The organism is Nonomuraea sp. B5E05 (genome assembly GCF_039880665.1).
Taxonomy (GTDB): Bacteria; Actinomycetota; Actinomycetes; order Streptosporangiales; family Streptosporangiaceae; genus Nonomuraea.
In genome coordinates this window covers 1-112,587 of the sequence record NZ_JBDPMJ010000007.1, presented here as the reverse complement: position 1 = coordinate 112,587, position 112,587 = coordinate 1, and the positions used below count along the sequence as shown (strand labels likewise).

Below are 112,587 nucleotides of genomic sequence, written 5' to 3'. Positions count from 1 at the left end.
AGGTCGGTGTAGCGGGTGCCGTAGAGGAGGTTCGTCAGCCCGGTGAGGACCTTGTTGCCGAGCGAGCGGATCGGACTGAGGTCGTCCGAGCCGCCACCAGGGGCGTACCTGGAGCCCTTGGCGAAGTCGGCGCCGTTGACGAGCGTGGCGACGAACGAGCGGATCTCCCGGCCGTTGGTGGAGCCGTCGGCGTCGATCATGACGATGATGTCGCCGCGTGCGGCCTGGAAACCCTCGATGAGGGCGTTGCCCTTGCCGCGCCGTGTCTGCGTGACGACCCGCAGGTCGGGGCGCAGCCCGCGCGCCACGGCGACGGTGTCGTCGGTCGAGTTGCCGTCGACCAGGATCACCTCGTCGATCCATTCGGGCAGCGTGGCGAACACGTGAGGGAGGTTGTCGGCCTCGTTCATCGCGGGAACGATGACGCTGACGCTGGCGGCGAAAGGCTGGTTGTTCATGGCAGAAAAATCCCCCCTTTCGCATGCAGTTCACTTGACGATTCCTTGCATGGGTCAGGGTTCTTATCGATCGCCTCCTATTTGAGCCTCTATAACCCGAGAGATAATCTCGTTCACGGTTTCTTCCGGGCTCTGCCGGGAGGTGTCGAGCCACAGGCCGAGGCGCGGCGTCTCGTCGCGCAACACGGTGTCCAGCTGGGCTATCGTCCATCCGCCCGCGTAGCCGCGCTTGCCGCGCGCCCGCTCGCGGCGCTCCACGGCCGCCGGGTCGGGAGCGAGAACGACGACCTGCAAGGGCCGAGAACGGACCATTTTCGTGAACCGCTCCAAATCCCCACCAATAACGACGTCCTGAACAATTGATGTGAATCCGGCTTCGCAATACATGTCCGCAGTATTCGCTGCGATGCGGTAACGAAGGTGGAGCTGGCGTTGCGCCTCGCCCGTCTCCTCCGGCGTCATCTCGGCGCGGCCGCCGACCACCATGCGCCGGAACACGTCGCCCCGCACGTGGGCGGAGCGCGGCAGCCGCTCGGCCAGGGCCTGCGCCACGGTGGACTTGCCGGCGGCCGAGATGCCGGTGATGAGGACGACGCCTCTCATGCGCCGACGAGCTTGCGCACCCGGTCGGCGCCGACGGCCATCAGCAGCGTGGGCAGCCTGGGGCCGGTCTCGCGGCCGACGAGCAGTTTGTAGAGCAGGGCGAAGAAGGTCCGCTGCGCCGCCTTCAGCTCCGGCGTCGCCTGGGCGTCGGCCGGCAGCCCGGCCAGGACCTTCGGCACGCCGTACACCAGCGAGGTGAGGCCCTCGATCGACCAGTCATCGAGGCCGTCGGCCAGCAGCCGCAACGACTCGCGCGCGCCGGGGTCGAGCGAGTCGAGCAGCTCATGGTCGGGCGTCCCGCGCACGCGGGTGCGCAGGTCGGCGGGCAGGTGGTCGTCGACCCAGCTCTGCGCCTTGTCCAGGCGCGGGCGGGCGTCGTCGAGCGAGCCGACCGCGTCGAGGTCGCGCAGGATGCGGATGGTCTGCCCGGCGTGCCCGGTCGTGATGTCGAGGACGGAGGCCAGCGTGCGGTAGGGGATCGGGTGCGGCGTGGCGGGCAGCGGGCCCGCGGCGGTGCTGACCGCGCGCTTGTACGCGGCCAGTTCGGCGGGCTGGGCCTGCCCGGCGGCGACCTTGCGGCCCAGGGCGTCCCACTCGTCGTAGAGGCGCTGGAGCTCCTGGTCGAAGGCGATCTTGAAGGACTGTGCGGGCTTGCGGCGGGCGTACAGCCAGCGCAGCACCGGCGCCTCCATGATCTCCAGGGCGTCGGCCGGGGTCGGCACGTCGCCCTTGGAGCTGCTCATCTTGGCCATACCGGTGATGCCGACGAACGCGTACATGGGGCCGATCGGCTGCCGGCCGCCGAACACCTCGCCCACGATCTGCCCGCCGACGATCCAGGCGGAGCCGGGAGAGTGGTGGTCGACCCCGGACGGCTCGAAGATGACGCCCTCGTAGGCCCAGCGCATCGGCCAGTCGACCTTCCACACCAGCTTGCCGTGGTCGTGCTCGGCCAGCCGGACCGTCTCGCCGAAGCCGCACTCGCAGGTGTAGGCCAGCTCGGTGGTCTCGTCGTCGTAGGCGGTGACCGTCGTCAGGTCGCGCCCGCACAGATCGCAGTAGGGTTTGTACGGAAAATAGTCTTCGACCTGCTTCGAGCGGTAGCGCGACAACACGGCGTCGATCGCCGCCCGCTCGCGCACCGCCCGCAGGATCTGCTCGCGGTAGGCGCCCGAGGTGTACTGCTCCGTCTGGCTGATGCCGCGACAGTCGACGCCCAGCTCCTTGAGAGCCTCGGCCATCGGCGCCTTGAAGTGCTCGGCCCAGTTGGCGTGCACGCTGCCGGGAGGGGCGGGCACCGAGGTCAGCGGCTTGCCGATGTGCTCGGCCCAGGACGGGTCGACGCCCGCGGGGACCCGGCGGAAGCGGTCGTAGTCGTCCCACGACAGCAGGTGCACGCAGTCGAGGCCGCGCCGGCGGATCTCGTCGGCGACCAGGTGGGGGGTCATGACCTCACGCAGGTTGCCCAGGTGGATCGGGCCCGACGGGCTCAACCCCGACGCGCAGACGATCGGTTTGCCCGGAGCGCGTCTCTCCGCCTCGGAGATCACCTCGTCCGCGAACCTGGAGACCCAGTCGGTCTCGGCACTTTCCGCCATCGCGCCATTCTTGCGGGTCCGGCCGGTTGAAGCCAACGCGATACCGTACGGGTCCGCCGGCTCGGCGACCGTACTCCGTCCCGCCCGGAGCACGGTCGCCGCCGGATCAGGACAGGGTGGCCGCGTGCGGGTCCCAGTCGGCGGGCAGCGGTTCCGGCGCGGTCGTGGTGGAGGAGATGGGACGGAACTCCGAACGCTCGCCCGACTGCGCGATCGACGACATGAGCTCCAGCACGTGGTAGGCCAGCTCGCCCGACGCCCGGTGCGGCGCGCCCGCGCGCAACGATCTGGCCAGGTCCAGCACGCCGATGCCGCGGCTCACCGTCGTGCCCGACACGGGCAGCTCGCGCCAGTCCGTGTCGCGCAGGCCGCGGGCCAGCAGCGGGCCCTCGAACGTGTTGGGGTCGGGAAGCGACAACGCGCCCTCGGTGCCGATGACCTCGATCATCCTGCGGTTGATGGGCGAGTCGAAGCTGAACGTCGCCGTCGCCGTGGCGGCGCCGGGGAAGTCCAGCAGGGCGTTGACATGGGTGGGGACGTCGACGGGGAAGGCCGTGCCCGCCTTGGGCCCTGACCCGACGACGCGCTGCTCGCGGGCCTTGCGGGTGCCGGCCGCGACCCGCTTGACCGGGCCGAACAGGGACACGAGGGCGGTCAGGTAGTAGGGGCCGAGGTCGAAGAGCGGACCGCCGCCGGGCTGGTAGAAGAACTCGGGGTTGGGGTGCCACGACTCGGGGCCGAGGCTCTGCGTGGCCGCCGCGACGGCGACCGGCGTGCCGATGAGGCCGGAGCGCAGGGCGTGCAGGGTCGACTGGAGCCCGGCGCCCAGGAAGGTGTCGGGGGCGCAACCGAGGCGCAGGCCCCGGTTGGCGGCCTCGGCCATGACCTTCGAGCCCTCGTCCATGTCCATGGCGAAGGGCTTCTCGCCGTACACGTGCTTGCCGGCGCGCAGGGCCTCCAGCGCGACGGCCGCGTGCGCGGACGGGACCGTGAGGTTGACCACGATCTCCACCTCGGGCAGCGCGAGCGCCGTGCCGAGGTCGCCGGAGACGGGAACGCCGTGTTCGCGGGCGACGGTCGCGGCCCGGTCGGCGTCGAGGTCCGCGACGGCGAGCACGCGCACGTCGGGGAAGGCGGTGAGGTTGCGGAGGTACTGGCCACTGATGACTCCGGCGCCGACCAGGGCGACGCCGACGGGGCCGTTGCTCAAAGGCTCTCCAAAGAGGTGAGATAGGCGTGGCTGTCCGCCAGAGCGGCGAAGACGTCGGTGGCGCACTCGTCGAGCTCGACGACGCGCCAGGCGCCAGGGGCGGCGGCGAGGATCTCGGGTACGGGCATGACACCCCTGCCGACCGCGGTGTGCGGCTCGCCCTTGACCACCGGGCCGTCCTTGACGTGCAGCGCGATCACGCGCTCCCCGAGGCGGCCGAGCAGGGCGGGCACGTCGGCGCCGCCCACCGCCGCCCAGTAGGTGTCGATCTGCAGGAACACCTCGGGAGCCAGCCGGTCGGCCAGCACCTCGATGGCGTGCCGGCCGTCGAGCTTCGGCTCGATCTCCCACCAGTGGTTGTGGTAGCCGACCCGCATCCCGTGCCCGGCCGCCTGCTCGGCCAGGCCGTTCAGCAGGTCGGCCGCACGGGCGATGCCGTCGGCGGTGGTGAACTCCTCGTGTGCGATCCCGGCGGGGATGATCACCAGGTCGGTGCCGAGCGTGGCGACCGCGTCGAAGACCTCGGCGGGCTCCTGGCGGAGCAGCGCGCCCGCGTGCGAGCTCGACACGCGCAGCCCCAGGTCGTCGGCGACCTGGCGGAACCCCTCGGGGTCGGAGGTCGGGTCGTACGGCTCGACCGCGGTGTAGCCGATCTCCGAGATCCGCCGGAGCACGTCGTCGCGGTCCGCGGTCAGCGGCTCCCTGACGGTGTAGAGCTGGACACTGATGGGTCTCGTCATCCGCGTACCCCCATGAGGTGCTCGAGCGCGAGCTGGTTCAGCCGGGTGAAGTGGAAGCCGCGCTCGGCCGCGGCCTCGGGGTCGAAGTCGTCCTTGGCCAGGTCGGCCCACGTCTCGCCGGCCGCGAGGGTGGGCTGGGCGAGCTCGTCCACGCGGGAGGCGCGCAGGGCCTCCTGCACCTCGGGGTCGGCCCGGTAGGCGCGCGACTTCTCCTTGAGGATGAGGTAGGTCCGCATGTTCGCCGCCGCCGAGACCCACACGTCCTCGCGGTCCTCGGTGCGCAGCGGCTTGTAGTCGAAGTGCCGTGGGCCGTCGTAGCCGCCGTTCTCCAGCAGGTCGACCAGGAAGAACGCGCTCTTGAGGTCGCCGTGGCCGAAGACCAGGTCCTGGTCGTACTTCGGCCCGTGCTGGCCGTTGAGGTCGATGTGGAACAGCTTGCCGTGCCACAACGCCTGGGCGATGCCGTGCACGAAGTTGAGCCCGGCCATCTGTTCGTGGCCGACCTCGGGGTTGAGGCCCACCATCTCGGGGTGCTCCAGCTCGTTGATCAGCGCCAGGGCGTGGCCGATCGTGGGCAGCAGGATGTCGCCGCGGGGCTCGTTGGGCTTGGGCTCCAGGGCGAAGCGAAGGTCGTAGCCGCGCTCGCGGACGTACGAGCAGAGCAGGTCCAGGCCCTCCTTGTAGCGCTCCATGGCCGCCTTGACGTCCTTGGCGGCGTCGGACTCGGCGCCCTCGCGGCCGCCCCAGCACACGTACGTCTTCGCGCCCAGCGAGGCGGCCAGGTCGATGTTGCGCATGACCTTGCGCAGGGCGTAGCGCCGCACGTCGCGGTCGTTGCTGGTGAACGCGCCGTCCTTGAAGACCGGGTGGGTGAACAGGTTGGTGGTGGCCATCGGCACCTTCATGCCGGTCTCGTCGAGGGCCTTCCTGAACGCCGCGATGGCCTTCTCCCGGTCGGGTTCGACCGCGAGGAGGTCGTCGTCGTGGAAGGTGACGCCGTGCGCGCCGAGCTCGGCCAGGCGGTGCACGCTCTCGACCGGGTCGAGCGGCGGCCTGGAGGCGTCGCCGAACGGGTCGCGGGCCTGCCATCCGACGGTCCAGAGGCCGAAGGTGAAGCGGTCGTCGGGGGTGGGCGTGAATGCGGTCATGGTGCGTCCTTTGGTGTTTAGTCCATAATCTGTACATAATCCTGAGGAGGTGAGCATGGTGGCGTCAAGAGGGGTCCGCCATGATTCCATGCGTGCCCGCAACCTGGCCGTCGTACTCGGGGCGATCCACCGGTCGGGGCCGCACACCCGCGCCGCGCTCGCCGAGCTGACCGGGCTCACCAAGACCACCGTGTCCAGCCTCGTCGCCGACCTGCTGGAGGCGGGGGTGGTGACCGAACGCGGCGCCGTCAGGGACGGCGAGCGGGGCCGCCCGGGGGTCGCCGTGAGCCTGAGCGGCCACCGGGTGGCCACGCTGGGGCTGGAGATCAACATCGACTATCTGGCGGCCTGCGTGGTCGACCTCACCCGCACCGTACGCCTGCGCCGCACCCGCCCGGCCGACAACCGCAACTCCGACCCCGCGCACATCCTGCAGGAGCTGCGCGAACTGGCGAAGGAGACCATCGGCGAGGCCGAGGCGGCCGGGCTGCGGGTCATCGGCGCCGCGCTCGCCGTGCCCGGCACCGTCGAGGGCGAGACGCTGCGCAGCGCGCCGCACCTCGGCTGGCGGGACGTACGGGTGACCGACGTGGTCGACCTGCCGTTCGCCATCGACAACGAGGCCAACCTGGCGGCGCTCGGCGAGTTGTGGTTCGGCGCGCGGGAGACGGACTTCCTCTACGTGTCGGGCGAGATCGGCGTCGGCGCCGGGCTCGTGGTGGCCGGCAGCCTGTTCAGGGGCACGTTCGGGCTGGCGGGCGAGCTGGGCCACGTCGTCGTCGTGCCCGACGGGCCCGCGTGCCGGTGCGGCGGCCGCGGCTGCCTGGAGGTCTACGCCGGTCAGGACACGCTGCTCGGGGAGCTGGACTCGGTCGCCGCGCTGGTGTCGCGGCTGGAGTCGGGCGACCCGCGGGCGCAGGAGACGTGCGAGCGGGCCGGGCACGCCCTCGGCGTGGCGCTCACCTCGGCCGTGCACCTGCTCGACCCGGGCATGATCGTGCTCGGCGGCGTCTTCAAGCCGTTGTTCCCGTGGCTGGAGGGGCCCGTGGCCGACGGGCTGGAGGCCAGGCTGGCGCACATGCGCGACGACCCGCCCGCCCTCGTGGTCTCGCAGACCGGCCCGGACGCGGCGGTGCTGGGGGCGGCCGGGATGATCATCCAGCGCATCATCGCCGAGCCGGCCGAGGTCCTGGGCCTTTAGAAGTAGCCCTTCTTCCCGTCGAGCAGCTCGCGGATCGTGTCGAGGTGGCCGGCGTGCCTGGCGGTCTCCTCCACCATGTGGATCACCATCCAGCGCAGGCTCGCCTGGGCGGAGCGGAAGTCGGGGTGCTGGCCGACGTCGTCGAGCGAATGAGCGGCGATGATCTCGTTGGAGGTCCGGCACTGCCGCTCGTAGTCGTCGAGCAGCCGGGCCGTCGGCACGCCGTCGGCGATCATGTCGGCGTCCTCCTCCGCCTCCTCGTCGAACGCCGGGTTGCCCGCGGCGGAGCGGCCCAGGAAGAGCACCTCGAACCAGCAGTGCTCGGTCCAGCGCAGGTGGGAGAGCACGCCGGCCACCGTCATGAGGGGCGAGGTGGGCAGGACGGGGCGGTGCGCGTCCTCCTCCGACAACCCCTCGCACTTCCACTGGACGATCGCGCGCTGCATGTCGAGCCAGCCCACGAGCTGCGTGCGCTCGTCGGCCACGAAGGGGGGTCGTTCACGGGGGAGTGTCATGACGGCCGACGCTACTTCAACCGCGCCGCTATCGCGCGATCTTTCCGGCCGAGCGTCACGGCGAGCCACGAGCGGGGTCAGCGGACCTCGACCTCGATGATGCGCGTGTAGTCGTTGGCGCCGTTGGAGGCGAGCGCGACGATGCGGACGGCGTCCGCGGTGACGGGTGCGAAGTCCGAGCGCACGTTGCCGGCGATGTTGCCGCGCACCTGCGCGACCGTCCGCCACTCGCCGTTCACCTGGGCCTGGACGTCCCAGTCGCGCAGCCCGTTGCGCGATGCCGGGTAACGCTCGGTGTCGAGGGTGTACAGGTCGACGCGGGAGACCTGCTTCGGCCCGCCCAGCGCGACCGCGATGGTGTCGGGCCAGGCCCGGCCGGTGGCGTCGTTCCAGCCGTTGCCGCCGGCCCAGCCGTTGGAGGAGGTGTCGCCGTCGGCGACGCTGCACGGCGGGTAGTTGGCGTTGGTGTGCTGGGAGGAGGCGGTGACGGGGCGGTGCAGCGCGAGGTTGCCGCCGTTGTCGAGCTTGTCGAGGGGCACGACGTCGACCGGCACCTTCAACGTCTTGGCTCGAGTGCGCAGCCGCAGCTCGTACGTGCCCTCCTTGGTCTCGGGCGGGACGGCGACCAGCAGTTTCGCGCCGAGCTCGTACCCGGGCGGCAGGTAGCTGGTCAGCATCGTGCGGGAGGCGGTCAGTGGCGGGTCGATCTCGACGTCCATCGTGGCGTAGGCGGGCTTCTTCGCGTCGCTGCGCATGCCGATCTCGATCTTGGCGGGGCAGGCGGGGTCCACGCCGAGCGCGGCGACGAGCCGGTCGGCGCCCGCGATGGGGGTGAGGTCGCCGGAGGGCTTCCCGGCGGTTGCGGCGGGGTTCCAGGCGGCTGCCGTGGTGAGCGTGACGGCGGCGGTGGCGACGGTGAGCGCGGCGGCGAGGTGACGCATGATCGTTCCTTCCTAGAGCGTCTGCAGGCCGGGGGCGCCGTCGAGGGTGACGAGGCTCGCCCTGGTGGAGACGGGGGCGCCGGGGCGGTCGACGTACGGGACGACCCTGAAGTCGGCCCGCCACTGGTCGCGGGTGACCTCGCAGGAGACGTAGCCGCGCTGGTAGCTGGAGAAGCGCAGGTGCGGGTTGATCGGGTCGGTGCCGCCCGGCGGCAGGCCGGTGTCAGGGTTGCCGTTGCCGCCGCTGCTGACGGAGGTGCAGACGAACTCCACCCCGGCCGTGCGGGAGGCGGGGTCGTCGAAGTTCTGCTTGAGCTCGCCGGCCAGGTTGTAGTGGATGTCGCCGGTCAGCACCACCGGGTTGCTGACCTCGCGCTCGATCATGCCGTTGACCAGGCGGTCCTTGGCGGCCTTGTAGCCGTCCCACAGGTCCATGCTGAGCTTCTGGGCGGGGCCCGGGTCGAAGTCGAGTTGCATCATGGCGATCTGCTGGGCGAGCACGTTCCACCGGGCGCGGGAGGTGCCCATGCCGTCGAGTAACCACCGCTCCTGCTCGGCGCCGAGCATCTGCCTGGACGGGTCGAGGCGGTCGGCGCAGTCGACCTGCTGCCCGTCGCCGCACACCTGGTCGTCGCGGTATTGACGGGTGTCGAGCACGTTGAACTCGGCCAGGTCGCCGAAGGTGTACCTGCGGTAGATGCGGGCGTCCGGGCCCTGAACGGCGGGCACGCGGACGGGCAGGTTCTCCCAGAAGGCACGGAAGGCGTTGGCGCGGATCACCAGGTAGTCCTGCTCGGTCACCTCGCCGCCGGGGCCGTGCGGGCCTGCCCAGTTGTCGAGCACCTCGTGGTCGTCCCAGGTGACGATCCACGGCGCCCGGTGGTGGGCGGCCTGCAGGTCGGGGTCGCTCTTGTAGAGGCCGTACTGGATGCGGAAGCGGTCGAGGGTGTCGCACTGCACGCGGTACTGCTCGGGCACCGGGACCCCGCGGTTACCGCCGGTCGGCACGATGCCGTACTCGTAGATGTAGTCGCCCAGGTGGAAGACCACGTCGGGGTTCTCGTCGGCGAGGTGGCGATAGGCGGTGTAGTGGCCGTCCTGCCACAGCGCGCACGAGGCGAAGGCCAGCCGCAGCGCCTCCGGGTCGCCGCCGGGCGCGGGCGCGGTCCTGGTCCGGCCCACCGGGCTGATCTCGCCGCCGGCGCGGAAGCGGTAGAAGTAGTCGCGGCCGGGGCGCAGGCCCTTGACGTCCACGTGGACCGAGTGACCGTATTCGGGCGTGGCCCAGGTGGAGCCGCGGCGGGCGCGCCGGATGAACGCCTCGTCCTCCGCGATCTCCCAGTCAACCCTGATCTTGTTGTACGGCAGCCCGCCGAGCGGCTCCAGCGGCTCGGGCGCCAGCCGCGTCCAGAGGATGACCCGGTCGGGCAGGGGGTCGCCCGAGGCGACGCCGAGCTTGAAGGGGTAGTCACCGCGGACGGTGGTCGTCTGCGCGGTGGAGGGGTCGGCCAGGTTCGTGGTGAAGGCCAGGGCGAACGCGGCGCCGCCGAGGCCGAGGAAGGATCGACGTGAGGGATGATCCATGCCGCTTCCTGAGCTGGGGGGGTGAAAGCCCTCACTTTGTAACAAGTGACCGCAGTTCTTAACAAGACTCAAGTGATAAATAACGCGCGATCGCGTTACATTTGCGCCACCTGAACGTTGGCGTGCCGGTCGCGCAGCCGTTGGAGCAGGTCGGCAGGGGCGGCCGAGTCGACGACGATCGCGTCGAAGTCGTCCAGCGGCGCGACCCGGTGCAGCGCCACCCGGGCGAGCTTGGAGCCGTCGACCGCCAGGATGCGGCGGGCGCCCGCGCGCAACATCGCCCGCTTCACCAGGACGATCTCCTGCTCCTGGTGGAAGGCGTACTCGTCGGAGACGGCGGAGGTGGAGACCACGACCACGTCGACGCTCACCGCCTCGACCGCGTCGACGCAGCCCAGGCCGAGGAAGGAGTCGTGGGTGGCACGGTATTCCCCGCCCAGCGCGATGAGCCGGATGTCGGGGCTGCCGGCCAGCAGCCTGATCGCCTCGAGGAAGTTCGTCACCACGGTCAGCGGCGCCAGGTCGCCGAGATGGCGGGCCACGGCCAGCGCCGTCGTCGAGTCGTCGAGCATGACGGACCCGCCGGGCTCGATCATGCCCGCCACCACCCGGGCGATCGCGTCCTTCTCGGCGGTGTGGGCCTGGAGCCGGTAGGCGATGTTGCTCTCCCACACGTTGCTGGCCTGGGCGGTGACCCCGCCTCTGACCTTGCGCACCATGCCCTGGCGCTCCAGCTCGTCGAGGTCGCGGTGCACGGTCATCACGCTGACGCCGAAGCTCTCGGCGAGCTCCGTCACCGAGGCCGAGCCCTGGCGCACGATGTGCTCGGCCATGCCCCGCCACCGGGCGGACTTGCTTGAGGTGTGCTGACGCGAATCCACCGGGAGCCCTCTCACCCTTTCGACGGCTGCGAATCCTAACCTTGACACCCAACTTGGGCGACTCGTACCCTCCCCACATTCATCATTTTTAACAAATTTGGCTGTTAAATTAACAGCCAGGTCATGGAGGTGGGCGGGACATGACCGGCCTTCTGCACGACGCCAGGGTGAGCCGCGGGCAGTTCCTGCGCATGATGGGCGGCCTGGCCGTGGCCGCCACGGCCACCGCGTGCTCCACCAGGCCAGAGACCACGGCGACGACCGGCGGCGGCGCCACGACAGAGCTGAAGTTCATCGGCGTGGCCGACCAGAAGACTCCGATGGACGAACTGGCCGGCGCCTACCAGAAGGCCAAGCCCGCGGTGCGCATCACCGCCTCCTACGCTCCCACCGACCAGGTGCAGACCTCCCTTCGCACGCAACTCGGCGCCGGCAACGCACCCGACCTGCACGTCGTCTACCCCGGCAACGGCAGCGCGATGTCGATGACCCAGATCGCCGAGGCCGGGCTGCTGGCCGACCTGTCCGCCCAGCCGTGGGCGGCGACCGTCCCCGCCGGGTTCAAGCCCGCCTTCCAGCTCGACGGCAAGACCTACATCTACTCCGCCGGCTCGTCGGTCATCGGCGCCGTCTACAACAAGAAGGCCTTCGACAAGGCGGGCATCGACGCCCCGCCCACCACGTGGAACGAGTTCCTCGCCGCCTGCGACAAGCTGAAGAAGGCCGGCGTGGTGCCGATCGCGCTGGGCGCGCAGACGCCGTGGGTCACCCAGCTCATCACGTACGCGCTGGTGCCGTCGACCGTCTACGCCAAGGATCCGACGTTCGACGACAAGCAGCTCGCCGGGCAGGCGACCTTCGCCGGATCCGGCTGGCAGGACGCCATGGAGATGTACCTGGAGCTGCAGAAACGCGGCTACTTCAACGACAACCCCAACGGCACCACCTTCGAGCAGCAGACCTCCATGGTGGCCGGCGGCAAGGCGGGCATGGCCGTCCAGGTCTCCGCCGTCCTGCCCGACTTCCGCAAGGCGGCCTCCTCGCCCGACGACCTGTCGATGTTCCCCGTGCCGGGCGCCGACGACGCCGGCTCCGTATGGATCCCCGCCGGCGTCGTCGTCGGCCTCGGAGCCGCCGCCAAGGGCAAGAACGTCGAGGAGGCCAAGGCGTTCATCGACTTCCTCGGCAAGCAGGAGAACATCAACGCCTGGGCCAAGGCGATCTCCGCCATCCCGCTCACGCAGGACGACTCCTCGACCATCGACCCGGCCGTCGAGTCGTTCCTGCCGTTCACCAAGGACCGCGCGGTGCCGTTCATGGACCAGCGCTGGCCCAACGCCGAGGTGCAGCCGGTGCACTTCGCCGTCGTCCAGGAGCTGCTGGCCGGCGAGTCGACCATCGACGAGGCGCTGAAGAAGATGGACGAGGCGTACCGGAAGTGACCGCCAGTTCCTCCCGCCGCCGCTTCACCGCGTCCGCCCCGTCCTGGTTGTTCGCCGCGCCCGCGCTCGCGGTCTACGCGCTGGTCGTGCTCTACCCGGCGGTCAGCGGCGTGGTGTACGCGTTCACGGACTGGAGCGGCATCGGCCAGGACATGTCCTTCGTCGGCCTGGCCAACTTCGGCACGTTGCTCGGCGACGACCAGGCCATGGGCTCGATCGGCAACACGCTGCTGCTGACCGTGGCCACCGTGGCCGTGCAGAACGGCGTCGGGCTGCTGCTGGCGCTCGGCGTGCACGCCAAGCTCAAAAGCCGAGCCCTGCTGCGCGTGATCTTCTTCGCGCCGGTCGTGGTCAGCCCGGTCATGGTGGCCTTCCTGTGGAAGTACATCTACAACCCCGACCCGTCCGCCGGCCTCAACGGGCTGCTCGGCCTGCACGTCGACTGGCTGGGCGACCCGTCGATGGCGTTGTGGTCGATCGCCGGCATGGTCGTGTGGCAGTACGCCGGATATTCCATGGTCATCTTCCTGGCCGGGCTGGAGGGCGTGCCGAAGGAGCTGCACGAGGCCGCCATGATCGACGGCGCGGGCACCCTCCAGCGTTTCCGCTACGTCACCTGGCCGCTGCTGGCCCACGCCGTGACGATCAACCTGATGTTGTCCACGATCGGCGGGCTCAAGCTCTTCGACCAGGTCTTCGCCGCCACCAACGGCGGCCCCGGCTACGCCACCGAGACCCTGTCGACCGTGCTGTACAAGCAGGCGTTCGTGTTCGGCAAGTTCGGCTACAGCACCGCGGTCGCCCTCGTGCTCGCGCTGTTCGTGGCCGCCGTCTCGCTCGTCCAGGTCTACTATCTGCGCCGCCGGGAGGTGACCGCGTGAGGAAGACGTTCCTGCTGGAAATCGTCATGATCGCCGTGGCGGTGGCGTTCCTGTTCCCCGTCTACACCTTGGTCTCGCTGTCGTTGAAGGACCCCGGGCAGATCTCGCGCTCGCCGCTGGCGCTGCCCGACCCGCCGTCGCTCGACAACTACGGCTCCGCGTGGACGGCCGCAGCCCTCGGCCCGTCCCTCGTCAACAGCACCGTCGTCACCGTGGCCAGCCTGGTCGCGCTCATCGCGCTCGGCTCGTTCGCCGCCTATTTCCTGGCCCGGGTGCGGACCCGGCTCGGCTACGGCCTCTACGTGCTCTTCCTGCTCGGCATCGTGCTGCCCTTCCAGCTCGGCATGATCCCGCTCTACGAGCTGGTGAACGATCTCGGGCTGATCGGCACGCACGCCGGGATGATCCTCTTCTACACCGGCATCCAGCTGCCGTTCACCGTCTTCCTCTACACCGGCTTCATCCGGGCCCTGCCCCGCGAGTACGCCGCCGCCGCGCAGATCGACGGCGCCTCCCACCTGACGGCGTTCACCCGCGTCGTCTTCCCCCTGCTGCGGCCCATCACCGGCACCGTGCTGATCCTCAACGCCGTCTTCATCTGGAACGACTTCTTCACGCCGCTCGTCTACCTCGGCGGCTCCGGCTACGAGACCGTCCCGGTCAGCGTCTTCGCCTTCGTCGGCCAGTACGTCTCCCAGCACGGCCTCGTCTTCGCCGGGCTCGTGCTCGGCGCGGTGCCGATCGTGGTGGTCTTCCTGGCGCTGCAGCGGTACGTTATCAAGGGCTTCGCCAGCGGGCTCAAAGGATGAACGGCGACCCGCCTCCCAGGGAGTACTCCCCGGCGGCCATCTGGTGGTGGAGCGGCGAGCCGCTGCGCCGCGACCGGCTCCGCAGGCAGATGGAACGCCTGGTGGAGGGGGGAGTGCACAACCTCGTCATCCTCAACCTCGCCCCCTCGGGGCCCGCCTTCGGCGCCGACGCCGACGACCCGCCGTTCCTGTCGGAGGCGTGGTGGGAGTTGTTCGAGCAGGTGTGCGCCGACGCGTACGAGCTGGGGGCGTACCTGTGGTTCTACGACCAACTCGGCTTCTCCGGCGCCGACCTGCAGGCCCGGCTCGTCCAGGAACATCCGTCGTTCGCCGGGCAGTGGCTGAACCCCGACGGGTCGGTCACGCTGCGCGGCTTCGACTACCTGTCGCGCGAGGCGTGCGCGGTGCTGCTCGACCGGGTGCACGGCGAGTTCGAGCGGCGCGCCGGGCACTGGTTCGGCCGGGTGATCGCCGGGTCGTTCCAGGACGAGCTGCCGACCCTGCCCACCTGGTCCGCCCGCTTCGCCGAGGAGTACCGCGCCAGGCGGGGCGCGGAGTTCTCGCCGGCCGACCCGGACTGGCAGGCGTACCAGCGCACCCGCGCCGAACTGGCCGAGGAGGCGTTCTTCCGGCCGCTGGGCGAGTGGCACGCGCGGCACGGGCTGCTCAACGGTTGTGACCAGCAGGACCCGGCCCGCGCCGGGCACCCGGTGGCCGGGGTGGAGCTGTACGCCGACTACGCCCGCACCCACCGCTGGTTCGGCGCGCCCGGCTCCGACCACCACGGCGACGCCCGCCTGCACGCCTCGCTCGCCCACCTCTACGGCCGGCCGCGCACCTGGATCGAGGCGTTCCACTCCAGCGGCTGGGGCGGCACGCTGGAGGAGACCTTCGACTGGCTGCTGCCGTGGCTGCGGGCCGGGGCCACGCTGTACAACCCGCACGCGGTCTACTACACGACCAGGCGCGGCTGGTGGGAGTGGGCGCCGCCGGCCACGGACTGGCGGCAGCCGTACTGGCGGCACCACCGGGTCTTCGCCGACGCCGTCACCCGGTTGTGCGCCGCCCTGTCGCAGGGCCGCCACGCCTGCGACGTCGCCGTCCTCCTCCCCACGGCCACCGTCCAGGCCGCCGGTCCGGGGGCACGGGCTCCGGCCGAGCGGGCGCAGGAGGTGTACCGGGAGATCGTCGGCGACATGGCGTGGTTCGCCACCAGGCCGGGCGTTCTGGACCGGCTCGGCTTCGACGCCGACGTCATCGACGAGGACTCCGTACGGCGGGCGACGGTCGAGGACGGGCGGCTCGCCGTGTCCAGCGAGGCGTACCGGGCCGTCGTGCTGCCCGCCGTCACCGTGCTCGACGAGGACGTCGCCGCCCGGCTCGCCGCGTTCGCCGCGGACGGCGGGCTGGTCGTCTCCGTCGGCACGGATCCGCTGGGCGGGGCGGCCCGCTTCGTCCCGTCCCCGGACCGCCTGGGCGACGCGCTGGCCGGGCTGCCGCGCAGGGTGGAGGCTCCGGTGCCCGCGCTGGTGCGCGAGGCCGGTGACACCACGCTGGTGTTCCTGACGGCGGCCTTCCCGATGGCCAGCAGGATCGGCGTCGGACGGCCGGAGCGTCGCGGCGTCGAGCTCGGCTGGCTGGACGCCGACATCGATTTCGACCCCGCCAGGTACGCCCGCGAGATGCGCGTCACCGTCAGGGGCGTGTCGGGGACGCCGCGGCTGGCCCGGCCCTTCGCCGGCGGCGACCCCGTCGCGCTGCCGCACACGCGCGACGGTGACGCGACGGAGGTGGTCGTGCCGTTCGACGACGGGCCCGCCGCGCTGCTGGTGTTCGACGGCACGCACGCCGAGCCCGCGCCGCCGCGGCCCACGTACCCGGTGGAGGTGGACCTCGGGGACGAGTGGGACGTCGAGCTCGTCCCGACCATGGACGACACCTGGTCGGACTTCGGTCTCACCACGGCGACCGCCACCGCCACCGCGTCCGCCACCGACGTCGGCAGCGGCACCGGTGCCCGCGTTGAACGCTGGTCGTTGCGCAGGCCCTGCGGGGAGCCCGCGCACGTGACGTTCGGCCCGCGCGGGGAGCAGCGCGTCGGCGACGGCCCGTGGACACCCTCGGTGTGGTCGACGTCGCGGGGCCTGCACAAGGACCCCATCCACCGGGAGACCCTGGGCCCCAAGGGACACGTGCCGGTGGAGTTCCTCGCGTTCGGCCGGGTCGCGGCCGGTGCCGAGGCGCGCTTCCGCAGCGTGCTCACCGTCCCGGAGGGTGCTCCCGTCTGGCTCGCGATCGGCGCGGGCGCCGCCAAGACCCTCCGGCTCGACGGCGAGGAGCGGCCGCTCGACGACGCCGGTTACGCCGCCGTCACGCTCTCACCCGTCGCGCCCGGCGACCACCTGCTGGAGCTGGCGCTCGTCCCGGACGAGGAGCACGACCTGCGGGCCTACGCCTGCCTGGTGGACGACCCCGGCGACGCCGCACGCCCCGAGTGGATCGCCGGCACGCCCCTGGAGACCACCGTGCACGTCCAGGAGGGAGGCGGGTCGCCGCTCCAGGTCGCCTCGACCGCGTTCTGCCGGGTGCTGGTGAACGGTGTGGAGGCGGGGCGCCAGGGCGGCTTCGACCCGTACGCGGAGGCCGACATCCCGCGCGTACGCCGCTACGACGTGGCCCGCCTGCTGCGCCCCGGCGACAACACGATCAGGATCGAGTCGGACGGCTGGGTGCTGGCCGACGGCCTGGCCGTCTCCGGCCCCGGCTGGACGCCCCGCCCCCGGGTACGCCGCCGCCAGCAGGGTGACCCCGCCGCCCTGTGGTCGCGGGTCCGCCCGCACCCGCTGCCGGAGGCGGGCTGGCTCGACGGCCGCCCCTCCGCCCCCGCCGCCGCGTTCACCGCGCCCGGCGCTCGCCCCCGGACCGAACGCTTCCTCCTCGACCCGCCCCCGGGCGTGACCGGCGTCTCCGTGGACGTCGCGGACGGCGTCGAGTGTGTCGTGCACGGTGGCGAGCTGCGCGTGACCACGGTCCCCGGCCGCCAGTCGGGCGCCGCGTTCACCGGCCCCGTCCGCTTCACCTGCGGCCCTGGCCGGATGCGGCTCGGCGACTGGGAGGAGCGCGGCCTGGCCGGCTACAGCGGCGGCGTGCGCTACCGCGCCACCGTCACCGCCGAGGCCGGGCCGGGCGAGCTCGACCTCGGCCGCGTCAGGGGCACGGCGGAGGTCACGGTGAACGGCCGCCCGTGCGGGATCAGGGTGTGCTCGCCGTACGTCTTCGACGTCGAGCTGGACGACGGCGACAATGCCCTCGAGGTCCTGGTGCTGGGCACGCTGGCCCCCTATTTCGACGAGGTCGGCCCCACGCACTTCGTCTTCGCCGGTCAGCGCGTCACGGGCCTGTTCGGCCCCGTACGCCTGCGCACCGCGCCCTGAGGCCGGACGCCCGGTCAGGATCGGAGAAGCGCAGGTCGCCCGGCCGTGGTTAACGTGGCGCCATGGACGTCACCATTCACACGACCTTTCTTCCGCACGACGACCCGGAGGCCTCCCTGGCCTTCTACCGCGACACCCTCGGCTTCGAGGTGCGCAGCGACGTTGGGCAGGGCAAGATGCGCTGGATCACGGTCGGCCCGCCCGGCCAGCCCGGCACGTCCATCCTCCTGGCGCCGCCGGCCGCCGACCCCGGCATCACCGAGGACGAGCGCCGCACCATCCTCGAGATGATGGCCAAGGGCACCTACGGCTGGATCCTGCTGGCCACCCGTGACCTCGACGGCGTCTTCGAGAAGGTGCAGGCCGGCGCCGCCGAGGTCGTCCAGGAGCCGACGGAGCAGTCGTACGGCGTGCGCGACTGCGCCTTCCGCGATCCGGCGGGCAACCTGGTCCGCATCCAGCAGGTTCGCTGAGCCGCTCGACGAAAGGGGTTTGCTCATGTGCCATCCCGCATGGGGGCGCGCTCTCGCCGCGGCGGCGCGCCTGAAGGACCTCGCGCGGCTGCGCAGCGTCCGCGACCGCATCGACAGGGACTACGCGCAGCCGCTGAACGTCGAGGCGCTGGCCCGTGGCGTGCACATGTCGGCCGGGCACCTCAGCCGCCAGTTCCGGCTCGCCTACGGCGAGTCCCCGTACGCCTATCTGATGACGCGTCGCATCGAGCGCGCGATGGCGCTGCTGCGCCGTGGCGACCTCAGCGTCACCGAGGTCTGCTTCGCGGTCGGCTGCTCGTCGCTGGGCACCTTCAGCACCCGTTTCACCGAGCTGGTCGGCATGCCGCCCAGCGAGTACCAGCGCCGCGCGGCGGGTGTCGTGGCGGGGCTGCCTTCCTGCGTGGCCGCGCAGGTGACGAGACCGGTCAGGAGCCGGGAGAGCGAGCCGCAACCGGCGTGAGACACGGACGCGGCCCGCGGTCGGAAGCACAGCGGCCCGCGGTCTCCCCATGGAGTGTGCGCCAGCTCATAGCGGACTGCCGGAATGTGTGTCCGTCTCACCTGGTCCACCGGCCCGGCTCCCACTTAGCGTTCACGGTTACGGCGGCCTGATCGTGACTCGGGTCACGTCATGACGCGCGAGGAGGGCGCATGGGAGCAGATCCGGTGGGGAGCGGGCACGGTGCCGCCCCGGGCGGATCCGTCCCCGTCCTGAAGGTGCGCGGGCTGAGCAGGGAGTTCCGCGGCTTCCTCGCCGTGGACGGCGTGGATCTGGACGTGGCCGAGGGCAGCGTGCACGCGCTGGTGGGACCCAACGGCGCCGGCAAGACCACCCTGTTCAACCTGCTCACCGGCTTCCTGAAGCCGACCGCGGGCAGCGTGCTGCTGGCGGGCGGCCGGGAGCTGGCCGGGCGCAGTCCCGAGGCGATCACCCGGCTGGGCGTGGCGCGCTCGTTCCAGATCACCAGCCTGTTCGCCGAGCTGACCCCGCACCAGCACGTGGAGCTGGCGCTGGCGAGCCCCACCGGTCTCGGCTGGCGGTTCTGGCGTTCCGACCGGGCGCTGGCCCGCTTCGCGGAGCGCGCGGAGGAGCTGCTCGACCAGGTCGGGTTGTCCGGCCACGGCGACGTCCCGGCGGGTTCGCTGCCGTACGGGAGCAAACGCGCGCTGGAGCTGGCGCTCGCCCTGGCTCTCGACCCCAAGGTGCTCCTGCTGGACGAGCCGACCGCCGGGATGGGCGTGGAGGACGTCGACCGTACGTGCGAGCTCGTTCGCAAGATCCGTGCGGGCCGCACCGTGGTCCTGGTCGAGCACAACATGAACGTGGTGGCCAGCCTCGCCGACCGGGTGACCGTCCTGCAGCACGGCAAGGTGCTGGCCGAGGGACCGTACGCCGAGATCCGCCACGACCCGCGGGTCATCACCGCCTACCTCGGAGACTCTCATGCTGCGCGTTGACGGGCTGTCGGCCTGGTACGGCGAGGCGCAGGCCCTGCGCGAGGTGTCGATGCGGGTCGACGAGGGCGAGATCGTCACGCTGGTCGGCCGCAACGGCGCCGGCAAGACCACGTTGCTGCGCTGCCTGATGGGGCTGCACGGCGCGTACGGCAGGACCGCGGGCACGATCTCGTTGTCCGGCGAGGACATCACGGGCCTGGCCCCGCACCGCAGGGCCCGCCGCGGTCTGGGCTTCGTCCCCGACGACCGGGGCGTGTACGCCACCCTGTCGGTGGAGGAGAACCTGCTGCTCCCGCCCGTGACCAAGGGGAGCCGGGAGCCGTGGTCGCTGAAGCGGGTGTACGAGGCTTTCCCGCCGCTGCGCGAGCGGCGCCGCTTCCCCGGGACGAAGTTGTCGGGCGGTGAGCAGCAGATGCTCGCGCTGGCCCGCGTGTTGCGGACGGGCGCCAGGCTGCTGTTGTGCGACGAGCCGACCGAGGGCCTGTCGCCGCTGATCGTCCAGCAGATCGGCGAGATCCTGCGCGAGGTCAAGGCGGCCGGGGTGACCGTGCTGCTGATCGAGCAGAACGTGCACTTCGCCGCCACCGTCGCCGACCGCCACTATCTGCTCGCCGAGGGCCGGATCGTCGAGTCGCTGGACAACGACCAGGTCCGCGAGCGCGAGCACGAGCTGCTCGAATACCTCGGAATCTGACGACCACCCGCCGCCGGGAGACAGAGGAGACCCTGAATGAGAGTCACGGGCTGGAGCGGCTGCCTGGCCGCCACGGGGCTGCTGCTGGCCGGGTGCGGAGGCGGTCCTGGCGGTGGTGACGAGAAGATCAGCGACGGCAAGGTGGTGCTGGCCGTGCTGAACGACCAGTCGGGCATCTACGCCGACACCTCCGGGCGTCTGACGATCGAGGCCGTCAAGATGGCGGTGGCCGACCATCAGGCGAAATATGGGGACAAGGTGGTGGCCAAGACCATCGAGGTGAAGGACGCCGACCACCAGAACAAGCCGGAGATCGCCAACTCCAAGGCGCAGGAGCTCTACGACCGGCAGCAGGCCGACGTGATCCTCGACGTGCCGACCTCCTCGGCCGCGTTCGCCGTCGCCACCATCGCCAAGAACAAGAAGAAGGTGTTCATCGACGTCGGCGCCGCCAGCACCGAGCTGGAGGGCAAGCAGTGCAACAAGTACACCTTCCACTACGGCTACAACAGCTACATGCTGGCCCACGGCACCGGCACCGAGGTCACCAAGGACGGCTCCAAGAACTGGTACATCGTCTACCCCGACTACGCGTTCGGGCAGGACATGCAGAAGACCTTCAGCACGGCGATCAACGCGGCCGGCGGCACCGTGGTCGAGTCCGACCCGACGCCGTTCCCCAACGACAACTTCTCCACGTTCCTGCTCAAGGCGCCGAACCTGGACCCCAAGCCGCAGGTGATCGGCACGATGCAGGCCGGCGGTGACCTGGTCAACCTGGTGAAGCAGTACAACGAGTACAAACTGCGCGACAAGGGTGTCGGGCTCGCGGTCGGGTTGCTGGCCCTCAGCGACATCCACTCGCTCGGCGCGGACGCCCTGGCCGGGACCCGCTACACCGACATGTGGTACTGGAACGCCGACGAGCAGTCACGCGCCTGGGCCGACAAGTTCCACGCCAAGACCGGCAAACGGCCCACCGCCAACATGGCGGCCAACTATTCGGCCGCCCTGCAGTATCTCGAGGCCGTGCAGCGCGGCGGCACCGACAACTCCGACGAGGTGGTCAAGCAGCTCGAAGGCCACAAGATCGAGGACATGTTCGCCCGCAACGCCACCATCCGCGCCCAGGACCACCTGCTGCTGCACGACGCGTACCTGTCGCAGGTCAAGCCGTCCAGCGAGGTCAAGGAGCCGTACGACTACGTGAAGGTGCTCAAGACCATCCCGGCGTCGGAGGCGTTCCAGCCGCAGCCCGACCCCGCCTGCAAGCTGTAGGCGGCCGGCGTGCTCCAGCAGGCGTTCAACGGGCTGGTGGGCGGAGCCTTCTACGCTCTGCTCGCCCTCGGCCTGTCCGTCATCTTCGGCATGCTCGGCGTGGTCAACCTGGCCCACGGCGCGTTCTACATGCTCGGCGCCTTCGGGGCGTTCGTCGCGCTCGACGCGTTCGGCCTGAACTTCTGGGTGTCCCTGCTGCTGGTGCCGCCGCTGCTGGGCGTCGCGGGGATCGTGCTGGAACGGCTGTTCATCCGGCGGCTGACGCCGCTCGACCCGCTCTACGGCTTCCTGTTCACCTTCGGTCTCGCGCTCATCCTGCAGGACCTGGTGAAACGGGAGTACGGGGTGAGCTCGCAGCTGTACCCGAGGCCGCGGGCCCTGGACGGCACGGTCGACCTGGGGCTGTTCACCTACCCCGCCTACCAGGTGTTCGTGCTGGCCGTGTCGGTGCTGATGTGCGTCGCGGTGTGGCTGGTGCTCACCCGTACCCGCGTCGGGATGATCGTGCGGGCCGCGACCGAGCGGCCCGAGCTGACCCGGGCGCTCGGCATCGACGTCGGCCGGTGGGTGACCCCGGTGTTCGGCTTCGGCATCGCGCTGGCCGCGTTCGCCGGGGTGCTGGCCGCGCCGATGCGGGCGGTCAACCCGCTCATGGGCGCCGACCTCATCATCACCGTCTTCGCGGTCGTGGTGATCGGCGGTCTCGGCTCGGTGTTCGGCTCGGTCGCCGCGGGCTTCGCCGTCGGGCTGGTGTCGGCCCTCGGCAACCTGTACGTGCCGGCGCTCTCCCAGATCCTGGTGTTCATCCTCATGGCCGTCGTGCTGTTGTGGCGCCCGGCCGGGCTGTTCGGACGCGAGGAGGCGTTCCGGTGATCCTGACCAGGCTGGCCCGCTCGGGCCGGGGCGGATGGCTGCTCCTGGCGGCCGGGCTCGTCGCCGCCTTCGCCCTGCCCTGGCTGATCTACCCGCCGGTGGCGCTCGACATCGCCTGCTGGGCGCTGTTCGCCGCGTCGGTGGACCTGCTGCTGGGCTTCACCGGGCTGCTGTCGTTCGGGCACGCCGCGTTCTGGGGCGGGTCGGCGTACTGCACCGGCCTGATCGCGTTGCACAGCGGGCTGCCGTTCCCGGTCGCGATCGCGGGTGGCGCGGCGTTCACGGCACTGCTGGCGCTCCCGATCGGCTTCCTGTCCGTACGGCTCAGCGGCATCTATTTCGCCATGGTCACCCTGGCCTTCGCCCAGATGATCTATTTCGTGGCCAACCAGTGGCGGGACGTCACGGGCGGGGAGAACGGCCTGCAGGGGATCCCCCGGGAGTTGTTCGGGCTCGACCTGTCCGACTCGTTCTTCTTCTACTACGCGGGCCTGCCGTTCGTGCTGGCCGGGCTGTTCGTCGCCTGGCGCATCGTACGCTCGCCGTTCGGCCGGGTGCTGGTGTCCATCCGCGCCAACCCGGACCGGGCCCGCGCCCTCGGCTACCCGGTCGACCGCTACAAGCTGCAGGCGTTCGTCCTGTCCGCCGCGCTCGCCGGGACGGCCGGGGGAGTCTTCGCCATCGGCCACGGCTTCGCCTCGCTCGAAGGTGTCTACTGGACCACCTCCGGGCAGGCCGTGATGATGGTCATCCTCGGCGGGATCGGCACGTTGTGGGGCGGCGCCATCGGCGCGGCGCTGATCGTCCAGCTCCAGGACTTTCTGGCCACCGCCGGGTTCGCCGAGACCGGGATCATCACCGGCTCGATCTTCATCGTGGTCGTGCTGCTGTTCCGCCGGGGCATCTGGGGAACGGCCCGACACCTGCTGGCCTCGCGGCGTACGCCCGACGCGCCCACCGACCTGCCCGCCGAGCCCAGGAAGTCGGTCGACACCCCGGCCTGACCGTGAAAGCCCGCCCGTTGCATGGGTGAACGCCCCGTGAAATCACCTATCTCCGCAGCAGCCTGGTAATTGGCGATCCGCGGGACTTGACTAGTGCCCATTGTGGAAGCGCGAGTGCTACAACGATGGGCAAGGGCGTGAACAGGCGCAGTTTCCTCCAGCTTCTCGTGGACGGGGCCCCGCTGCCCCACTACGACGAGGTCCTGCACGACGCGGTGGCCGGCGCCGCCTCACCCGCCGAGATAGCGGATCTGCACGCCGAGCACACGCTCGCGCTCCAGCTCCGCGACACGCTGGAGAAGCGGCGAAGCCGCCACGAACAGCAGCGTGCGCTGGTCGAGTGCGCGAAGGAGCTGGCGGAGGACCGCAGCGACCCCGACACGATCCTCACCCTGATCGTGAGCCAGGCACAGCGGCTGCTCGGCTGCGACATGGCCTACCTCAGCCTCAACGACAACGAGCGCCGGGCGACCTGCATGCAGGTGATGGTCGGCGCGACCTCCTCGGCGTGGAAGGACGTCAGGATCCCGTTCGGGATCGGCATCGGCGGCAGGGTCGCGGCCACGGGCACGCCGTTCTCGACGCCCGACTACTTCAGCGACGAACGGCTGACGCACGACCCGGCGGTCGACACCTCGGTCAGGGCGGAGCGGCAGGTGTCGATCGTCGGCGTGCCGCTGCGCACCAGCGCCGTCATCGGGGTGCTGTTCGCCTCCAACCGCACGCCGGGGTGGTTCTCCCACGACGCCATCGCTCTCCTCGGCTCCTTCGCCACCCTCGCCGCGACCGCCATCGAGCAGGCGCGGTCGAGAGACGACCAGGAGCAGACCCTGGCGGCGCTCCGGCGGGAGAACGAGGCTCTGCGGCAACGTACGGTCGACCAGGAGAGGGCGGTCGCGGCGCACGACCAGAGCATGGCCATCGTGCTCAGGGGCGGCGGCGTGCAGGAGGTCGTGGCCGCGGCGGGCGACCAGCTCGGTGGCGTGCTCGCCATCTTCGACGAGTTCGAGACGCCCGTCGCCTGGACCCCGGGGGCTTCCCGTGAGGTGCTGCGGGCGATGTCCGCCGCCGCGGGCGGGGCCGCGGGCCGCTCCGCCGTCGCCCACGACGGCACGTACTGGGCCACCGGCCTCGTCGCCGGCACCGAGAACCTCGGCACCCTGGTCTGGGGCCCGCCGGCCGCACCGTCCGAGGTCGGCGACCTGGACAGGCGGCTGCTCGCCCGGGCGGCCGTCGTCGCGTCGTTGCTCCAGCTGTTCAGCCGCAACCTCGCCGCAGCGGAGGCCAGGGTGCGCGGCGAGTTGCTGGACGACCTCCTCACGCCCACCCCCCGCACGTACTCCTCGCTGGCCGAGCGGGCCCTGCGGATCGGCTACCAGCCCCAGAAGCGGCATGCCGTCGTCGTCGCGCACATCCGGGCCGAGAACCGGCAGAGCCTCGCCTCCGTGGCGTCCGACCTCGCGGCCGCCCGCGACGGCCTGAGCACGGTGCGGGACGGCCAGGCGATCCTGGTCGTCCCCTCCGACGACCCGTCGCTGACCGGCCGCCAGATAGCACGCTCGCTGACCACGCGGCTGGGCTCGCCGGTCACCGCCGGCGCCGCGGGACCGGTCGACGACCCGGCCGACCTGCCCAGCGCGTACGCGGAGGCGCTGGCCTGCGTACAGGCCCTGCTCCGGCTCGAACGGGTGGGAGCCGCCGCCACGGCCGACGAGCTCGGGTACGCCGGACTGCTGCTCGGCGACGGCGCGTCCGCGGCGCGCTTCGTGGAACGCACCCTCGGGCCGGTCATCCGGCACGACGAGCAGCGGTCCACCGCGCTGATGGAGACGCTCGGAACCTACTTCGCCACCGGGCAGAGCCTGGTCGCCAGCGCCAAACGGCTGCACATCCACCCGAACACCGTCACCCAGCGCCTCGACCGGGTCAGACGCCTGCTCGGCATGGACTGGAACAGCCCGGACCACACGCTGGAAGTGCAGCTGGCGCTGCGGTTGCACCGGCTGCGCCGCGAGCTCCGCGAGCTCGACGACTGACGTGCCCGCAGACGGAAACGGCAGGGAAACAGCCGGCGGTGCATAAAGGAGCGGAACCGCAGAAGATCCGGCATGTGCGGCCTTCGCGGGCCCCGCCAGGTCGTCCCTCCGCCGAAAGGACCTCGATCAGTGAACCGTGCGACAGCGGCCCGCGGGCTGTTCTCGGGAGCCCTGCTGATGAGCTCCCTCACGGTCGGCGTGCCCGCCGCCGCCGACTCCAAGCCCAAGCCCTCACCCATCACCTGGCAGAAATGTCAGGAATTCTCGGACGATGACCTCCGCAAGCAGGGCCTCAAGGAGGATCAGTTCGCCGAGTTCAGGCGGCTGCTCGCCCGTACGGACTGCGGCACGATCCGCGTCCCCCAGGACTACGGCGACCCGGACGGGAAGCAGATCACCGTGGCCCTCACCAGGTTGAAGGCCTCCGACCAGAAGAACCGCCTGGGCAGCATCGCGCTCAACCCGGGAGGGCCCGGCGGCTCCGGCTACCTGATGTCCATCAACCTCGCGATGAGGGGCGCCAAAGCACTCAACGAGCGTTATGACCTGATCGGGATCGACCCGCGCGGCATCGGCCGCAGCACCAAGGTCTCCTGCCCCGACATCCCGCGCGGCACGCCCGCGCCGGGGCCGATCACCGAGAAGCACGCCAAGAAGGCCTACGCCGACATGGTCGCCTGGAGCAAACAGTGCGTCCAGCAAGATCCCGCGTTCCTCAGGCAGCTCACCACCCCCAACGTGGCCCGTGACATCGACCGGATCCGCGCCGCCCTGCACGAGCGGAAGATCAACTTCTTCGGCGTCTCCTGGGGCACGTGGCTCGGCGCCGTCATGCGAACCATGTACCCCACCAGGGTGGGCCGGATGTGGCTGGACAGCGTGACCCCACCCGACATCTGGAAGGGCTTCTGGACGAAGACCCACACCGACGCCGTGGACCGCAACTTCGAGCGCATGGCCGCCTGGATGGCCGAACGCGACGACACCTACGGGCTCGGCACGTCGAAACGGCAGGTGGTCTCCGCGGTGGAGGACATGGTCAAGCGGTACGACGCCGAACCGCTGACCTTCACCGACATCGACCTCACCGTGGACGGCGGGCTGATCTCCCGGGCCGCAGGCCGGCCCGGCGGCCAGTGGCCCAGGATGGCCCAGGTGCTCAAGGAACTCGCCGACGCCAAGGGCCCGGCCGCGCCTCCGGCGGTCAAGGAGGCGTTCGGCAAGCCGGGCGAGGGCGGAGGCGGGGGCGGGGGGACTGACAGGACGGCCGGCCGCGCGTTCCACTGCAACGAGGATCCGACCGCGAGCACGTTCCGGCCGAACTGGAAGGCCTACCAGCAGCGTCTCAAGCACTATCCGGTGACCGGCCGGACGGGCAACTTCGTGCACAACTGCGCGGGGTGGCCGTTGCCGGCGAAGACGCCGAAGGTGCGGCCCACGGGCGGCTCGCTGATCCTGTCGGGCCACCGCTACGAGACCGTGACACCGTACGAGTGGGCGACCGCCATGCGCGCGGCCATCGGCGGAACCCTGGTGACCATCGACGACGACGTCCACGGCTCGGCCCCCCAGGTGCCCGGCTGTGCCGAGAAGATCGTCGCCTACTTCGAGACCGGCAGGCGCACCACCACGTGCCCGGGAAAGCCGGCCCCCACCACGACCGGCTGACACGCACGGCGAAGGGAGCGAATCTTGTCCTGATGCTCGGACGGCCATGAGGCTCGCTTGGCACGCGTCCGGGCACGTGCATCGTGAATGTGGCCGCTCCGGAAGACAGCGTGTGGAACAGACGTCAGGCGAACGGGTGACGGGTGCGGCCCTGCGGCCGGCACGCTCGATCGGCGTGCTGTCGCTGCTCGCCATGATGACCGTGCAGGTGGCGTCCGGGCTGGACGCGCGGCCGGAGCGGTACACCGGGCCGATCGTGGTGCTGCTGGCGGCGTGTGCCGTGGCCTTCGCGGCCGGCACGTGGGGGACGGCCAGGGCGGTGGCCGCGTTCGGCGCGGCGGTGCTCACCGGGTACGCGGCCGAGGTGGCCGGGGTGCTGACCGGATTCCCGTTCGGCGTCTACCGCTACAGCGACGTGCTGTGGCCGCAGGTGGGCGGCGTCCCCGTCGTGGTGGCGCTGGCCTGGGGCGGCATGGGGCTGGCGGCGTACGCGGTGGCGACCGCCGTCGCGCCGGCGGGGAGGTGGGCGCGGGCCGTCGCGGGCGCGGGCGCGCTGACCGCGTGGGACCTGTTCCTCGACCCGCAGATGGTCCGGCTCGGGATGTGGACGTGGGCCGACGGCGGCGCGTACCGCGGCATCCCGCTGAGCAACTTCGCGGGCTGGCTGCTGGTGTCGGCGCTGGTCATGCTGGTCGTCGGACGCGTGTGCGGCGACGCCGGGCCAGGGCGGGGGCTGCTCGCGCTCTACACGGTCATGGCGGTGATGGAGACGGTCGCCTTCGCGGCGGTGTTCGAGCCCACCGACCCGCTGGTGGCGGCGGCCGGAGGGATCACGATGGGCGCGTTCGCCGCGCTGGCCTGGAGGCGGTCATGGCAGAGGTGACGGTGATCGGCGGCGGCGTGGGCGGCATGGTGTGCGCGCTGCTGCTGGCCAGGCAGGGGCACGAGGTCCGGCTGTACGAGCGGTCCGCGCGGCTGGGCGGCAAGCTGGCCGAGCACCGCCGGGACGGGTTCGCCTTCTCCCTCGGGCCTTCGCTGCTCACCATGCCGGAGCTGTTCCGCGAGCTGGGCCTGCGGCGCGAGCTCGTCGAGCCGGAGTTGCTGTGCCGCTACCGGTTCGCCGACGGCACGGTGCTGGACGCGCCGCGGGACCCGGAACGGATGGCAGCCGAGGTGGAGCGGCTGGCCCCGGGGGAGGGACCGGGCTGGCGCGCCTTCCACAGCTGGGCGCGGGGCTGCCTGCGGGCCGCGCACCGGACGGTGTTCGCCGGGCCGCTGATCCGCCCGCCCGGCCAGGCCCGGCTGTCCGATCTGCTGGCCGTGGCGCCCGCGCGTACGCTGGACGGGCTGGCCCGCCGCTACTTCCGTGACGCCCGCCTGCGCCAGTACACCGGCCGCTACGCCACCTACGCCGGGTCGAGCCCCTACCTCGCGCCCGCCGCGCTGGGGTGCGTGCCGGCGCTGGAGCACGGGCAGGGTGTCTGGTACACGCCCGGCGGCCTGGCCCGGCTGGCCGACGACCTGGCCCTGCTGCTGAAAGCGGCAGGTGTGCGGGTGTTCCTGTCGGAGCCGGTCGCCGCCGTCGAGGCCGGCGGTTCCCGGGTCACGGGGGTGCGGCTGGCGAGCGGAGAGCGTGTGCGCTCCGACGTCGTGGTGGCGAACACCGACGCCGCCGCCCTGTACGCGCGCCTGCTGCCGGACCGCCGGCGGCTGCGCCGCATCGCGCGGCTGGGGCGCTCGTCGTCCGCGCTGCTGCTGCTGGCCGGGGTGGAGGGGCGAACGCCGGGGCTGCCGCATCACTCGGTGCTGTTCTCGGCCGGCTACGAGCGGGAGTTCGCCGACATCTTCGAACGCGGGAGCCCGCCGCGCGACCCGACGATCTACGTCGGCTGCTCGGCCGTGGACGACCCCTCCCAGGCCCCGCGCGGCGCCGAGAACTGGACCGTGCTGGTCAACGTGCCCGCCCGCGACCCCGGCCGATGGCCGATCGGGGTGCGGGCGTACCGGGATCTCGTGCTGGAGCGGCTGGCCGAGCGCGGTCACGACCTGGCGGGCCGGCTGCGTTTCGTCGACGTCTTCACCCCGGCCGATCTGCGGGAACGCTACGGGTCCTGGGGCGGCGCGATCTACGGCAGCGCCTGCAGGGGCAGGCTGGCGCCCTTCCTGCGCCCGGGCAACCGAGGGCCGCGCCGCGGCCTGTACCTGGTGGGCGGCTCGGTGCACCCGGGCGGCGGGCTGCCGATGGTGGCTCTGGGCGCGCGCATCGTGGCCGGGCTGGTGGCACGCGACTTCCCTGGGGGCGCGCGGTGAGGCCGTTCACGGCCGTACGCGCGGTGAGGCCGCTCACCGCGGCGCAGGCCGTCGCGGCCGCTGTCGTCGTCGCCAGGCTCGCGCGGGGCCGGCGGCGGCTGCCGCGGCTGCGGCCCCGCCTGGACTCCGGCATGACGATCTCCGTGGTGATCCCCGCCCGCGACGAGGCGGCCAGGATCGGGCCATGCCTGCGGGCCGTGCCGACGGCTCCCGCCGTGACCGAGGTGATCGTCGTCGACGACGGATCCCGCGACGGCACGGCACGGGTGGCCGCGTCGCTGGGAGCCAAGGTCGTCACCGCGGGACCGCTGCCCCCGGGGTGGGTGGGCAAGCAGTGGGCGCTGCACCAGGGGACGGCCGCCGCCGCCGGCGAGGTCGTGGTGACACTCGACGCCGACGCCCGGCCCGCGCCCGGCCTGTTCGGCGCGCTGGCGGCCGCCTTGGAGCGGTACGACCTGGTGAGCGCCGGTCCGCGGTTCGTCTGTGACGGCGTCCTGGAGCAGGCCCTGCACGCTTCCATGCTGGCCACGCTGGTCTACCGGTTCGGGCCCATCGGCCCGCCGAGCCCGCCGCCGCCGCGCCGCGTCGTCGCCAACGGCCAGTGCATGGCCTTCCGGCGGGCCCGGATGGCCGAAGCGGAGGGATTCGCACTCGTACGTGATCGTATGACCGACGATGTGGCGCTGGCCCGCTGCCTGGCCGGGCGAGGCTGGACGGTGGGCTTCCTGGACGCGGGCGGCCTGCTGGAGGTGGACATGCACGACTCGGTCCGCGAGCTGTGGCGGGAGTGGGGACGTTCGCTGCCGCTGCGGGACGTGACCGGGCCCGGCCGGCAGGCGGCGGACCTCGCCGTCCTCTGGCTGACCGGGGCGCTGCCCGTGCTCCGGCTGGCGGCCGGCCGGCCGGCCGCGCTGGACGTGGCGCTGCTGGGGATGCGGCTGCTGCTGGCCAGGGCGTTGCGGGACAGCTACCGCGAACCGGGCGCGGGCGTGCTGCTGTCGCCGCTGCTCGATCCGGCGTCCGCGTTCCGGCTGACCCAGGCCACGCTGCGACCCGTCCGCGATTGGCGTGGCCGTACGTACCCGGACGTCAGCGGCCGAACGTGGCGTGGCCGTACGCACCAGGGCGTCAGCGGCGGCGGGCGGCCAGCGCGGCCAGGCAGAAGCGCAGCCCGATGAGGCACATCAGCCCGCCGGTGGCCGCCGCCACCTCCACGGGTGCGAACAGCAGTTGCAGCACCGGCACCGCGAACACCGCCAGGCGCGCCCCCACGGCGAACGAGCGCAGCGCCAGCGCCGTCACGACCAGCACGGCCACCGCCAGCACGAACGCCGGCGGGCAGATGACCGCGACGCCGCCGGCGAAGGTGAGGACCGAGCGGCCGCCACGGAAGCCGGCGAAGACCGGCCACGCGTGCCCGGCCATGGCCGCCGCCACCGCGAGGTACACCGGCACCACGCTCGCACCCGACACCACGCCGAGCCCGGTGGTGTGGCCGCCGCTGACCAGCAGCCCCGCCAGGGCCGCCAGCGTGCCCTTCAGCATGTCGCCGGCGAACACCGGCACGGCCGCCCGCCGCCCGAGTTGCTCCTTGACGTTCCAGTACCCCGGATTGCGGTCGCCGACGTCACGCGGATCGACGCCGTGCCCGCCCGCCACCACGACCGCGACCGGCACCGAGCCGAGCAGGTAGCCGGCGGTGACCGCCACGAGCACCTCGACCATCGCCTCGTTCCACCTCGTCCGGTACGGCAGCGCGGGCGCCATGAAGCACATGGCCTTCGACCGGCCGCTGCTGCGGGGCGCCGGCGGGCTGCTGTTCTGGCGGCTGCTCGGCACCGGCCGGGGCCGCTCCATGTCGCTGGGCGCCGATCTGCGCCGGTGGGCGCTGTTCGCGGTCTGGCGCGGCGAGGACGACCTGGCGGAGTTCCTGCGCGTCTCGCCGATCGCCGCCCGCTGGCGTGCGGAGGCGTACGAGAGCTGGCACGTGCGGCTGGTCCCGCTGGCCTCGCGCGGCGCCTGGGCCGGGCGCGACCCGTTCGACGGCATGGCGGCCCGCCCCGACGGCGGGGAAGGACCGATGGCGGTGCTCACCAGGGCGTCCATCCGGCCCGGCCGCCTGGTCGCCTTCTACCGGTCGGTGCCGCAGGTCGACGACCTGCTCCGGCGGCAGGACGGCTGCCTGCGCTCGATCGGCATGGGGGAGTGGCCGCTGGCCCGGCAGGCGACGTTCTCGTTGTGGCGGGACCAGGAGGCGGTGCGCGCCTTCGCCTACCGGGACGGGGCACATCAGCGGGTCATCCGGCAGGTACGAACGCACGACTGGTACGCCGAGGAGCTGTTCGCCCGCTTCACCCCCTACGCCAGCGAAGGAACCTGGAACGGCGCCGACCCGCTGCGCTGAGCGGGTCATGTCACCCGCTCCGCCGCCGTCGCCTCGACGACGGCCGCCGGTTCCGGCCCCGCCAGCGCGTACGCCACCACGCACGCCCGGGCGATCGTGGCGGCCGTCGAGGAGCCGTGGGCGACGACGACGGTGCCGCGCAGGCCGAGCAGGGCGGCGCCGCCATGGGCCTCCGGATCGTAGCGGCGGGCCACTTTCGCGAGCTGCTGCGGGGAGGCGATGCCGGCCTGGGCGACCATGGTCAGCGCCGTGCGCACGCACCCCTCGACGCTCTTCAGCACGACGTTGCCGGTGAACCCGTCGGTGACGATCACGTCCACGGTGCCGGCCAGCACGTCATGGCCCTCGACGTTGCCGTGGAAGCGCAGCGGCAGAGCGGCGAGCAGTTCGTGGGCCCGACGGGTCAGCCGGTTGCCCTTGCCCGGCTCCGACCCGATCGACAACAACCCCACGACCGGGTCGGGGCGGCCGAGCACGGCTCGCGCGTACCCGGCTCCCAGCAGCGCGAACTCGGCCATCATGGCCGGGCTCGGATCGGCTGTCGCGCCGGCGTCCACCAGCACGCTCGCGCCGCCCCGCAGCGACGGCAGCGCCACGGCCAGCGCGGGCCGCAGCACGCCGGCCCGGCCGATGCCGCGCACCGCGCAGGCGACCACCGCGCCGGTGGACCCCGCGGACACCAGCGCCCCGCCGCGGCCCCGGCCGACCAGCTCGCAGCCGACCGCGAGGCTGGAGGCCGCCAGCGCCGTGGCGGCGGGGCCGCGCTCGGCCATCGGGACGGCGTCGTCGGCGTGCACCACCGCGAGCTCGCCCGCGGCGCCGTGCCTGCGCAGCTCCCCGGTCACGCGCGGTTCGTCGCCGACCAGGATGACCGGCACCTTGTGGGCGCGCCACGCCGCCACCGCACCGGCGACCGTCTCCGCCGGTCCGTGGTCGCCGCCCATCGCGTCCAGGACCACAGGGCGCACGGCTGTCACGGAAGTTCCACGCGGACGCGGCGCTCGGTCCTGCCCGCCTCGGCGGAGGCCAGCAGGTGGCGGGCGAACACGGCCGCCCGCCGCCGGCGCGGCACCCGTACGCGGCCTGCCAGGACCTCGAACCCGCCGCGCTCGATCTCGTCGAGGATGCCGCCGTAGAGATCGACGGCGGCGCGTACGCACGGCCGCGACGAGGCTATGAGCAGGCCGATGCCGCCGGCGGCGGCGCGGTAGTGCTCACGGGCGCGCCCGGCCTCGAAGGCCAGCAGGCGCCGTACGGCCCGCCCGGTGCGGGCGGCGCCCAGCTCGCCCGGTTCGACGCCGAACTTGCCGAGGTCCTCCATCGGCAGGTAGATCCGGCCGCGGGCGAAGTCCTCGCCGACGTCACGCAGGAAGTTGGTGAGCTGGAAGGCCAGGCCGAGCTGGCGAGCGGGCTCGCGGGCCGCCTCTTCGCAGCCTGGCGCCGGCTCCAGCACCGGCAGCATCATCGTGCCGATGGCGGCGGCCGATCCGGCCATGTAGCCGAGCAGGTCGTCGTAGGTGGCGTACCGGGTCACCGACAGGTCCGCGCGCATCGAGGCGAGGAAGGCGCCGATGTCGTCGTGGTCGATGCCGAAGGAATTGACGGTGTGCAGCAGCGCCGGCAGCACCGGATCGTCCGGTCTGGCCCCGGTGAGCCCGGCCTCGACCCTGGCGCACAGGCCGTCGAGCGCTCGGGACCGGTCGGCGGTCATGGTGAACGAGTCGACGATCTCGTCGGCGTAGCGGGCGAAACCGTACAGCGCGTGCACGTGCCGCCGCTTCCACTGCGGCAGCAGCCGGGTGGCGAGGTAGTAGGAGCGGCCGTAGCGGGCGTGGAGCCGCCGGCACCGTTCGTAGCTGGCGGTGAGCGTCAACGGGCCTCCTTGAGGATGCGTTCGGCGGCGAGCCGGCCGGAGATCAGCACCGTGGGCACCCCGACACCGGGTGCGGTGTACATGCCGGCGAAGTGCAGCCCGGGCACCCGCCGGGCGACGGCGGAGGGGCGCAGCCAGGCCGTCTGGGTGAAGCGGTGGTCCAGCGCGAACGGCGTGCCCGCGCTGTGCCCGCGCGCCGCCCAGGCGGGCGGGTCCACCACCAGCCGGGGCGCGCCCGCGAGGTCGCCGTAGCCGAGCGTGGCCAGGCGGCCGAGCAGCCGCGCCTCCAGCTCCGGGCGCAGCCGGCCCCAGTCGGCGACGCGTTGCAGGTTGGGCGCCGGTTCGAGCACGCTGAGCGTGGCGTGCCCTTCTGGCGCCGCTGCGACGTCCGGCTCGGGGCAGGTGACCAGCAGGCTCGGGTCCGGCTGCGGCCGGCCCGCCGCCAGCGCGGCGAACGTCTCCCCCCAGGCCCGCCCGAAGTGCAGCGTGTGGTGCGCCTGGCCGGCCGGTGGGCGGTCCAGGCCGGCGTGCATCACCAGGCAGGAGGGGGAGTGGCGAGGACGGCGCAGCCGCCAGTCGTCCGCCCGGGCGGGCAGCAGCCTCCGGGCCGCCAGCCGGTCGCAGGCCACGACCACCTGCCTGGCGGGCAGCCGTTCGCCGTCCTCCAGCCGCACCCCGGTGACGCCGCCGCCGTCCGTCTCGACCTCGCGAGCGCGCACGCCGTAGCGGATGCCCGCGCCCAGCTTCTCCAGCAGCGCCGCCATGGCGGCCGGTATGGCGTGCATGCCGCCGCGCTCAGGGAAGAACACGCCGCCGACGGTGTCCATGTGCGCGATCACGGCGTAGATGCCGAGCGCGTGCTGCGGCGACAGGCCCACGTACAGCGCCTGGAACGTGTGCGCCCTGATCAGCCGCGGGTCCGTCAGGTGGCGGGCCGCCAGGCGATCCAGCCGGCGAAAGCCGCCGAGCCCGGCCAGCCGGAGGAGCGTGGCCGGCCGGGCCAGGCCGCGCAACCTGGTCATGTCGGCGTCGATGAACGCCGGCCACTCGATCCGGAAGAGCTCGCCGAGCAGCCGCCGGTAGCGCTCGTAGCGCGCCGCCTCCGCGGGCCCGCACACCGTCCGCACCTGCTCGGCCATCGCCTCGCGCTCCGGCAGCACGTCCAGCCGCGACCCGTCGTCGAAGAGGAGCCGGTACGACGGTTCGAGGCGGCGCAGCGGCAACCAGCGCCGCAGCTCCTCCCCGGCCGCGCCGAAGACCTCGGCGAGCACGCCGGGCATGGTCAGCACGGACGGGCCGGTGTCGAACCGGTACGCCCCGACGCGGGCGGTGCCGCAGCAGCCCCCGGGTTCGTCGAGAGCCTCGACCACGGTGACCTCGCGGCCGGCCGCGGCCAGGTGGACGGCCGCCGCCAGGCCGCCCAGACCGGCTCCGACGACCACGACAGCACTCGTTCTGGGGCGCATACCGGGGCTCATACCGGGGCTCATACCGGGGCTCATTCGGGGGCTCCCGCGGCGCACAGGGCCGCCAGCTCGACCAGAGCCTGTCTGGCCTCGGGCGGGATGCCGGGGGGCTGGTCCAGCGCCGCGACCGCCTCGCCGGCGAGAGCGGCGATGCGCTGCTCCGCCGCGTCCAGCGCGCCGCACTCGACGATCAGCCTGCGCGCCGCCTCCACGCCGCGCTGATCGGTGACGTCGTCCAGGATCGGGCTCCCGGTCCGCCGGCGGGCGACGGCGAGCAGGTAGGTCGCCTTTCCCTGGAGCAGGTCGGCCCCGGCAGGCTTACCGGTACTGGCCGGGTCGCCGAACACGCCGTTGACGTCGTCCCTGAGCTGGAACGCCTCCCCCAGCGGCAGCGCGTACGCGCTCAGCAGCCGCAGCGTGCCTTGGCAGCCGCCCGCGACGGCGTGCCCGAGGTGCAGGGGCCGCTCCACGGTGTACTTGCCCGACTTGTAGAGGGAGATGAGCCTGGCCTGCTCGTCGTCGCCTTCGCCGCCGGGCGTGCGGGCCAGGTCGAGGTACTGCCCGCCGATCGCTTCCACGCGCAGCCGGGTGAGGACGTCGAGCGCGGCCTCCAGACGCGGACCCGTCTCAAGCAGGACCGCATCGGCCCAGCTCAGGGCCAGCAGCGCCAGCAACGTCGCAGCCGACTCGCCGAACCGGCCGGCGTCGCCCCGCCGTCCCGACCGCCGGTGCAGGCCGGCCAGCGCGACGTGCGCCGCCGCCCGGCCGCGCCGCGTGCCCGCCTCGTCCATCACGTCGTCGAGCAGCAGCGCCGCGGCGTGTACGAGCTCCATGGCGCACGCCGCCGGCAGCACCTCCTCAGGCCGCCCGCCACCGGCGGCCCGGTAACCCCAGTAGACGAACGCGGGCCGCAACCGCTTGCCGCCCTCCAGGACGAACGCCACCAGGAGCTCGCGCACCAGGTCGACGTCCGGGCCGTCCAGGAAGTCGAGCCGCCCCAGCTGCTCGTCCAGCAGTCGCGTCAGGTGCCGGTCGATCAGCTCGCGCACCTGGCCGGCCTGCGAGGTCACCGTGTCCATGCACGCAGCTCCTTCTGTCGCCGTACAAGCTTTCGCAGGAGGAGCGGACCTGGTTGCACGATCCGGAATGCATCTTCACGGTAACCATCGGACACCGGTTCCCAAACGGGACACGCCCAGGGTTTTAAGCGTTGCTGTCCAGCCAGGCGACGATGCTGCGCACGTACACGTCGACGTTGATCAGCGGGCGGCCGTCGAGGACCCCGACGAGATGCCCCACGCCGAACGGGGCATCGTAGACGCGGGCGCGCCGGTAGGTCCCGGGGTCCACGGCCTGCCTGACGTTGTCCCAGCCGTGCCAGGCCAGGCCACCTCGCCGCGTCGTCAGCAGATCTTGTACGCCTGCCGCGTCGAGTTGTACGAGCAGGAGTCGACCGGCTTCCCGGACGCGTTCCGCAGGTAGGCGGCGTCGCTGCTCTGGTTCCAGATGTAGGCCAGAGTCCCGCCGCTCCTGCCCCAGTAGCGGGTGGTGGTGGTGTTCTTGCCCTTGCCGGTCCGCAGGGTGAGCGTTTTCCCGGCCCTGAGGGTGAACCTGCCGAAGGTGTAGACGTGGTCCGACCGCTTCGTCCTGTCCCGGATGGTCCAGCCGGTGAGGTTGACGGCCTTCCTGGTCATGTTCTTGATCTGCACGTACTCGCCGTTCAGGCTGCTGTTCGCGCCGAAGTCCGGCGAACCCGGCGAGTCGTAGTAGATCTTGGTGATCTGGACGGCGGGGGCGGCCGCGTACGCGGGCTGGGCGGCGACGGCCGCGGACGCGGCTAACAGGGCGGCGGAGGTCAGCAGAGATCCGATACGCACAGGGACACTCCTGAGATGTGAGACATGATCTGGAGTGATGGTATTGATGGGACTTAGGTTTTATGGACCGTTCCCGTATCGGTTTGGTGTCCGTTGTGCAGCCAACTCCATCCCTCCAGCCACGCTGGGTGCTCAACGCTGCTCCAGGTCACCGGCACCCGCTACGCGGGCAGATGTCGTTCAGGGCGGCCGCCAGCCGGTCCACGTCGCCGGCGGAGGTGAACAGGGCGGGAGTGACGCGGACGGCGTCGCCTCCGCTCATGCCGCTGCGGGCGACGGTGAAGATCCGATGCCTGGTCATGAGGTCATCGGCGATGGCGACGTTGTCGTCCTTGGAGGTCCGGCCGTGGAGCCGGAAGGCGGTGATGGCGCCGTACATGCCGGGTTCGTCCGGGGTGAGGATCTGCACGGGACCGAGCTCGCGCGCCTGCCGCACCCAGCGGTCGCGCAGGAAACGCAGGCGGGCCTGCTTGACCTTCGCCCCCAGGGTCTCGTGGAAGTCCAGGGCGGTGTCCACGGTCAGGTGCGGCGCGACGTTCATGGTGCCGGAGTGCACCCGGGAGCGGATGTCGGAGGCCGGGTAGGTCTCGTCGTTGTAGAGGAGGTCGATGTCGGCCAGGCGGCCGTCGCGGATGTAGAGGAACCCGGCGCCCAGGGGCACGCCCATCCACTTGTGCAGGGAGAAGATGGCGAAGTCGGCGTCGAGGTCGGTGAGGGTGAAGTCGAGCTGGCCCCAGGAGTGGGCGGCGTCCACGATGACGTCGACGCCGCGCCGGCGGGCCATGGCGACGATCTCGCGGACCGGCGTGACCAGGCCGGTGCGGTTGTTCATGTGGCTGAGCAGGAGCAGCCGCACCTTGGGGTGCCGCTGCAGCGCGCGCTCGTAGGTGTCGAGCACCGCCTGGCGGGTGGCGGGCTCGGGGATGACGATGCGCTCGACGTGGACGCCTCGCCGGGCCGGGAGCCAGTTCATGACGTACTGGGCGCTGTGGTAGTCGAGGTCGGCGTACATGATCGCATCCCCGGGGCGCAGGCGGTTGTAGCCGGCGATGAGGTTCTGCAGGGCCTCGGTGCCGCCCCGGGTCAGTGCGATCTCCTTCCCGCTGACGCCGAGCAGGGCGGCGATGCGCTCGCGTACCTCGTCGGCGCGCGGCTTGTACTCGGTGCGCAGCAGGTGCGAGCTGCGTTCGTTGAGGTGGTCGACGTTGCGGTGGTAGGCCCGCCGTACCTGGTCCGGCATGATCCCGTAGTAGCCGTTCTCCAGGTTGACGAAGTCGGGGCTCACCTGGAACTGCCTGGCGACCGTGCCCCAGAAGCGCTCGTCGCGGGCCAGAAGCTCGGGGCTGACACCCTGCGGCACGGTCAGCGCCTCGGCCGCGGCGGGACGGATCGCGGCACCGGCCGCCAGCGCACCGAACCCGGCGACCATCCGGCGTCTGGACAAAGTCATAACGGGCTCCACCTGATATCAGCGAAATTCACGGACGGCGAACGCGGCCGATATTCCTCGCGCGGCACGATGTTTCCTTCTCCCGTGCCGGTGAGATACGGCGCAAATGGCAGGACACTCAAGAGGATGAACACGCAGGGCTGCACGGTCTTCATTCGACGCGCGCTGCACGTCGCATGAAGGCGAGAGCTTTACTGGAACCTTTGCTGCCGCTGGGCGCGTCAAACCGCCGCGCGGGCACTAACACTCCGTGATGCTCGCGACACGATCTGCCCGATCTCGCCGCCCGGCCGCATGCGGAGCCGGTCGGCTGGTGGCGCATGTGGTGCTCGCGATCACCTTGGTCGTCAGCGTGGTGTTCGCCCACGGCGGCGCATGCGCGGCCGTGGAGTTGTCGGAAGGGCCCGCCCACAGCGCTCACCTGCCCGGCGCCGAACGCGCACACGCCGAGCACGACGCGCGGTGCCTGCACCACAAGCTCCCGGCACGCCACCGGCACGGAACGGAAGCGGACTGCTCGGTGACCAGTCCCGCGGGCGTGCCGGCTCCCGTGGCGCTGCCCGCGTCCGCGTCCCTCTCTCCTGCCCGGCCCGCCGGAGGGGCCCCTTCCGCGCGGGCGGACCTGGGCTGCCTTTCCGCACCCCATTTGGCGGGCCTCTGCGTGATGCGCATATAGGACTCGGGCGTTCGTCAGCCGTCCACTGTCCGGTCAAATCGCGGCCGTCCTGTTCCGCGACTCGCGCTCTTCACTTCGGGGAATTCACCAATGTCATCGCAAACGACTTTCGCGCGCCCGCAAGAGGCGCCGTCCGCCGGTTATTCGGCGCTTTCTCTCACTGTCGGGAACACGCCGCTGGCCTTCATCTCCCAGCCGTTCGTGCCGGGCGGCGGAGGTTTCTGGGCCAAGCTGGAGGGCTTCAACCCGGGCGGAATCAAGGACCGTCCCGCCCTGCACATGGTCCGCAGGGCACGGGCTCGGGGAGACCTCCGGCCGGGCGCGACCATCATCGAGTCGACCAGCGGCACCCTGGGGCTCGGTCTGGCGCTGGCCGGGATCGTCTTCGGCCATCCGGTCGTGCTGGTGGGCGACCCCGGGATGGAGCCGCTCATGTGCCGGTTGCTGGCCTCCTACGGGGTACGCCTGGAGATCGTCACCGACCCGCATCCCGTCGGCGGCTGGCAGCAGGCCCGCCGCGAGCGGGTGCAGCGTCTGCTGGCCGAGATCGGCGACTCCTACTGCCCCGACCAGTACAACAACCCCGACAACGTCGAGGCCTACGCCGGGCTGGCCCACGAGTTGCTGGCCCGGCTCCCGCACATCGACGTGCTGGTGTGCTCGGTCGGCACGGGCGGGCACAGCGCGGGCATCTTCAACGTGCTGCGCCGCCACTTCCCCGACGTGAGGCTGGTCGGCGTCGACACGGTCGGCTCGACGATCTTCGGGCAACCCGCGCGGCCCCGGCTGATGCGCGGTCTCGGCTCCAGCATCCACCCGCGCAACGTCGCCTACGACGCCTTCAGCGAGGTGCACTGGGTCAGCCCCGCCGAGGCGGTGTGGGCCTGCCGTAGGCTGGCCGGCGGTCACTACATCTCCGGAGGCTGGAGCACCGGCGCCGTGGCGCTGACGGCCCGCTGGCTGGCCGGCGTGCACCCCGGCCAGACGATCGTGGCGATCTTCCCCGACGGGCCCTGGCGCTATTACGGCACCGTCTACGACGACGCCTACTGCCGCGCCCACGACCTGCTCGCGGGCCCTCCGGCCGATGAGCCCGACCTGCTGGCCTCCGCCACCTCGCGCGAGGTGCACCGCTGGAGCCGCTGCACCACGGTGACCGACCCGCTCGGCGGCACCCGGTGAAGGACACCCTGCGGCAGTTCCGCTCCTTCGACCGGCCCATCCAGCTCCTGCAGATCAACCAGCTCGGCATCAATCTCGGCTTCTACATGCTCATGCCCTACCTCGCCCGCCACCTGGCCGACGACATGGGCCTGGCGGCGTGGACGATCGGACTGGTCCTGGGCCTGCGCAACGCCAGCCAGCAGGGCCTGTTCCTCATCGGCGGCACCCTGGCCGACCGGCTCGGCCACAAGCCGCTGATCATGGCCGGATGCGCGCTGCGCACCCTCGGGTTCGCGGCGTTCGGGCTGAGCACCTCCCTGCCGCTCCTCGTCGGCGCCGCGGTCGTGACCGGGCTGGCCGGGGCGCTGTTCAACCCCGCGGCGCGCGCCTACCTCGCCGCGGAAGCCGGCGAGCGCAAGGTGGCCGCCTTCGCCGTGTTCAACGTCTTCTACCAGGGCGGCATCCTGCTCGGCCCGCTGCTCGGCCTCGTGCTGCTGGGCGGCGGGTTCACCGTCGTGTGCCTGAGCGCGGCGGGCATCTTCGCGGCGCTGACCCTCCTGCAGGCCCGATACCTCCCCCGCCGCGGCACGGCCCCGGCCGGCGAGCGGCCGCCGGTGCTGAGCGAATGGCGGCAGGCGTTCGGTGACCGGGCCTTCGTCTCCTTCGCCACCGCGATGATCGCCTCGTACGCGCTGTCGTACCAGATGTATCTGGGCCTGCCGCTGGAAGTGGCGCGCATCGGCGGCGGCGACGCCGGCGTGATGGCCCTGTACGCGCTGTCCGCGCTGCTCGGCATCGCCGGGCAGGTGCGCGTCACCGCCTGGTGCGCCGCCCGCTGGAGCCGCGGTCAGGCGATCGCGCGGGGCCTGGCTCTGCTCGGGCTGGCCTTCGTCCCGCTCGCGGCCACGGCGCCGCTGCCGCTGCCGCCGCCGTGGGCGATGACGGCGATGATCGCCTGTACGACCCTGCTCACCCTCGGCACGCTCGTCGCCTTCCCGTTCGAGATGGCCACCATCGCCGACATGGCAGGAAACCGGCTGGTCGGCACCTACTACGGCCTGTACAACCTGCTCTCCGGCATCGGCATCCTGGCCGGGAATCTGGTGGCAGGCGCCCTGGTGGACGTGGCCCGCTCCTCCGGCATGGTGAGCCTGCCGTGGCTGCTGCTGGCCGTCGCCGGTCTGGCCTCCGCGGCCGCGGTCGCACGGCTGGAGCACCGCGACCGGATCCCGGCCGCCAGCCCGCTGCAGGCCACCGCCTGAGCGTCCCGCGCCCAGCCCGCTGCGGGCCACCGTGCGAACGTCCCGGGCCCAGCCCGCTGCAGCCCGCCTGAGCCCTTCGGACGGAAGCCCGGGGAGCCACCCGCTCCCCGGGCGAGGCGCATTCGAGGGTGCCATGGCATGCCGATTCCGGGCTATCATCGCCATATGGCGATTAGTCCGGAATCCAACCTGTGTGTCAGCGCCGACATCGCCGCCGGCGTGCCCCCGGCGGCGGCGCTGTTCCACTCCCTGGCCGACGAAACCCGGCTGCGCATCGTGGCGCGACTCGCCCGCGGCGAGGCCCGCGTGGTCGACCTGACCGCCGAGCTCGGGCTGGCGCAGTCCACGGTGTCCAAGCACCTGGCCTGCCTGCGCGGCTGCGGCCTGATCGACTATCGCGCCGAAGGGCGGCAGTCGTTCTACTCCCTCACCCGGCCCGAGCTGATGGACCTGCTGGCCTCGGCCGAGCAGTTGCTGGCAGCCACCGGCCACACGGTGACGCTCCGCCCCGCTCCCGGCGCCGCGCTCGATGCAGGGGACGTCATGGCATGACCGCGAGCAACCCGCCCGCCCCGGACCGGCGGACGTCACTGCGGCGCCGCATCCGCCTGCTGGTCGCGGCCACCATCACCTACAACGTGATCGAAGCCGCCGTGGCCATCACCGCCGGCAGCATCGCCTCCTCGGCCGCGCTGATCGGGTTCGGCCTCGACTCCGTCGTCGAAGTCGCCTCCGCCGCCGCCGTGGCCTGGCAGTTCTCCGCCACCGACCACGAGGCACGGGAGAGGACGGCGCTGCGCGTCATCGCGATCTCGTTCTTCGCCCTGGCCGCCTACGTCACCTTCGACGCCGTACGGGCGCTGCTGGGCGCCGGCGAGGCCGAGCACTCCACCCCCGGCCTGATCCTGGCCGCCCTCTCGCTCGTGATCATGCCCTTCCTGTCGTACGCGCAGCGCCACGCCGGCCGTGCACTCGGGTCCGCCTCCGCGGTGGCCGACTCCAAGCAGACCCTGCTGTGCACCTACCTGTCGGCGGTGCTGCTGGCGGGCCTGGCGCTCAACAGCCTGTTCGGCTGGTCCTGGGCCGACCCGATCGCCGCGCTGGTGATCGCCGCCGTCGCGGTCAAGGAAGGCCGCGAAGCGTGGCGCGGTGACGCCTGCTGCCCGCGCCCCCTGACCGACGAGGTCACCACCACGGAGAACGACGCCGGCTGCTGCTCGCCGGCGCCCGCCGCGGGGCAGGGCACGGTCGGCGGCCAGGCGCCGGATCAGGCGTAGCACGCCGGGCAGCAGGCGCAGCGCCTCACACAGCAGGACGCCGCGCGGCCGGACGACGGACGCGGTGTGTCCGGCACCCGCGAGCGGCCGCACTGACGGTGACAGGCCCGGCGGCCGTGGCGTCACGGGCGGGAGACGCAGGTCACATCGGGTTGGCTGTGACATCTCGCGGGACTGCTTCGTCGGTGGGGGTGTAACAGCCAACACGGCAAGGAGAACAGCATGGACACCCGTCTCGACTTCGTCGGCAGCCCGATCGCGGCGAAGCTCCTGAAGCACATCCTGTCCGCGGGCAGGGTCATGAACGACTCCGCTCTGCCGGCCGCGACGCAGGAGCTGGTGGCGCTGCGCGTCAGCCAGATCAACGGCTGCAGCGTGTGCGTCGACATGCACACCAAGGAGGCCGCGCACCGCGGGGAGACCTCGGTGCGGCTCAACCTGGTCGCGGCGTGGCGGGAGGCGACGGTCTTCACCGACGCCGAGCGGGCCGCTCTGGAGCTGGCCGAGCAGGGCACCCGCGTCGCCGACGCGGCCGGCGGCGTCACCGACGAGGCCTGGGCGAACGCCGCCAAGCACTACGACGAGGACCAGCTCGCCGTCCTGGTGGGTCTCATCGCCATCATGAACACCGTCAACCGCCTGAACATCATCACCCAGCAGCCCGCCGGCGCCTACCAGCCCGGCCAGCACGGATAGGTGAGGGCGGTTGCGGCCAAAGGGAGTCGGGCGACGGCATGAGCACCCCAACCGATCCAGGTGACGGCCGGTTCGATCCGGGGCTGAGCGCGATCATGAGCGAGCGGCGTCAGCTGATCAACCTCGCCTACCGGATGCTCGGCTCCCTGGCCGATGCCGAGGACGTCGTCCAGGAGACCTACACCCGCTGGTACGCCATGACCCGGCGACAGCAGGAGGCCATCGAATCGCCGGGCGCCTGGCTCACCACGGTCGCCAGCCGCATCTGCCTCGACCTGCTCGGCTCGGCGCGGGCCCGGCGCGAGCGCTATGTGGGCGAGTGGATTCCTGAGCCGCTGCCCGATCGTACGGAATGGAGCGACGGCCGGCCGGCCGACCCGGCCGACCGGGTCACCCTCGACGAGTCGATCAACATGGCCTTCCTCGTCGTGCTCGAAGCGATGACCCCGGCCGAGCGGGTCGCGTTCATCCTGCACGACGTCTTCCGCTACTCCTTCGCCGAAGTGGCCGAGATCGTCGGCCGTACGCCGGCAGCGTGTCGCCAGCTGGCGTGGTTGGCCCGCCGCCGGATTCGCGCGTCCCAGGTGCCCGCTGCTCCGGCGGCCCGGCAGGCCGGGATCGTCAGGGACTTCAAGAGGGCATGGGAAGCCAAGGACATCGACGCTCTCATCAGCCTCCTCGACCCCGAGGCCACAGGGACCGCCGACGGCGGCGGCCTGGTCAACGCCATGCTCCGCCCGATGGAAGGCGGCGAGCGGATCGCGCGCGCCTTCGTCACCGTCGCCGGCCTGGCACCGGGCCTGACGATCCTGGAGCGTACGGTCAACGGTCAGCCCGGTCTCGTGGCCCAGCAGGACGGCGTCACCGTGGTGGTGCTGGCCTTCGATGTCGTGGGCGACCGGATCAAGCGCATCTGGTCGGTGCTGAATCCCGACAAACTCCGTCCCTGGACGACGGCCTGACGCGCCCCGTCGCCAAGGGCGTGGCAGGGCGAATCCACCAGCCCCGCCCCAGGGCGCCGCGCCCACTCCTCGAAGCCGGTGAGCGGGGGGCCGAGGTCCCTGGCGTACCAGCCACTTAGCAATGTCCAGGGAGACGACCATTCGCGAAGATCCAGTCCAGGCCGTCCTCGCCGCTCGTGTCGAGATGTTCGGCTCGCGCCAGACCAGCGCGTACGGCCACCCGTTGGGAGGCGATGTTGGCCGGCCGGACGCGGGCGATGAGCGGCAGATCGGGGACGCGGCCCGACACCCACCCGACCACCGCCTCGGCGGCCTCGCCCGCCAGCCCCTGGCCCCACGATGAGGCCTCGAAGCGGTAGAAGAGGTTGAGCACCCTCATGCCGTTCAGGTCCATGGCCTTGGTGCCGCAGAAACCCAGCTGCCGCTCCGAGCCGCGGCGCCGCACCACCCAGTACCCGAAGCCGAAGCGCTGCCAGTGATCGTTCCAGCGCTCGAAGAGCTCCTGGGCCTCCTCGCGCCGGGACAGAGCGTCGGAGGGGTTGTGCAGGCAGGTGGCAGGGTCGTGGTGGATGCTGAAGATCGCGTCGACGTCCTCCGGCGCGGGACGCCGCAGCGACAGCCGCGCGGTCAGAAGCTCCTCGCCGTCTCTGCTCCGCTCATCCACACGCCGATGGTAGACGCACCCTCTAGGGGATCCTCGCGGCGGGCGACCCGTACGGACGATCCGCGTAGGTTGGGTCACATGCTCGAACTTCCCTCGCACGCGGCGGAGCTACCGCAAGACACTTCCCAGCGAAGGGCATATGTGGCCCATCTCGGATCCGGACGGAACTGGCAGGCACGCACCGGCTGGATTCGCCTACGCTGATACATACGAGGGGGGATGTTCGCCCACAGCATTCCGTATGTATGATCGCAGGCGAAGTGGAGGGGAGTACTCCTTCGCGGCCACGTCGTCATCACGGACCCTCCTCGGGACCCGGCGCGGTCGGTCCGCGACGCCGCGGGCGGAGAAGACCTCCGACGGACGTGTCAACGCCTAAGTCGGAGGAGCTTTCATGCCCCCACCCATGCCCGTGCCCGCCTGGCTGTGGGCGGCCACCATCGCCGCCCTTCTCGGACTCATCCTCCTCGACCTGATCATCGTCAACAGGAGACCCCACAAGGTCACGATCGCCGAGTCTGCGCGGTGGATCGCCTTCTACATCGCCTGTGCCGTCGCTTTCGGCGCAGGAGTGTGGATCTTCGGTGGCGATGACCAGGCGGCCGCCTACATCACCGGCTACATCACCGAGTACACGCTCAGCGTCGACAACCTGTTCATCTTCATGCTCATCATGGCGAACTTCGCCGTGCCCGCGATCTACCAGCACCGCGTCCTGCTCATCGGGATCGTGATGGCGCTGGTCATGCGCGGGATCTTCATCGCCGTGGGCGCGCAGGCCGTACAGCGTTTCAGCTGGGTGTTCTGGATCTTCGGCGGCATCCTCATCTACACCGCGTGGAAGTTCGCCTTCAACCACAACGACGACGACGAGTACGACCCCAACGGCGGCGTCGTACGGCTGGTGCGCAAGTTGTTCCCGGTCACCGACTCCTACCACGGCTCACGGATGACCGTCCGGCAGGACGGCCGCCGCCTGCTGACCCCGATGTTCATCGTCATCATCGCCATCGGCGGCGCGGACCTGGTGTTCGCCGTCGACTCCATCCCCGCGATCTTCGGCATCACCCAGGACGCCTACCTGGTCTTCGCGGCCAACGCGTTCGCGCTGATGGGGTTGAGACAGCTGTACTTCCTGCTCGGCGGGCTGGTGGAGAAACTCGTCTACCTCACCTACGGGCTGGCGGTCATCCTCGGCTTCATCGGCGTGAAACTCGTCCTGCACGCCCTGCACGAGAACGAGCTGCCGTTCATCAACGGCGGCGAGCACGTCACCTGGGTCCCTGAGATCAACAACTGGCTCTCGTTGTCCGTCATCGTCACCGTGCTCACCATCACGACGGTGGCCAGCCTGCTCAAGTCCAGGCGTGACAGCCGCCAGGCCGCCGAGCCGGACGTGTCCGAGCCCGCCGACCGCGCTCGCAACTGAGGAAGGGGCAGGCTCGCCGGCCGGCGGCGAGCCTGCCCGTACATGTCGGCCCCCCACACCGGCGTGCCGCCCGTCCATGGGCGGACTCAGACATGCAGGGTGGGCCGGTAGATGAGCTCCTGGATGTCGCCGTCGAGCGTCCGGCTCTCGACCAGCTCGAGGTCGAAGTCGGCCGCGCCCTGGAAGACCGGGTCAAGCCCGGTCTGACCGGTGATCACGGGGAAGAGCGTCACCTGGACGCGGTCGACCAGGCCGGCGGCCATCAGCGCCCGGTTCATCGACAGGCTGCCGTGCGAGCGCAACGGCACCTCGGACTCCTCCTTGAGCCGGGCGACGACGTCGACGGCGTCACCGCTCACGAGGGTCGCGTCCGGCCAGTCGAGGGGCCCTTCCAGCGAATTCGACACCACCGTCGCCGGCAGGTTCCTCATCCGGGTGACCCATGGGTCACGCACCTCGGAATCCTCGGTGCTCGTGGCCAGCATCCGCGCGAACGCCCGGTAGGTGTGGGCCCCGAAGACCATCCGCTGCTCCTCGCCGTACAGGGCGAGGCGGTGGTTCAGGAGTTCGGGGCCTTGCTTACCCCAATAGCCGGTCCAATCGCCGCCGGCGGCGCCGAAGCCGTCGAGGCTGCTGAAGACGTCGAAGGTGTAGGTGGCGGTCACGCTGCTCTCCTCGAGTGCGGTGGATCGGGTGTGTGTGGATACAGACGCGACACCTCGGCGAAACTCATCGCCGTCGCACACCTTCACCGACGAACCGATCGCTCACCCGGCTAGATGCCGAGGACCATGCGGATGACGTCGCGGTCCTTCTCCTTCTCGGCCTCGGACAGCAGTTCGTACGGGCGGCGCTGCTCTGCTGAGGCCCAGTCGCGGTTGCGGACGAGCCACTTGTCGTGCACCACCGAGCTCGCCTCCTCCATGAACCGCTCGCCTCTGACGTCCACGCCGCTCGCCCGCGCCTCGTCGACGAGTTGTACCCCGATGCGCGCGGACTCCTGGTTCTCGTGCTTCCAGTCGGCCGGCAGGTCGCGATAGCGCGTGTTGGCGATGTCGACCTGGTCGGTGTCGTGCTTCTTGATCCAGGCCGCGTCGGTGGTGGTCTTCACCCGCGGCTCGTATGCGCCGTCGGGCAGCATGCGCGGAGCGCGCCACGCGTCGTGGAAGCGGTCGGCGACCTTGTCGACCCTGCGGGTGGTCAGGTGCGTGGACATGCCGCGCATCAGCGCCCCGAGGCGGGCGGTGATCTCGCGCAGCCTGGTGGAGAGCCTGGCGGCGATGGCTCTCAGCCGGGGCAGCAGGTGGGGCGCGTACGCGACGGCCGCCACGGCGAGCGCGGCCAGCCCGGTCAGCAGGCCGCCGACCCAGAGCAGCGTCTCCCTGGTGACGCGCAACGTGCCGGCCAGGTTGGAGAGGCGGCCGGCGAGGTCGCCCGCGGTGAAGGTGATGCCGTCGCGGCCGGTCACTTGGTCGTCCACCGCGTCGGCGGCCGGGCCGCTGTTCGCCCTCGCCAGCCGGTGGGCGTGCCCGCTCTCCGCGGCGAGCTCCCGGTGGTGGGCGACCGCCGCGTCCAGATCGGCGATGTGCCTGTCGACGCCGTCCAGGTCGGGCAGTGGCGGGACGCCGAGCAGCGCCAGCCCGCCCGCCCATGCCTGTTCCGTCATACGTGCCACCCACGCGAGTTGGCGAGTTCTGTGCTCGTGTTGGTGGCGGCCATGGAGACCTGTCCCGTTCCGGCCTGGTCGAGCGAGCCCGCCAACCCTTCGCAGGCGGCGCGAAGGTTGGCCGTGAGCTCCCGGTAGCCGGCCGCGAACTCCTCGTACGGCAGCGGGCTCTCGCCCCGTCCCCACCCGCCGGCCTGTCCGGAGTACTCGTCGGCCAGCGTGCCGAACGCCCGGCCCGCGGAGTCGCGCCCGCCGGCGTCGATCGTGATCCCGGTCGGGAACTCGCTCATTCCGTGAACCTCCTGAGAGTGTCGTCAAGCCTGCTGTTCACGTAGTCGAAATCCCTGTCCGCCCGGGCCTCGAGCTCGTCCAGCCGCTGGAGGAGTGCGTCGAGGCCGGGGGAGTCCTGGGGCGGCCGCTCGTGCTCACGCTGCGCCGTGCGTACGGCTTCGACGACGTGTCCGGCCAGCTCCGCCGAATAGAGCCGCATGGCCCGCGGATCGATGTGGACGGCGGCCAGCAGCCCGTCCTCGCCCACCTCCGCCGTCACCGGCTCGTCCACCTGCACCTCCGGAAGTTGGGATCTTCGGGAGTCTAGGCACGCACCTCGCCGCTGTCGACCGCGCACGGAACGCCACACACCTGGATAGGGCGGACAACATCAAAGGTGTGTCATCCGCGGGAGGAGGCGACCTCGTCCGCGGCGGGTGCGGTGGCGCGGGTCCGCAGGGTGGTGGCGGCGACCAGGACGCCCGCGAGGGCGATGGCGGCGGCGCCGATGAAGGCGGCGGAGAAGCCGTTGGTCAGCGCGGGCAGGTCACCGAGCCGGCCGGAGCCGTTGGCGGCGGCGACGGCGGTCATCGCGGCCAGGCCGAGCGCGGAGCCGACCTGGTAGCTGGTGTTGACGATGCCGGAGGCGAGTCCGCCCTCCTCCGGGCGGGCGGATGAGATGGCGGTGCCGAGGGAGGGGATGAAGGCCAGCGACATGCCGAGGGCGGCGACGAGGCTGGCGGGCAGGACGTCGGCGGCGAAGCTGCCGTCCGGGCTGATCAGCGAGAGCCAGGCCATGCCCGCGGTGAGGAGGACCAGGCCGGTGACCGTGGTCGCCTTGGGGCCGAGTCGGTTGATGGCACGGGGCGCCAGGACGATCATGCCGACCATGATGAGGACGGTCATCGGGAGCAGGGCGGCGCCACTGGGGAAGGCGCTGTAGCCGAGGACCTGCTGCAGGTAGAGGTTGAGGAAGAACCACATCGGGATCCAGGCTCCGCCCAGCAGCAGCTGGGTGAGGTTGGCGGCGGCGAGGTTCGGCGTACGGAAGATCGACAGGCGCATCAGCGGCTCGCGATGGCGGGCCTGGACGGCGACGAACGCGGCGAGCAGTGCCGCGGCCACGGCGAGGACGATCCACGTCTCGGCGGAGCCCCAGCCGGCTTCCGGTGCGCGGACGATGGCGTAGACGGCGGCGCCGAGGCCGAGGGTGACGGTCACCGTGCCGAGGACGTCGATGGATCCGCGCCGGGGTTGGGCGGCGGGCATGAGCGGGCCGGTGGCGAGGAGCGCGATGAGGGCGATGGGGATGTTGATGTAGAAGACCCACGGCCAACTCAGGTATTCGGTGATCACGCCGCCGAGGAAGACGCCGGCGGTGCCTCCCGCGGGCGCGGCCGCGCCGTACAGGGCGAGGGCCTTGGTCAGTTCCTTGGGATCGTGACCGAACAACATCATCAGGAGGGTGAGGGCCGATGGGGCGATCAGGGCCGCACCGGCTCCTTGTACGGCGCGGCCGGTCAGCTCGACCCACACTTCGGGGGCGATGCCGGCGAGAAGCGAGCCGGCGAGCAGGATCAGCCAGCCGGTGCTGAAGAGCCGCCGGGCGCCGAACAGGTCGGACAGGCGGCCGCCCAGGAGCAGGAGGCCGCCGAAGGCGACGACGTAGGCGTTGAAGACCCAGGACAGGTTCTCCTGGGAGAAGCCCAGGGCCTGCTGGATGCGGGGAAGGGCCACGCCGATGATCGACGTGTCCATGATGACGATGAACTGGGCGGTGGCGATCAGGGCCAGAGCGGCCCAGCGCCGAGGTGATGGCGCGGACATGAGCTCCTCCAGAACTCTTTCTCATACCGGGGTGGGGTATGTGGCGGACTCTTCTATACCCCACATAGGTATGTAGGGGCAGAGGTCAATCAATACCACTGGGGGGTATATGTCAAGTCCGCGAGGGTCAGCGCGGGCATCCTTCTCTTCTCCGCCGGCCCGGCCGCCGGCTGACGTCCGGCGCGGGTTCCCGAGGGTCAGCGGAGGCGGCGCAGCAGCGGTGAGGGCGGCGGCTCGCAGGGCGCCACCCTGATGCGCGCGTCCACCGTGGTCGCGCCGTCCGGGGTGACGATGACGGGGTTGAGGTCGAGCTCGGCCACCTGCGGCAGGTCGTCGAGCAGCCGGCCGACGCGTACGATCTGTTCGGCCAGGGCGCCGGCGTCGGCGGGGGCCGAGCCGCGGTAGCCGTGGAGCAGTGGGGCGCAGCGCAGCTCGCCGATCATGTCGGCGGCGTCGGTGACGGGCGGCACCCGGAAGACACGGTCGGCCAGCAGGTCGGCCATCACCCCGCCCATCCCGACCATGACCAGCGGCCCGAACGCGGGGTAGTTGACGCCGCCCACGATGATCTCGACGCCCTTCGCCAGCATGGGCTGGACGATCGCGCCGGTCATCTCCTGGCCGACATGGGCCGACATTTCGTGATACGCCAGCCGTACTTCGTCGTCGGTTCGCAGGTCGAGCCGGACACCGCCGACGTCGCTCTTGTGCACGGGCCCGACGGCCTTGAGGACCACGGGCAACCCGGCACGCGCGGCAGCCCTGGCGGCGGCCTCGGGGCCGTCCACGTCGATCGACTCCACCAGGTTCACGCCGTAGCAGCCGAGCAGCCGTGCCGTGGCCGTCGGCGACAGCCAGCCGCCGTCCGGGAAGGCATCCAGCTCGGCATCGATGATCTCTCGTGCTGATCTCTCGTCCACCGGGAGCGGTGTGGCGGGTGGGCCGATGGGGCGGCGTCGCCACTCGGCGTATCGCGCGACGCGGACGAGGGCTTCGACGGCCTGCTCGGGGAAGGCGTAGCTGGGGACCCGGCCGTCGATCAGGCCGTCGTGGCCCACGACGCAGGCCAGCACGGTCTTGTCCACGTTCCTGGTGGCGGCCGCGATGGCCTGGCGGGTCGCCTCGAGGCCGTCGCCGAAGGGCGGCGTGTACACGACGAGGACCGCGTCCACCTCCGACGAGGCGGCGAGCGCCGACACGGCGGCGCCCATCTCGGCGGCGGTGGCGTCCGCCGTCAGATCCACCGGATTGCCCAGCGCGGCGGCGGCGCGGGCCTCCAGCAGGCCGGGCGGCAACTCGGGTACGACGAGGCCGTGGCGCTCGCAGGCGTCCGCGGCCATGGCCTGAGGGCCGCCCGAGTTGCCGACGATGGCCACCCGGCGTCCCTGCGGGAAGGGCTGGCCGGCCATGAGCCTGGCGGTGTCGATCAGCTCATGGACGCTGTCGAGCCGGATGACGCCGGCGGCCTGTGCGAGCGCGTCCACCGCCACGTCAGGCGTGGCCGCGGCGGCTGTGTGCGAGCGCACCGCCCGGTCACCGGCTCCGCCACGCCCGCTCTTGACCAGCAGGATCGGCTTGCGCGCACCGACCCTGCGGGCGATACGGGCGAACTTGCGCGGATTGCCGAACGACTCCAGATACAACGCGATCACGTCGGTGTCGGAGTCGTCCTCCCAGTACTCAAGGAGGTCGTTGCTGCTGACGTCCGCCTTGTTGCCGACCGACACGAACGACGACACATTGAGCCGCTGCAGCAGCGCCGCTCCCACCGCGCCGGACTGCGACATCAGTGCGACGCGCCCCTGGACAGGACGGTCGGGCAGGAAGCTGGCATTCAGCCGCGCCCCGGTGTTGATCACGCCCAGGCAGTTCGGGCCGATCAGCCGCATCCCTGCCGCGCGGCAGATCGCCAGCAGTTCCGTCTCCACGCCACGCTGCCCGGCTTCGGCGAAACCGGCGGTCAGCACGACCAGCCCGGCCACGCCGGCGATCGCGCAGTCGCGGGCCACCTCCAGTACGTGCCGGGCGGGCACCGCCACCACCGCCAGGTCGACCCCCTCAGGCACCTTCGCCTGGCAGGGCAGCCCGGCCACCAGCGTGGCGTTGGGGTTGACGGGGTGGACCGGCCCGGGGAAGCCGCCGTCGAGCAGGTTGCGCAGCACCTTGTGCCCGATGGCCCGTTCGTTGCGGCTCGCGCCGATCACCGCCACCGAGCGGGGCACGAGCACCCGCGCCAGCGATGCCCGCCCTGCCTCGTGATCGCGGACCGCGATGGCCTCGTGCAGCCTGGATGTGGGCACCGCGGCGATGTCGAGGTGCAGCGTGCTCCCGTCGAAGTGCTGGGACACGTTCAGACCGAGATCCCGCAACACCCGCAACATGGGCCGGTTCTCGCCCAGCACGTCGGCCACCAGCTCGTTCACCCCGTGCGCCGCCGCGTCCAGCGCGACGTGCTCGAGCAGCAGGGTGCCCAGGCCGTGTCCGTGGACGGCATCGTCCAGGAGAATGCCCAGGTCGGCCCGGCCATCGTCGAGGGGAATGTACTCGGCGACCGCGACCAGCCGGCCTTTCAGGTGGGCCACCAGCGCGTGTCCGCGATACTCCGCGCCGGTGATGTGGTCCATGTAGGAGTGCGCGGTGTTGCGGCCACCGGTGAAGAAGCGCAGGTACGCCGAGCGTTCCGACGCGCGCTCCACCAGTTCGTGCAGCGCGTCGCGATCGGCGGGACGCAGCGGGCGCACGTGGGCGATCCCGCCGTCGCGCAGCAACACGTCGTAACCCTCAGACATGCGTCATCCCTGATCACTCCTTCAGTCGGGTTCGATCCGAGGGCGCTGGAACCGCCAGGACACGTTCAGCTCAGGCGGATGAACGGCGTCGAGCGCGCGGGCCAGCGTCTGCTCCAGGGCGGTTCCCGTGTCGATCTCGATCGCGTCAGGCCACGGCGCCACGGCCGCGGCCATGGCGGAGCGTACGGCCTCGTCCGCGTCGGAGAGCTCGTGTCCCCGGGCGGTGAGCCTCGCGGCGGCGATCTGCGGCATGACGGTGCACCGTAGCGGGATCAGGCTGCTCGAGGTCCGGCCGGCCACGTCCGCGGCCATCGCCCGGTACCGCTCGTCGCCCCAGGACGCGTCCAGGACGACCGGCTCCCCCTGCCCGAGCAACCGTTCGGCGCGTGACAGCAGCTCGGCGTACGTGTCGGCGGTGTGCTCCGGGTCGTAGATCCCCTGCTGGTAAGGCGCGCTCGCGGCCTGCAGAGGGTCGAGCCCGGCCAGTTCCTTGCGGATGCGGTCGGTACGCAGCAGCGTGTAACCGAGCCGGTCGGCCAGTGCGCCGCCGAGCGTTGTCTTCCCGCTACCGGGCGGCCCGCCGACCAGCACCAGAACGACCGCTCCCACCCGGAGATGACGCAGCGCGAGCTCGGCCAGCCGCCGCGCCTCCCACCCGGCGTCCACGTCGCCCTGCCAGCGGCGCAGGCAGGCCACCTTGGCGCGGACGAAGGCCCGGTACGCGACGTAGTGGTGCCACAGTGCCGTCGGCGCCGGATCACCGCTGAACTCCACGTACCGGTGGAGGAACAGCTCGGCCGGCCGGGGCGCGCCGAGCCGTTCCAGGTCCATGGCGAGGAAGGCGGCGTCGTCCAGCCCGTCGAGGAAGCGCAGGCGCTCGTCGAACTCCAGGCAGTCCAGGATCCGCGGCCCGTCGTCCAGGCAGAAGATGTCCTCGGCCAGCAGGTCGCCGTGTCCGTCGACGATGCGGCCCTCGGCGACGCGTGACTCGAGCAGGGGCTCTCTGCCGTCCAGGAACCGCAGCGTGAGACGCTCGATCTCGTCCAGGACGCCGGGCTCGATCGTGTGGCCGGGCAGGGCGCGTACCTGTTCGAAGCCGGCCGTCCAGCGGGCGCGCAGCGCCTGCGGGGCGCCCTCCTGATCGATCCGCGGGCCGTGCGGGGACCTGGCGTGCAACCCGGCGATCTGGCGCGCGATCGCCCGCATGTGCTCGTCAACGGATCTCCCCTCGCTGACCATGGTGGCCAGGCGCCGTTCGCGGGGCATGCGGCGCATCACGACGAGATGCTCGCACACCTCGCCGTCCGGGCCGGTCACATGCGCCACGCCCTCGTAGACGTCGGGGGCGAGCCTGCGGTTGAGCTCCACCTCCCGACGGCAGGCCGCCTCTCTGGCACGCAGGGTGCTGAAGTCGAGGAAGCCGAGGTTCACGGGCTTCTTGACCTTGTACGCGTGCTCACCCACCAGGAACACCACGGCGGTATGCGTCTCCTTCGTCGTGGCGAACATGACACCTACCTCCTCTTCCCGTTCAGATCCGATGCTTGGCGGTGCGGGAGCGCATCATGGTCGGCGGCACAGCCGGAGCCCTGGTCAGGGTCCGCCTCACACCACCGCGACAGGGCAGGGCGCGTGTTGGAGGAGGAAGCTCGCGGTGCCGAAGTGCGCCGCCTGGCCGCGTCCGACGACCGTGAGGGTCGCGCGCTCGTGAGCATCGCCCCGCTGGACCCGGATGCCAGGGTGGCGCGCCGTCCAGGCGGTCAGATCCGCCTGTGCGGCCACGGGGACCTGGCGTATGGCCGCCTCGCCGAACGCGAAGTCGAGGACGGACGCGTCGGGTTCCTTGTCGGCCACGACGATCGGCCCGGGATTCGCCGACGCGGGCAGCGGTCCAGGGCCGCGTACGATGATCACCGGGCATTCGGCGTGGGCGGCGACATAGCCGGCCACCGAACCGACGACCACTCTGGGCAGCGCGCTCAGGCCGCGGGAGCCGACAATGACGAGCTCGGCGCCGCCGGAGAGCTCAACCAGGCGCTGGGCCGCGGACCCCTGGTAGAGGTCGGTTTCGACGCGTACACCCGAGCTGCTGGCGCGAGCGCAGTCGGCTCCGTGCCACAACACGTGCTCGGCCGCCTTGCGCAGGTGTGCTGTGGCCTCCTCCTCCGCTTCGCCGTAGGGCCATTGCCAGGCGTGCGAAACGGTCAGGGGGAGTTTTCTCAGCTCTGCCTCGTCGAGTGCCCAGTCCAGGGCCTGCATCGCGAAGTCCGAGCCGTCGTAGCCGAGGACGATGTGGTTCATCTCAGTGGCCTCCCTGCACCCAGTCTTCGCTCCGGCAGCTCCGTCTCGTAGGGCTGAGCGGCCCTGGCCTCGAAGGACCTTGGTCCCGGCGGGCTCCCCGCACCGCGGCCCCGACGCGGTTGTCGTTGGCCTGGGCACGCGCGTACAGGCCGGTGAGCCGGGCACGCACGAAAGGGCGTCATGACTTCCGCCTCGCCCGCCACGCCTTGTGAACGGCGTCGGCTCCGACCACGGCAGGGATCGCCAGCGCGGCCATCACCCAGCCCGGAGCCGAGGGAAACGCGCCACCCAGGAGGCGTGCCAGCGGCGGGAAGCCCACGAAGACCAGCAGCATGATCGCTTCGATCATCACGGCCCAGAGCAGAAGCCGGTTGCCCAGCAACGGCACTCGCCCGGCCCAGCGGGTTTCACTGCGGCATGCGAAAGCGTTGGCGAGCTGTCCGAGGACCACCGCGGCGAAGGCGGCGCCGGAGGCCGTGGCCAGCAGTGCGGCGGACGGCTCGGCACCGAGCGCCCAGCCGCCCAACGACAGCACGGTGAAGAAGGCGGCCATCTCCACCACGGCCTCGGTGGCCCCTAGCACGCCGAAGACGCGGAGAAGGAGCCGCCGCTCGATCAGCGCGCCGGTTCGGGCGGGGCCGTGCATGGTGCGGGGGTTGGCGGGCTCGGCGCCGAGGGCCAGTGCGGGCAGCAGGTCGGTGCCGATGTCCAGGGCGAGCACCTGGAGCACGCTGAGCGCGAGGGGGAGCGTACCGCCACTCAGGGCCCAGACGAGGAAGGGAGTGAGTTCGGCGACGTTGTCGGTGAGGTGGTAGGTGAGGAAGCGCCGGATGTTGGCGTAGGTGGCGCGGCCCAGCTCGATCGCGGTGACGATGGTGGCGAAGTGGTCGTCGAGGAGCACCAGGTCGGCGGCCTCACGGGCGACGTCGGTGCCTGAGGCGCCCATGGCCACGCCGATGTCCGCCTCCCGCAGTGCGGGCCCGTCGTTGACCCCGTCGCCCGTCATCGCCACCACATGGCCCCGTCCTCTGAGGGCTCGGGCGATGCGCAGCTTGTCCTGCGGAGTCACTCTGGCCACGACCACGCCATCGTGATCGAGCAGCTCGCCCAACGCGGCGTCGTCGGCGGGCAGCTCACGCCCGGTGATTACGAGCGGCTCCCGTCCCAGCAGTCCGACCTTGTCCGCGATCGCCCGCGCGGTTCCTGGATGGTCGCCGGTGATCATGGCCAGTCTGATGCCGGCCTCGCGGCATGTGATGATCGCGTCAGCGACACCGTCACGGGGCGGATCCTCCAGTCCGACCAGGCCGAGCAGCGTCAGCCCCTGCTCGACCTGCTCCGCGGTGCCCGTGCCGGGGTTGTCGCGCCGGGCCACGGCGAGGACCCGCAGGCCGCTCGCGCTCATCTCCTCCAGGGCCCGCGCAGCCTCAGGCACGTCGCCGCACAGCGGCAGGACCGCGTCCGGCGCCCCCTTGAGATGCAGCCGGCCGCCGGTCACCGCCGAGGATCGGCGTCGGACCGGATCGAAGGGGTAGCGCCGGGTGACGGCCGTGTCCTCGCCGACCCCGGCGCGCAGGGCCAGCGCGTGCATCGCCACCTCCGTCGGGTCGCCGACACTCTTGACGCCGCCGTCGGTGCGGACCAGCCGCCCGGTCGAGCACAGGACCGCCGAGCGCATGATCTCCGCGGCGGTGGCGGGGGCGGCCAGATCGAGCGGTCCGTCCGGGGTCCAGATCAGCACGACCGTCATCTCGTTGCGGGTGATCGTGCCGGTCTTGTCGGTGCAGATGAACGTGGCCGCCCCCAGGGTCTCCACCGCCTCCAGGTGCCGAACCAGGGCCTTGCATCTCGCCATCTGCCGGGCAGCGCGCGCCAGCGACAGGGTGACCGTCGGAAGCAGCCCTTCCGGGACAAGGGCGACGGTGACGCCGAGCGCGAGCAGGAAACCGTCGGAGGGTGACATGCCGAGCAGCAGCGTGAGCCCGAAGAACACGACTCCGACACCGAGCGCGCTCACCGCGATGACCTTGATGACCTTGCTCAGCTGGCGGGCGAGCGGGCTGGGCGGCCTGCTCGCCATCCCGGTGAGCGTGGCGATGGCGGCCAGCCTGGTGCGGGCTCCTGTGGCCGTCACCACGGCTTCTGCCTGGCCTTCGACGACGAAGGTGCCGGCGAAGAGGGTTTCCCGCTCCCGCGGCCTCACAGGGACGCTTTCGCCCGTCAGGGTGGACTGGTTGACCGCCAGGGAATGGGCCTCGGTGAGCTCGAGGTCCGCAGAAATCCGGTCACCCGCTTCCAGCAGCACCACATCCCCTCTGACCAGAGCAGCGGCGCTCACCACCGCGCGGCGGCCGTCGCGCCGGACCGTCGCGTCGGAGGGGAGGAGCTCACGAAGCCGCTTGCTCGCCCGGTCGGCACGGTATTCCTGGGCGAAGGCGAAGCCGCCGTTCAGGAGCACGACCACGGCGATGGCGACGGCCAGCTGCGGCATCCCGGCCAGCAGCGCCAGCCCGGTCGCCGCCCAGAGCATCAGCGCGAAGAAGTGTACGAGTTCCCGGAACAGCAGGAGCGCCGCAGGGCTGCGCTTGCCCTCTGGCAGCCGGTTGGGGCCGTCGGCGGCCAGACGTCGGGCGGCCTCGGCCGAACTGAGCCCTTCTCGCGGCGGCACAGGTGCGGAGCCCTCAGAAGGAGGGCCGGTCATCGCGCACCTCCTCCGCTAACCGGCAGGCACCCTTCAGCCTGCACGTACACAAGTCGTCAGCTGGACGCGGCATCGGAGAAGTTACGCTTCACGGGCGGAGATTTGGGCGGTTTGCGAGGGCCATGTGATCTATCTGCACTGATGCGGGAACGCTCGAGTCCTGACACGGACGTCCTGGACCAGCAGGCTGGCCGGCGTCGTTTCGTCGATGCCCGGCCAAAGTTCGGGCGAGAGAATGCGAAAGCTTCCAATTCGGACAAGTGTGTCCTGTCGTACTGCGGTGCGATCTGCCGAGAGTGGACAGGTGAACGAGACATTGGGCGTGGTCGGTGGCTATGACGGCTCCGACCACTCGATGCAGGCGCTGGACTGGGCGATGGACGAGGCCGAGCTGCGAAGGTTGCCGCTCACCGTCTGTCACGCGTGGCAGTGGCCGTACGGTGACGGGGATCCGGCGGCCCGCGAATCGCTGCGTCGCGCCGCCGAGCACGTGCTGTGGCACGGCGCCGACTGCGCACGGGCCAGTTCGAGCGGCCTGCAGGTGCGAACGGACCTGTGCGAGGGCTCGACGACCAGGCGTCTGGAGGAGTTGTCGGCCGATGCCGCACTGCTCGTGGTCGGCTCCCGCGGACTGGGCACGATGGCCAGGGCGGTCATCGGGTCCGTGGCGGCGCACGTGGCGTCCCACGCGCGGTGCCCGGTCGTCGTCGTCCGTGGCAGGGGTGCTCTGCCGCGAAAGCCTCACCCGGGCCCGATCGTGGCGGGCGTGGCGACCGACGGCAAGGCCGACGCGGTGCTCGGATTCGCCTTCACGGAAGCGGCCATGCGCGGCCTTCCCCTGGTGGTCGTGCACGCCTGGCGCCAGCCTCCGGTGGCCTGGGGAGGGATGACGTTCCCGGTCATGGATCCGCTGGCCGTTCAGCATGCGGCCGAGAGCTGGCTGGCGGAGACCCTCGCGCCATGGAGGCAGAAGCAGCCGAAGGTCGCCATCGAGGCGCGCACGCCGCAGGAACGCGCGGGCGAGGCGCTCGCCGCCGTCTCCGACGCGACCCTGGTGGTGGTCGGCAGCCCGCACGGACGGTTCGGCTCGGTGGCGGCGGCCATGCTGCGCAAGGCGCCCTGCCCGGTCGCGATCGTCCGCTGAGAACCAGGGGAGGCGATGATGGGACGGCCCGTACTGGTCGGCTACGACGAGTCACCCGCGAGCGCGCTGGCGTTGCGCTGGGCGGTTGAGGAGGCGCGGCTACGTGAGTCCTCAGTCCTGGTGTGCCATGCCTGGCACTGGCCGTATCCGCGCCGGCCCGTGGATCGTGAGGTCCTGGCCCAGGTCGAGCGGGTCGCCGCCCAAGTCGTGGACGAGGGTGTACACCGTGCTCGTGGCCTGGCCCCCGACGTGGACGTACGGCCGCGCCTGGAGAGAGGGACGGCCTCCACGGTGCTCCTGCGGGTCGCACGCGAGGCCGAGCTCACGGTGCTCGGCTTGCGGGGGCAAGGTGGTTTCGACGAGTTGCGGGTGGGATCGGCCGCCGTGCAGGTGCCCGCGCACAGTGCCCGGCCGGTCATCGTCGTCCGGCCTGACGCGATGCCGGCCGGCGACGCAACACGGATCGTGGTCGGTGTCGACGGCTCGCCTGCCAGTCTGGCGGCGTTGGGGTTCGGGCTGGAGGAGGCCGCGCTCCGCGACTGCGCCGTGACCGCCGTCTGCTGCTGGCGAGATCACGGGCCACCGGCCGGGCCGGACTGGCAGCCGTTCGTCGACTCCCAGGCGATCCGCAGCGGTGCGGAGGTTCGCTTCCGCGACGTGACGTCCCATCTGACCTCCAGACACCCCACGGTTTCCGTCACCACGGAATTCGTGACCGAACGACCAGAACGGGCGCTGATCGACGCGACGAAGGACGCGACCCTCCTCGTGCTCGGCGCCCGGGGGAACGATTCACCCCCTCGCCTTCTGCTGGGACCGGTGACTCAGATCGCGCTGGCCGAAGCCCGGTGCCCGGTGGCGGTGACTCCGCCGCCCTGATCCGCCCCCCTGATCCGACGCCGCGACGCCACCTCGGGACACCGGTGCACCCCTCGAGTCGGGCTGTGCGGGCTAATTTTGGTGTGTCCGATAACCATGAAGCGGGCATGACAAATCTGTGAAGCAGCCCTTTCGATGGATTCCGCGCCCTCGCTGAACGGCGCGGACGGCCAGGCGCCCGGCTGGTCGAGGCACTCGCCGTCGCTGCCGCGGAGCACGCGGAACCGCCGGAGAGATGGGCGCCCGAGGTGGCCCGTCGGTTCGGACTGCCCGCGGCGGCCGGGCTCGGTCCCGCGACCTTCTACGCGGATCTGGCGATCCCGCACGGGCGTCGCCACGTGCGGGTCTGCGGCGCGACGGCGTGCTTCGCGGCCCAGGAGGGCCGCCACCTGAGCGCCGTCGAGGGCGTGCTCGGCGTCAGGGCCGACGATGATCGTGATCCGGACCCTGAGGTGTCCTTGCAGACCGTCCGCTGTCTCGGCTACTGCTACGGAGGGCCGGCCGCACTGGACGGTACGACGCCCTGCGCGGGACCGGACGTCGTCGATCAGGTGGCGGGGCGCGTGCGACCGCACGCGCCGCCCATCCCCGTGGCCGATGCCACGAACGATCCGGTGGTGCTCGCCGGAATCGCGGCCGGTGAACCCCCGTGGCGCACATGGGTGGAAACCGTCGGCCGGCGGACTCCGGAGCTGGTCCGGTCCGAGGTGGCGGCCTCCGAACTGCGAGGCAGGGGCGGCGCGGGTTTCCCCGTTGCGGCCAAGTGGGCGGCGGCCAGTGGTTCCCCGGACACCGTGGTGATCGCCAACGGCGACGAGGGAGATCCGGGTTCCTTCGCCGACCGGCTGCTGATGGAGGTCGACCCGGCGCGGGTGCTGGAAGGGCTGGCACTCGCCTGCTTCGCCTGTGGGGCGCGCCGCGGTCTGGTGCTGGTGCGCTCGGAGTATCCGCTGGCGCTCGCGCGGATGCGGGAGGCGGTGGAGCGGGCGCACGCGGACGGTCACCTCGGCCGAGGGGTGCATGGCAGCGGCACCGACCTGGAGGTCGAGGTGGTGGCGGGTGCCGGCTCGTACGTCGCGGGCGAGGAGACGGCGTTGATCGCGGGGATGGAGGGCGGCCGGGGCTGCGCGCGGGCGCGCCCGCCGTACCCGACCGACCAGGGGCTGTGGGATGCCCCGACCGTGGTCAACAACGTCGAGACGCTGGCCGCTGTGCCGTGGATCGTCAGCCGTGGCGGCGCGGCCTACGCGCGCCGCGGCGCGCCCGGCGAGGCCGGCACGAAGCTGGTCTGCCTGTCGGAGCGTTTCACCCGTCCCGGCTGCTACGAGGTCGAGCTCGGCACTCCGGTACGCCGGATCGTCTCGGAGCTGGGCGGCGGACTGCGGGACGGGGCAGAGCTGGGCGTCCTGCAGGTCGGTGGCCCGCTGGGCGGGTTCCTGTCGGAGCAGGAGCTGGACGTGCCCCTGACGGAAGCGGGTGTGGCCCGCCATGGTGCGGCGCTCGGCCATGCCGGGTTGGTGGCCATCGACCACCGGATGGAGCCGCTGGAGGTGTTGCGGCACGTGTGGGCGTTCGCCGCCGCGGAGAGCTGCGGTGCCTGCTCGCCCTGCCGGGTCGGCTCCCGCCGCGGGCTGGAGCAGGCCATGACCGGCGAGCCGCCCGGCGACGCCTACGCCCGGATGCTGCGCGTGATGAGCGAGGCCAGCCTGTGCGCGTTCGGCCGCCGGCTGCCGCCCGCTGTCCGGAGCCTGGCCCGCGCATACGGGGACCGTCTACGGGGGTGGGGCGGATGAGGGTCACCGTGGACGGCGTGCCCGTCGACCTGCCGGAAGGGGCGACGCTGCTGTCCGCCGTACGTGCCGCCGGTCTCGATGTGCCCACGCTCTGCCACGACGACCGGCTGACACCCGTCGGCTCCTGCCGCGCCTGCCTGGTACGGGTCGACGGGCGCCTGGCGGCGGCCTGCGTGACCCCGGCGGCGGAGGGCACGCACGTGCGCGTCGAACAGGATGATCTGCGCGAGTTGCGGCGAGACGCCGTAGAAGTGATCGTCTCAGCGCTTCCGCCCTATGCGCTGGAAGGGGACGGTGAGCTGGCGCGGCTCTGCCAGGAACTCGCCATCGAACCGGAAGCCGCCGAAGGAGGAGCCGGAAGGGGCCGTGACGACAGTCATCCGTTCGTCCGGCTCGACCGGGACCTGTGCATCGCCTGCGGCCGATGCGTGCGCATGTGCGCAGAGGTGCAGGGCACGTTCGCGCTCACACTGGTAGGACGGGGCTCCGAGACCATGGTCGCGCCGGGCACGGGCGGCCCCTGGGGCGAATCCGACTGCGTCGCGTGCGGAGGGTGCGTGGACACCTGCCCCACCGGCGCTCTCACCGAGCCGGGACTACCCGTCGGGACGCACCTGGCCACGTTCACCCGCACGCGCACCACCTGTGGATACTGCGGCGTCGGCTGCGCCCTCGACGTGCTGGTCCGTGACGACGAGGTCGCCGCGGTACGGCCGGCCAAGGACGGCCAGGTCAACCGTGGCCACGCCTGCGTCAAGGGCCGTTTCGCCCACGGATACCTCCGTTCCCCGGAGCGGCTCACCCAGCCGTTGCTGCGCCGCCGTTCCGGCCTGGAGCCCGTGAGCTGGGCCGAAGCACTTGACCATGTCGCCCGCAGGCTACGGGACGCCGTAGCCGAGGCCGGCCCCGACGCGGTGGCGGCGATCTCCTCGGCACGCGCCACCAACGAGGAGAACTATCTGATCCAGAAGTTCATGAGAGTGGTCGTCGGCACCAACAACGTCGACAACTGCTCGCGTCTGTGCCACTCCCCGTCGGCCGCCGGGCTGACCGCCGCGTTCGGCCTGTCGGGGGGCACCGACCCCTTCGACGACGTGGAGCGGGCCGACTGCCTGCTCGTCGTGGGCGCCAACCCCATCGAAGCGCATCCGGTCATCGGCGCACGCCTGCTCCAGCGGGTGTTGCACGGCACGCGGCTGATCGTCGCCGACCCGCGCTCCGTCGGGCTCGCCGAACACGCCGACGTGCACCTGCGACCGCGACCGGGAACCAACGTCGCCCTGTTCAACGGGCTCGCTCACATCCTGTCCGCCGAAGGCATGGTCGACGACGAGTTCCTGCGCCACCGCGCGACCGGGCTGCCCGAGCTCACCGCGACCCTCGAGGACTACACGCCTGACCGGGTCGCCGCGATCACCGGCGTGCCGGCGACCGATCTGGTCGCGGCCGCGCGGCTCTACGGGCGGGCCGAACGTCCCGCGATCGTCTACGGCCTCGGCGTGACCGAACACCGGCACGGCACCGACGGCGTACGCACACTGGCGAACCTGGCGATTCTGCGCGGCGCGGTCGGCACCGACCGCGGCTACGGCGTCAACCCGCTGCGCGGCCAGAACAACGTCCAGGGCGCCTCCGACATGGGCGCTCTGCCGGATCTGCTGCCGGGCTACGGAAAGGTCCGCGACCCGGTGGCGCGCGGCCGGGCTGAGCAGGTGTGGGGCACCCGCCTGCCGGAGCACGACGGCCTGCGCATCCCGCAGATGTTCGCGGCGGCCCGCTCAGGACACCTGCGCGTCCTGTGGATCGTCGGCGAGGACGTGGCCACCACCGACCCCGACGCCAACCGTGTCATCGAGGCCCTGGACGCCTGCCCCCTCGTCATCAGCCAGGAGCTCTTCCTCTCGGAGACGGCCCGCCGCGCCGACGTGGTGCTGCCCGCCGCGTCCTGGCTGGAGAAGGACGGCACTTTCGTCAACTTCGACCGTCGTTTCCAGCGGGTGCGCCCCGCGCTCGCCCCGCCCGGTCAGGCCCGGACCGACTTCGCCATCGTGCACGCGCTCGCCGAAGCCTGTGGAGCCGACCTGGGCTGCGCGACACCAGCGGCGGCGCTCGCCGAGTGCGGGCGAGTGGCTCCCGTCTTCGCCGGGATCTCCCACGAGCGGCTGGACCGGGAAGGCGCCGTCCCCTGGCCGTGTTCCGATCCCGGCCGTCCAGGGCAGGCCAGGCTCTATCAGGACCGGTTCGCCACCGCGGACGGGCTCGCGCATCTCGCCGCCCGCCCCTACCTGCCCCCTGGCGAGAGCGCGGACGACGACTATCCGCTGATCCTGATCACGGGCCGCCGCTGGGCCCATTACAACTCCGGGAACATGACCCGGCGATCCGGCGCCGTCGAACTCGACCCCGTGGATCGGCTGGACGTCCATCCCGCCGACGCCGCCCGCCTGGCCGTCCGCGACGGTGCCCCGGTGGTCGTGGAGAGCCGGCACGGGCAGGTCGTGCTGCCGGCTTGCATCACCGAGGAAGTCTCGCAGGGCCAGCTCTTCTGCGCCTTTCACTTCCCGGCCAGCCGGGTCAACGCCCTCACCTCAAGCCACGCGGACACCGTCACCTCGTGCCCGGAATACAAGGTCACCGCCGTGCGGCTGCGCGTCCGGCCGGAGGCCCAGGAATAGCGTGACCCCGTCGTCCCGTGTCATGCACCGCCCCACACGGGCAGGTCCACGATGTCGTCGTGCTTCCACGTCAGGTTGTTGATCACGTCGACTACGCCCTTGACGCGAGCGGTCATGCGGGCCGCGACTCTGGTCTCGGTGCGGCGGTCCATCTGGCCGGACAGCGTCACGACACCCGCCGTGGGTGTCCATGAGGCGGGCGGCCGAGACCGTCGACGCCTCCGGGGAGATGGTGATCGCGGGGCTGGTCATCACGTCCGCGACGGTCATTGCGCATGGCGGTCAGCTCCTTTGCGGCCCTCGTGCGGCGAGGCGCCCTTTCTGGTTGCTCTCATCGCATCTCGCGGGAAGGCGAGGTTGCAGGGCCGGAAGTCCCGAGCCAGGCAGTCGTTGGTCAGCGGACGCGACATGGCCGGCAGACGGATGGGACCAACGGCGCCATCGTCGAGGACTTCCGCCTCCGGCGGCCGGTTTCCCCTTTCGCGAGGATGGAGCCAGGAACGCGACCTCACGTAGGAGGAGTCATGAGGATCGAGTCACTCACGGCGCGGCAGGTGATGAGCCGCGTTCTGGTGGCGGTCAAGCAGGACGAGTCGCCGCTCATCGCCTGGGAGTTGATGCGCCGCGCCCAGGTGCACCACCTCCCCGTCCTGGAAGGTGCCGACGTGCTCGGGATCCTCTCGCGCGAGGATCTGGCGGCGTCCTGGTCAGGCAGCCTACGGGAGCAGTCGAACCGTCAGGTGCGCGAGCTGCTGACGGGTGAACGCCGGCCGCGCGTCCATCCGGACACGCCGCTGGAACACGTCGCGGAGGTCATGATCGACGCGGATTGTGATGCCCTGCCCGTGCTGTCCGGTGATGGCCTGGTCGGACTGATCACCGCCCGGGACGTGTTGAGGGCTGTGGCGGGCCACGTTCGGCTGGAGAAGCCATCCGGCGAGGTCATCACGGGGATGTTCCGCCTCGAGCCGGTGCTGCCGGTCCAGGGCTGACCTCGTCATGACCGGCAGCGCCGGGCGCAGCCTGGTGGGAGCTTCGGCCCGGTCATCGGGGACGTTCGCCCCCGGCGCGGCCGGGAGCCGTCAGGCCGAGTCACACGGGTCTTTCACGAGGCTGGGGTACGACCATGACCGGCCGGTGGGCGCGATGCAGGGTCGCCATCGCGACGCTGCCGGTGAGGATCTCCCGCACCGCCGAACGCCCACGTGACCCGACGACGAGCACGGCCGCGCCGCGGCTGTGGCCGTACGCGCCGAGCGCCTCGGCCACGGAGCGTCCGGGCGCGCCGTACCCGCTCGCGAGGTCCACCCGCTCCACGGTGAGGCCCTCGGCGGGCGGCGGGCTGTCCGCCGGTGACGCGATTTCCGCACCGTCCACGGACGCGACAATCAGGTTCCGTCCAGGAAACAGCCGCGCCGACGCTGTGAAGGCGGCTTCGGCTCCGGGCGAGCCGTCCCAGCCGATGAGCACCGGCCCGTTCGCCAGTGCCGCCTGCTCGGCGGTCAGCAGGGGGTCCGGCACGATCAGGACGGGGCGTGGCGAGTAGTGCACCACCATGTCCGAGACGCTGCCCAGGATCGCGTGGGCGCCGCCGAGGCCACGCGAGCCGAGCAGGACCAGGTCGGCGTCCAGTTCCTGGGCGAGTTGGGCGAAGACCAGTCCTTCGCCGCCGTAGGCGCGTCGCACCAGTGGTTCGGCGTTCCATCCGGCCGTGCGCGCGAGCCTGACGCCTCTGTCGGTGAGCCGGCGGGCCTCGGCTTCGCCCTCGCGTTCGATCGCCTCGATGAAGGAGTTGAGGCCGGCGGTGCCCGTCCACAGCCGCCGGCGCAGGCTTTCGCTGGCGAACGGCGGGGTCCACAGATGGGTGATCCACACGTGTGCCTGCGGGAACAGCGCCGCACCGGCGTCGATCGCCGCCGCCGCTATGGGCGACCCGTCATAGCCCACGATCACATTGATCGCCATTGCGTACCTCCTTGAATGACCGTCGAAACCAGGTATGCCCCACCAGATCAACCGCACCGCTTCACCGTCAGCCTCACCGGTGTCCGATGCGCGTGGACCCTGCCACGTTCGAGCAGGAGAGCCCACCGCACTACTCCCCAGGTCGTAGAGTGCCTGCCCGCTAAGACCGGCGAGGTAGCCGGGAGAGTCGTCTATGGGCCGACGACGGAGAGGAACCCGGCGCGGAAGCATTTCCACTGATGGACCCTCTCTTCGAAAAGGACAAAGCGACGATGCTGTTCGTTGAGCTACTGGTGCCCAGGGGTGTTTTCGATGAGCAAGAGCGACGAAGCCTCGCCGGGCGGCTGACCGGGCGGCGCCTGTTGTCGGCCGTGGACGGGGAGCCGGCGGCTGCCGATCCCGGCGTGATCGACCTGTTCGACTCGCTCAGCCACGTGGTGGTGCGCGAGGAGGAGGTATGGAGCGCCGGCGGGCGGCTGCTCGACGCCTCGCAGGGTCCCCGGTACGTGGTCAACGTGATCGCCGGGATGTGGGGAAGGGAGATGAGCGAGCACCTCATCTCCCGCATCACCGCGGAACTGGCGCAGGCGGAAGGCGATCCGGAGCCACGGGCCGTGGTGCACGTGATCAGCCTTCCCGAGGGTGGCTACGGCCTGCACGGGCGGGCCCAGCGCTCCTCCGACGTCCTGCAACTGATCGAGCGAGCCAAAACCGGCCCTGCCGCCCCAGTCCCGGACGACATGATCGTCGATCCGGTCTGCGGCGCCACCGTCCCGCTCCAGGACGCTGTCATCCTGGAGCGCGGCGGGAAGACTTACGGGTTCTGCTGCACCCACTGCCGCGGGCACTTCGTCAAGCAGTTGAGCGATGCGGAGGCTGCCTCATGACGTTCGTGGCCAATGTCAGGCAGGAGGAGGCGTGGAACGGCGAGGAAGGCAGGACCTGGGCCGATCACTATCAACGTCTGGATCGCATGGCCGCACCTGCCAACGAGCACTTGTTCGCCGCCGCAGGCATCGGCGAGCGTGACCGGGTTCTGGACATCGGCTGCGGTACGGGCGACACCACTCGGATCGCCGCACGTCAGGCGGCCCGCGGGCATGCCGTCGGGATCGACCTGTCGACTCCGATGCTGGAGATCGCCCGACGCCTCTCCGCGGAGCAAGCGATCGGCAACATCACCTTCGAGCGCGGCGACGCCCAAGTCCACCCGCTGAGAGACGCGCACTTCGAGGTGGCCATCAGCCGCGCCGGGGTCATGTTCTTCGACGACCCCGTCGCCGCGTTCGCCAATATCAGACGGTCGCTCCGCCCCAAGGGCCGATTGGCGTTCCTGTGTCACCGCGCCGGTGATGACCAGACGGACGTGATCTTCGACTCGCTGGCCCAGCATCTTCCCACCCCGGATCCCCAAGAACTCCTGGGAGGAGTCGCAGACTTCACCGACCCGGCGCACATCCGCGACGTGCTCAACGGCGCGGGCTTCACGGCCATTGCGACGTCCCCCGTGGAGTACCTCACCGAGTTGGGCAACGATGCCGCCCACGCTGCGGATTTCCTGCTCGACGTTCAGCTGGCCGGCTTCGTCTCTGGTGCTGAAGAGACCGCCATGGCAAGAGCCCGGTCCGCGTTGGCGGAAGCGTTGCGCCGTCATGAACGCGACAGCGCCGTACGACTGGTTGCCTCGGCCTGGATTGTCACGGCCCAAATCGAGTGACGCGCCGGCATGCGCTCGTCGCACTGCCCGGCGTGGGCCGGTCGCGCGTCCTGCCGGAGGTGCCACGACGAGGACATCGCCCGGCTGAGCGGCAGCCTCAGAGTCAGGACCGCCTCAGCGGAGTCCGTCCACCGTCGCCAGGTCCTCCACATCCCATGGCCGGTGATCGGGCCGGCCGGTGCGGGTGCAGGATCCGGTCGAGGCGGGCGGCGGCATAGCCGAGGACCGACAGCGCGCTGACGATCAGCAGATCGCCCAGGACGAGTGGTTCGGTGCCGAGCAACTCCTGCAGCAGCGGCAGGTACAACCCCGCGAGCTGCAGGACGAGCGCACCGGCGACGGAGAGCAGCAGCAAGGGGTTGGCCCGCGAGCCGGGCCGGGTGCGGGAACCGAGCGCGACGCCGAGTTGCGTGGCGCCGAGGGCGAAGAAGGCCATGCTCTGCCAGGGGCGGCCGGACTGGTGGGCCCAGACGGCGACGCCGAGGGTGACGGCCGTGAGGACGACGGCGATGCGGATCAGGCGTTGCCACAGTCCCCCGCCGAGGATGCTCTCGCCGGGCGGCCGCGGCGGGCGGGTCATGGATCCGGGCACGGAGGGTTCGCCGCCGAGAGCCACGCCGGGCAGTCCATGGGTGAGCAGGTTGATCCACAGGATCTGGGCGGGCAGGAGCGGGACGGCGAGGCCGGCGAACGGTCCGAGCAACATCACGGCGATCTCGGCCGCTCCGCCGGACAGGCCGTAGACCAGGAACCGGCGGATGTTGGCGTAGACCCGGCGGCCCTCCTCGACGGCCGCGACCACGGTGTCCAGGTCGTCGTCGGCCAGCACGAGGTCGGCGGCCTGACGGGCGACTTCGGTCCCGCGCTCGCCCATGGCCACGCCGATGTCGGCGCGTCGCAGCGCGGGGCCGTCGTTGACGCCGTCTCCGGTCATGGCCAGGGTCTCGCCGCGCGTCCGCAGATCCTCGATGATCTCGAGCTTCTGCCCGGGGGTGGCCCGGGCGTACACGCGGGTCTGGAGATGGTCGGGCGTCCCGGGGCCCCGGAGGTCCACAACCGGATCGCCGGTGTCGATGATGCCCAGGTCGGTGGCGATGGCACGGGCGGTCCCAGGATGATCGCCGGTGATGAGGAGCGGCCTGATGCCGGCCCGCTTGCAGTCCGCGATGGCGGTGGCCGCAGCCGGGCGCGGAGGGTCCAGGAGCGCGACCAGCCCGAGCAGGGACAGCCCGCTCTCCGGCGCCGTTTCCGGGACGGCGTCCAGGTCGCGGCCGGCCACCGCCAGGACTCGGTAACCCTCCCGGGCGAGTTGCTCGGCGCGCTCGGCGGCGCGGGCCGCCAACCCCGGGTCGCCGGCCAGAAAGGGCGGGCGGAGCAGCACCTCGGGGGCGCCCTTGCAGATCACCCGGCCACGTCCGCCGGGCAGGCGGTGCACGGTGCTCATCCGCTTTCTTTCGCTGTCGAAGGGACGTTCGGCCAGCCGTGGAAAGCGCTCGTGCAGGTGCTCGCGGTCGAGGCCGAGTTTGGCGCCGGCGGCGAGCAGGGCCGCCTCGGTGGGATCGCCCAGCGCCGCCCACTCCCCGCCGTCGTCCTGCGGCGGCGACAACCTGGCGTCGTTGCAGAGCACGCTCGCCACGAGCAGGTCGGTGAGGTGGGCGTTGCGGAGGGAGCCGTCGCGTACGATCTCGCCGTCGGGTGCGTAGCCGGAACCGGTGATCGTGGCCTCTCCGGAGGGAGTCCAGAGGCGCCGGGCGACCATCCTGCCTTCGGTCAGGGTGCCGGTCTTGTCGGTGGCGAGCACGGTCACCGCGCCCAGCGTCTCCACGGCGGGCAGCCTGCGTACGAGAGCGTTGCGCGCGGCCATCCGGCGGGCTCCCAGGGCCAGGCTCAGAGTCACGACCGCGGGAAGGGACTCGGGCACGGCCGCGACCACCAGGCTGATCGCGGTCACCACCATCAGCTCGACCGGTTGCCCGCGCACCAGGCCCAGCGCCAGCACCAGCGCCGACAGCGCCACCGCGACGCCGGCCAGCAGGCGGCCGACTCCCACCAGGCGGCGTTGCAACGGCGTCAGACCGGCTCCCTTGACCATCATGGACGCGATCCGGCCGCTCGTGCTCGCCGCGCCCACGGCGGTGACCGTCGCCGCGCCACGTCCCCGTACCACGACGGTGCCGGAGGAGACCTGATCGTCGACGGCCTTGTCCACCGGCACGGACTCTCCCGTCAACGACGACTCGTCGACCAGCAACGCGGCCGATTCCGCCACCGTGGCGTCGGCTACGACGATGTCGCCTTCCGCCAGGACCAGCAGGTCTCCGACGACCACGTCGGCCGCCGGGATCTCCTTCTGCGAGCCGTCGCGGATCACACGCGCTGTCGGGGCGGTGAGCTGTGACAACGCCGTGATCGCCCGGTCGGCGCGCACCTCCTGCACGACCCCGACGGAGGTGTTGACGAGGACCACGAGCATGATCACGGCGGTGTCGGTCCAGTCGCCCGTGGCGACGGTCAACGCCGCCGCCACGAGCAGGACGATGATCAGTGGATCGCGCAGGTGGGCTGCGACTCTCCGCCACAGCGGGACGGGTGGCTTCTCCGGGAGCAGGTTGGGCCCATCCCGCTCCAGACGCGCCTCCGCTTCTCCGGATGACAGTCCGGGGCGTGTGGGAACCACCACGTCGTCCTCCCTGCTCCCAGGTCATCTGATCGGCCGAACCGCCGCATCGTTTCGCATACCTGTTTTCGCAGGAAATGAACCCGCAGCCCAGGGACGAAGGTCCCGGAAGGGGAAGCCGGACGGCAGGTGCGTGAGTGACCGGCTGCCGTCTTCGGCGACGTATCGCCGTTTCGGCCGTGCCCTCACCGTTGTGGTCGCGTACCTGCGCGGCAGTGATGGCCACTGTGGTGACGATGTCGGCGACGGTGGCACCGCGGGACAGGTCTATGTCCGGGAGGTCGTCGCCGGTCGGTTGCCGGCGACGATCACGTTGACGTGGTCGCGCTCGCCGCAGAGCCGCGCGGTCGTGATGTCAGGTGACTTGGCGACCGGAGACCTGCTCGGCGTCGACCACGATGTAGTGATCCCGGCTTCCCGGCGTCCATGGGTGAAGAGGGAGCGTGGCCAGCCGGGCGATCTCAGCGGGATCGGTGGCGGCCCGCGCATGCCCGACCGCTGTGACCGACCAGCCGGTGCGCATCTCGGGATCGAACTCGTCGGCCTCGAACGCCACCACGGCCCGGCGGGTGGCGGCGGCCAGTTTCGACCCGATGGAGGTGCGGATGACGATGCTCTCGCCGTCGAGGCAGAAGTTGACGGGCTGGACGGCGGGCAGGGCGCGATCGGTGAAGACGATCCGCCCGATCGGCGTGGACGACAGCAGGCGTAGACACTCCTCCCGGGAGAGCACCTGGAGTCCGGACGAATCGAGTCGCATGTCCACCAGCATCTCACCGCGTCTTCGCCGGCATCAGGGGCGAAAGTCCCGTCCGAAGGTCCCACGCCATGCTGCTGATCAGCTCGATGTCGTCCTCGGCGTCCAGCAGGGCGGCCACGCCCCGCCGGACAACCTCGTGATCGTCAAGGAGAAAGACGCGAATCATGCCTCTGACGCCATCTCGTCCCGCCCGGCGCCCATAGGGACCAAGGTCCTTGGCCGATCTGTCAGCGGCGACGTTCGTCCTTCTCGGCTCTGCGGGGTGAACATCAGGTCAGGTAGCGCAACCAGAGGTACGGCGCGGTCAGCGTGATGGTCACCACGGTGACGATCAGGCCGTACTTGGTGAACTGCCAGAAGCTGATCGGGGTGCCGTTGCGGGCGGCGATGCCGAGGATGACCACGTTCGCCGCCGCGCCGACGGCGGTGGCGTTGCCGCCCAGGTCGGCGCCGAAGGCCAGCGCCCACCACAACACCCCGGCCTGGTCGTTGCCGCCGCCCGCCTGGACCAGTTCGGCGACGATGGGACTCATGGTGGCGACGTAGGGGATGTTGTCGACGATGGCCGACAACCCGGCCGAGGCCCAGAGCAGGCCCATGGTGGTGAGCTCCAGCCGGCCTTCGGTGGCGGCCGTCGCGGCCTGCGAGATCTGGCCGATCACGCCGGTCTCCACGAGCGCACCGACCATGACGAACAGCCCGGCGAAGAACACCAGTGTCGGCCACTCCACCTCTTCGATCGCGTCCTCGGTGGTGACCTTCGTGGCGGCCACCAGGACGCCCGCGCCGAGGATGGCCACCACCGACGGCTCGTAGTGCAGCACGGGATGGAGCACGAATCCGATCATGACCAGGGCCAGCACGGTGAGGCTCTGCCAGAGCAGCCGCGGGTTTGCGATGGCCTCCCGCTCGTTGAGCGCCATGATCTCGGCCGCGCGATCCGGGTCGTAGTGGAAGGACCTCCTGAACAGGATCCGGCACAACCCGATGAAGACGATCATCAGCACGATGACGAGGGGCGCCATGTGGATGAGGAAGTCGTTGAAGCTCAGGCCCGCGCGGCTGGCGATGATGATGTTCGGCGGGTCGCCGACCAGGGTGGCGGCGCCGCCGATGTTGGAGGCCATGGCCTCGGCGATGAGGAACGGCGCCGCGTTCAGCGCCAGCCGTTCGCACACCAGGAAGGTCACGGGCGCGATCAGCAGCACGGTGGTGACGTTGTCCAGCAGCGCCGAGGCGGCGGCGGTGATGACCACCAGCAGCACCATCAGCCGGTACGGATGGCCCTTGGCCCGTTTGGCCGCCCAGATCGCCAGATACTCGAAGATGCCGGTCTGTTTCAGCACACCGACGATGACCATCATGCCGAGCAGCAGGAAGATGACGTTCCAGTCGATGCCGGTGTGCTCGTCGAAGAACGCGGCTCCGGCGTCGGTGGCGTGGATCAGCAGCATGAGGCCGGCGCCGCCGAGCGCGGCGGCGACGCGGTGGATCTTCTCGGTGGCGATCAGCGCGTACGCGCACAGGAAGACCGCCACTGCCAGCCATGCGGTGACGGTCACGCGGCCACCGCCCGGTCCAGCAGCGCCTGCAGCGTGACCGCGCCCAGCAACCGCCCGTCGTCCACCACGGCTACGAGCGGGCTGTGCGTGCGCGCCATCAACGCGGCCAGCTCCAGGATGGTGGCATCGGGGTCGCTGATCGGCAGTTCGCGCGGCTGTGCCGGTAGCGCGTCCCGGACGGTTCGGCCGGTCAGAGCGTGCAGGAACCGGTCAGCGTGTGGTTCGTCGACGACTCGCGCCAGCGCCGGATCGTCCTGGCAGTAGCCGGGCACAGCCAGCCGGAGCACCTGTGTGCCGGGCAGGATGGTGACGGGCAAACCGTGCTCGTCGACCACGATGAGGCCCGGTAGGTCCTGCTCGGCGAGGAGCCGGGCGGCGTCGTACACGGACGTGTCCGCGGTGACGGTCGGAAAATCGCATGCAAGATCGCTTGCGCGCATCTTCGTGCCCTCTTTCGTGATCGACGGTGGGGATCGCCGACCAGACTTCCCGGCACACCTGTCACCAACGTATCAACTCTCCGCGAACGGTGGCGACCGGCCGCGTACGGGCAGATAACGGAAACGATCACGTCCCGCCCCTTCCGGCGGTCGCTCGCGCCGTCCAGCGTCCACCGGATCTCGTATGGCCAGGAAGTGATCGTGACCCGCCCTCGCGGTCACCAGGCCCAGGCGGGGTGGCCGGTGGCGGCCTGGGACACCGTCCAGAGGCGTTCGCGGGCGGCCTCGTCGTAGGCGAAGGCCGGGGCGCGGACCGGGCGGAGGTCCTCGTCCACGTAGGGTCCCGGTAGGTTCCCGTCCCAGGTGGCCAGCCGGGCGTAGGTCTCACCGAGACGTTCGGCGGGGGCGGCCATGCGGTTCTTCGGGGCGTACAAGGTGCGCTGCAACCAGGGCATGGCCGCCACGCGGTCCGGGTCGAGACGTACGGCGGGGACGCGCACGCAGGTCGTCTCCAGGTGTCCTGCGGCCTTCTCGGCCAGGGTGAAAGTGGTCATGATCTGGGCGAGTTTGGCGTGGTAGTAGGCGCGGGTCGGGCTGTACCAGCTCGGGTCGTCGAGCTGGTCGAAACGGATCCGGATGCGTGGCATCGAGAGCAGGCCCTTGCTGGCGACATTGATCACGCGAGGCTTGTCCGCGGCGGCGAGCAGCGGGCTGAGGCGTGCGGTCAGCAGGAAGGGGCCGAGGTGGTTGGTCGCCCAGAACAGTTCGTGCCCGTCCGCCGTGAGAAGGGGCGCGCGGAGCGTCTGGTCGAAGACGGCGGCGTTGTTGACGAGCACGTCGAGGTGACCGGCGGTCTGCGCGAGTTGCTCGACGGCGGCCTCGATGGAGGCGGGTGCCGACAGGTCCGCCTGGATCAGGCGGGCCGGGTGCGCGGCGTGGGCGTTGATGTCGGCCAGTGCGGCGCGGCCGCGGGCAGGGTCTCGGCACAACGCGAGCACGTGGTGGCCCGCGGCGGCGAGGGCGCGGGCGGCGCGCAGGCCGATCCCGGAGTTGGCGCCGGTGACGGCGATGGACAGCATGCGAGGATTCTAGTCTGTTCGGAACACTCCGAACAGACTAGAATCTGTGCGTGACCGGTGTCGAGGAGTTCGTGGAGAGTGCAGGGCTGTACTTCGAACGTCTGGGACTCAGCCGTACGGCGGGCCGGGTCATCGGCGTGCTCCTGGCCGATCCGGACGATTCCGCCGACGCCCCGAAGTTGTGCGAGCAGCTCGGCGTGGCCAAGAGCAGCATGAGCGTCGCCCTGGGCCAGCTCGAACGGGGCGGGCTCGTCGAGCGCTTCCGCCCGCCCCGCGGGCGCCGCGATCACTACCGGCTGACCGAGGACGTCTTCGGACGCGCATTCAAGGCCAAGATGGCCGAGTTCACCGCGTTCGCACAGCTCGCCGAACAGGGCCTGGCCGTGGTCGGCCACAACCCCAGGAGCCGGGCCAGGCTGGAGCTCATGCGCGACATGTACGGCTTCATGGGCCGCGAGTTCCCCAAGCTCCTCGACCAATGGGACCGAGAGCGCCACTGACAGCCGAACAGCGCTTGACGGCACCGCCCCGCGCCCGTCTTGACGCGCCCTGATAGGTTCCCTGCAGGTGCGCCGGGAAGTCTGGTCGGCAGTTTCTGCCGCCGATCGTGTAGAAGGGCTGGACGTGCGCACCAGCGAGTCCTCAGGAACATCGGGTCGCCATCCGGGCCGAGGTGGCTCTGGCGCAGTCGACGTGGTGAGCCGGCAGGTTCGGTCGGTGGCATGCGTCGGTGTTCGACACAGAGGAGAGGCCACCTGATGGGTGCGCTGTTGCCTGCGTTCGCGGGCATGCTGATGCTGGCCGTGCTGCTGTCCAGTCTGGCCCACCGCACCATCCTGTCCACGGCGGCCCTGTTCCTGGTGGCCGGGTTCGTGCTCGGCGATGGTGCGCTGGGCGTGGTGTCACTGCGGCCCGGCGACGATCTGGTGGCCACGCTGGCGGAGCTGGCGCTGTTCGCCGTGCTGTTCACCGACGGCATGCGGGTCGGCTGGAAGGATCTGCGTGGCGCGTGGCGTCTGCCCGGTCGGGCCTTGGGGTGGGGGCTGCCGCTCACGCTGATCATCACCGCGCTGGCCGCCCATTACCTGCTCGGTCTCGGGTGGGTCGAGTCGCTGCTGGTCGGCGCGATCCTGGCGCCGACCGACCCGGTGTTCGCCGCCGCGCTGGTCGGTAACGACAAGGTGCCACCCCGGCTGCGGCAGCTGCTGAACGTGGAGTCGGGCGTCAACGACGGCCTGGCGCTGCCGTTCGTCATGGTGTTCCTGGCCGTCGCGGCCGGCTCGGACGACCTGCATCTGGGTGAGCTCGGTCTCGAACTCGGCCTCGGCATCGTCATCGGGGTGGCCATCCCGTGGCTGGCGATCAAACTGGAGCAGACCCGCTGGTTCTCCGCCTCCACCCAGTACGAACCACTCAACGGCCTGGCCATCGGCCTGCTGGTGCTGGCGGTGGGCAAGGCCACGCACGGCAACCTCTTCCTGGCGGCCTTCGCCGCCGGGATCACCGTCGCCACCTTCGGCGAGCGGCAGCGCGAGTCGTTCGAACATTTCGGCGAGCTCATCGCCGAGCTGTTGAAGCTGGCGGCGCTGTTGGTGTTCGGCGCGCTCATCACTCCCGCCCTGCTCGGCTCGGTCGGCTGGCAGGGCTGGCTGTTCGCGATCCTGGCACTGGTGCTGGCCCGGCCGGTGGCGATCTGGGTGTCGTTCCTCGGCTCCGGGCTCAGCGTGCGGGAGCAGGCCGCGGTGGCCTGGTTCGGCCCCAAGGGCTTCGCCTCCGTCGTCTACGGATTGATCGTCCTGGCCTCCGGCATCACCACGGCCCAGAGCGTCTTCCAGCTCGTCGCGGTGACCATCGTCCTGTCGATCATCCTGCACTCCTCCACCGACGTCGTGGTCGCCCGTGGCTTCGACGACGAGCGTGACGTGCCCGCCTGGTTCGGTATCACACGCCGGCTCCGCGGCCGCGCCCAGGAGGATGCCCCGTCATGAGCCGGTTCATCCCTCCTCTATCCGCACGGTCCCCGCTGCGCCGTCGATGGTGATGAGCTGCCCGGTTCTGATCTCGTGGGTGGCGTTGCGCACGCAGATGACGGCCGGGATGCCGTATTCCCTGGCGACGGTCGGGCCGTGCGCGACCGGGGAGCCGGTCTCGGTGACCAGGCCCGCCGTGGTCAGGAAGAGCGGCGTCCAGCCGGGGTCGGTGGTGGGCGCGACGAGGATCTCGCCGGGCTCGATGTGCGCGTCGGCCGGGTCGCGGATCACCCGCGCCCTTCCGGTCGCCCGACCCGCCGCCCCGGCCATGCCGGTGAGCACTCCGTCCTCCACGGGGCCTTGCGGCGCGAGCGCCTCCACGTCGGTGCCGTCCGACAGCAGGGCTCCAGGTACGGTGGGCCGTCGCAGCTCACGCTCGTACTCGGCCCGCCGCGCCGCGATCACGGGACGGAGATCCGCACCCCGAACGGCCTGGCGTGCCTCGACCAGGTCGAGGAACATGATGTCGTCCGGTCGCTCGAACAACTCCTCGCCGACGAGCAGCAGTTGCTCCCGCGCCGCCCGCAGCGGGATCAGCCAGGCGAACTTGCCGATCTCGCGCAGGCCGGTGAGCTCGCGCGACCTGCGCATGAGAAATGTCGCGATCCTGCCGCGGATCGGCCGCCTGCGTCGGGCGCGCCGCGCCAGCGTGGTGAGCATCCGCTCGGCTCTCGCCGCTGCCTGCTCGAAGCGCCGGTCCGGTGCCTGGTCGGGGTCGTCCACGCGCAGGTAGTTGGCGATCGTGGAGAACAGCGGGGCCGGGTCCTCCGCCCACCGTGGCGTACCGACGTCGATCTCGGCGGCGGCGCGCATGCCGTACTTCTCCAGAAACGCAGCCATGCCGATGTCGGGCAGGTCGCCTTCTCGGTAGCGGGCGGCGAGCTCATCCGAGGGGGTTTCCCCGAACAGGCCGCGGTGCTCGCGCGCCTTCACCGCGAGGTCCCACAGGGCCAGGTCCATCTCCGTGGTCACGTTGTACGGCATGCCGCCGAGGACGGTGTCCAGCTCCTCCTCTGTGGCCACGCCCTCGAGCAGGGCGGCCGGAGCGGTGCCCGCCATGATGCCGGCGACCAGCGGCCACATGATCCCCTGCATGTCCAGGGTCATGACCGCCTTGTGCGAGTCCTCCGCCGCCCAGCGCAGCCGCTCGGCGGCGGTCGTGTTCTTCCCGGGCGGGACGGTCAGCCGCCTGATCCTCTCGACGCCACGATGGGCTCTGGCCCGTGCGGCCTCCGGCCGGGCCAGGGCGGAGACGAGCCCGGCGACGGCCCGGGGCGTGATGAGCGCCGTCGCCTTGATGACCGTGCGCATATTGAACGGCAGGCCGGGCCGCGGGGCGAAGCGCGGATCGTGCATCATCCGCTGCACGGCGCCCTGCACGCGCGGACCGTACACCTCCAGTGAAGCTCCCAGCCGCTTGCGGATCGCCTTGTTGCGCAGGAAGTCGGTCAGGTCGAAATAGAGCCTGCCACCGATCGGAACCATCCGGGGCAACGGATCACGTTGATCGAGCTTCACGCCGGCAGCTTCGAACCACGGGGCGGCGCCGGCCTTGAGCATCGACACCCCCATCGGGGTCATCGGCCGCAGCATGCCCTGGATGTGACCGAATTCCAGGTAGAGCCGGGTTTCGCCGGTCGCAGGTGGCGCCGGGAACAGCGTCGTGATCGGGCGGGACTGCAGTAACCACAACGCGCCGTCCCGATCGACGGCCCACTCGATGTCCTGCGGCGACCCGAAGTGCTCCCGCAGCCGCAGTCCTGCCGTACGCAGGTCCTCCAGCCAGCCGTCCTGGGCGGCATCGTCGTCGAACTCGTGGTGGTCGGGCACCACGGCGCCGTCGACGATCGCGGTGCCGAGTCCTTCCGCGGCGTCGACGACCATCTGATTGCGCCGCCCGGTGATCGGGTTGGCCGTGAACAGCACACCGGCCCGTTCAGGGTCGACCATCCGCTGCACCACGACGGCCATCGCCGCGTCCTCGATGCCGGCGTTGGCCCGGTAGGCCACGGCGCGCTCGGTGTGCAGGGAGTCCCAGCAGCGGCGGACAGCGTCGATCAGCGCTTGTCCGCCCTCGACGTTGAGGTAGGTGTCCTGCTGCCCGGCGAAACTGGCTTGAGGGAGGTCCTCGGCGGTGGCACTTGAGCGCACCGCCACCTTGCCGCCGCCGAGTCGCTCGTAGGCGTCGACCAACTCCGCCTCTGGGACGTCTCCTGTGACATAGGCTTCGACGGTCACGCAGAAGCCGTCAGGGACCCGCTCACCGGCCTTGATCATCTCCCCCAGCCCTGCGGCCTTGCCGCCCACCAGGTCGATCATCGAAGCGTCGATCTGAGACAGCTGGATCAGCTTCATCCCGTACCCTCCTCGCAGCCTTGGCGAAAAGCTCCAGCGCCTGGAGCATGATCTGTTGCTCCTGCTCGGTGAAGTGCTCCCAGAGCCGCATCTGCGCATCGACCCTGAGCCGGCGAATCCGTTGCAGCAACGCGGTGCCCTGCTCACTCACCCGGATCCTGCGGGCGCGGCGATCCCGCTCGTCCTCATACCGCTCCACGAGTCCGCGCCGCACCAGCCCGTCGACGATCCGGCTGGTCCGCGAGTCGGAACGGCCGATCAAGGCGGCCAGTTCCTTGACCGTGGGCTCCTCGCCACGGTCGAGCACCTGCAGCATGACGTTGTCGATCAGCCGCAGGTCGTCGTCTTCATGGACGTGCAACAGCGAGGGCAGCAGGTCGCGCTGCATCGAGGCGAGCAGTTGCTCTATGTGGTCACGCCTATTCATATGCTTTCCCGCATTAGATGCTAACTAGCATACAAAATAGCGCGGGCGCGGCCGCCCGTCCACCCTCCGGCTGGAGCGGTGTCCCTCCTCCTCGCCGGCCGCACGCAGCGGGGCGTCCCCGGTTCGCGGCGCGCGGCCGGCTGGAGTCACAGAGCCAGATCGCGGCGGCGGAGCCCGTACAGGCCTGCCGCAGTGAAGCCGGCGGCCACGAGCGTGAGCCCGATCAGCGTGCCCGGGCCGGGGCTGGCCAGCGTGGAGTAATGGACGTGCGCGAACGGGGAGACCATGAAGAACGAGTCGCTCACCAGCCCGACCTCCCAGCCGACCTCCACAGCGATGGCCAGCAGGAGGGCCGTCCACCCCACGACCGCCCCGGCCCGCCGGAACAGCCCGAACGCCGCCACGGCGATCCCGGCCATCGCCCAGACGCCGGGCAGGAGGGTCGTGGTGATGGCCAGGCCACCGGCGAAGTCCCCGTCGCCGAGGCCCAGCGCGAGGCCGGCGAGCACCAGAACGGCGACAGGCACCGCCACCGCGAACACGAGATGGCTGACCACCCAGCGCGTCCGGCTGACGGGATGGGACAGAAAGAGTTCGGTGGCCTCCTCGCCGCGCAGGCGGAGCACCGACATGATCGCGTACAGGGAGACGGAGTACATCGCCAGCTTGTACACGACGAGGCGGAAGAAGATCTCCGTGGGATCATCGGTTCCCGTCCGCTCGGCCCAGAAGTCCAGCGCGCCGCTCTGGCCGAACGTCTCGATGGCGGTCTGCCCGCCCAGTCCGACCGCCGCACCGATGAAACCGGCACCCGCGATCCACGCCAGTGCCATGCCCCGGTGCATCCGCCACGCCAGCCCGAGCGGCCCGCGCAGGCCGTTCGGCGCATGAGCAGGACCGAGCCGCGGCGGCACGAGGCCGGCGGCGATGTCCCGGCGGGCCGACAGCGCGTAGGCCACCCCGACCAAGGCCGCGACGAACGCCGCGACCAGCAGGAACACCCACCACTGCTCGCCTCCGAAAGCGCGGGCGCGCAGGATCCAGCCGCTCGGCATGAGCCAGCCCAGCCATTCCATGCCCGGGCCGCCCACGTCGCTGACGCCGCGGACCAGGTACGCCCCGAAGAACACGGTGAAGGCCGTGGTTCCGGCCACCCGAGCGCTCTGAGTCACCTGCACGGCCACCGCGGCCAGCGCGGCCCCGGTCCAGCCACCCGACGCGGCCATCAGCCCCCAGGCGAGGGACCCGGCCAGGGGAAGCCCGGCGCCCACGCCGACCACGGTGATCAGCACGGCCAGCACCAGGTTCGCGCCCAGCACGACGGCGAGAGCGGCGGTCAGCGGCGCGTGCCGCCCCACGGCGGCCGAGCCGACCAGCTCACGTCGCCCCTGCTCCTCGTCGGAGCGGGTGTGCTTGACCAGCAGGATGACACTGGCCAGGGCAGCGAAGATCATGGTGGCGGCGCCCCGCTGCTGGGCGGCGGCCGCGCCCAGGCTGTCGCCGTACGCCGGCCCCTGCATCAGAAGGATCACGGGGTTGGCCGCGATCTCGTTGACGTAGTGCAGGCGCGCTTCGGGAGTCGGGAGCAACTGGCGGATGGTGGCCACCGTGGTGGTGACGAAGAGCGCGACCAGCAGGAGCCACAGCGGCTGCCAGACGCGGTCGCGGCGCAGGATCAGCCTGATCAGTGCCTGCGTGTTCATCGGTAGTGCCTCATGAACAACTCTTCGAGGGTGGGGGGCTGGGCGGAGATGTCGCGCACGCCGTACTGCGCCAGCCGGGCCAGCACCTCGCCGATGTGGTCGGTGTCGGCCTGGAACCGCACGCGGCCACCGTCCAGGCGGAGGTCGTGAACATGGGGCAGGCCGCCCTCCGGCACCGTGTCCAGCTCCGCCGTGACCGAGATGCGCGTGAGATGGCGCAACTGCGCGAGCGTGCCGGCCTCCACGATCCGGCCGTCCCGGATGATGCTCACCCGGTCGCAGAGCGCCTCGACCTCGGCGAGGATGTGGCTGGAGAGCAGGACCGTACGGCCGGCGCGCCGCTCCTCGGTGATGACCTCGCGGAAGACCGCCTCCATCAGCGGGTCGAGACCGGAGGTCGGCTCGTCCAGCAGCAGTAACTCGACCTCGGATGCGAGTGCGGCGATCAGCGCGACCTTCTGCCGGTTGCCCTTGGAATAGGTCCGTGCCTTCTTGCGCGGATCCAGGGCGAAGCGCTCGACCAGCTCGTCGCGCCGCTTGGCGTCGGTGCCGCCGCGCAGGCGGCCGAGCAGGTCGATCACCTCGCCACCGGACAGGCTCGGCCACAGGGTGACGTCGCCGGGGACGTACGCGAGCCGCCGGTGCAACTCGACGGCCTCGGCCCAGGGATCCCCGCCCAGCAGCCGGACCTCGCCGGCGTCCTTGCGCAGCAGGCCGAGCAGGATGCGCAGGGTCGTGGACTTGCCGGCGCCGTTGGGGCCGAGGAACCCGTGCACCTCTCCTTCCCGCACGGTCATGTCCAGGCCGTCCAGGGCGCGGACCCGGCCGAAGTTCTTGACCAGTCGACGGACCTCGATCGCATCAGGCATCGGGGTGCTCCTTCATGTGAAAGTCGGTGACGGCCTGACGGAGCCGGCTTCCCTGCTCCGCGGTGAACCACTCACCCATGTGCGCGTAGACATCGGCCAGGGCGATGCCGATCAGGCTGGAGTTCGCGCGCTGCAACACGTCGATGCCGAGCCGCCGGGACACATGCTCGTGCAGCACGATCGTGCTCAGATGCATCGCCGCCATCACGACGGCGCGTTCGCGAACCTTCGCTTCGCCGGGAGTGAACTCATCGGGCCAGGTAGCCGTGAAGAACCGCTCCGCGGCCTCGGCGCCTTCGTCGAACAACGCAGCCGCCACCGGCGAGCCCTCGACCAGGGCCCGCGCGAGATAGCGGATGCTGAGTTCGCTCGCCTCGTACATCCCCCGCAGGAACTCGGGGTTGACGTCGGCCCCCTCCTGGACCTGGTCGGCGGCACCCAGGATGACGTCGCGGACATGCTGGTCGCAGGCCTCCCGGAGCCCGTCCTTGGAGCCGAAATGGTGCTGCACCAGGCCGACGGAGACGCCCGCGGCGTCGGCGATGTTCTTCAGCGTGGCGGCCTTGACGCCCCGGGCGGCGAACTGGGCCAGCGCGGCGTCGCGGATGCGGGCACGCGCGGTCAGATCTTCCGGCGGACGATCCCCGGCACTCGACGGTATCGACATACCGCAGACAATATCTCAATATTGTTCACGGTATCAACATATTGCCCGGCTCATGCTGCCGGCAGCCCTTGCCGCCTGCATCGGTGGATACCCCCTATGGGTATACTGCTCATTGCGAACGAGGAGGATTCATGAGACGTCTTCAAGCACTCGATCCGGCCGACGCGCCTGGGAAGTCCCGCGAACTACTGAGCGACATCGTCGCCCGGCATGGTGAAGTGGGTGACATGGTGGCCACGATGGCCCACTCGCCCGCCCTGCTCCAGGGCTATTTGGACTTCTCCCGAGCGATGAAGCGGGTGAAGATCCCGCGCCCACTGAGCGAGAAGATATCCCTGGCCGTGCAGGAGTGGATCGGTTGCGCGATGTGCCTGTCGGCGCACACTGAAGCAGCGCAGGCGGCAGGCTTGAGCGAAGCCGACATCGCGATGGCGCGGCAGGGCACGTCCACCGACGCGCGCGAGGCCGCCTTGATCGCCCTGGCCGTTCGTGTGCTGGCTGAACCCTCGTCCATCACTGACGAGGACATGGCGGAGTTGCGGGCCCTTGGATGGAACGACCGGGTGATAGCCGAGATCGTCGGCCTGGTCTCGCTGAACCTGTTGACCGGTGCCTTCAATCTCCTCATAGGCCTTGAGCCTCAGGAGATCTCATAGGTGTATCCGCAACGGAACGCGTAGCAGTGCCCACGGCTCCCTGCCGGAGCCGGGGGCACTGCTGCTCAGCCCCGACCTCGACTGCGCCGACATCTGCGAGACCACAGGGCTGAGAGAAGACTCAGTGGCCGTGGTGGTACTGGTGCATTACCGCATGACCCTTGCCCCGGGAGATCAGCCACTTGTTCACCGGTGTGGTCACCACGAAGGCCACCACGAAGGCTCCAGCCAGCGCCACCCAGAACAGCCAACTGGTCAAGCCGGCGTCCATGGCGCCGGGCACGGTCAGCATGACCGCGTTGTCCACGATCTCCATGACCGCGATGGAGATGGTGTCCGCGGCCAGTGCGACCTTCAACGCGGTGCGGAGGTCCACTCCGGTACGGAGCACCCCGCGCATGGTCAGCGCGTAGCCGAAGACGAAGGCCAACGCCACCGCGAGCACCACTGTGGCCATGTTGGACATGCCGGTGGCGGTGCCGATGACCATGCCCAGCACTTCGCCGATGGCGCAGCCGATCAGGCAGTGCAGCGTCGCCTGGGCGGCCATGCCCCATGTGGCTGAGGGCGGCGTGGCGGCGTGCTCGTACTCGCTGGACTCGGTTGGTTCTGGGCTCGCGTGATGGTGACGGCTGTGGTCCAAGATGATCCTCCTCAGTCCTGAAGTCCTACGCTATACGGGTAGGGGGTATGAAGGAAGCCCGAGGGTGTGACGAGCCCGGTGTCTTCCGCCCGCGCCTCTTGAGGGCCGACCAGAGCCGGCATCACGAGGTGGTGAGGGTGAGTAACCGATGACAACCGGGCGAGGCGGGTCAATCTTCCGAGGCGACAGGGCGTGGCAGGCGAAGGCCCTTGAGGGTGAGTGCGTTGACAGCGACGATGAAGCTCGATCCGGACATCGAGAGGGCGGCGATCTCGGGCCGCAGAACCAGGCCGAAGGCGGGCTCGAAGACGCCGGCCGCGATCGGCAGCGCGATCGCGTTGTAGCCGATCGCCCAGCCGAGATTCTGGCGCATCTTGCGCAGCGTCCCGCGACCGATGGTCAGGGCGGTGGGTACGTCGAGCGGGTCCGAGCGCATGAGCACCACGTCGGCGGTCTCGATGGCGACATCCGTTCCGGCGCCGATGGCGATGCCCACGTCGGCTTGGGCGAGTGCCGGGGCGTCGTTGACACCGTCGCCGACCATCGCGATCTTACGCCCGCCATGCTGCAGTTCCGCGATCTTCGCCGCTTTGTCGCCGGGTAGCACCTCGGCGATGACCGTGTCGATGCCCAGGTGATCGGCGATGCGCCGGGCGGTGGCTTCATGGTCGCCGGTCAGCATGATGACCTCGACTCCGGCCTCGTGAAGTGCGGCCACCGCGGCAGCCGACGTGTCGCGGGGCGCATCGGCGATGCCGATCAGCCCGGCCGCGCGCCCGTCGACGGCGGCGATCACCGCGGTACGCCCGTCCGAGGCCAGCGCCTCGCGTCGAGCGGCCAGCCGGCCCAGATCCAGGCCCTCGGCCAGCATCAACTTGGTGTTGCCCACCACGACCCGATGCCCGTCCACCTCGGCCTTGGCGCCGTGGCCGGGGACGTTCTCGAAATCGCGCGCCTGCCCGCCGCCCGGGGCATGTGTGTCGGCATACCGGACCACGGCCTCGGCCAGGGGGTGCTCGGACTCGCGCTCCACAGCGGCGACCAGCCGCAGCAGTTCGGATTCCGCCATCCCCTCGACGATCACGTCCGTGACCTCTGGCTCGCCCTTGGTCAGCGTGCCTGTCTTGTCCATGACGACGGCGTGGATGCGGGCCGAGGTCTCCAGTGCCATGGCGTTCTTGAACAGCACGCCACGTTTGGCGCCCAGACCCGTGCCGACCATGATCGCAGTGGGTGTGGCCAGTCCGAGCGCGTCCGGGCAGGTGATCACGACGACGGTGATGGCGAACAACATCGCCGTAGCGGCAGTCGCCCCGGCGAGCAGCCAGGCCGCCAGCGTGAGCGCGCCGCCGATGAGCGCGACGAAGACCAGCCAGAACGCGGCCCGATCGGCCAGACGTTGTCCCGGAGCTTTGGAGTTCTGGGCCTGCTGGACGAGCTTGACGATCTGGGCCAGCGCGGTGTCGGCGCCGACCTTGGTGGCGCGCACCCGAAGCGTGCCGTTCTTGTTGATGGTCGCGCCGACGATCTCGGAGCCCGGGGCCTTGTGCACCGGCAGGCTCTCGCCGGTGACCATCGACTCGTCGACTTCGCTCACGCCCTCGATGACCTCACCGTCGACGGCGATCTTCGAGCCGGGGCGAACCAGCAGCACATCACCGACCACGACCTCGGCCGTGGGGATCTCCACCTGTTCGCCGTCGCGGATCACCACCGCCTTGGGCGGTGCCAGGTCGAGCAGCGCTCGGATCGCGTCGTTGGCGCCGCCCCTGGCCCGCATCTCGAACCAGTGCCCCAGCAGCACGAACGCCGCCAGCACGGTGGCCGCCTCGTAGAACACCTCGCCGCCACCGGTCAGCGTGATGTAGAGCGAATACAGCCAGCCTGCGCCGATCGCCACGGCGACCAGCACCATCATGTCCAGCGTGCGTGCGCGCAAGGCTCGTACGGCGCCGTCGAAGAAGATCCACGAGGAGTAGAAGATCACCGGCAGACTGAGGATCAGCGCCCACACGTCCTCGCGTAGCCCGAACGGCACCGGGACCTCAAGGCCGAACACTTCCCGACCGATCGGCGACCAGATCAGGATGGGGACGGACAAGACGGCCGCCACCAGGAACCGGTTGCGCATGTCGGCGACCATGGCCTCCATGGACATGCCGCCGTGCCCCATCATCTCGCGGGATTCCGGTCCGGTTTCCGGCTCCGCACGGGGCGGCTCGCGCACTGCCTGCGCGGCGCGATGGTCGGCGTGCTCACCTGACGGGTCGGGCTCTGCCATGGGATCGCAGACGTGCGATGGTACGGACTGCCCCGCGCAGTGGAAGCCGCATTCCTCCACCCAGCGGCGCAGCTCGGCCATGGACGTGACGCGGGGATCGAACACCACGGTGGCGGTCTGGCCGACCGGATTGACCTCGACCTCGACGACCCCGGGGCGTCGGCTCAGCACGGCGCGGACCACGTTCTGCTCCGTAGCCCACTGCAGCCCGCCCACGTCGAGAACTGCCGTACTGCGATCCTTTCTACCTCCGGCGTTCATGAGGTCCCCATACCCGCCCCGGCCATCCCCTGACGACCGTCAGGTTGAGTACTACGACCAGTAGTAGAAGTGCATGGGCGGCCGGGCTCACCCGCGTATGTGTGGTGGGGGTGACAGGGAGATCCGTTCAGCCACCATGGACTGGAAATGGGCGCAACTGCTGAAGTCCTCGTGATCGCACTCGAGTGCGCAGTCGATCAGCTCGAGCGACGCCTGTGCTTCGGCGATGTGCCGGGCGAGCTCCGCCCTGCGGCGCAGCAGGACAGCACGCTGTTCTGCCGCGTCAGAGGCGGCCATCATCTCGCGAATCTCGTCCAGGCGGAATCCGGCTTCCTTCGCGCGGAGGACGACGGCCACGCGGTAGAGGTCATCAGGCCCGTAGCGGCGGCGTTCGCCGCCTACCCTGGCGGGGGTGAGCAGGCCCACCGTCTCCCAATGGCGCAGGACATGAGTCGCCAACCCGAATCGCCGCGCTACGTCGCCGATGCTCATGGTCGCGGTTGACTTCATGTCGACATTAAGTCGCATGCTGGCTCGCATGTCCAAAACGGCGGAACACCTGGATTCACTTGTCCGCATGCTCGATGTCTTCGAAGCGATGCCCGAGGCTGTCGCGTTGCGTGCGCGGTCGTACGAGTTGCTCGACCTCCCGGACGGTGCGGCGGTGGCCGACGTCGGCTGCGGCGCGGGACGCGCGGTCGCCGAACTCGCGGAGCGGGAGAGGCGAGCCATCGGCGTGGACGTCAGCGAAGAAATGATCGCAGTGGCCCGACGACGCTGGCCGGGAGCCGACTTCAGGGTCGGTGACGCTTTCGACCTGCCGCTTGACGACGGGGAGGTCGCCGGATACCGGGCCGACAAGGTCTTTCATGAACTTGCCGACGCCGCCAAGGCGCTGAAGGAGGCGAGGCGGGTGCTCGCGCCCGACGGGCGGATCGTGCTCATCGGGCAGGACTGGGACACCTTCATCATCGACTCCGACGATCCGGCGCTCACGCGGACCATCGTGCACGCACGTGCCGACATGACTTCCAACCCGCGGGCGGCCCGTCGCTACCGCAACCTGTTCCTGGAGGGCGGCTTCCAGGATGTCGTGGTGGAGGCGCACGTGGGCGTTTTCACTGATGCCGCGATGTTGCCCATGCTCACCGGCATCGCGGAAGGCGCCCGCACCACCGGAGCAATCACCCGAGAACAGGAAGCGGCGTGGGTGGCCGAGCAGAAGGAGCGAGCACGGACGAGTCGTATGTTCCTGGCGCTACCGATCTTCGTGGCCGCGGCACGACGAACCCGGGAGTAAGTCAGGCAGGGCGACGGCCTGCGCGTCATGTTATCGGCGATCGTAGTCAGGACGTCTGGCGTGCCGTGATCGCTCGCTTGAGCCTGATCAGCTCCTTGGGGAGGTTGACCGCGACGGCACCTACGGGCACGCCGTTCCGCGTGAAGCTGACGGCGAAGCGGTCTTCGCCGGGGCTGCCCGCGACGATGCTCGCCTCGTCGGCCAGGTGCGGCAGCCCGGCCGTCTGGATGCGGGCGCCGTGCACGTGCGTGGCAAAGTTCGGCGTTTCTGCGAAGGGCTGGGCGTTGTCCGGGCCGGCCAGCAGGTTGCGGGCGGCGACGGCGCCCTGCTCGTTCGCGTTGGACCAATGCTCGACGCGTACGAACGCCCCGTCGTACAGGCCGTGCCGCCAGCGGGCCACGTCACCGGCCGCCACGATGTCCGTCGAACCGAGGGCGTACAGTGTCGGCTCGCACAACACGCCGTCGTCCACGCGGAGGCCGCTGCCGTCCAGCCATTCGGTGTTGGGCACGACACCCATGCCTGCGATGACAAGCTCCGCGGTGAGAGAACGACCGTCGCTGAGATGTGCCTGGCCTCCGTCCACGCCTGTGACACGGACGTTCGTGATGAGGTCGACGCCGTGGCGCTCGTGGTGCGCGGCCAGCCAGCGCGCCGCCTCCTCGCCCAGTCCTGTGTGCATGGGGTACGGGGAGGAATCGACGAGCGTGACTTTCCGGCCGAGCTGACGTGCCGTGGAAGCCACCTCGCCACCGATGAAACCGCCGCCGATGACAAGGACGTGCTCGTGCCCGGACGCCAGCTCAGCCCGGAGCGCGAGCGCGTCCTCGATGGTGCGCAGCGTGTGGACGCCGTCGAACTGCCGGGGTCGGGCGCCGGTGGCGATGACGAGGCCGTCGTAGGCGAGTGCGGTCCCGTCGTCGAGGGTGACGGTCCTGCTCGCAGCGTCCAGCTGTACGGCATGCCTACCTCGTAGCCACCGGTCGTCCAGTTCCTCGGATCCTGGGAGCGTGACGTCGTCGTCGCCGTGCAGCACGCTCTTCGACAGCGGCGGGCGGTTGTACGGGGCATGTTTCTCGGCGCCGACCAGCGTGATCTCGCCCTCGAAACCCTCGCGGCGCAGCGCTTGCACGGCCCGCAGTCCTGCCAGCGAAGCACCGACAACAACGATCTCGTTGAGTCTCCTCATGTCTCAGGAAGATACCTGTAGGGGGTACCGACAGTGCAATGTGACACATATCTCAGATACCCCTAGCCCGTATAGCTTGCGTCGCCGCGTAACCAGGCATACCTTCTCTCGGGAAAGATACCCAGCAGGGGTATAGAGAGAGGGGAGCGGCGATGAGCACGAACACGTACAGGGTGTCCGGGATGACCTGTGGCGGGTGCGCCGGCAAGGTCAAGGCCGAGATCGGCAAGGTCGCCGGAGTCTCCTCGGTCGAGGTCGAGCTGGCGACCGGACAGGTGACCGTGGCTTCGGCCGCGCCCCTCGACGACGCCGATATCAGGAACGTCGTGGAAGAGCTGGGCTACGAAGTGGTCGCCGGCTAACCGGAATATCCGCTGCGGGTTGTTCGCCGGGCTGGGATACCGGCAGGGCGTCGGCATCCGTGTACGAAACGCGGCGGAGCTTGCCAGGGGAATACCATAGGGGGGTATGGTGTTAACGAGTGACCGACAAGGAAAGGGGTGAACATGGCCGGATACAGCGGTAGCAAGCAGGACCATGCCATGCGGCTGCGCCGTATCGAGGGGCAGGTCCGCGGGCTGCAGCGGATGGTCGAAGACGACAAATACTGCATCGACATCCTGACTCAGGTGTCGGCGGCGACCAGCGCGCTGAAGTCGTTCTCCCTGTCGATGCTCGAACAGCACCTGGCCCACTGCGTCGCCGAGGCCACCTTGAAGGGCGGGCCAGAGGCTGACGCCAAGGTCAAGGAGGCCTCCGAGGCGATCGCCAGACTTGTGCGTTCCTGACCCGACCGACGTGAAGGAGAGACCGATATGAGCACCACAGCCACCTACACCGTCAAGGGCATGACCTGCGGCCACTGCGTCAGTTCGGTCAAGGAAGAGGTCACCGAAGTGGCCGGGGTCGCCAATGTCGAGGTGGACTTGGCGACTGGGCTGCTGACCGTGGACAGCGACGGCCCCATTGACCCAGCGAAGATCATCGCCGCCGTTGAAGAGGCCGGTTACGAGGTGGCGAACCAGTGAACACCGCAGTCAAGCTCGGCTCATACGTCCTGGGGCTGGCCGTCGTTTTCGGCGGAGCCCTGGGCGTGGGCAAGGTGGTGGGGCCGGTGGGGACGCCCCCGGCCGAGGACCACGCCGCCATGACAGCGCCGACCGCCGGCGCGAGCGCGGGACACGGGGAGCACGCCACCGAGCAGGTGAATGACGATACCCCCGGGGGGCTCCAAGTGTCCGACAACGGCTACACCCTCAACCCGCTAACCGCGACGATCAAGCCCGATGAGCCGACCGACTTCCGCTTCTCCGTGACCCGGCCTGACGGTGAGCCGGTCACCGACTACCAGGTCGAGCACGGCAAGAAGCTCCACTTCATCGTGGTGTCCCGCGACCTGAGCACCTTCCAGCATCTCCACCCCACCGAAGCAGGTGACGGCGTCTGGTCGGTCAAGCTCACCCTGCCCGGCGCGGGCGCGTACCGCGCTTTCGCCGACTTCGTCCCCACCGGCGGCAATGCTCTGACGTTGGGCACCGACCTGCTCGTCGCCGGCGATTTCGAGCCGAAGGCGCTGCCGCAGGCCAGCCGTACGGCCAGCGTCGACGGATACGAGGTCACCCTCGACGGAGAACTGACGCCCGGCCAGTCGAGCAAGCTCACCCTCAAGGTCAGCAAGGACGGCAAGCCGGTCCCTGACCTGCAGCCTTACCTCGGCGCCTACGGCCACCTCGTGGCCCTGCGCGCCAGGGACCTCGCCTACCTGCACGTCCACCCCGACGGCGAGCCCGGCGACGGCAAGACGAAGGCCGGGCCGGAAATCGTCTTCTACGCCGAAGTGCCCAGCACCGGCGACTACCGGTTGTTCCTAGACTTCCAGCACAAGGGCAAGGTCCGCACCGCGGACTTCACCCTCGGCGCGGGGGAGCGGCCGGCGATCCCCACCCCCACACCGACGCCCACATCGACCGGCCACGCCGACGACGGCCACGGCCACTGAGCGAGAGAAAGGAGAACGGTGATGACCCAGGTCACCGATGACCGGCAGAACGCGGTCGAACTCTCGATCGGCGGCATGACCTGTGCCTCGTGCGCCAACCGCATCGAGCGCAAGCTGAACAAGATGGACGGCGTCACCGCGACGGTCAACTACGCGACGGAGAAGGCGAAGGTCACCTTCCCCGAGGACGTCAACCCGCAGCAGCTCATCGCGGAGGTGGAAAAGGCCGGCTACACCGCCGAGTTGCCCGCCCCGCCCAAGCCTGAGGCGGCCGAGCAGGAGCCGGAGGACGAACTCCAGCCGCTGCGCCACCGCCTCATCACTTCCGTGGTGCTGTCGGTGCCGGTGGTGGCCATGGCGATGATCCCGCCCCTGCAGTTCACGAACTGGCAGTGGTTGTCACTGGTGCTGGCCGCTCCAGTGGTGGCGTATGCGGGCTGGCCCTTCCACAAGGCAGCCTGGACCAACCTGCGCCACGGCGCGGCCACCATGGACACGCTGATCTCGGTCGGCACCCTGGCCGCGCTGGGCTGGTCGTTGTGGGCGCTGTTCTTCGGCACCGCCGGCACACCCGGCATGACGCACCCGTTCACGTTCACCATCGAGCGCACCGACGGCTCCGGCAACATCTACCTGGAGACGGCCGCTGCGGTGACGGCGTTCATCCTGGCCGGGCGCTACTTCGAGGCCCGCTCCAAGCGGCGCGCCGGCGCTGCGCTGCGGGCGTTGCTGGAGCTGGGCGCCAAGGACGTGGAGTTGGCCGACGGCCGGCGCGTCCCCGTCGAGCAGCTCACGGCGGGCGACCGGTTCGTGGTCCGGCCGGGCGAGAAGATCGCTACCGACGGCGTGGTCGAGGAAGGCTCCTCGGCCGTGGACGCCTCGATGCTCACCGGCGAATCCGTCCCGGTCGAGGTCGGCGTGGGCGACGCGGTCACCGGCGCCACCGTGAACGCGGGCGGCAGGCTCATCGTCCGGGCAACCCGGGTCGGCGCCGACACCCAACTGGCCCAGATGGCCAAGCTGGTCGAGGAGGCGCAGACAGGCAAGGCGCAGGTGCAGCGGCTGGCCGACCGCATCTCCGGCGTCTTCGTGCCGATTGTGATCGCACTCGCCCTCGGCACGCTGGGCTTCTGGCTCGGCACCGGCGACGGGGTCGGGGCGGCCTTCACAGCGGCAGTAGCGGTGCTGATCATCGCCTGCCCGTGCGCCCTCGGCCTGGCCACTCCGACAGCGCTGCTGGTCGGGACCGGCCGAGGCGCGCAGCTCGGCATCCTGATCAAGGGGCCGGAGGTGCTGGAGTCCACCCGCAAGATCAATACGGTGGTGCTGGACAAGACCGGCACGGTCACCGAGGGCAGGATGACCCTCACGGCCGTCCACGTGGCCGAGGGGACGGACGAGGAAGAGGTGCTGCGCCTGGCAGGTGCGCTGGAATACGCCTCCGAGCACCCGATCGCCCAGGCCATCGCCAAGGGTGCCGCTGCCCGCGTCGGCGAACTGCCCGCGCCGGAGAATTTCGCCAACGTCGAAGGGCTCGGCGTTCAGGGCATCGTCGACGGCCACGCGGTGCTGGTCGGCCGCCCCCGGCTGCTGGAGGAATGGTCCCAGCACCTTCCGGCCGACCTGGAGCGGAACCTTCACGAGGCCCAGGCCGGTGGCCGCACCGCGGTCGCGGTCGGCTGGGACGGCCAGGCGCGGGCGGTGCTCGTGGTGGCCGACGCGGTCAAGCCGACCAGCAAGGAGGCCATCGCTCAGCTCCGGGCCCTCGGTCTCACACCGGTGCTGCTGACCGGCGACAACGAGGCCGTGGCCAAGACCGTCGCGGCCGAGGTCGGCGTCGACGAGGTGATCGCCGAGGTGCTGCCCGCCGACAAGGTCGACGTGGTCAAGCGCCTGCAGTCCGAGGGCAAGGTCGTGGCCATGGTCGGTGACGGGGTCAACGATGCCGCCGCGCTCGCCCAGGCCGACCTGGGGCTGGCCATGGGCACCGGCACCGACGCCGCCATAGAGGCGAGCGACCTCACACTGGTACGGGGCGACCTGCGGGTGGCCGCCGACGCCATCCGGCTGTCCCGTAAGACGCTCAGCACGATCAAGGGCAATCTGTTCTGGGCCTTCGCCTACAACGTGGCCGCCCTGCCGCTCGCGGCGCTCGGCCTGCTCAACCCGATGATCGCAGGGGCGGCGATGGCGTTCTCCAGCGTGTTCGTGGTCAGCAACAGCCTGCGGCTGCGGCGCTTCAAGTGACGGAGCCGGGGTGGCTCCACGTCGAACGGCGTGGAGCCATCCTTTCGTTGCACAAGCACCGCCGGAGCCCGCGAACCCCACAGGCCCGGACGAGTCCCGGAAAATAATCCCGCTCACCGTCAACGAGGTCCGTCGTCTCCACACTCGTCTCCATCGACGCCACCACCCCGCCGAGCATTATCTGCGCTGGTCACACTGGCGACGCTGTCACCAGGGCCCGCGCCCGCCGCTACCACTATCAACGCCGGCGCAGACTCATCGATCCCTAAGCGCGGCCGGAGTAAGAGTCGATGTCGGCGGTGACAACTCTGCCTGGCCGAGATCTACCAATTGTTGATCGACTGGGTCCGAAATCCGAACGTCGAATCTTCCTCTTTCGGCGTTAGCCTGGGGAGATGCGCTTCGGGGTGCTGGGGCGAGTGCAGGTGTGGACCACCGAGGGAAAGTCGGTGCCGATCCCGGAGACCAAGGTGCGCGCGCTGCTGGCCAACCTGCTCGTCCACCAGGGGCGCCCGGCTTCTGCCGATCGGCTGATCGACGACCTGTGGGGCGACGAGCTTCCTGCCAATCCCACCAGCACCCTGCAACTCAAGATATCCCGGCTCCGCCAAACTTTGGAACGTGCCGAACCCGGTGGTGGACGCCTGGTGGTCTCCCATCCGCCCGGCTACCTGCTCACTTTGCAGGCCGGACAGAGTGATGCCGACACCTTCACCGACCTGATAACCCGCGCCCAACACATTCGGGACCCACAAATTCGAGCCGACACCCTCGCCGAAGCGTTGGCCCTGTGGCACGGCCCTGCCTACGCCGATTTCGCCGACGACGACTTCGCTCGCTCTGCCGCCCGGCACCTTGAAGAACAACGCCTAACCGCCCAGGAAGCCCGCGCCGAAGCCCGCCTCGAACTCGGCGAGCACGCTCTGCTCATCGGGGAACTGGGAGACCTGGTGGCCCAGCATCCTCTTCGTGAAGGGCTGCGCTCGATTCAGATACGCGCTCTCTACAGGGCCGGCCGTCAAAGCGAGGCCCTGGCCAGCTTCTCCGAACTATGCGAACAACTGGCCGAAGAACTTGGCCTGGACCCAAGCCCCGAACTGATCGCCCTGCAGCAAGCCATCCTGAGACAAGAGGCCGCGCTGCTCCCACCCACCCGCGGTGTCCCAATCCAGCGCATCACCACCATTCGCTCCGATACCACCAGCTTCGTTGGCCGTCTTGGCGAGATAGCCAAGCTTCGTGCTCTTCTCGGCGAAACCCGCGTGGTGACCTTGACTGGGCCTGGCGGCGTCGGCAAGACCAGGCTCGCCATCCATGTGGCCCGCGGACTCAAACGGCAGTATCCCGGTGGGATCTGGCTGGTCGAGCTTGCCGATGTGAAGGATGGCCACCATCTCGCATCGACCGTCGCCGCGTCCGTACGGATGCCTGACATCTCCACGCGTGATCCCGTCGCGGCATTGGTCGATTACTTGGCGGATCACCGGCTGCTTATCATCCTGGACAACTGTGAGCATCTTGTCGAGGACTGCGCAGCGCTGGTGAGCACGCTGATCGGTGCCGCTTTTCAGCTACGGATCTTGGTAACCAGCCGAGAGCCGCTCGGGATCCTAGGGGAGCGGATCTGGCCGGTGCCGCCCCTGACCACGCCCGGCGAGGGGATCCCGGCAAATCGGGGCGGCCGGGAATATGAGGCCGTTGCTCTGTTTCGAGAACGGGCCGAAGCAGTCGGCGTCACCGTGGGGCAGAGCGAGGCTGTCGGCCGGCTGTGCCGGCGTCTGGATGGACTCCCGCTCGCTATCGAGCTTGCTGTCCCATGGCTACGGACACTGACCGTGGAGGAGCTGGCCGACCGGCTCGATGATCGTTTCGCCTTGTTGGAACGGCGCCATCGCGACGGCGTACCTCGGCATCGGGCGCTGCGCGCGGCCGTGGACTGGTCCTATGACCTGTGCACGGAGCGGGAGCGAGTGTTGTGGGCCCGGCTGTCGGTGTTCGCCGGCGGTGTCAGCCTCGAGGCCGCCGAGGCGGTATGTGTTGATGACTATTTGACCTCGGACGACATCCTTCTGGGGCTGGCCGGCCTGGTCGACAAATCCCTTGTGGCGCGCGAAGAGTCTGATGTCGACTCCCGGTACGTGATGCTGGAGACGATCCGCCAATACGGCCGTGACCGGCTCGCCGGCCAGGCGGACGCCGTACGGCGCCGGCACCGCGACTACTATCTGCAGTTGGCCGAAGCCGGTGCACGCGGGTGGTGGGGCCCACACCAACGCGCTCTTTTGGACCGGGTTCGCGCCGAGCGTGCCAACATCAGCCTCGCTTTGGACTACTGCGCGACGCCGAGCCAGGCTCGTACCGGGATGCGGCTCGCCGGCGCGTTGTGGTGGTGGTGGATCACGCGTGACCTGCGTGAGGGGCGCCGCTGGCTTGAGCGTCTGCTAAGGCTGGACGCGGCCCCGAGCCGTGAGCGCGCCCTCGCATTGTGGGTACGCGGAATGATCGCCGCTGACCAGGGCGATGCAGTCGAGACGCTCACCGTGGCGCATGAGGGAGTGGAGGTGGCCAGGGCTGTCGGTGACACGAGGTCGGAGGCCCACAACATCCATTGGGTTGGCATGGCGTTGTGGATGCAGGGCAAACTTCCCGAGGCAGCCGCCGAGTTGGAGAGGGCTCTACGCCATTATCAGCACACCGATGAGCAGGCCGCCATTTCTATGAACGTACCGTCTGAGCTCGGCATGATTTTGGCCCTGCTCGGCGACACAAGACGCGGGATCGAGCTCTGCGAACAGTCGGTTGCGGCCTGCGGCAAGGTCGATGAGCGCTGGACCGCCGGATGGTCGGAGTGGAACCTCGCCGTCGCCTCGTGGGCCGATGGTAACCGCGTCGCGACATGTGCCCACACGCTCCGGTTCCTCCAGTACAAACGGGACCTCGACGATTACTTCGGGATTCCGTTCGGCCTCGAACTCGCTGCTTGGTGCGCAGCCGCGGATGGCGATGCCGAACGCGCTGCGACGCTGCTCGGCGCCAGTGACAAGATGTGGGAGCCGGTCGGTGCCCCGCTGTTTTCCTGGCACGCCCTTTGCGACTGGTCGGCCGGGTGCCGTATCCGGGCCCGGGAGATCATCACTGACCAGGCGTTCCAGAGGGCTTACCAACGTGGCCAGAAGCTCAGTGTCGAGGGCGCCGTCGCCTACGCGCTCAATGAGACGTCAGCGGTCCGCGGCGACGCCGACACCCGACCTGACACCGACGCCGCTGCTGCGCCGGTGTTGCGCCTGCTGACCCCGAGAGAAGAACAGGTCGCCCGCCTCATCGCCGATGGCCGGACCAACCGGCAGATCGCCGCACAGCTTGTGATCAGCGAACGCACTGTCGGCGGCCACATCGAGCACATCATGACCAAACTCGACGTTGCCAGTCGAACCCAGATCGCCGTCTTGGTACTCAAGGGGAGTGAATAGCCGAGGCTGGTTGCCGCGACGCCCGGGCGTCTACGGGCCAGAACATCTCTGGACTCCGTCACGCATCATCCTCTGAGCACGAGGCGCCGTCATCAAACCATGAGCCCGACAAATCGGTGCGGGGACGTGTCCGGGATCTTCGGCGCAGCGCATGGCAGTGGGTGCAGGCCAACTGTGAAGAGGACGGGACGCTTCCTTCTGGGAAGCTCATCGCTCAAGCATTCAACCGCTCCGCCCGCTGGAGGCGGCTGATCAAGAAAGCAGGCATCACCGGCACTCTAGGTTGAGCGGTGGTGTAGAGCTTCTTAGGGATCGAGGAGGAACTCCTCGAAATTGGCGTAGCAACACGTTGATCAATAGCTATAACGCTATGTGACGGCTGAGTTCCTGTCCGATGATCATGGTGTTCGCCAGCGGGTCGAGAGGGCGATCAGGTCTCGGCGGGCTGCCCGGGGAGACCGTCTTGCATGCTGATCAGACACCGAGCCCGGATCCGCCGCCTCCACTACTCGTGCCGCGTCCCGGAATGGCCCGGACAGCGCGATGTCATAGATGGTCTTCACGGGGATGGCGGCGAGCGTGGCCTCGGCGGCAGAGACGCCGAGCAGCGCGCCGGGCCGAGCCTGCAGGACCTCGCGGAGCTTCGGGTGGAATGGTCCTCCATGGGCTCGAACCACGACCGCCTCCCTCAAGCCGTCATCTCCGCGGTCAATCGCGCTTCCCACAGGCCAGGCGGACCGCGACAGGGGGTACGGCCGGGCCGTGACCCCCGTCGTATGCCTGGGATTAGTGAACGTTGCGTTTCTATGAGTTGAATCCTATGCTCTTTAGAGAACGGTTCGTTCTCTAAGGGGCGGTGCCATGGGTCTCGTGTTGGCGGGTGTGATGCTGGCGATGTTGCTGGGTGCCCTGAACCAGACGATCGTGGCGCCACGCAGGCCGGATTGCTGGTCACCGCGCTCATGGGGGGTGTGCTGAGCACCACCGTCGTGTCCGGCAGGCTCGTCACCTGGACCGGGGTCCACAAGCCCTATCCCGTCGTGGGCACCGCCCTGGCGGCGGGGCTGGGGCTGATCGCGCCGACCGGGGCGTCGCCCGCCGGGGTCGCGCTGGTGCTGCCGGCGCGCCCCCTGCGTACCACCGCCTATGCCGAGGAGAGATCGTGAAACTCGTCGCACCCCTGAACGCCTTCGATCGCGGCGACCTGCCCACGGCCGGGGGCAAGGGCGCCAACCTGGGGGAGCTCGTCCAGAACGGCTTTCCCGTCCCCGACGGCTTCGTCGTCACCACGCACGCGTACGAGACGGTCGCCCAGGGCAGGGCTACGCGGGAGTACTTCGAGCAGGTCGAATTGCCCGCCGGCCTGCGACAGGCCATCGCCGACGCCTACGGAGCGCTCGGCGGCGGGCCCGTGGCCGTGCGGTCGAGCGCGACCGCCGAGGACCTGCCGGGAGCCGCGTTCGCCGGGCAGCAGGACACCTACCTCAACGTCGTCGGCGAGGACGCGCTGCTCGACGCCGTACGCCGCTGCTGGGGCTCGCTCTGGGCCGAGCGCGCGGTCGCCTACCGCGCCAAGCTGGGTATCGACGACGCCGGCGTGCGGATCGCGGTGGTCGTGCAGAGCATGGTCGAGGCGGAGACGGCGGGCGTGATGTTCACCGCCGATCCGGTCAGCGGTGACCGGGAGCGGCTCGTGATCGATGCCAGCAGCGGTCTGGGGGAGGCGGTGGTCTCCGAGCTGGTGACGCCGGATCACTATGTGGTGCTTCCGTCAGGGAAGACCGACTTCACCCCCGGCCGCCGCGAGGTCGTCATCCGTGGCGCGGCCGGGGGCGGAGTCGTCCATGAAACCGCGGCGGCGGACGCCGGCACGCCGGGGAGCGGCGCCGGGGGCGAGCGGCTGCTGGACGCCGCTCTGGCCGAGCTGACCAGGCTGGGGCGGGAGGTGGCGCGGCACTTCGGGCGGCCGCAGGACATCGAGTGGGCGTACGCGGAAGGCCGCATCCATCTGCTGCAGGCCCGCCCGATGACCGCCCTCCCGCCGCCCCCGGTGGGCAAGCTGAATGTGCTGCAACGCCGCATGGCCACGATTCTGGTGGAGTACCTTCCCGAGCGGCCCTACCCGATCGACATGTCCACCTGGCTCCCGTACGGCCCGGCGGGGCTCATGAGCAAAGTCGGGGTCGGCTTCGGGTTGCGTGGTGTGTTCGACGGGTTCCTCCAGGAGGAGGACGGCGTCGTCTACCGACTCCTGCCCAAGCCCCCACGCCCGACCGCGCAGGTGCTCGCGACGCCGTTCCGGCTGATGGCCAAGGCCAGAAGGTACGACCCCGCCCATTGGACGCGGGACCGGCGTTTCCTCGACTACCTGGCGGCGGTCGAGGAACTGGGCGCCCGCGACCTGAGGGCGATGCCGTGGGCCGAGCTGCTGCGTGTCCCCAGGCAGGCGCTCGCCCTGGTGGAACCCGTGGCCGACCTGCGGGTGGACTACCTGCCGGGCACGGGGCTGGCAGTGCTGCGGCTGCTGGTGGCGCTCCGGCTGCTCGGGCGGCGCGCGTTGTTCGGCGACCTGCTGCACGGGGCCCGCACGCGTACCTCCGACACCAACCGCGCGCTGGAGCACCTGGCCGAGGTGGCGCGGCGCACGGGGGCGCTGGAGGCCGACCCGATGCCCAGGGAGTTCGCGGCGGAGCTGGCCGCGTTCCTGAAGGAATACGGTCACCGCGAGACCGTGAGCCCCATCCTCGTCACCCCGCCCACCTGGGCGGACGCTCCCGAGATCGTCCTCGGCCTGGTCAGGGCGCTGGCCGCGGGCCCGCCCGAGCGGAAGGAGCCCGACGACGCCCTGCAACGCCTGCTCGCCCGCTCGAACCCGCGCCTCCGCGCCCGGATCGAGCGCTTGGTGCGGGCCGCCCGCGCGGGCGTGGCCTTCCGCGAGGACAGCCACTTCTACTTCATGATGCCGCAGCCGATCGTGCGCAGGTCGCTGCTGGAGCTGGGCCGCCGCCTGCGCGAATCAGGCGTGCTCGACAGGGACGACGACATCTTCCACCTGCGGCTGGAGGAGCTGGAGCGGATCGCGGACCCGGCCACCGTGGAGAGCGGGCCGCTGCGGGAGCTCGTCGGGGCGCGGGCGGCCAAGCGGGAGGAGCTGTCCGGCGTACGGCTCATCGACCCCGCCGCGGTCTTCCCGCCGGCCGAGACCGGTGACGCGCTGGTCACGGGAGCGGCCGCCGGAGGGGGAGTGGCGAGCGGGCCGGTGAAGGTGATCAGGGAGCCCGCCGAGTTCGACCGGCTGGAGGCGGGCGACGTGCTCGTCTGCCCGTACACGAACCCGGCGTGGACGCCGCTGTTCCAGCAGGCGGCGGCCGTGGTCGTGGACACCGGCGGCACGGCCTCGCACGCGGCGATCGTGGCCAGGGAATATGGCATCCCCGCCGTCATGGGCACCGGGCGTGCGACCACGGTGATGAAGGACGGTCAGATGGTCACGGTCAACGGCGACGCCGGCACAGTCACCGGCACAGTCACCGGCACAGTCACCGGCGCTCCCTAAGATGACCGTCATGGTCACCGACCACCGCAAGCAGCCGCGACGCCGGGGCGAGGCCCTCAGCGCCGCCATCCACCAGGCCACGCTCGACGAGCTGGCCGAGGTCGGCTACGCCGGGCTGACCATGGAGCGGGTCGCCGAGCGGGCCAAGGCCAGCAAGGCCTCGCTCTACCGGCGCCGGCCCACCCGGATCGAGCTGGTGATGGAGGCGGCCTACCGGTCGTTGCCCACTGCGAATGCCGCAATGCGGCAAGCGGTCGTCACTGGAGCCGTGGGAGCGGGGCGACTACGAGGCCCGTGGTGACGGTGCTCGTGGATGGTGGTTGTGCTCGGGGCGGCTAGCGTCCTGGCAGTGGACATCCGCATTCGGGCGGTTCACCACGCCTACCCGAAATGATCACATTTCAGTCACCGCTCGGGTCAGGTCGCAGCCAGTGCGACCCAAAGAGCCCAGCCGATGTAGCCGAGATTGATCAGCAGTCGGGCCGCGACACCCAACGGGCGTATCAGCACGCTGGGATGGTCGGGCCTGGCGTGCCGTACGGCGTCGAGGTGGGAGGCCATGTAGACGCTGATGAGGATGGCAGCCATCCACGCGCCCACCGTACGGGCGGAGGGGACCGAGATCAGCGCGCCCACGGCGATCTCAGCCACCCCCGTCATGGCCACGAGCAGGCGTGCAGGACCGATCCACGTCGGTACCAGGGATCGAAAATAGGCAGGGAACACGAAGTGCGAGACCCCTGTCGTACACAGGAAAACCGCCAGGATGACGGCCGCGATAGCATCCATGACGCGATGCTCCCTCTCCCTCCTGCCTGGACGCTTGAACGAAACGATCGCCGACCGCTTCTCGCCATCGGCGCCGAGGTCGCACTGTTCGGCGAGTCGGCGGCTTTCCGCGTCGGCCGCCATCGTCACCCGGTCTGGAAGGTGGTGCTGCCCTTAGGAGGCATCGCCTGGATCGGGCAGACTCCCCAAGCTGCCACCACGGCAGTCGGCCTGATCGTGCCTCCTGAGCTCACGCACGCCTGCGCGGCGACATCCGCCTACGTGGCGCTGTTCATCGACCCCACTCTGATCCGCCCAGGCCCAGGGGTGGTCCCGCTGGACAGACCGGCGGTGAGCAGGCTTCACGCGGCGCTGGGCTCGGACGTGATCAACGGTCCACGCGCCACTCCCGACCTGGCCGCGGCGTACGACGAGCTTCTCACCCTCACGGGAGCCGCCCCCTCACTCGACGCGCGAGTGACGCATGCCGTACGGCAGAGCATGCTTCCCAGGCGCGACGCCCTTATCCACACCATCGCCGCAGAGGTGGGCCTATCAGCCCCGCGGCTACGTACCCTGGTCCGTGCTTCGCTGGGGGTGCCACTTGCCCGGCTGCGGCAATGGGGGCGGTTGCGCGAGGCGATCGCCGGCCTGCCCAACCGCTCAGTGGCCGCGGCCGCGGCCGATGCGGGCTTCGCCGACCAAGCCCACCTGACCAGGACGGCTCGCACCCTGCTGGGGCGCACGCCAATTTCCTTGACTCGTGCACCGGCAGATAGCCGGCGGTAAAGGACCTTCGGGTGACGAGTGTGCGGTCAACGGACTTGCTACCGGTGAGGATCACCACTGATTAGGTCACGCCCGCGGCTGCCATAGGCTTTCCGGCGCTGTCTCGACGACGAATCACTCGTACAAACTCGGACGGAACCATCTCATGCCCGAGATCATCCGTCGAGTATTCCGCCGCGCTGGACGACCTGTTCGAGCGCCGCGCCTTCGCGCTCGCTGCTCACCACGCGGCGACCGAGATCGTTGACAGTCCTTTGGCGGACTACATGACGCGGGGTCGTGACGGACCAGCGCCTGCGCACCGGCCACCCTGCACGGTCATGCTGCCCGTACGGGAACGGTCATGTGTCCCAGCCCGCTGATTGCCGCGTACATGATGTCACCGGGAACGATCGGGCCGACCCCGGGGGGCGCGCCCGTCATGATCACATCTCCGGGCTCCAGGCGCATGAGCCGAGAGGCGTAGGAGATGATTCGCGCTACCGGGGTGAGCATGTCCGCGGTGGAAACCTGCTGGCGGATCGTGTCCCGGACGCGTAGCTCGATGTTCAGGGACTGCGGGTCGCCCGCTTCCTCCGCGGTGGTCAGCCAGGGGCCCAGCGGCGTGAAGGTGTCGTGGCTCTTGCGGCGGGAGCGGTCGCCGTCGCCGCGCTCAGTGATGTCGAGCCCGATGAGGTAGCCCAGTACGTGCGACAGGGCCGAGGACTCGTCGATGTCCTTGCCGCCCTGGCCGATGACGACGGTCAGCTCGCTCTCGTGGTGAACCTCACGACCGGCGCTGAGCGCGGCCCCGGGAAGCAGCACCGGATCGCCGGGCCCGCTGATCGAACTGGGCGCCTTGAGAAAGACGTCGAAGTCGAGCAGCCAACCGGCCGGCGCGGTCCCATTCCGGGGCAGTACGACGTCACGCATCTCGCTGACATGGGCCGCGTAGTTGGACGCGCAGGCGATGACTTTGCCCGGGTTCAGCACCGGCGCGCGCAGGCGGACATCAGAGAGGCGACATGGGAGAGCGTCGCGGGCGGCCTCTGCCAGACGCGGTCGTAGTGCTGGGAACCGTGCGCACAGGCGTACCCACCACCCGGCGCCGTGAGGGTCAGGGTCATGCCCTCCCGGCAGTGCTCCGGTGACGTCGCTGATCGTCATGCCGTCGGGCGAGACGACGCCGAGACGCCAGTCGTCGAAGACAGCCAGTCGCATCAGGACCTCGCCGCGGTGAAACGGTCTAGGGCGTCGGGGTTCCAGCGCATGCCGTGACCGGGAAGGTCAGGCGGGACGGCCATGCCGCCGCGTACGGTGACCGTTTCCAGCAGCAGATCGTCGATGAGCGGGAAGTGCTCGACGTAGGTCGCCGGCTTCGCCGCGGCGGCGAGATGGACGTGCAGTTCGGGCAGGAAGTGGGGGCTGATCGCGATGCCGGAGACCTCAGCCAGGGTGGAGATGCGCAGCCACTCGCTCACTCCGCCGGCGAGGGGCGCGTCGGGCATGAGGATGGCGCACGCCCCTTGGTCGAGGTACTGCTTGACCTCGAAACGTCCTTGCAGGTGCTCGCCCACCGCGATCGGGACCGGGCTCCGTGCGGCCAGCAGAGCGTGGCCTCTGACGTCGCCCGCGGGCAGCGGTTCCTCCATCCAGGCGACGTCGAGTTCGTTGAGACGGTGGGCGAATCGCTGAGCCTCGGCGAGATCGAGCCTCTCGTTGCAGTCGACCATGATGCGGATGTCCGGCCCGACCGCCTCGCGGACCGCCGCGATGCGCTGGATGTCCTGCTCAATGCCATGGACGCCGGCGCGCAACTTGATCGCGCCATAGCCCTCGCCGAGATAGGTGAGCGCCCCCGTGACGAGTTCGTCCTCGCTCATCTGGTGCGTCGCGCGGCCGCTGCCGTAGATGGGGACGCTTTCCCGGTACGCGCCCAGCAGCCGGTACAACGGCAGCCCCGCTCGCCGGGCACGTAGGTCCCACATGGCGATGTCCAGTGCGGACAGGGCGGGCAGAGCGACGCCCCGGCCCAATCGATGCGTGGCGGCGCATAACTCGTGCCAGACCCGGTCCCAGTCCAGGGGATTCATGCCGGTGATCGCCGGCCCGTACAGCTTGTCGGCGATCGCGAGGCTGCCTTCGATGCCGCCGGTGAGCGCGTACGTGAAGCCGGTGCCGCTCGCCCCGTCGGTGTCGTAGATGATCACGTGGAGCACCTGGACGCTGGTCGCTCCCGATCCGCCCCTGGCCGCGCCGAGAGGTACGACGGCCATCCTTGTGTCAATTCTGTCGATCTTCAATGATTCCGCTCCTCTTCGTCGGACAGGGCGAGATACAACCACCCGTGCCTGACCTCGATGCAGTAGGTCTCGACCGGCTGGCCAGGACGGTCCAGACGGGTGCCGGTGGAGAGGTCGTAGCGCCACCTGTGCAGGGGGCAGATGACGGCGCCGCCCGTGACCTCGCCTTCACTGAGCGGGCCGCCCATGTGCGGGCAGGACTGGGCGAGGGCGCGGTAGCCGTGCTCGGTGTGGAACACGGCCACCCGTTCACCGTCGATGTCGGCACATACTGCCGCGCCACGCGGCAATGCCGTGGCCGGGGCCAGGCGCACCCAGTCGGGCAAGGTCACCCGTCCGGGCGGAGATAGCAGGACAGGTACTCCTGGGTACGCGCCCATGCGGTGGTCGCCGCGACCGGCCGGTAGATCTCGGGCCGGAAGTCCTCGTGGAAGGCATGGCCGGCGCCGGGATAGGTGTAGATCTCGGCCGGTTTGCCCTTCAGGCGTTCGGCGAGTTCCCGCGCGTCGTCGAGCGGGATCAGGTGATCGGCCTCGCCGAAGTGGCCGAGCACCGGGCAGGTGGCCTTGTCCGCGGCGTCGAGCGGCGAGAGCGGCTTTCCGGGGTGCGGCGTGGGGTATCTGAGCGTGCCGTAGAAGGTGATGGCGCAGCTCAGGCCGGGGAGCTGTGCCGCCGCCAGCAGCGCGTAGGCACCTCCGATGCAGAAGCCCAGGGCCCCGACCGGCCCGCCGCCGGAGCGGTCCTTCGCCCAGTCCAGCGCTGCCTCCAGGTCGTCCAGCACCTGCGGGTCGGAAAGTTCGGCCACCGCCTTCATGATCTTCTCGGGGCTGCTCAGGTCCGGCGCCTGGCCGCCCTGCCGGGCGTAGTAGTCGAGGACCACGCAGGTGTAACCCTTGCCGGTGAGGCGCGCCGCCTGCCGGATCACATAGTCGTTCACTCCCGCGATCGCGGTGGTGAGGATCACGGTGGGCCCCGCGGCGCCCAGCACGTACCCGCCCGCGCCCCGGTCGCCGAAGGTGGTCTCAGTCGCCGTGGGCATCGGCGCCGTCCTTGTCCCGGGTGATGCTCCACGAGGGGCTGGTCCCTGTGACCATCTGCCTGATGTGCTCCTGGCCCAGCGGTTCCTCCCAGAACAGGGTGCGGCTCGCGGCCAGCATCGGCATGTCCTGGACCACGTACATGAGGGTGTCCTGATCGCCTTCGGCGTAGTGCGCGTGATAGGCCCAGGCCGGGCAGGCGAGCGTGTCGCCCTGTTCCCAGTGGAACTTCGTCCATTCACCCCCTGCCTCCTGGACGGCGGTGTATCCGCTGCCCGCCAGCATGTGGTAGATCGCGACCGAGTTGTGCCGGTGCGGGGGGACCTCTTCGCCGGGGTGGATGAGCTGCCAGCCGATGAAGATGAACGGCGTCGCGCCGACCAACTCGCCTGTGTCGGCGTTGACGGTGGTACAGAAACGGCGCTCGGCTTCCCTGAGCGGCTCCTCGGCGAGCCGGTCGAGCGTGGCCCGCACGTCGGAGAACTTCCAGAACGCGGGCCGGGTGTCCGGTTTGTTGACAACGCTGAAGTATTCGTCCGACGTGAGCACCGTGGCCACGTCGTTGGACTCGCGCACCGAGCGCATGGTCGGGAGGAGTCGCTCGTACTCCTCGATAGTGATCGCCTTGTGGTCGTCTGTCGTCATGATTCACCTGACATAGGGTCGATATGTACCTACAAATTTAGGTACATGCTTACTTAAATAAGCATGAGTGAGGTGGGAGGGTCAAGGGGCATGATGGGCAGCTCGTTGCCGGCCAACTCGCGGAGGTCCGGCAGGAACGCCACCAAGGCCGGGAACGTCGCGGTTTGCGCTGGCGGAACAGCGTGCTGATCTTGCCGTGCTTCCGCCGAAGAGTGTATATACACCTTTTTTTAAAAGCAATGCCCACCCGCATTTTCGACGACGTGCAGGCGGTCAGATCGAGGCGTTGATCTCCGCCTCGATGCGGGCGCGGGTGCGCCGCAGGTGCCGGATAGTACGTTCGAGGCCAGGTCCGACCAGGCTTGCGGAGCCGTGCGTGGTGATGGTCATCGCGCCGAGCGGCTCACCTGACCGGCGCCTGATGGGTATGCCGACCGCGGTGATCGTCCTTTCGCACTCGCCCTTGGAGACCGACCACCCGGTACGCCGGACCCATGTGATGTTGTCCATGAGCCGGTCGAACTCGGCCGCCGAGATCGTGGTGGTCTTGCCCTCGGTGAGATACAGGTTCTCCAGGACCGGGTTGGGCAACGTCGAGAGCATCGCCTTGCCACCGGCCGTCCTGTGTGCGGGCAGCACCGAGCCCTGCCAGTCATACGTGCTGCCAGGCACGATCGCGCTGGCCAGCACGCGGATGTCGTGCTGAACGCGGATCGCCAGGTTCGTCGAGTTCCCGACGAGCTCACCCAGACGGGCCATGTGCGAGGCGGCGGCCTGGCGCAGCCCGCGACTCCAGGACAGGTCGGCGACCCCGGCGGTCATCGCGGGGCCCGGAACGTAGGCGCGGGTCTCGTCCTGGGCGAGGAAGTCGCGGTAGACCAGGGCCTGGAGCAGCCGATGCGCGCTGGAGTGCGCCACGCCCAACTCTTCGGCGGCGTCTATCACCCGGATTCTGCCCTCGTCACGGACGAACTGGATGAGACGGAGGCCGCGATCGAGCGCGTTCGTGGGGTAGGCGGGAGGGGTTTTCCCCGATGAAGCCACCTACATCCTCCTCCTGGCAGCGAGCCCCAGAGCTTCGCCGAGCCCCTGGCCGGATGCACCGGTGAACGTACATCGGTGAGCGGTGGCCGGTCAACAGCGGGACCGGTGGCCGATTCCGCGATACAGAATTACCCGTTGGACGGCCGCCGCCGTCCTACCGTCGTGCCCGATTCCGCCTCGTCGATCCGCGACCAGGAAGGTGGACATGATGGGGCTCGGCCGTATCAAATCAGAGACGAGTGGGCAGCGTACGGGCCTGTTGCGAGGCTTCTCGCTGGAGATGACGGGCAAGGACGTGCAAGCCCTGGAAGAGGCGGCCGACCTTCTGCCCCCCGGGACCCGCGTCAACGTGACGTACCTCGGCAACGAAGATTTCACGACGCGGGTGAACGCGGCACGGGTGGTACGCGAGCGCGGCCTCACGCCTGTGCCCCACCTCTCGGCGCGTCGCCTGCGGTCCAAGCAGGAACTGGAGGAGTTCCTTGCCGCGCTGGGCGAGGCCGGCGCGACCGAGGAGGTCTGCGTCGTCGGCGGCGACCTGGGCGAGCCGGCGGGCCCGTACGAGGACTCGCTGGCGGTCATCCGCAGCGGGCTGCTCCCGGAATACGGCGTCAGGCAGGTAAGCGTCGCAGGCTACCCGGAGGGTCATCCCCACATAGCGCCTCACCTGCTGTGGCGTCTGCTGGAGGAGAAACACCGCGCGCTCAGGCAGCAGGAGATCGGCATGACCGTGATCACCCAGTTCGGCTTCGACTCGGGCCTGGTGGTGGACTGGGTGGGCGAGGCGCGCGACCACGGCATCGGCTCACCCGTCAGGGTCGGCGTGCCCGGCCCCGCGGGCGTCAAGCGGCTGCTTCGGTACGCGCGCCGCTTCGGAGTGAAGTCGTCGGCCGGAATCGCCCAGAAATATGGATTCTCGCTGACGAACCTGCTGGGCACCGCCGGTCCGGACCGTTTCATCCTGTCCCTCGGCGAACGGCTCGACCCGGTGGGCCATGGAGAGGTGCTGCTGCACTTCTACACGTTCGGCGGACTGCGGGCGACGGCGCAGTGGGTGCGGGACAACGAGTCGGCGGTGGCGTCGTGAGCGCCGGTCGGCTGTCCCCTCTCCACGACCACGCGAGCCTCGTCGTGTACGGCGACGACAAGCCGGGCATCGTCGCCGCCGTGGCCGGAGTGCTGGCCCATCACGGAGCGAACATCATCGCCTTGGACCAGCACAGCGACAACCCGGAGGGCGGTGCCTTCTTCCAGCGGATCGTCATGCACGTCAGAGACCTCGCGGCGGCGATCCCGGCGCTGGAGAAGGACCTCGCGGCCACCGTCGGCGACGAGCTGAAGCTCCACTGGCGACTTCGGGATCTCGCTGTGCCGCTGCGCGTCGCCGTCCTGGCCTCCAGGTCGAACCACTGCCTGCTCGACCTGCTGTGGCGGCAGCGGCGTGGCGAACTTCCCGTGACCGTCCCCATGGTGATCTCCAATCACTCCGACGTCGCCGACGACGTGCGCTTCTTCGGCATTCCGTTCTTTCACGTGCCCTTGGGAGGAAGGGACCGGTCGGTTGCCGAGTCCGAGATCGTCAAACTCGTCGCCGGCAATGTCGACCTGGTCGTGCTGGCCCGATACATGCAGATTCTCTCCGGCGTCTTCATCGACCAGGTGGGAGTCCCGATCATCAATATTCATCACTCCTTTCTGCCGGCGCTCATCGGCGCCGGCCCGTATCAGAAGGCAAAAGACCGCGGCGTGAAACTCGTGGGTGCGACGGCTCATTACGTGACCGAGGACCTCGATGAGGGGCCGATCATCGAGCAGGACGTGATCCGCGTGTCGCACCGGGACTCGGTCGCCGAACTCACCAGGCGCGGCGCCGACATCGAGCGGCAGGTACTTTCCCGCGCCGTGCTCTGGCACTGCCAGGACCGCGTGATCCGTCATGACAACCGGACGATCGTCTTCTGACGGCCCGGGAGAAGGAGGCCGACATGGCAATCGGAAAAGACAGGTCACTCCAGAACCTCATCGACGAGACCCCGGATCTCGTCGACTATTTCTACAACGACACGATCGCCCCGCACTTCCGCGCGCGGACCAGCCTCAACGCGGCGTTCGTCCCTCCGGAGTTCTCCAACTGGCGGGACGAGCAGCGGGCCTGGCGGGAGAGCGTCATCCTCTTCGACCAGTCCCACCACATGCCGGAGCTCTTCCTGAAAGGGCCGGACGCCCTGCGCCTGCTGACCCGCGTCGGCATCAACGGTTTCGCCGATTTCACCCCCGACAGGGCCAAGCAACTGGTCGCGTGCACCCCGCGCGGGCACGTCATCGGCGACTGCGTCGCCTACTGCCTCGGCGAGAACAGCTTCGAGCTGGTGAGCGGGATGAGCGTGCTGAACTGGGTGCACTATCAGGCCGAGGCGGGAGGTTACGACGTCACCATCGAACGGGACGCCCCGACGCCGTACAACGCGGCGGGACGGCGGATTCTCTACCGGTTCCAGCTCGACGGGCCGAACGCGGGAAAGACCTTCAACGACGTCGTGGACGGGGGGACGGCGCCCGAGCTGCCGTTCTTCCGCACGGCGCGAGTGAGAATCGGCGGTTGCGAGGTGCTGGCGCTGCGTCACGGGATGGCAGGACATCAGGGGGTGGAGCTGTCGGGACCGTATGAGGAGCTCGACACCGTAAGGGCGGCCATTCTGGCGGCGGGGAAAAGGCATGGGATCGTCCGAGGCGGGACTCAGTCCTATTTCAGCACCATCTTCGAGAGCGGCTGGATGGCCTATCCCCTCTCCGGGATCTACACCGGTGAGGAGCAGCGGGGATTCCGGGAATGGCTGCCCGCGACCGGCTGGGAGGCGAACGCGCAACTCGGCGGCAGTTTCCGTTCCTCGGACATCGAGGACTACTACGTCAATCCCTGGAACCTGGGATACGACCGCCTTATCAAGTTCGACCACGATTTCATCGGGCGCGAGGCGCTCGAAGCCCTGGGGAACCGGCCGCAGCGCAGGAGAATGACCCTGGTCTGGGACGCTGGTGACGTGCTGCGGGTGCTGGCGTCGCAATTCGGGACGGGCCCCCGATACAAGTCGCTGGAATTCCCGGTGTCGTTCTACGGATTCCCCCAGTTCGACGAGGTCTGCGCCAGGGACGGCCGGCCAGTGGGGTTGTCCAGCCACTGCGGATTCAACATCAACGAAGGCGTGGTCCTTTCCCTGGCCATGCTCGACGAGGAGTACGCGATCCCGGGCATGGAGGTCGTGCTCACCTGGGGCGAGCCGAACGGCGGATCCAGAAAGCCACACGTGGAGCGGCACGAACAGGTGAAGATCCGCGCCACCGTCACGCCGGTGCCCTACGCCAGACACGTCCGGGAGCGAAGGCGCGCCACCGGCACCGTGCCCGGCGCTCGCCTCAGCGACATCGCCGAGGACGCTGATCCAACCGCGCATGGATCGGCTACAGGTTCGTGTAGAGGCGGTAGGTGGTCAGGATGTTGAGTCTGTGCAGGTTCCGGCACAGGCCGAGCATCGCCTGCTGGGCTTGTGAGGAGCCGAGGGTGGCCGCTCGGCCCACGGGTCGGTACACGCTGCCATCGTCCGTTCCAAGGTATGGCCCGTCCTCACTGCGGCAAGAACCTCCTCATGCAGCCGCTCCAGATAGGAAACCAGAGCATCGATGGCCGCGCTGCCGTCGCCGGAGGGGCCGTGACCCGGCACGATCGTTTGCAGCTCGGGCAACGCCTGCTTCATCCGGCGTAAGGTGGCGATGTACGGCTCGGGCCCGCCCTGGAGCAGCATGTGGAGCGACGCCCGCGTGGCACAGCAGGTTGCCCGTCCAGGCCACCCGCGCGTCTGGCGCGTAGACCACGGTGTCGCCGGGGCCGAAGTGCCACAGTTGCACCGGCCGATGACCCAGGTCGATCTCGGCGAAGGAGTCGAACACCACGTCGGGAAGCCGCCACCTGGTCACGGCGTTGCACATGGCCTCATCGCCGTACATATTGCCCGACCTGATCTGCTTCTCGTAGCGCAGGTCGGCCATGTTCTCTCTGTTGAGCCTGGAGGAGACGATGACCGTCTCGGCGGGGAAGGCCATGTTCCCGAAGGTGTGGTCACCGTGGTAAGTCGTGTTGACCAGGTAGCGCGGGGCGGTCGGTCAGCTCGGCGGCTAGCGCCTGGATGCGTGCGGAGATCTGCGGGGTGATCCCGGCATCTACGACCAGGGCCGCGTCGCGGCCGACAATGAGCCCGTTGTTGTCTTTCGGGGCGGGGGCGGCCATCAATGCGTGGACGCCGTCGGCCAGCTTCTGCGGGAGTAGCTTTAGGCCGACCGGCGAGAGGTTGGGTCCGTTGTAGTCGGAAGGGCGCTCGGCGAACTCGCGTTCTGGGATGTGCATGGTCACAGCAGCGTCTCCATCTGGTCAATGACGATCACGGCATCTCCTCAGCAGGTAAGTGGTCGACGGATTCGGTTCGATGGGCAGCCATGGTGCACCGTCACCAGTCCGGAACGGTTCATGGTCATCGTGTGGTGAACTGCGGGGATCCAGTCGAGGCTGTGCCACCGCCGGCGTTGCCGGCCCTGACCTGGCGGCGGCTCTCCCCGATGATGGACAGCTCACCTTTCCAGGCGAACAGGCGTCCATCAGACCGCCGCTCTTGAAGGACTGGCGCCCTCGGCGTGGATGTACGGCAGGTCCGTGTCGGCCGCCGCGCAGTGGCTGGCGGCCATGAGAGTCCGGAAGAGATCGCCGAAGGCGAGCCTGGTGTCCTTCACTGACTGACCAGGAGCGGCAGTACCCGCTCCTACGGCTCGATTCTAGGTTCGCGACGCAAGGAGCACTGCTCTGCGCCGCAGGCCCGAACCCGGCCCCGAGTCTCACCGAGGGAGCAGCACGATGGCCTGGTTGCTCCCGGGCACCACACCCGCCCGTTGATGCGCGTCTTTGAGCGCCGCAGATGCGAAATGTTGCCGCATCGCCTGGGCGTCAGCGCACTCGAACAGCACCACGGCCTCGTCGGGCTCCTCGGCGTTGACGGTCACCAGGACCGTGTGGATGCCGGCGGCCGCCCTCGTCTCCGCCAGTCCGTCGAACGCCTGGCGCCACAGGTCGTAGTCGGTGAACCGCTGCCGGACAAGCAGGTATTCCATGATCTTACTCCATATCTCATCGCTGTTGAGTTTCAACGTAGAGGCAGCCAACCGATAACTCAACAGCGATGAGTTGGGCAGCAAGGACGGCCTCTTCGACGCCGCCCTGCGCACTGATTCGCCCACCCGTGACCTGGTGGAGGTGGCCGGCGAGGGTGACCCGTCCGATCTCGGCATCCGACTGACCACCCGCTATCTCGAGCTGTGGGAAGACTCGCGCACAGGCCCCCCGGATGCTCGCCGTGCTCAGGGCCGCAGCAGTGACGCCCAGCGCATCTGCCATGGTCAGGGCGTTCATGACCGACGCCGTGATGTTGCCCTTGGCCCGCGCCATCAAAGCGGACCAAGCGGAGCTACGCGCCACCCTCACTGGCGCCCACCTGCTAGTGCTTTGACCGGAAACGATCACCGGGTTGGCGCGTAAGGCGGTCCGGCCGGTTGGATGGTGCTGATCACGTTCGATCGGAAGTCGGGAGGCCCGGTGACGCATCCGGTCAAGGTCCGCAGGCT

General features: G+C 70.3%; 105 protein-coding genes and 3 pseudogenes (1 of these 108 only partly in view). 51 read left to right on the top strand and 57 right to left on the bottom strand.

Annotated features, from left to right (window positions below; all coding sequences use genetic code 11):
- From ABGB01_RS15245 to xylA, 6 genes are all read right to left on the bottom strand, one after another.
- Positions 1-458, bottom strand: partial view of a glycosyltransferase family 2 protein gene (locus tag ABGB01_RS15245; RefSeq protein ID WP_347773936.1) — the 5' portion only. Its footprint begins 271 nt before the window's first position; only the first 458 of its 729 coding nucleotides appear in the window; it begins with the start codon at positions 456-458; the stop codon falls past the left edge of the window.
- A gap of 63 nt (positions 459-521) precedes the next feature.
- Positions 522-1,061 carry an AAA family ATPase gene (locus ABGB01_RS15240; RefSeq protein ID WP_347773935.1) on the bottom strand — a complete coding sequence of 180 codons (540 nt, stop codon included), beginning with the start codon at positions 1,059-1,061 and terminating at the stop codon, positions 522-524.
- Positions 1,058-2,659, bottom strand: coding sequence for a lysine--tRNA ligase (gene lysS / locus ABGB01_RS15235; protein WP_347773934.1), 1,602 nt, complete (start codon positions 2,657-2,659; stop codon positions 1,058-1,060). The genes ABGB01_RS15240 and lysS overlap by 4 nt, the downstream gene beginning before the upstream one ends.
- 106 nt (positions 2,660-2,765) lie before the next feature.
- A complete protein-coding gene (locus ABGB01_RS15230; protein WP_347773933.1) occupies positions 2,766-3,869 on the bottom strand; it encodes a Gfo/Idh/MocA family oxidoreductase in 1,104 nt (367 codons plus the stop codon).
- Positions 3,866-4,609: a sugar phosphate isomerase/epimerase gene (locus tag ABGB01_RS15225; protein WP_347773932.1), complete on the bottom strand. Its 744-nt coding sequence runs from the start codon at positions 4,607-4,609 to the stop codon at positions 3,866-3,868. The genes ABGB01_RS15230 and ABGB01_RS15225 overlap by 4 nt, the downstream gene beginning before the upstream one ends.
- Complete coding sequence (xylA, locus tag ABGB01_RS15220) at positions 4,606-5,757, bottom strand: xylose isomerase (RefSeq protein WP_347773931.1); 1,152 nt, start codon at positions 5,755-5,757, stop codon at positions 4,606-4,608. Before xylA ends, ABGB01_RS15225 begins: the two co-directional genes overlap by 4 nt.
- A 55-nt stretch (positions 5,758-5,812) precedes the next feature.
- Between xylA and ABGB01_RS15215 the strand changes: the two genes are divergently transcribed.
- Positions 5,813-6,958: an ROK family transcriptional regulator gene (locus tag ABGB01_RS15215; protein WP_347773930.1), complete on the top strand. Its 1,146-nt coding sequence runs from the start codon at positions 5,813-5,815 to the stop codon at positions 6,956-6,958.
- On the opposite strand, the gene ABGB01_RS15210 is transcribed toward ABGB01_RS15215, so the two are convergent.
- The 4 genes from ABGB01_RS15210 to ABGB01_RS15195 all read right to left on the bottom strand — a co-directional run bounded on the left by ABGB01_RS15210 (position 6,955) and on the right by ABGB01_RS15195 (position 10,831).
- Entirely contained in the window at positions 6,955-7,473 is a 519-nt protein-coding gene (locus ABGB01_RS15210) for a DinB family protein (RefSeq protein WP_347773929.1), read from the bottom strand. The genes ABGB01_RS15215 and ABGB01_RS15210 overlap by 4 nt on opposite strands.
- 77 nt (positions 7,474-7,550) lie before the next feature.
- Complete coding sequence (locus ABGB01_RS15205) at positions 7,551-8,414, bottom strand: discoidin domain-containing protein (protein ID WP_347773928.1); 864 nt, start codon at positions 8,412-8,414, stop codon at positions 7,551-7,553.
- 12 nt (positions 8,415-8,426) lie between these two features.
- Positions 8,427-9,998 (bottom strand): alkaline phosphatase D family protein, encoded by a 1,572-nt coding sequence (locus tag ABGB01_RS15200; protein ID WP_347773927.1) that lies wholly within the window; start codon positions 9,996-9,998, stop codon positions 8,427-8,429.
- 95 nt (positions 9,999-10,093) lie between these two features.
- On the bottom strand, positions 10,094-10,831 hold the full coding sequence (locus ABGB01_RS15195; protein WP_347773926.1) for a DeoR/GlpR family DNA-binding transcription regulator: 738 nt from the start codon (positions 10,829-10,831) through the stop codon (positions 10,094-10,096).
- Positions 10,832-11,019: 188 nt separating this feature from the next.
- Between ABGB01_RS15195 and ABGB01_RS15190 the strand changes: the two genes are divergently transcribed.
- From ABGB01_RS15190 to ABGB01_RS15115, 16 genes are all read left to right on the top strand, one after another.
- On the top strand, positions 11,020-12,321 hold the full coding sequence (locus ABGB01_RS15190; RefSeq protein WP_347773925.1) for an extracellular solute-binding protein: 1,302 nt from the start codon (positions 11,020-11,022) through the stop codon (positions 12,319-12,321).
- Positions 12,318-13,202, top strand: a complete 885-nt coding sequence (locus ABGB01_RS15185; protein WP_347773924.1) for a sugar ABC transporter permease — start codon at positions 12,318-12,320, stop codon at positions 13,200-13,202. Before ABGB01_RS15190 ends, ABGB01_RS15185 begins: the two co-directional genes overlap by 4 nt.
- Positions 13,199-14,011 (top strand): carbohydrate ABC transporter permease, encoded by an 813-nt coding sequence (locus ABGB01_RS15180; protein ID WP_347773923.1) that lies wholly within the window; start codon positions 13,199-13,201, stop codon positions 14,009-14,011. The genes ABGB01_RS15185 and ABGB01_RS15180 overlap by 4 nt, the downstream gene beginning before the upstream one ends.
- The gene (locus tag ABGB01_RS15175; RefSeq protein ID WP_347773922.1) at positions 14,008-17,445 is read left to right on the top strand and encodes a hypothetical protein; all 3,438 of its coding nucleotides are present in this window, start codon (positions 14,008-14,010) and stop codon (positions 17,443-17,445) included. Before ABGB01_RS15180 ends, ABGB01_RS15175 begins: the two co-directional genes overlap by 4 nt.
- A gap of 62 nt (positions 17,446-17,507) precedes the next feature.
- Positions 17,508-17,918 (top strand): VOC family protein, encoded by a 411-nt coding sequence (locus tag ABGB01_RS15170; RefSeq protein ID WP_347617390.1) that lies wholly within the window; start codon positions 17,508-17,510, stop codon positions 17,916-17,918.
- Between the two features lie 25 nt (positions 17,919-17,943).
- Positions 17,944-18,399, top strand: coding sequence for a helix-turn-helix transcriptional regulator (locus tag ABGB01_RS15165; RefSeq protein ID WP_347773921.1), 456 nt, complete (start codon positions 17,944-17,946; stop codon positions 18,397-18,399).
- Positions 18,400-18,590: 191 nt separating this feature from the next.
- Positions 18,591-19,397 (top strand): ABC transporter ATP-binding protein, encoded by an 807-nt coding sequence (locus ABGB01_RS15160; RefSeq protein WP_347617388.1) that lies wholly within the window; start codon positions 18,591-18,593, stop codon positions 19,395-19,397.
- Positions 19,384-20,091, top strand: a complete 708-nt coding sequence (locus tag ABGB01_RS15155; protein ID WP_347773920.1) for an ABC transporter ATP-binding protein — start codon at positions 19,384-19,386, stop codon at positions 20,089-20,091. The genes ABGB01_RS15160 and ABGB01_RS15155 overlap by 14 nt, the downstream gene beginning before the upstream one ends.
- A 36-nt stretch (positions 20,092-20,127) precedes the next feature.
- Positions 20,128-21,369, top strand: coding sequence for an ABC transporter substrate-binding protein (locus ABGB01_RS15150; protein ID WP_347773919.1), 1,242 nt, complete (start codon positions 20,128-20,130; stop codon positions 21,367-21,369).
- Positions 21,370-21,378: 9 nt separating this feature from the next.
- Positions 21,379-22,242, top strand: coding sequence for a branched-chain amino acid ABC transporter permease (locus ABGB01_RS15145; RefSeq protein WP_347773918.1), 864 nt, complete (start codon positions 21,379-21,381; stop codon positions 22,240-22,242).
- Positions 22,239-23,246, top strand: a complete 1,008-nt coding sequence (locus ABGB01_RS15140; RefSeq protein ID WP_347773917.1) for a branched-chain amino acid ABC transporter permease — start codon at positions 22,239-22,241, stop codon at positions 23,244-23,246. The genes ABGB01_RS15145 and ABGB01_RS15140 overlap by 4 nt, the downstream gene beginning before the upstream one ends.
- Before the next feature lie 137 nt (positions 23,247-23,383).
- The gene (locus tag ABGB01_RS15135) at positions 23,384-25,282 is read left to right on the top strand and encodes a helix-turn-helix domain-containing protein (RefSeq protein WP_347773916.1); all 1,899 of its coding nucleotides are present in this window, start codon (positions 23,384-23,386) and stop codon (positions 25,280-25,282) included.
- 129 nt (positions 25,283-25,411) lie between these two features.
- A complete protein-coding gene (locus ABGB01_RS15130) occupies positions 25,412-26,950 on the top strand; it encodes an alpha/beta fold hydrolase (RefSeq protein ID WP_347773915.1) in 1,539 nt (512 codons plus the stop codon).
- Positions 26,951-27,062: 112 nt separating this feature from the next.
- A complete protein-coding gene (locus ABGB01_RS15125; RefSeq protein WP_347773914.1) occupies positions 27,063-27,833 on the top strand; it encodes a carotenoid biosynthesis protein in 771 nt (256 codons plus the stop codon).
- Positions 27,821-29,260, top strand: coding sequence for a phytoene desaturase family protein (gene crtI / locus ABGB01_RS15120; RefSeq protein ID WP_347773913.1), 1,440 nt, complete (start codon positions 27,821-27,823; stop codon positions 29,258-29,260). The genes ABGB01_RS15125 and crtI (ABGB01_RS15120) overlap by 13 nt, the downstream gene beginning before the upstream one ends.
- Positions 29,257-30,438, top strand: a complete 1,182-nt coding sequence (locus ABGB01_RS15115) for a glycosyltransferase family 2 protein (RefSeq protein WP_347773912.1) — start codon at positions 29,257-29,259, stop codon at positions 30,436-30,438. Before crtI (ABGB01_RS15120) ends, ABGB01_RS15115 begins: the two co-directional genes overlap by 4 nt.
- Here ABGB01_RS15115 and ABGB01_RS15110 read toward each other — a convergent pair.
- Complete coding sequence (locus ABGB01_RS15110; protein ID WP_347773911.1) at positions 30,389-30,985, bottom strand: glycerol-3-phosphate acyltransferase; 597 nt, start codon at positions 30,983-30,985, stop codon at positions 30,389-30,391. The genes ABGB01_RS15115 and ABGB01_RS15110 overlap by 50 nt on opposite strands.
- On the opposite strand from ABGB01_RS15110, the gene ABGB01_RS15105 reads away from it, so the two are divergent.
- Positions 30,960-31,664 carry a spheroidene monooxygenase gene (locus ABGB01_RS15105; RefSeq protein ID WP_347773910.1) on the top strand — a complete coding sequence of 235 codons (705 nt, stop codon included), beginning with the start codon at positions 30,960-30,962 and terminating at the stop codon, positions 31,662-31,664. The two genes, ABGB01_RS15110 and ABGB01_RS15105, sit on opposite strands and share 26 nt — an antisense overlap.
- Positions 31,665-31,669: 5 nt before the next feature.
- Here the strand turns inward: ABGB01_RS15105 and plsX are convergent, their stop codons facing one another.
- From plsX to ABGB01_RS15070, 7 genes are all read right to left on the bottom strand, one after another.
- The gene (plsX, locus tag ABGB01_RS15100; protein WP_347773909.1) at positions 31,670-32,632 is read right to left on the bottom strand and encodes a phosphate acyltransferase PlsX; all 963 of its coding nucleotides are present in this window, start codon (positions 32,630-32,632) and stop codon (positions 31,670-31,672) included.
- A gap of 5 nt (positions 32,633-32,637) precedes the next feature.
- Positions 32,638-33,537 (bottom strand): phytoene/squalene synthase family protein, encoded by a 900-nt coding sequence (locus ABGB01_RS15095; protein WP_347773908.1) that lies wholly within the window; start codon positions 33,535-33,537, stop codon positions 32,638-32,640.
- Entirely contained in the window at positions 33,534-35,003 is a 1,470-nt protein-coding gene (crtI, locus tag ABGB01_RS15090) for a phytoene desaturase family protein (RefSeq protein WP_347773907.1), read from the bottom strand. Before crtI (ABGB01_RS15090) ends, ABGB01_RS15095 begins: the two co-directional genes overlap by 4 nt.
- A gap of 32 nt (positions 35,004-35,035) precedes the next feature.
- On the bottom strand, positions 35,036-36,082 hold the full coding sequence (locus tag ABGB01_RS15085) for a polyprenyl synthetase family protein (protein WP_347773906.1): 1,047 nt from the start codon (positions 36,080-36,082) through the stop codon (positions 35,036-35,038).
- Positions 36,083-36,206: 124 nt separating this feature from the next.
- The gene (locus ABGB01_RS15080; RefSeq protein ID WP_347773905.1) at positions 36,207-36,353 is read right to left on the bottom strand and encodes a hypothetical protein; all 147 of its coding nucleotides are present in this window, start codon (positions 36,351-36,353) and stop codon (positions 36,207-36,209) included.
- Positions 36,354-36,406: 53 nt separating this feature from the next.
- Positions 36,407-36,880 carry a lamin tail domain-containing protein gene (locus ABGB01_RS15075; protein ID WP_347773904.1) on the bottom strand — a complete coding sequence of 158 codons (474 nt, stop codon included), beginning with the start codon at positions 36,878-36,880 and terminating at the stop codon, positions 36,407-36,409.
- Between the two features lie 148 nt (positions 36,881-37,028).
- Positions 37,029-38,330, bottom strand: a complete 1,302-nt coding sequence (locus tag ABGB01_RS15070) for an aminotransferase class V-fold PLP-dependent enzyme (protein ID WP_347773903.1) — start codon at positions 38,328-38,330, stop codon at positions 37,029-37,031.
- A 313-nt stretch (positions 38,331-38,643) separates the two neighbouring features.
- Here ABGB01_RS15070 and ABGB01_RS15065 point away from each other — a divergent pair, with 313 nt between their 5' ends.
- From ABGB01_RS15065 to sigJ, 7 genes are all read left to right on the top strand, one after another.
- Positions 38,644-39,006, top strand: coding sequence for a hypothetical protein (locus tag ABGB01_RS15065; protein WP_347773902.1), 363 nt, complete (start codon positions 38,644-38,646; stop codon positions 39,004-39,006).
- Between the two features lie 90 nt (positions 39,007-39,096).
- Positions 39,097-40,188 (top strand): PLP-dependent cysteine synthase family protein, encoded by a 1,092-nt coding sequence (locus ABGB01_RS15060; RefSeq protein WP_347773901.1) that lies wholly within the window; start codon positions 39,097-39,099, stop codon positions 40,186-40,188.
- Positions 40,185-41,432 carry an MFS transporter gene (locus ABGB01_RS15055; RefSeq protein WP_347773900.1) on the top strand — a complete coding sequence of 416 codons (1,248 nt, stop codon included), beginning with the start codon at positions 40,185-40,187 and terminating at the stop codon, positions 41,430-41,432. The genes ABGB01_RS15060 and ABGB01_RS15055 overlap by 4 nt, the downstream gene beginning before the upstream one ends.
- Before the next feature lie 165 nt (positions 41,433-41,597).
- Positions 41,598-41,984: a metalloregulator ArsR/SmtB family transcription factor gene (locus ABGB01_RS15050; RefSeq protein WP_347773899.1), complete on the top strand. Its 387-nt coding sequence runs from the start codon at positions 41,598-41,600 to the stop codon at positions 41,982-41,984.
- A complete protein-coding gene (locus tag ABGB01_RS15045) occupies positions 41,981-42,709 on the top strand; it encodes a cation transporter (RefSeq protein ID WP_347773898.1) in 729 nt (242 codons plus the stop codon). Before ABGB01_RS15050 ends, ABGB01_RS15045 begins: the two co-directional genes overlap by 4 nt.
- Before the next feature lie 222 nt (positions 42,710-42,931).
- A complete protein-coding gene (locus ABGB01_RS15040) occupies positions 42,932-43,405 on the top strand; it encodes a carboxymuconolactone decarboxylase family protein (RefSeq protein WP_347773897.1) in 474 nt (157 codons plus the stop codon).
- A 38-nt stretch (positions 43,406-43,443) separates the two neighbouring features.
- Entirely contained in the window at positions 43,444-44,367 is a 924-nt protein-coding gene (sigJ, locus tag ABGB01_RS15035) for an RNA polymerase sigma factor SigJ (RefSeq protein WP_347773896.1), read from the top strand.
- A gap of 115 nt (positions 44,368-44,482) precedes the next feature.
- Here the strand turns inward: sigJ and ABGB01_RS15030 are convergent, their stop codons facing one another.
- Positions 44,483-45,031: a GNAT family N-acetyltransferase gene (locus tag ABGB01_RS15030; RefSeq protein WP_347773895.1), complete on the bottom strand. Its 549-nt coding sequence runs from the start codon at positions 45,029-45,031 to the stop codon at positions 44,483-44,485.
- Positions 45,032-45,437: 406 nt separating this feature from the next.
- On the opposite strand from ABGB01_RS15030, the gene ABGB01_RS15025 reads away from it, so the two are divergent.
- Positions 45,438-46,460, top strand: a complete 1,023-nt coding sequence (locus ABGB01_RS15025; RefSeq protein WP_347774206.1) for a TerC family protein — start codon at positions 45,438-45,440, stop codon at positions 46,458-46,460.
- An 86-nt stretch (positions 46,461-46,546) separates the two neighbouring features.
- Here ABGB01_RS15025 and ABGB01_RS15020 read toward each other — a convergent pair whose 3' ends face one another.
- The 9 genes from ABGB01_RS15020 to ABGB01_RS14980 form a co-directional block, all read right to left on the bottom strand.
- A complete protein-coding gene (locus ABGB01_RS15020; protein WP_347773894.1) occupies positions 46,547-47,125 on the bottom strand; it encodes a dihydrofolate reductase family protein in 579 nt (192 codons plus the stop codon).
- A 110-nt stretch (positions 47,126-47,235) separates the two neighbouring features.
- Positions 47,236-48,126 (bottom strand): hypothetical protein, encoded by an 891-nt coding sequence (locus ABGB01_RS15015; protein WP_347773893.1) that lies wholly within the window; start codon positions 48,124-48,126, stop codon positions 47,236-47,238.
- Positions 48,123-48,416, bottom strand: coding sequence for a hypothetical protein (locus tag ABGB01_RS15010; protein ID WP_347773892.1), 294 nt, complete (start codon positions 48,414-48,416; stop codon positions 48,123-48,125). The genes ABGB01_RS15015 and ABGB01_RS15010 overlap by 4 nt, the downstream gene beginning before the upstream one ends.
- Positions 48,413-48,688: a hypothetical protein gene (locus tag ABGB01_RS15005; protein ID WP_347773891.1), complete on the bottom strand. Its 276-nt coding sequence runs from the start codon at positions 48,686-48,688 to the stop codon at positions 48,413-48,415. Before ABGB01_RS15005 ends, ABGB01_RS15010 begins: the two co-directional genes overlap by 4 nt.
- Positions 48,689-48,798: 110 nt before the next feature.
- Positions 48,799-50,223 (bottom strand): MFS transporter, encoded by a 1,425-nt coding sequence (locus ABGB01_RS15000; protein ID WP_347773890.1) that lies wholly within the window; start codon positions 50,221-50,223, stop codon positions 48,799-48,801.
- Positions 50,224-50,420: 197 nt separating this feature from the next.
- Entirely contained in the window at positions 50,421-53,012 is a 2,592-nt protein-coding gene (locus ABGB01_RS14995) for a GNAT family N-acetyltransferase (protein ID WP_347773889.1), read from the bottom strand.
- A 21-nt stretch (positions 53,013-53,033) separates the two neighbouring features.
- Complete coding sequence (locus tag ABGB01_RS14990; RefSeq protein WP_347773888.1) at positions 53,034-54,521, bottom strand: AAA family ATPase; 1,488 nt, start codon at positions 54,519-54,521, stop codon at positions 53,034-53,036.
- Positions 54,522-54,617: 96 nt separating this feature from the next.
- Positions 54,618-55,313, bottom strand: coding sequence for a universal stress protein (locus ABGB01_RS14985; protein ID WP_347773887.1), 696 nt, complete (start codon positions 55,311-55,313; stop codon positions 54,618-54,620).
- Positions 55,314-55,491: 178 nt separating this feature from the next.
- Entirely contained in the window at positions 55,492-58,014 is a 2,523-nt protein-coding gene (locus tag ABGB01_RS14980; protein WP_347773886.1) for a cation-transporting P-type ATPase, read from the bottom strand.
- 304 nt (positions 58,015-58,318) lie between these two features.
- On the opposite strand from ABGB01_RS14980, the gene ABGB01_RS14975 reads away from it, so the two are divergent.
- The 5 genes and pseudogenes from ABGB01_RS14975 (at position 58,319) to fdhF (ending at position 64,505) form a co-directional block, all read left to right on the top strand.
- Positions 58,319-59,158, top strand: coding sequence for a universal stress protein (locus ABGB01_RS14975; RefSeq protein ID WP_347773885.1), 840 nt, complete (start codon positions 58,319-58,321; stop codon positions 59,156-59,158).
- An 18-nt stretch (positions 59,159-59,176) separates the two neighbouring features.
- Positions 59,177-60,037 (top strand): universal stress protein, encoded by an 861-nt coding sequence (locus ABGB01_RS14970; protein WP_347773884.1) that lies wholly within the window; start codon positions 59,177-59,179, stop codon positions 60,035-60,037.
- Between the two features lie 170 nt (positions 60,038-60,207).
- A pseudogene (locus ABGB01_RS14965) lies at positions 60,208-61,242 on the top strand (NAD(P)H-dependent oxidoreductase subunit E); the annotation flags it as partial.
- Positions 61,243-61,572: 330 nt separating this feature from the next.
- Entirely contained in the window at positions 61,573-61,830 is a 258-nt protein-coding gene (locus tag ABGB01_RS14960) for an NADH-ubiquinone oxidoreductase-F iron-sulfur binding region domain-containing protein (protein ID WP_347774205.1), read from the top strand.
- Complete coding sequence (fdhF, locus tag ABGB01_RS14955; RefSeq protein WP_347773883.1) at positions 61,827-64,505, top strand: formate dehydrogenase subunit alpha; 2,679 nt, start codon at positions 61,827-61,829, stop codon at positions 64,503-64,505. Before ABGB01_RS14960 ends, fdhF begins: the two co-directional genes overlap by 4 nt.
- Positions 64,506-64,525: 20 nt before the next feature.
- Here the strand turns inward: fdhF and ABGB01_RS14950 are convergent, their stop codons facing one another.
- On the bottom strand, positions 64,526-64,675 hold the full coding sequence (locus ABGB01_RS14950; RefSeq protein WP_347773882.1) for a BON domain-containing protein: 150 nt from the start codon (positions 64,673-64,675) through the stop codon (positions 64,526-64,528).
- Positions 64,676-65,029: 354 nt separating this feature from the next.
- On the opposite strand from ABGB01_RS14950, the gene ABGB01_RS14945 reads away from it, so the two are divergent.
- Positions 65,030-65,497 carry a CBS domain-containing protein gene (locus ABGB01_RS14945; RefSeq protein ID WP_347773881.1) on the top strand — a complete coding sequence of 156 codons (468 nt, stop codon included), beginning with the start codon at positions 65,030-65,032 and terminating at the stop codon, positions 65,495-65,497.
- Between the two features lie 100 nt (positions 65,498-65,597).
- Here the strand turns inward: ABGB01_RS14945 and ABGB01_RS14940 are convergent, their stop codons facing one another.
- Positions 65,598-66,470, bottom strand: coding sequence for a universal stress protein (locus tag ABGB01_RS14940; protein ID WP_347773880.1), 873 nt, complete (start codon positions 66,468-66,470; stop codon positions 65,598-65,600).
- Positions 66,471-66,742: 272 nt separating this feature from the next.
- Between ABGB01_RS14940 and ABGB01_RS14935 the strand changes: the two genes are divergently transcribed.
- On the top strand, positions 66,743-67,357 hold the full coding sequence (locus ABGB01_RS14935; RefSeq protein ID WP_347773879.1) for a hypothetical protein: 615 nt from the start codon (positions 66,743-66,745) through the stop codon (positions 67,355-67,357).
- A complete protein-coding gene (locus tag ABGB01_RS14930; RefSeq protein ID WP_347773878.1) occupies positions 67,354-68,187 on the top strand; it encodes a methyltransferase domain-containing protein in 834 nt (277 codons plus the stop codon). The genes ABGB01_RS14935 and ABGB01_RS14930 overlap by 4 nt, the downstream gene beginning before the upstream one ends.
- 103 nt (positions 68,188-68,290) lie before the next feature.
- On the opposite strand, the gene ABGB01_RS14925 is transcribed toward ABGB01_RS14930, so the two are convergent.
- The 6 genes and pseudogenes from ABGB01_RS14925 to ABGB01_RS14900 all read right to left on the bottom strand — a co-directional run bounded on the left by ABGB01_RS14925 (position 68,291) and on the right by ABGB01_RS14900 (position 74,705).
- A complete protein-coding gene (locus ABGB01_RS14925; RefSeq protein ID WP_347773877.1) occupies positions 68,291-70,867 on the bottom strand; it encodes a cation-translocating P-type ATPase in 2,577 nt (858 codons plus the stop codon).
- A gap of 352 nt (positions 70,868-71,219) precedes the next feature.
- Positions 71,220-71,624: a pyridoxamine 5'-phosphate oxidase family protein gene (locus tag ABGB01_RS14920; protein WP_347773876.1), complete on the bottom strand. Its 405-nt coding sequence runs from the start codon at positions 71,622-71,624 to the stop codon at positions 71,220-71,222.
- A 76-nt stretch (positions 71,625-71,700) separates the two neighbouring features.
- Positions 71,701-71,790: pseudogene (locus tag ABGB01_RS14915) on the bottom strand (DNA-binding response regulator); the annotation flags it as partial.
- Positions 71,791-71,893: 103 nt separating this feature from the next.
- A complete protein-coding gene (locus ABGB01_RS14910; protein ID WP_347773875.1) occupies positions 71,894-73,186 on the bottom strand; it encodes an ArsB/NhaD family transporter in 1,293 nt (430 codons plus the stop codon).
- The gene (locus ABGB01_RS14905; RefSeq protein WP_347773874.1) at positions 73,183-73,626 is read right to left on the bottom strand and encodes a CBS domain-containing protein; all 444 of its coding nucleotides are present in this window, start codon (positions 73,624-73,626) and stop codon (positions 73,183-73,185) included. Before ABGB01_RS14905 ends, ABGB01_RS14910 begins: the two co-directional genes overlap by 4 nt.
- 218 nt (positions 73,627-73,844) lie before the next feature.
- Positions 73,845-74,705: an SDR family NAD(P)-dependent oxidoreductase gene (locus tag ABGB01_RS14900; protein ID WP_347773873.1), complete on the bottom strand. Its 861-nt coding sequence runs from the start codon at positions 74,703-74,705 to the stop codon at positions 73,845-73,847.
- A 50-nt stretch (positions 74,706-74,755) separates the two neighbouring features.
- Here ABGB01_RS14900 and ABGB01_RS14895 point away from each other — a divergent pair, with 50 nt between their 5' ends.
- Both ABGB01_RS14895 and ABGB01_RS14890 read left to right on the top strand, forming a co-directional pair.
- Positions 74,756-75,205 (top strand): MarR family transcriptional regulator, encoded by a 450-nt coding sequence (locus ABGB01_RS14895; RefSeq protein ID WP_347773872.1) that lies wholly within the window; start codon positions 74,756-74,758, stop codon positions 75,203-75,205.
- A gap of 258 nt (positions 75,206-75,463) precedes the next feature.
- Entirely contained in the window at positions 75,464-76,693 is a 1,230-nt protein-coding gene (locus ABGB01_RS14890; protein WP_347773871.1) for a cation:proton antiporter, read from the top strand.
- Between the two features lie 6 nt (positions 76,694-76,699).
- Here ABGB01_RS14890 and ABGB01_RS14885 read toward each other — a convergent pair whose 3' ends face one another.
- The 5 genes from ABGB01_RS14885 to ABGB01_RS14865 form a co-directional block, all read right to left on the bottom strand.
- A complete protein-coding gene (locus tag ABGB01_RS14885; RefSeq protein WP_347773870.1) occupies positions 76,700-79,090 on the bottom strand; it encodes a PEP/pyruvate-binding domain-containing protein in 2,391 nt (796 codons plus the stop codon).
- Positions 78,996-79,478: a MarR family winged helix-turn-helix transcriptional regulator gene (locus ABGB01_RS14880; protein ID WP_347773869.1), complete on the bottom strand. Its 483-nt coding sequence runs from the start codon at positions 79,476-79,478 to the stop codon at positions 78,996-78,998. Before ABGB01_RS14880 ends, ABGB01_RS14885 begins: the two co-directional genes overlap by 95 nt.
- A gap of 185 nt (positions 79,479-79,663) precedes the next feature.
- Positions 79,664-81,220, bottom strand: coding sequence for a hypothetical protein (locus ABGB01_RS14875; RefSeq protein WP_347773868.1), 1,557 nt, complete (start codon positions 81,218-81,220; stop codon positions 79,664-79,666).
- A complete protein-coding gene (locus tag ABGB01_RS14870; protein ID WP_347773867.1) occupies positions 81,217-82,089 on the bottom strand; it encodes an ABC transporter ATP-binding protein in 873 nt (290 codons plus the stop codon). The genes ABGB01_RS14875 and ABGB01_RS14870 overlap by 4 nt, the downstream gene beginning before the upstream one ends.
- A complete protein-coding gene (locus ABGB01_RS14865) occupies positions 82,082-82,756 on the bottom strand; it encodes a helix-turn-helix domain-containing protein (protein ID WP_347773866.1) in 675 nt (224 codons plus the stop codon). The genes ABGB01_RS14870 and ABGB01_RS14865 overlap by 8 nt, the downstream gene beginning before the upstream one ends.
- Before the next feature lie 131 nt (positions 82,757-82,887).
- On the opposite strand from ABGB01_RS14865, the gene ABGB01_RS14860 reads away from it, so the two are divergent.
- A complete protein-coding gene (locus ABGB01_RS14860; RefSeq protein ID WP_347773865.1) occupies positions 82,888-83,412 on the top strand; it encodes a carboxymuconolactone decarboxylase family protein in 525 nt (174 codons plus the stop codon).
- A gap of 121 nt (positions 83,413-83,533) precedes the next feature.
- On the opposite strand, the gene ABGB01_RS14855 is transcribed toward ABGB01_RS14860, so the two are convergent.
- The 3 genes from ABGB01_RS14855 to ABGB01_RS14845 all read right to left on the bottom strand — a co-directional run bounded on the left by ABGB01_RS14855 (position 83,534) and on the right by ABGB01_RS14845 (position 87,089).
- Positions 83,534-84,055, bottom strand: coding sequence for a DUF4396 domain-containing protein (locus ABGB01_RS14855; protein ID WP_347773864.1), 522 nt, complete (start codon positions 84,053-84,055; stop codon positions 83,534-83,536).
- Between the two features lie 169 nt (positions 84,056-84,224).
- On the bottom strand, positions 84,225-86,552 hold the full coding sequence (locus tag ABGB01_RS14850) for a heavy metal translocating P-type ATPase (protein WP_347773863.1): 2,328 nt from the start codon (positions 86,550-86,552) through the stop codon (positions 84,225-84,227).
- Between the two features lie 132 nt (positions 86,553-86,684).
- Positions 86,685-87,089: a MerR family transcriptional regulator gene (locus tag ABGB01_RS14845; protein ID WP_347773862.1), complete on the bottom strand. Its 405-nt coding sequence runs from the start codon at positions 87,087-87,089 to the stop codon at positions 86,685-86,687.
- 34 nt (positions 87,090-87,123) lie between these two features.
- Between ABGB01_RS14845 and ABGB01_RS14840 the strand changes: the two genes are divergently transcribed.
- Positions 87,124-87,897: a methyltransferase domain-containing protein gene (locus ABGB01_RS14840; protein WP_347773861.1), complete on the top strand. Its 774-nt coding sequence runs from the start codon at positions 87,124-87,126 to the stop codon at positions 87,895-87,897.
- Positions 87,898-87,943: 46 nt separating this feature from the next.
- On the opposite strand, the gene ABGB01_RS14835 is transcribed toward ABGB01_RS14840, so the two are convergent.
- Positions 87,944-89,086, bottom strand: coding sequence for an FAD/NAD(P)-binding oxidoreductase (locus ABGB01_RS14835; protein ID WP_347773860.1), 1,143 nt, complete (start codon positions 89,084-89,086; stop codon positions 87,944-87,946).
- Between the two features lie 152 nt (positions 89,087-89,238).
- Between ABGB01_RS14835 and ABGB01_RS14830 the strand changes: the two genes are divergently transcribed.
- The 9 genes and pseudogenes from ABGB01_RS14830 to ABGB01_RS14790 all read left to right on the top strand — a co-directional run.
- Positions 89,239-89,448: a heavy metal-associated domain-containing protein gene (locus ABGB01_RS14830; RefSeq protein WP_347773859.1), complete on the top strand. Its 210-nt coding sequence runs from the start codon at positions 89,239-89,241 to the stop codon at positions 89,446-89,448.
- A gap of 144 nt (positions 89,449-89,592) precedes the next feature.
- Positions 89,593-89,874 (top strand): metal-sensitive transcriptional regulator, encoded by a 282-nt coding sequence (locus ABGB01_RS14825; RefSeq protein ID WP_347773858.1) that lies wholly within the window; start codon positions 89,593-89,595, stop codon positions 89,872-89,874.
- Positions 89,875-89,901: 27 nt separating this feature from the next.
- On the top strand, positions 89,902-90,114 hold the full coding sequence (locus ABGB01_RS14820) for a cation transporter (RefSeq protein WP_347617315.1): 213 nt from the start codon (positions 89,902-89,904) through the stop codon (positions 90,112-90,114).
- Entirely contained in the window at positions 90,111-91,085 is a 975-nt protein-coding gene (locus ABGB01_RS14815; protein WP_347773857.1) for a hypothetical protein, read from the top strand. The genes ABGB01_RS14820 and ABGB01_RS14815 overlap by 4 nt, the downstream gene beginning before the upstream one ends.
- A gap of 21 nt (positions 91,086-91,106) precedes the next feature.
- A complete protein-coding gene (locus tag ABGB01_RS14810; protein WP_347773856.1) occupies positions 91,107-93,332 on the top strand; it encodes a heavy metal translocating P-type ATPase in 2,226 nt (741 codons plus the stop codon).
- 395 nt (positions 93,333-93,727) lie between these two features.
- Complete coding sequence (locus ABGB01_RS14805) at positions 93,728-96,802, top strand: BTAD domain-containing putative transcriptional regulator (RefSeq protein WP_347773855.1); 3,075 nt, start codon at positions 93,728-93,730, stop codon at positions 96,800-96,802.
- Positions 96,803-97,773: 971 nt separating this feature from the next.
- Complete coding sequence (locus ABGB01_RS14800) at positions 97,774-97,968, top strand: hypothetical protein (RefSeq protein ID WP_347773854.1); 195 nt, start codon at positions 97,774-97,776, stop codon at positions 97,966-97,968.
- The gene (locus tag ABGB01_RS14795; RefSeq protein WP_347773853.1) at positions 97,965-100,358 is read left to right on the top strand and encodes a PEP/pyruvate-binding domain-containing protein; all 2,394 of its coding nucleotides are present in this window, start codon (positions 97,965-97,967) and stop codon (positions 100,356-100,358) included. The genes ABGB01_RS14800 and ABGB01_RS14795 overlap by 4 nt, the downstream gene beginning before the upstream one ends.
- A 1-nt stretch (position 100,359) precedes the next feature.
- Positions 100,360-100,584 (top strand): annotated as a pseudogene (locus ABGB01_RS14790) (helix-turn-helix domain-containing protein); the annotation flags it as partial.
- A 191-nt stretch (positions 100,585-100,775) separates the two neighbouring features.
- Here ABGB01_RS14790 and ABGB01_RS14785 read toward each other — a convergent pair.
- Positions 100,776-101,270 carry a hypothetical protein gene (locus ABGB01_RS14785; protein ID WP_347773852.1) on the bottom strand — a complete coding sequence of 165 codons (495 nt, stop codon included), beginning with the start codon at positions 101,268-101,270 and terminating at the stop codon, positions 100,776-100,778.
- Positions 101,271-101,291: 21 nt separating this feature from the next.
- Here ABGB01_RS14785 and ABGB01_RS14780 point away from each other — a divergent pair, with 21 nt between their 5' ends.
- Positions 101,292-101,915 (top strand): helix-turn-helix domain-containing protein, encoded by a 624-nt coding sequence (locus ABGB01_RS14780; RefSeq protein ID WP_347773851.1) that lies wholly within the window; start codon positions 101,292-101,294, stop codon positions 101,913-101,915.
- Positions 101,916-102,233: 318 nt separating this feature from the next.
- Here the strand turns inward: ABGB01_RS14780 and ABGB01_RS14775 are convergent, their stop codons facing one another.
- The 6 genes from ABGB01_RS14775 to ABGB01_RS14750 form a co-directional block, all read right to left on the bottom strand.
- A complete protein-coding gene (locus ABGB01_RS14775; protein ID WP_347773850.1) occupies positions 102,234-103,115 on the bottom strand; it encodes a fumarylacetoacetate hydrolase family protein in 882 nt (293 codons plus the stop codon).
- The gene (locus tag ABGB01_RS14770) at positions 103,115-104,170 is read right to left on the bottom strand and encodes a mandelate racemase/muconate lactonizing enzyme family protein (protein ID WP_347773849.1); all 1,056 of its coding nucleotides are present in this window, start codon (positions 104,168-104,170) and stop codon (positions 103,115-103,117) included. Before ABGB01_RS14770 ends, ABGB01_RS14775 begins: the two co-directional genes overlap by 1 nt.
- A gap of 23 nt (positions 104,171-104,193) precedes the next feature.
- A complete protein-coding gene (locus ABGB01_RS14765; RefSeq protein WP_347773848.1) occupies positions 104,194-104,529 on the bottom strand; it encodes a Rieske 2Fe-2S domain-containing protein in 336 nt (111 codons plus the stop codon).
- The gene (locus ABGB01_RS14760) at positions 104,526-105,236 is read right to left on the bottom strand and encodes an alpha/beta fold hydrolase (RefSeq protein ID WP_347773847.1); all 711 of its coding nucleotides are present in this window, start codon (positions 105,234-105,236) and stop codon (positions 104,526-104,528) included. Before ABGB01_RS14760 ends, ABGB01_RS14765 begins: the two co-directional genes overlap by 4 nt.
- Positions 105,220-105,879: a cupin domain-containing protein gene (locus ABGB01_RS14755; RefSeq protein ID WP_347773846.1), complete on the bottom strand. Its 660-nt coding sequence runs from the start codon at positions 105,877-105,879 to the stop codon at positions 105,220-105,222. The genes ABGB01_RS14760 and ABGB01_RS14755 overlap by 17 nt, the downstream gene beginning before the upstream one ends.
- Before the next feature lie 273 nt (positions 105,880-106,152).
- Complete coding sequence (locus ABGB01_RS14750) at positions 106,153-106,923, bottom strand: IclR family transcriptional regulator (RefSeq protein WP_347773845.1); 771 nt, start codon at positions 106,921-106,923, stop codon at positions 106,153-106,155.
- A gap of 208 nt (positions 106,924-107,131) precedes the next feature.
- Between ABGB01_RS14750 and ABGB01_RS14745 the strand changes: the two genes are divergently transcribed.
- The 3 genes from ABGB01_RS14745 to ABGB01_RS14735 are packed head-to-tail and all read left to right on the top strand — an operon-like array spanning position 107,132 to position 110,423.
- Positions 107,132-108,010 (top strand): methylenetetrahydrofolate reductase, encoded by an 879-nt coding sequence (locus tag ABGB01_RS14745; RefSeq protein ID WP_347773844.1) that lies wholly within the window; start codon positions 107,132-107,134, stop codon positions 108,008-108,010.
- Positions 108,007-108,885: a formyltetrahydrofolate deformylase gene (gene purU, locus ABGB01_RS14740; RefSeq protein ID WP_347773843.1), complete on the top strand. Its 879-nt coding sequence runs from the start codon at positions 108,007-108,009 to the stop codon at positions 108,883-108,885. The genes ABGB01_RS14745 and purU overlap by 4 nt, the downstream gene beginning before the upstream one ends.
- Before the next feature lie 23 nt (positions 108,886-108,908).
- Entirely contained in the window at positions 108,909-110,423 is a 1,515-nt protein-coding gene (locus ABGB01_RS14735; protein WP_347773842.1) for a hypothetical protein, read from the top strand.
- 142 nt (positions 110,424-110,565) lie between these two features.
- Here the strand turns inward: ABGB01_RS14735 and ABGB01_RS14730 are convergent, their stop codons facing one another.
- The 5 genes from ABGB01_RS14730 to ABGB01_RS14710 all read right to left on the bottom strand — a co-directional run.
- Positions 110,566-111,021, bottom strand: a complete 456-nt coding sequence (locus tag ABGB01_RS14730; protein WP_347773841.1) for a hypothetical protein — start codon at positions 111,019-111,021, stop codon at positions 110,566-110,568.
- Positions 111,022-111,037: 16 nt separating this feature from the next.
- Positions 111,038-111,328, bottom strand: a complete 291-nt coding sequence (locus ABGB01_RS14725; RefSeq protein ID WP_347773840.1) for a hypothetical protein — start codon at positions 111,326-111,328, stop codon at positions 111,038-111,040.
- Between the two features lie 242 nt (positions 111,329-111,570).
- Entirely contained in the window at positions 111,571-111,702 is a 132-nt protein-coding gene (locus tag ABGB01_RS14720) for a hypothetical protein (RefSeq protein WP_347773839.1), read from the bottom strand.
- Positions 111,703-111,804: 102 nt separating this feature from the next.
- Positions 111,805-112,077 carry an antibiotic biosynthesis monooxygenase gene (locus ABGB01_RS14715; protein ID WP_347773838.1) on the bottom strand — a complete coding sequence of 91 codons (273 nt, stop codon included), beginning with the start codon at positions 112,075-112,077 and terminating at the stop codon, positions 111,805-111,807.
- Between the two features lie 16 nt (positions 112,078-112,093).
- Positions 112,094-112,587, bottom strand: a 494-nt coding sequence (locus ABGB01_RS14710; protein ID WP_347773837.1) for a hypothetical protein, incomplete at its 5' end; no start/stop codon positions are given.

What these genes read in the sequence shown, in the direction of transcription:
- lysS (WP_347773934.1), bottom strand. Translation starts at nt 2,659, where the DNA reads ATGGCGGAAAGTGCCGAGACCGACTGGGTCTCCAGGTTCGCGGACGAG.
- ABGB01_RS15225 (WP_347773932.1), bottom strand. Translation starts at nt 4,609, where the DNA reads ATGACGAGACCCATCAGTGTCCAGCTCTACACCGTCAGGGAGCCGCTG.
- ABGB01_RS14775 (WP_347773850.1), bottom strand. Translation starts at nt 103,115, where the DNA reads ATGCGACTGGCTGTCTTCGACGACTGGCGTCTCGGCGTCGTCTCGCCC.
- ABGB01_RS14985 (WP_347773887.1), bottom strand. Translation starts at nt 55,313, where the DNA reads ATGAACCACATCGTCCTCGGCTACGACGGCTCGGACTTCGCGATGCAG.
- ABGB01_RS14860 (WP_347773865.1), top strand. Translation starts at nt 82,888, where the DNA reads ATGAGACGTCTTCAAGCACTCGATCCGGCCGACGCGCCTGGGAAGTCC.
- ABGB01_RS14810 (WP_347773856.1), top strand. Translation starts at nt 91,107, where the DNA reads ATGACCCAGGTCACCGATGACCGGCAGAACGCGGTCGAACTCTCGATC.
- ABGB01_RS14715 (WP_347773838.1), bottom strand. Translation starts at nt 112,077, where the DNA reads ATGGAATACCTGCTTGTCCGGCAGCGGTTCACCGACTACGACCTGTGG.
- ABGB01_RS14840 (WP_347773861.1), top strand. Translation starts at nt 87,124, where the DNA reads ATGCTGGCTCGCATGTCCAAAACGGCGGAACACCTGGATTCACTTGTC.
- ABGB01_RS14770 (WP_347773849.1), bottom strand. Translation starts at nt 104,170, where the DNA reads ATGGCCGTCGTACCTCTCGGCGCGGCCAGGGGCGGATCGGGAGCGACC.
- ABGB01_RS14760 (WP_347773847.1), bottom strand. Translation starts at nt 105,236, where the DNA reads ATGCCCACGGCGACTGAGACCACCTTCGGCGACCGGGGCGCGGGCGGG.
- ABGB01_RS14820 (WP_347617315.1), top strand. Translation starts at nt 89,902, where the DNA reads ATGAGCACCACAGCCACCTACACCGTCAAGGGCATGACCTGCGGCCAC.
- ABGB01_RS14990 (WP_347773888.1), bottom strand. Translation starts at nt 54,521, where the DNA reads ATGTTCGCCACGACGAAGGAGACGCATACCGCCGTGGTGTTCCTGGTG.
- ABGB01_RS15200 (WP_347773927.1), bottom strand. Translation starts at nt 9,998, where the DNA reads ATGGATCATCCCTCACGTCGATCCTTCCTCGGCCTCGGCGGCGCCGCG.
- ABGB01_RS14870 (WP_347773867.1), bottom strand. Translation starts at nt 82,089, where the DNA reads ATGCCTGATGCGATCGAGGTCCGTCGACTGGTCAAGAACTTCGGCCGG.
- ABGB01_RS14755 (WP_347773846.1), bottom strand. Translation starts at nt 105,879, where the DNA reads ATGACGACAGACGACCACAAGGCGATCACTATCGAGGAGTACGAGCGA.
- ABGB01_RS15215 (WP_347773930.1), top strand. Translation starts at nt 5,813, where the DNA reads ATGGTGGCGTCAAGAGGGGTCCGCCATGATTCCATGCGTGCCCGCAAC.
- ABGB01_RS14920 (WP_347773876.1), bottom strand. Translation starts at nt 71,624, where the DNA reads ATGCGACTCGATTCGTCCGGACTCCAGGTGCTCTCCCGGGAGGAGTGT.
- ABGB01_RS15070 (WP_347773903.1), bottom strand. Translation starts at nt 38,330, where the DNA reads ATGACTTTGTCCAGACGCCGGATGGTCGCCGGGTTCGGTGCGCTGGCG.
- ABGB01_RS14865 (WP_347773866.1), bottom strand. Translation starts at nt 82,756, where the DNA reads ATGTCGATACCGTCGAGTGCCGGGGATCGTCCGCCGGAAGATCTGACC.
- ABGB01_RS15010 (WP_347773892.1), bottom strand. Translation starts at nt 48,416, where the DNA reads ATGAGCGAGTTCCCGACCGGGATCACGATCGACGCCGGCGGGCGCGAC.
- ABGB01_RS15155 (WP_347773920.1), top strand. Translation starts at nt 19,384, where the DNA reads ATGCTGCGCGTTGACGGGCTGTCGGCCTGGTACGGCGAGGCGCAGGCC.
- ABGB01_RS15060 (WP_347773901.1), top strand. Translation starts at nt 39,097, where the DNA reads ATGTCATCGCAAACGACTTTCGCGCGCCCGCAAGAGGCGCCGTCCGCC.
- ABGB01_RS15045 (WP_347773898.1), top strand. Translation starts at nt 41,981, where the DNA reads ATGACCGCGAGCAACCCGCCCGCCCCGGACCGGCGGACGTCACTGCGG.
- ABGB01_RS15170 (WP_347617390.1), top strand. Translation starts at nt 17,508, where the DNA reads ATGGACGTCACCATTCACACGACCTTTCTTCCGCACGACGACCCGGAG.
- ABGB01_RS14825 (WP_347773858.1), top strand. Translation starts at nt 89,593, where the DNA reads ATGGCCGGATACAGCGGTAGCAAGCAGGACCATGCCATGCGGCTGCGC.
- ABGB01_RS15040 (WP_347773897.1), top strand. Translation starts at nt 42,932, where the DNA reads ATGGACACCCGTCTCGACTTCGTCGGCAGCCCGATCGCGGCGAAGCTC.
- ABGB01_RS14885 (WP_347773870.1), bottom strand. Translation starts at nt 79,090, where the DNA reads ATGAAGCTGATCCAGCTGTCTCAGATCGACGCTTCGATGATCGACCTG.
- ABGB01_RS15175 (WP_347773922.1), top strand. Translation starts at nt 14,008, where the DNA reads ATGAACGGCGACCCGCCTCCCAGGGAGTACTCCCCGGCGGCCATCTGG.
- ABGB01_RS14970 (WP_347773884.1), top strand. Translation starts at nt 59,177, where the DNA reads ATGGGACGGCCCGTACTGGTCGGCTACGACGAGTCACCCGCGAGCGCG.
- ABGB01_RS14945 (WP_347773881.1), top strand. Translation starts at nt 65,030, where the DNA reads ATGAGGATCGAGTCACTCACGGCGCGGCAGGTGATGAGCCGCGTTCTG.
- ABGB01_RS15160 (WP_347617388.1), top strand. Translation starts at nt 18,591, where the DNA reads ATGGGAGCAGATCCGGTGGGGAGCGGGCACGGTGCCGCCCCGGGCGGA.
- ABGB01_RS15015 (WP_347773893.1), bottom strand. Translation starts at nt 48,126, where the DNA reads ATGACGGAACAGGCATGGGCGGGCGGGCTGGCGCTGCTCGGCGTCCCG.
- fdhF (WP_347773883.1), top strand. Translation starts at nt 61,827, where the DNA reads ATGAGGGTCACCGTGGACGGCGTGCCCGTCGACCTGCCGGAAGGGGCG.
- ABGB01_RS14880 (WP_347773869.1), bottom strand. Translation starts at nt 79,478, where the DNA reads ATGCAGCGCGACCTGCTGCCCTCGCTGTTGCACGTCCATGAAGACGAC.
- ABGB01_RS14830 (WP_347773859.1), top strand. Translation starts at nt 89,239, where the DNA reads ATGAGCACGAACACGTACAGGGTGTCCGGGATGACCTGTGGCGGGTGC.
- ABGB01_RS15195 (WP_347773926.1), bottom strand. Translation starts at nt 10,831, where the DNA reads ATGGCCGAGCACATCGTGCGCCAGGGCTCGGCCTCGGTGACGGAGCTC.
- ABGB01_RS14905 (WP_347773874.1), bottom strand. Translation starts at nt 73,626, where the DNA reads ATGCGCGCAAGCGATCTTGCATGCGATTTTCCGACCGTCACCGCGGAC.
- ABGB01_RS14980 (WP_347773886.1), bottom strand. Translation starts at nt 58,014, where the DNA reads ATGACCGGCCCTCCTTCTGAGGGCTCCGCACCTGTGCCGCCGCGAGAA.
- ABGB01_RS15190 (WP_347773925.1), top strand. Translation starts at nt 11,020, where the DNA reads ATGACCGGCCTTCTGCACGACGCCAGGGTGAGCCGCGGGCAGTTCCTG.
- ABGB01_RS14960 (WP_347774205.1), top strand. Translation starts at nt 61,573, where the DNA reads ATGGAGCCGCTGGAGGTGTTGCGGCACGTGTGGGCGTTCGCCGCCGCG.
- ABGB01_RS15240 (WP_347773935.1), bottom strand. Translation starts at nt 1,061, where the DNA reads ATGAGAGGCGTCGTCCTCATCACCGGCATCTCGGCCGCCGGCAAGTCC.
- ABGB01_RS15150 (WP_347773919.1), top strand. Translation starts at nt 20,128, where the DNA reads ATGAGAGTCACGGGCTGGAGCGGCTGCCTGGCCGCCACGGGGCTGCTG.
- ABGB01_RS14890 (WP_347773871.1), top strand. Translation starts at nt 75,464, where the DNA reads ATGGGTGCGCTGTTGCCTGCGTTCGCGGGCATGCTGATGCTGGCCGTG.
- ABGB01_RS14930 (WP_347773878.1), top strand. Translation starts at nt 67,354, where the DNA reads ATGACGTTCGTGGCCAATGTCAGGCAGGAGGAGGCGTGGAACGGCGAG.
- ABGB01_RS14805 (WP_347773855.1), top strand. Translation starts at nt 93,728, where the DNA reads ATGCGCTTCGGGGTGCTGGGGCGAGTGCAGGTGTGGACCACCGAGGGA.
- ABGB01_RS14900 (WP_347773873.1), bottom strand. Translation starts at nt 74,705, where the DNA reads ATGCTGTCCATCGCCGTCACCGGCGCCAACTCCGGGATCGGCCTGCGC.
- ABGB01_RS14730 (WP_347773841.1), bottom strand. Translation starts at nt 111,021, where the DNA reads ATGGCCTTCCCCGCCGAGACGGTCATCGTCTCCTCCAGGCTCAACAGA.
- ABGB01_RS15050 (WP_347773899.1), top strand. Translation starts at nt 41,598, where the DNA reads ATGGCGATTAGTCCGGAATCCAACCTGTGTGTCAGCGCCGACATCGCC.
- ABGB01_RS14835 (WP_347773860.1), bottom strand. Translation starts at nt 89,086, where the DNA reads ATGAGGAGACTCAACGAGATCGTTGTTGTCGGTGCTTCGCTGGCAGGA.
- ABGB01_RS14940 (WP_347773880.1), bottom strand. Translation starts at nt 66,470, where the DNA reads ATGGCGATCAATGTGATCGTGGGCTATGACGGGTCGCCCATAGCGGCG.
- ABGB01_RS14785 (WP_347773852.1), bottom strand. Translation starts at nt 101,270, where the DNA reads ATGGCGGCCGACGCGGAAAGCCGCCGACTCGCCGAACAGTGCGACCTC.
- crtI (WP_347773913.1), top strand. Translation starts at nt 27,821, where the DNA reads ATGGCAGAGGTGACGGTGATCGGCGGCGGCGTGGGCGGCATGGTGTGC.
- ABGB01_RS14735 (WP_347773842.1), top strand. Translation starts at nt 108,909, where the DNA reads ATGGCAATCGGAAAAGACAGGTCACTCCAGAACCTCATCGACGAGACC.
- sigJ (WP_347773896.1), top strand. Translation starts at nt 43,444, where the DNA reads ATGAGCACCCCAACCGATCCAGGTGACGGCCGGTTCGATCCGGGGCTG.
- ABGB01_RS14845 (WP_347773862.1), bottom strand. Translation starts at nt 87,089, where the DNA reads ATGAGCATCGGCGACGTAGCGCGGCGATTCGGGTTGGCGACTCATGTC.
- ABGB01_RS14875 (WP_347773868.1), bottom strand. Translation starts at nt 81,220, where the DNA reads ATGAACACGCAGGCACTGATCAGGCTGATCCTGCGCCGCGACCGCGTC.
- ABGB01_RS15025 (WP_347774206.1), top strand. Translation starts at nt 45,438, where the DNA reads ATGCCCGTGCCCGCCTGGCTGTGGGCGGCCACCATCGCCGCCCTTCTC.
- ABGB01_RS15210 (WP_347773929.1), bottom strand. Translation starts at nt 7,473, where the DNA reads ATGACACTCCCCCGTGAACGACCCCCCTTCGTGGCCGACGAGCGCACG.
- ABGB01_RS14935 (WP_347773879.1), top strand. Translation starts at nt 66,743, where the DNA reads ATGCTGTTCGTTGAGCTACTGGTGCCCAGGGGTGTTTTCGATGAGCAA.
- ABGB01_RS15000 (WP_347773890.1), bottom strand. Translation starts at nt 50,223, where the DNA reads ATGTCCGCGCCATCACCTCGGCGCTGGGCCGCTCTGGCCCTGATCGCC.
- ABGB01_RS14995 (WP_347773889.1), bottom strand. Translation starts at nt 53,012, where the DNA reads ATGTCTGAGGGTTACGACGTGTTGCTGCGCGACGGCGGGATCGCCCAC.
- xylA (WP_347773931.1), bottom strand. Translation starts at nt 5,757, where the DNA reads ATGACCGCATTCACGCCCACCCCCGACGACCGCTTCACCTTCGGCCTC.
- ABGB01_RS14745 (WP_347773844.1), top strand. Translation starts at nt 107,132, where the DNA reads ATGGGGCTCGGCCGTATCAAATCAGAGACGAGTGGGCAGCGTACGGGC.
- ABGB01_RS15085 (WP_347773906.1), bottom strand. Translation starts at nt 36,082, where the DNA reads ATGGACACGGTGACCTCGCAGGCCGGCCAGGTGCGCGAGCTGATCGAC.
- ABGB01_RS15205 (WP_347773928.1), bottom strand. Translation starts at nt 8,414, where the DNA reads ATGCGTCACCTCGCCGCCGCGCTCACCGTCGCCACCGCCGCCGTCACG.
- crtI (WP_347773907.1), bottom strand. Translation starts at nt 35,003, where the DNA reads ATGCGCCCCAGAACGAGTGCTGTCGTGGTCGTCGGAGCCGGTCTGGGC.
- ABGB01_RS15110 (WP_347773911.1), bottom strand. Translation starts at nt 30,985, where the DNA reads ATGGTCGAGGTGCTCGTGGCGGTCACCGCCGGCTACCTGCTCGGCTCG.
- ABGB01_RS15165 (WP_347773921.1), top strand. Translation starts at nt 17,944, where the DNA reads ATGTGCCATCCCGCATGGGGGCGCGCTCTCGCCGCGGCGGCGCGCCTG.